Consider the following 115,343-nt stretch of genomic DNA (forward strand, 5'->3'; position numbering starts at 1 on the left):
CACCAACATCTACCGCGCCTCGATCCACGGCGACGACCCGGTGGCGTTCGGCCGCTGGGCCGCCGACCAGATCGAGCAGGAGATCCTCTTCGAGGGCCCGGAGACCGTCGCCGCGGTCTTCCTGGAGCCGGTGCAGAACGCGGGCGGCTGCTTCCCGCCGCCCCCCGGCTACTTCCAGCGCGTGCGCGAGATCTGCGACAAGTACAACGTGCTGCTCGTCTCGGACGAGGTCATCTGCGCCTTCGGCCGGCTCGGCACGATGTTCGCCTGCGACAAGTTCGACTACGTCCCGGACATCATCACCTGCGCCAAGGGCATGACCTCGGGCTACTCCCCGATCGGCGCCACCATCGTCTCGGACCGCGTCGCCGAGCCGTTCTACAAGGGTGACAACACCTTCCTGCACGGCTACACCTTCGGCGGCCACCCGGTCTCCGCGGCCGTGGCACTCGCCAACCTCGACATCTTCGAGCGCGAGAACCTCAACCAGCACGTGCTGGACAACGAGGCGAACTTCCTCCAGACCCTCCAGAAGCTGCACGACCTGCCGATCGTCGGCGACGTCCGCGGCAACGGCTTCTTCTACGGCATCGAGCTGGTGAAGGACAAGGCCACCAAGGAGACCTTCACGGACGAGGAATCGGAGCGCGTGCTCTACGGCTTCGTCTCCAAGAAGCTCTTCGAGTACGGCCTCTACTGCCGCGCCGACGACCGCGGTGACCCGGTCATCCAGCTGTCCCCGCCGCTGATCTCCGACCAGTCGACCTTCGACGAGATCGAGGGGATCGTCCGTCAGGTGCTGACGGAGGCGTGGGCGAAGCTCTGACCCCGGGCTCGGGACTCCGGGCTCGGGACTCCGGGCTCGGAACTCCGGTCGGTCGGAGCGCTCCGACCCACCGGCGCGCTCCGATGAGCTGAACCTGTGATCAACACCGGCCCCGGTGCCGCCCGTTCGAGTGAGAATGGGCCGCCCGGGGCCGCGTGCTGTCCGGCCTCCCGTCCCCGGTTCCCTAGCGTGCCCAGTGACCGATCGGCCCTGTCTTCGTTCCCCCGACCGGGGGACCAGGACTAGGCAAATCAGATCTGAACCGAGGTGTACGCGATGGTGGCCCCGCCTGACAACGACGTGCTCTGGGCACGCGCCCTGCACGTCAAGCACGACGGCTCGCCCGCGCTCAGCGGTGTCTCGCTCGGCGTCCGGGAGGGCGAGATCCTCGCCGTCGGCGGCCCGCGCGGCAGCGGCAAGACGACCCTGCTGCGGTGCCTGTCGGGCCAGCTGCCGACGGGCCAGGGCGAGGTCTGGTTCAACAGCACGCCCGTGCACACCATGGGTCAGCTCGCCCGCGAACGGCTGCGCCGCAACCATTTCGGCTGGATCGACCCGGTCCCGGTCCTCGTCCCGGAGCTGAACGCCTGGGAGAACGCCGCGCTGCCCCTGATGCTGCGCGGCTGCGGACGCCGGGCCGCCAAGACCGCTGCCCTGGAGTGGCTGGAGCGCCTCGACATCGGCGGCTGCGCCCGCAAGCGCCCGCACGCCCTTCTCCAGGCCGAGCGCCAGCGCGTCGCCGTCGCCCGCGCGCTCGTCCCCGCGCCCACCGTGCTCTTCGCCGACGAGCCGACCGCCTCGCTGCACCGTGCCGACCGCGCCCATGTGCTGCGTACGCTCACCACGGCGGCCCGTTCGCACGGCATCACCGTCATCCTCGCCACGCACGACGCGGAGACCGCGGCGCTCGCCGACCGCACGGTCTCGCTCCTGGACGGGCGGCGCGTGAACACCGTCCACCTGCCCCCGGTCACCGAGACGGAAGGCCGGCCCGCGTGCTCGCTCTCCGTCTAGCCCGCGGGGCCCACCCCCTCGTCCAGCTGCGCCGGTTCCTGGTCACCGCCGCGTCGGCGGGCACCGGCTTCCTGCTGCTGTGCACGCTGGGGTACGCGATGGCGCACCCGGACGCCTCGACGGCCTCGGTGCTCCGCCTGACCTGGTGCGTGGCTCCGCTGGCCGCCACGGTGTACTTCGCGGTCGCGGTCGCCCGCGCCGACCCGGCCACCCGCCCGCGCCCCGGCCTCTCGGCGATCGGCCTGGGCCCCGGCCGCCTGATGGCCGTCTCGGCGGTCACCACCTCCCTGTCCACCGTCCTGGGTTCGATGCTCGCCCTGCTCTTCTTCCTGCACCTGCGTGGAGACCTGACGGGCATGCCCTTCGACGGGGCGGCGGCGGAGTTCCTCGCCGCGGACCGGCCCCTCCCGCTGCCCGCCGCGCTGACCCTGCTCGCGCTGGTGCCGATCTCGGCCTCGGCGGCGAGCGCGGTGGTCCTGCGTCCGCGGACCACGTCGGTGCGCTTCGGGAGCGCTTGGCCGGCCGCGCGCGCGGCGACGACCGCGGTGAGCGTCGCTCCGGCGCGCGCCGAGGGGGACGCGCCCCGGCACACGCGGCGCGCGCACGCCGCGAAGGAGACACGGGCGTACGACCGGCCCGCCCCCGCCGGGAACGCCACCGCCTACGACCTCGCCGACCTCTCCGACCCCTCCGCGGACGACACCGCGGGATACGAACGTTCCGACGGCCACCCGGCGCCCGACGACGGCGACGGCCCCCCGGACTCGGCGCGGCTCCGCCAGCTCCCCGAGCTGCCGCCGCCCACCCAGAGCGCCCCTGGCGGCCTCCCCTGGGGCGCCGCCGTACTCGCCGCGGGCCTCGCCGTGGAGACGTACGCGAGCCGTTCGGGCTCGGCTCCCGGGCTCGCTCTGCCGGGCGGATTCGCGGGCGGTCCCGCGGGAGTGCTGATCGGCTGGGCGCTGACCGCCGTGGGCCTCGCGCTGGCCGGGCCGGCGATCACGTACGCCTGCGGGCGGCTGCTCCAGGCGGTGCGGCCGGGCGCGCTGCGACTGCTCGCCGGGCGGGTCCTCCAGGCGGAGGCCCGGCGGATCGGGCAGCCGCTCGGCGTGGTGTGCGCGGTCGCGTCGGGCGGCTACGCGGTGGCGACGCTCTACACCGGCACGCGCCCCGACTTCGGTCCGCTGACCACCCTCGGCGGCCTGGTGGTCGCGGGGTGCACCGTCCTGACCCTGGCGACGGCGGCCCTGGAGGCCAGGCAGGCGCGCGCGGACACCACCGCCGCGCTGCTGCGGCTGGGCGCGCCCGTGACGATGCTGCGGAGCGCCGCCGCCCTGCGCGTCGGCGCCCTGCTCGCGGTGTTCGGCCCGCTGACCTGGGCGGTCGCCGAACTCGCCGCGCTTCCGCTGGTCCGCTGACCGCCCGGGGGAGAAAAGTCCGCGCCGAGCGATGAGTTCCGCGCGGACCCCGGGTCTATCCCTGCGAACGGCACCACAGAGCGCCGTACCGGACCGACTGGGAGACCTGGACATGTACCAGCAGATGATCTTCGTGAACCTCGCCGTCACCGACGTCGACACCTCCAGGAAGTTCTTCACCGAACTCGGGTACACGATCAACCCGCAGTTCTCGACGGACGACTGCGCCTGCGTGGTGATCAGCGACACGATCGTCGCGATGATGCTGAGCAAGCAGCGCTACTCCGACTTCACGAAGAAGGAGATCGCGGACGCCACCAAGACCAGCGAGGTGCTGCTGTGTCTGAGCGCGGAGAGCCGCGAGAAGGTCGACGAACTCGTCGACAACGCCATCGCGGCGGGCGGTTCGGCCACCGGCGAGACCCAGGACCACGGTTTCATGTACGGCCGCGCCTTCGACGACCCGGACGGCCACACCTGGGAGATCATGTGGATGGACCCGGCGGCGGTCCAGGGCTGATCCCGCGCACCCGGCCGCCCAGGGCCGCCCCACTCGTACCAACGACGACCGCCCAGGGCCGCCGCCCAACCGTACGACGGCGGCGGCCCAGGGCAACCCGAAGTCCCCCATCGGGGGCCTCTGTTCACGGGACGCCTGCGAACCCCGCCGCCCGTGTGCCTAGCATGGCCGCGTGCAGCCGACCTCTCTCCATGCTTCCCACGACCGTGAGATCGAGTCTCTCGCCGAGTTCGACGAGATCGTCTCGACCCACGGTTCACTCGCCCGGTTCCGTGTCCAGGCCGTCGATCTGACGGGCCGTACGGCGGACCTGCTGGCCGTCGACACCACGGGCGCCGTCTTCCTCGGGTGCCCGATGGACCCCGGCGCGGCGGCGACGATACGCGGCACGGGCGCGCTGGTCTTCCCGCCCGTCCCCGGCCTGCCCTTCGACCCGTACCGCGGCCTGCTCTACTCCCCCGCCGAACTCTTCGCCGGCCTGGACGCGGGTTACGAGACGACGCCGGACGCGGGCGCCTACGCCTGGTTCCAGCGGACCAAGGCGGACGGCGACATATTCGCGTCGATGCTGCGCGCGGTCCACGACGACTCGGTCTCCGACGCGCTCGACGAACTCCTCGTCGGCGCACGGGTGGTGGGCGTGATGGGCGGCCACGCGATGGCGCGCGGCACACTCGCGTACGAGGGGGCGGCGCGCCTGGGCCGCGAGCTGGCGCGCGCCGGTCTCACGGTCGCCACCGGTGGCGGCCCCGGCGCGATGGAGGCGGCGAACCTGGGCGCCTACGCGGCCCCCTTCGACGACGGGATGCTCGCCGGGGCGCTCGAACTCCTCGCGCGGACACCGTCGTTCGTGCCCTCGGTGACCGACTGGGCGCGCGCCGCCTTCGCCGTACGCGAGCGCTGGCCGGCGGGAGGCGCCTCGGTCGGTATCCCCACCTGGTTCTACGGCCACGAGCCGCCGAACGCCTTCGCCGCGCACATCGCCAAGTACTTCGCCAACGCGACCCGCGAGGACGGCCTGCTGGCCCGCTGCAACGCTGGGGTCGTCTTCCTGCCGGGCGCCGCCGGGACCGTACAGGAGATCTTCGACAACGCGACGCCGAACTACTACGAGTCCCGTGGCGAGCCGACGCCCATGGTCCTCGTGAACGAGGCCCACTGGACCGAGAAGCACCCCACTTGGCCGCTCCTCCGGTCGCTGGCGAGGGAGCGCGCGATGGAGTCCAGAATCGCCCTCGTTGACCGTATCGAGGATGCTCCGGCGGCGCTCAAACGTCTCGGCGGTTAACGACAAGGTAAAGGCAACGCCTTGGCAGGGCATATGCATTGACAGCCCTTAGGTGGCGCTTATAAACCAGTGAGGCTACTGGGGGCGCCGTTGTGGCAGCAGAGCAGCAGAACGCCCCTATCACCCCCCGCAGTTGCGCATCCCGTGAAGGGCAATCGTGTCCATATCTCGCCGTACCGCACGTTCTGTGCGAATCCTGGGTGTTGCTTCCGCGACCGCCGCGCTCGCGCTCGGCGTCGCCGGCAACGCAATGGCCTGCAACATCCGTGACTTCGCCGCTGTCGCCGCCTGCGACGACAACGGCAAGGGCATCATCACCGTCACCGACACGGACGCCTCGGGCGTGAAGGCCACCGTCTCGGTCTACCTCGAGTCGAACGGCGCTGACGCGCGGCTCGTCGGCGAGGAGACGGTGGTCGGCACCCGCGAGGGCGCCAAGGTCACGTTCTCGGAGGCCTGGACTCCCAAGGCCGAGTACCGCATCCACATCAAGGCCGAGAACAACGCGGTCGACGAGGACATCTCCCCGAACCTGATCACGCCGGACGTGGCGTGCAAGTCCTCGGAGACCACTCCGCCCGCATCGACGCCTCCGGCTTCGGAGACGCCTTCCCCGTCCGAAACGCCTTCGGACTCGGCGACCCCGTCGCCCTCCGAGAGCACCACCGCCCCCGCGTCGACGGGCAGCAACGCCCCGTCCCCCGCGGCCGGTGAGTCCAACCTCGCCGAGACCGGCGCGAACTCGAACACTCCGATGATCGCCGGCATCGCCGGTGCGTTCGTCCTGGTCGGTGGCGGAGCGGTGTTCTTCGGTATGCGCCGCCGTGGCGCAGCGAAGGCCTGATCCTCACACCGTACGAACGTGTGGCCCGCCCCCTCACCGAGGGGGCGGGCCACACGCCTGTACGCCCCCCGCGGCCACCCGCGCCTCCTGCCCGACTCAGCCGAGGACGGTGATCTCGGCCGAGTCGAACGCGACCCCCACCCGCTCGCCGGGCTCAGGCGCCTCCCTCAGCGTGCACGCCGCTTCGAGCCGGGGCGCGTTCTCCGGTTGCAGCTGTACGGCGACGTGGGTGCCCCGGAAGGTGCGTGCGGCCACGGTGCAGCGCAGCCCCTCGGCCGCGTCCACCAGCCGTACGCCCGCGGGCCGCACGAGCAGGGTGCCCGGCCCCTGCCGGGTGTCCTCCGGCACCGGGACCTTCCCCCACGGAGTGTCCGCGGCCTCGCCGCTCACCGTCGCCTCGACCACGTTGTCGAAGCCGAGGAAGCGGGCCACGAACTCGTCAGCGGGGTGCTGCCAGACCTCAAGTGGTGTACCCGACTGGGCGATCCGTCCGTCGCGCATGACCACGACCCGGTCGGCCAGCGCGAAGGCCTCGCCCTGGTCGTGCGTGACGGCGAGCACGGTCGTGCCCAACTCGCCGAAGAGCTCACGTAGTTCCACGACAAGGCGTTCACGCAGCGAGCGGTCGAGCTGGCCGAGCGGTTCGTCGAGCATCAGCAGCCGGGGTCGCGGAGCGAGCGCGCGGGCCAGCGCGACCCGCTGCTGCTCGCCGCCCGACAGCGCGGCGACGGCCCTGCGTTCGGCGCCCGGCAACCCGACGAGCTCCAGCAACTCCCCTACTCGCCTCGCCTGTTCACCCTTGCCCGCCCCGTGCATCCGGAGCCCGAAGGCGACGTTGCCGCCCACGTCCCGCTGCGGGAAGAGCTGGTGGTCCTGGAACATCAGGCCGACGCCCCGCCGGTGCGCGGGCACGCCCGCCTGGTCACGGCCGTCGAGAAGCACCCGGCCCGCGTCGAGCGACTGGAGACCGGCCACCGCCCTCAGCAGCGTCGACTTGCCGCTGCCGCTCGGCCCCAGCACGCACACGATCTCGTGCTCGGCGACGGCGAGGCCGACCTCGTCGAGCACCGCCCGCCCGCCGAAACGCACGGTCGCGGTCTCAAGGCTCAGCAGCATCTAGAACTCCCCGGTCCTGTCGGTCCGTACCCGCTCCAACAGCAGCAGCGCCACCGCGCACACCACCATCAAGATCGTCGAAAGGGCCATCGCCTGGCCGTAGTTGAGGTCACCGGCGCGCCCGAGCAGCCGGGCCACGGCGACCGGCAGTGTCGGGTTGTCGGGCCGCGCGATGAAGACGGTCGCCCCGAACTCACCCAGCGACACCGCGAAGGCGAACCCGGCCGCGACCAGCAGAGCCCGCCGCACCATCGGCAGATCGACCTCGCGCCACACCCGCCACGGCGACGCCCCGAGCACCGCCGCCGCCTCCCGCAGCCGCCCGTCCACCGCCCGCAGCACGGGCAGCATCGTCCGTACGACGAAGGGGACACCCACGAGCGCCTGCGCGAGCGGCACCAGGACCCAGCTGCTTCTGAGGTTCAGCGGCGGCTCGTCGAGGGCGATCAGGAACCCGAACCCGACGGTCACCGCCGACACCCCGAGCGGCAGCATCAGCAGCGCGTCGAAGCCCCGTACGAGACGCCCCGCCCGCCTGGTGAGAGCGGCTGCCGCCAGACCCCCGATGAGCACGGCGATGGCGGTGGCGGCGAGCGCGTACTCCAGGGAGTTGCCGATCGCCTCGATCGGCGCGACGAGGAAGATGCCGCTGTCGTCGGAGGCCAGCGCCCGGTAGTACCCGAAGTCGGGCGCGTCCAGGGACCGTTGGACCAGCACGCCGAGCGGCAGCACCAGCAGGACCGCGATGGTCGCCAGGACCCCGGCCAGCAGCGCCCACTGCCCGGCCCCGCGCGGCCTGCGTGCGGTCGTCTCCGGGGACACCAGGCGCAGGGCGGTCTCCCGCCGCCGTACGGTCCAGGCGTGCACGGCGAGGACCGCGCCCACGGCCACGAACTGGATGATCGTCAGCACCGCGGCCGTGGAGAGGTCGAAGATCTCCGAGGTCTGCCGGTAGATCTCGACCTCCAGGGTCGAGAAGGCGGGACCGCCGAGGATCTGCACCACACCGAAGGAGGTGAAGGTGAAGAGGAAGACCATCAGCGCGGCGGCGGCCACGGCCGGGCCCAGGGCCGACAGCGTCACCTTCCGCCAGGCCGCGAACCGGGAGGCGCCGAGCATCCGGGCGGCCTCCTCCTGCCGCGGGTCGAGCTGCGACCAGAGCCCGCCCACCGTCCGGACGACGACCGCGTAGTTGAAGAAGACGTGCGCGAGCAGGATCGCCCAGACGGTGGTGTCGAGCCGTACGCCCCACAGCTCGTCCAGGAGTCCGCCCCGGCCGACCAGGGCGAGGAACGCCGTCCCGACCACGACGGTCGGCAGCACGAACGGCACGGTCACCACCGCGCGCAGGACCTGCTTGCCCCTGAAATCGAAGCGCGCGAAGACATACGCGCCGGGGAGCGCGATCAGCAGCGTGAGTGCGGTCGAGGCGAGCGCCTGCCAGGTGGTGAACCACAGCACGTGCCGGATGTCGGACTGCGCGAGCACGTCCCAGATCCGCCCGAGCCGCCAGACGCCGTCGACCTTGAGACCGCGGGCCACGATCGCCGCCACCGGGTAGGCGAAGAAGACGCCGAAGAACGCGACGGGCAGGGCCATGAGCCCGAGCCGCGCCGCGCCTCCCCGACGGGACCTCCCGCGTACCCGGGGCGTTACTTCAGTACGAGTGAGGTCCACGACTTGACCCACTGGTCACGGTTGTCGGCGATCCTGGCCGGGTCCAGGGTCTCGGGGTCCTTGGCCTGCGGACCGAACTCCGTGAACTCGGCGGGCACCGCGGCGCCCTCGACCACCGGGTACACGAACATGTTCAGCGGCATGTCCTCCTGGAACCTCTTGGTGACCAGGAAGTCGATGAACGCCCGACCGCCCTTGGTGTTCTTGGCGTTGCTCAGCAGCCCGGCGTACTCGACCTGGCGGAAGCAGGTGCCGGCCGCGACACCGGTCGGCGCGGTCGTCGGCCTGGGGTCGGCGTAGATGACCTCGGCGGGCGGCGAGGAGGCGTACGAGACGACGAGCGGCCGGTCCGCCTTGGCCTTCTTGCCTCCCGCGGACCCGGAGAACTCCTCGTTGTAGGCCTGCTCCCAGCCGTCGACGACCTTGACGCCGTTGGCCTTGAGCTTCGTCCAGTAGTCCTGCCAGCCGTCGTCGCCGTACTTCGCCGCGGTCCCGAGCAGGAAGCCGAGACCGGGCGAGGACGTCGAGGCGTTCTCAGTGACCAGCAGGTCCTTGTACGCGGGCTTGACGAGGTCGGCGAAGGAGGCCGGCGGAGCGAGCTTGTGCTCGGTGAAGTAGGCCTTGTCGTAGTTGACGCAGATGTCGCCGGAGTCGATGGGCGTGACCCGGTGCTCGTCCCCGCCGACCCGGTACTCCGGGAGGATCCGGTCCGCGCCCTTGGCCTCGTACGACTGGAAGAGCCCGTTGTCGAGCGCGCGGGACAGCAGGGTGTTGTCGACGCCGAAGAACACGTCGCCCTGCGGGTTGTCCTTGGTGAGGATCGCCTTGTTGACGGCCTGCCCGGCGTCGCCGTCCTTGAGGACCTTGACCGTGTAGCCGGACTCCTTCTCGAAGGCGCTCAGCACGTCCTTGGAGTACGTGAAGGAGTCATGGCTGACGACAGTCACGGTCTTGGAGTCACCACCACTGCCCGAACCGGAGTCGGAGGAGCCGCACGCGGAGAGCGTGACGAGCCCCAGACCGGCAAGGCCGACGGCCGTGATCGTCCTCTTCTTGCTCACTGAATTCCTCCTGGGATGACCAGGAAGAGACGCGGCCCTGCCCGGGAACCCCTGAGGGATCCCGGGCAGGGCGCAACAGCTTGAGTATTGACCGAACTTCCTACCCAGAATGACCTGGGCAAGGTTCTGAGGGTCTGCGGCCCACCGGTGACCCGGCTGCCGCACTCTCAGCGCTGTGGCGCTCCCCTGTCGGAATATGAAGATATGAGATTTGCGGATGTACGCAGCCAGGTTACCGCTCGGTGGCCGCGAGCTGACCGCACGCCCCGTCGATCTCCTGACCACGGGTGTCCCGAACGGTGACCGGAACCCCGTGGGCGGCGATCGCCTCGACGAACGCCTTCTCGTCCTCGGGCCGCGAGGCGGTCCACTTCGAACCCGGCGTGGGGTTCAGCGGGATGAGGTTGACGTGCACCGGCTTGCCCTTGAGCATCCGGCCGAGGCGGTCGCCACGCCATGCCTGGTCGTTGATGTCCCTGATCAGCGCGTACTCGATGGAGAGCCGGCGCCCCGACCTGTCCGCGTACTCCCAGCCGGCGTCCAGCACCTCCCGCACGTTCCACCGCGTGTTCACGGGTACGAGGGTGTCGCGCAGTTCGTCGTCGGGGGCGTGCAGGGAGATGGCGAGGCGGCACTTGAAGCCCTCGTCGGAGAACCGGTTGATCGCCGGGACCAGCCCGACGGTCGACACGGTGATGCCCCGCTGCGAGAGCCCGAGGCCGTCGGGCTCGGGGTCGGTCAGCGCGCGGATCGCCCCGACCACCCTCTTGTAGTTGGCGAGCGGCTCGCCCATGCCCATGAAGACGATGTTGCTGAGCCGCGCCGGACCACCCGGGATCTCGCCGTCCCTGAGCGCCCGCATCCCGTCCACGATCTGGTGGACGATCTCGCCGGTGGACAGGTTCCGGTCGAGCCCGGCCTGCCCGGTGGCGCAGAACGGGCAGTTCATCCCGCAGCCGGCCTGCGAGCTGATGCACATGGTCACCCGGTCCGGGTACCGCATCAGCACGGACTCGACGAGCGTCCCGTCGAAGAGCCGCCACAGGGTCTTGCGGGTGGTCTCCTGGTCGGTCGACAGATGCCGCACGACCGTCATCAGCTCAGGAAGCAGCGCCTCCTGGAGCTTCCCGCGCGAGGCGGCCGGGATGTCCGTCCACTGCTCGGGATCGTGCGCGAACCGCGCGAAGTAGTGCTGCGAGAGCTGCTTGGCACGAAACGGCTTCTCACCGACCGCGGCAACTGCCTCCTTACGCTCAGCAGGCGTGAGGTCGGCGAGATGCCGCGGCGGCTTCTGGGCTCCGCGCGGGGCGACGAATGTGAGTTCTCCGGGCTTAGGCATGGCCCTACAAGTGTCGCAGACATACGGACAGGGGCTCGCCGCCCTGTGGACGACGAGCCCCCGACCATCAAACCCGCAGGTCAGCCCGACCCGACGAAGAGCACCAACAGCAGCCAGACCACCGGCGCCGTGGGCAGCAGGGAGTCCAGCCGGTCCATGATCCCGCCGTGTCCCGGCAGCAGCGTGCCCATGTCCTTGATGCCGAGGTCCCGCTTGATCATGGACTCGCCGAGGTCCCCGAGCGTGGCGCTGGCCGCGACCGCGAGGCCCAGGAGCAGGCCCTGCCACCAGGTGCCGTCGTCGATCAGGAACTCCATGAGCAGCGCACCCGCCGCCATCGCGAAGGTGATCGCTCCGAACAGGCCCTCGCGGGTCTTGCCGGGGCTGATGCGCGGCGCCAGCTTGTGCTTGCCGAAGCGCCAGCCGATCGCGTACGCGCCGGTGTCGCTGACCACGGCGAGCAGCAGGAAGGTGAGCACCCGCCGCGAGCCGTCGTCGGCCGCGAGCATCAGCGCGACGAACGTGGCCAGGAAGGGGATGTAGAAGGCCGCGAACACTCCGGCCGTGACGTCCTTCAGGTAGCCCTCAGGGGGCTCCGTCATCCGCCAGACCAGGACGGCCAGCGCGGTGAGTGCCATCGCCACCCAGGCGCCCTCGGCACCCCGTACGTAACCGGAGACGACCATCGCCGCGCCGCCGATCGCCAGCGGCACGAGGGGCGCCTTGATGCCCTTGCGCTCCTCCAGCCGGGAGGTGAGCTCCCAGAGCCCCACCACCACGGCGACCGCTATCACGCCGATGAAGACGGCCTTGACGATGAGCAAGGACGCGACGATCACCACACCGAGCCCGACAGCCACCCCTATGGCCGCGCCCAGATCGCGTCCCGCAGTCTTCTTCTGCGGTGCGGGGGCGGGCTGTGGGGCGCTGGGCATGGGCTCCTGCGGCTTCTGCGACGGGCCCCCGTAGGGCGGCGCCGTCGCCGGTGAGTCGTCGCGGAACAGGGGACCACTCAGCCGAGCGGCCCCCCGGTCGTCATCCTGGTCTCCGCCATGTGCGGGTACGTCGGGCACGATGGGCATGGGGCGAGTGTGCTGCGCGTCATACGCATCGTATGCGGGACCCGCCGGGGCAGCCCCCTGGACAGGCCCCTGCTCGGGCGCCCCCCAGTACCCGGCTTGTGGCGGCGCCCCCCAGGAAGAGTCGTTCATCAGACCTCGAGCAGCTCCGCTTCCTTGTGCTTGAGGAGCTCGTCGACCTGGGCGGCGTACTTCGCCGTGGTGTCGTCGAGTTCCTTCTCCGCACGGCGGCCCTCGTCCTCGCCGACCTCGCCGTCCTTGACCAGCTTGTCGATGGTCTCCTTCGCCTTGCGGCGGACGGAGCGGATCGAGATCTTGGCGTCCTCACCCTTGGTCTTGGCGACCTTGATGAACTCCTTGCGGCGCTCCTGGGTGAGCTCCGGGAACACCACCCGGATGATGTTGCCGTCGTTGCTCGGGTTGACACCCAGGTCGGAGTCACGGATCGCCTGCTCGATGTTGCGCATCGCGCTCTTGTCGAACGGGGTCACCACCGCCATGCGCGGCTCGGGCACCGAGAAGGAGGCCAGCTGGTTGATCGGCGTCAGCGCGCCGTAGTAGTCGGCCACGATCTTGTTGAACATCGCCGGGTGCGCACGACCGGTGCGGATCGCGGCGAAGTCCTCCTTGGCGACCACGACGGCCTTCTCCATCTTCTCCTCGGCCTCGAGGAGGGTCTCTTCGATCACCACTTGCTCCTGCGTGTCTGAGTAGGCCCGGCAGCTGTTCCTCGTAGGGGCGGCAGCCGGCTGCGTCGCGTCTTGTTCCTGCACGGTTCCCGACCGGCAGGACATTGTCCATCCCCCGGTCAGGGTCCGTACCCGGTCGGGCTCGGCCCCGGTCGGGGCCGGTCCCGTCAGGCCCGGCTGCTGTGTTCACCCACAAGTGTGCCGATCTTCTCACCCTTGACGGCTCGCGCGATATTGCCCTCCGCCAGGAGCTCGAAGACCAGGATGGGCAGCTTGTTGTCCCGGCACAGCGTGATGGCGGTCATGTCGGCGACCTTGAGGTCGCGGGTGATGACCTCGCCGTAGCTGAGCGAGTCGAACTTGACGGCCTCGGGGTTGGTCTTCGGGTCGGAGTCGTACACACCGTCGACGCCGTTCTTGCCCATCAGCAGGGCCTCGGCGTCGATCTCCAGCGCGCGCTGGGCGGCGGTGGTGTCGGTGGAGAAGTACGGCATGCCCATACCGGCGCCGAAGATGACCACACGGCCCTTCTCCAGGTGCCGTACGGCACGCAGCGGGATGTACGGCTCGGCGACCTGCCCCATGGTGATGGCGGTCTGGACACGGCTGTCGATGCCTTCCTTCTCCAGGAAGTCCTGGAGGGCCAGGCAGTTCATGACCGTGCCGAGCATGCCCATGTAGTCGGAGCGTGCCCTGTCCATGCCGCGCTGCTGGAGTTCGGCGCCGCGGAAGAAGTTGCCGCCGCCGAGGACGACCGCGATCTGGGCGCCGCCGCGCACGACGGCCGCGATCTCGCGGGCGATCTTGTGCACCACGTCGGGGTCGACGCCCAGCCCGCCGCCACCGGCGAACGCCTCGCCGGAGAGCTTCAGCATGAAGCGTCCCGCGCCTTTGCCGTCTTCGGTCGTCTCGCCCTTGTCGGCCTGGGTGGTGGTCATGGGTGTCTCTCGCCTCTTTTACGTGTCACACAGACGAAGAAGGCCACTGCCGCCGGGGTGTTGTTCGCATCCCATGCTCGGCAATGGCCTCCTCGTCAGATCTGCTGTCGTCCGACACGCACGCGCACGTGCCCACGTACGCGGACGGCTGCTGTCGACCCTAGCGGGGTCGGGCGTCGATCGCGGTACGGACTCAGATGCCGACCTTGATGCGCACGAAGCGCTTCAGGGTGACACCGGCCTCGTCCAGAACCTTCTGGACGGACTTCTTGTTGTCGAGCGCGTACGGCTGACCGAGGAGCGTGGCTTCCTTGAAGAAGCCGTTGACGCGACCCTCGACGATCTTGGGGAGCGCGGCCTCCGGCTTGCCCTCGGCGCGCGTGGTCTCCTCGGCGACGCGACGCTCGGTCTCGACGACCTCGGCCGGAACGTCCTCACGGGAGAGGTACTTCGGCGCGAAGGCGGCGATGTGCTGCGCGACGCCCTTGGCGAGCTCGGCGTTCGGCTTGTCCAGCTCGACCAGGACACCGATCTGCGGGGGCAGGTCGGGCATGGTGCGGTGCATGTACGCGGCGACGTAGGCGCCGGCGAACTGGGCGAAGCGGTCCAGGACGATCTTCTCGCCCAGGTTGGCGTTGGCCTCGTCGACGAACGCCTGGACCGTCTTGCCGGCCTCGATCTCGGAGCCCAGCAGGGCGTCGAGGTCGGCCGGGGAGGTCTTGACGACGTGCTCGGCGATCTGGTTGGCGACGGCCTGGAACTTCTCGCCCTTGGCGACGAAGTCCGTCTCGCACTTCAGCTCGACCAGGACGCCGGAGGAGTTGTCGTCGGCGATGATGGAGACCACGGCGCCGTTCTCGGCGGAGCGGCCCTCGCGCTTGGCGACGCCCTTCTGACCCTTGATCCGCAGCGCCTCGACGGCCTTGTCGACGTTGCCGTCGGCCTCGTCCAGCGCCTTCTTGCAGTCCATCATGCCGGCGCCGGTGAGCTCACGGAGCTTCTTGACGTCGGCGGCGGTGTAGTTCGCCATGATTCCTGGAATCTCTCTCGAAGTCTGAAGATCTACGGGTCGAACGGCGGGGGCTTGGTGCGCCCCCGCCGTTCAGAACCCGAAGGGGTGAGGGGGTCAGGCCTTCTCGGCGTCCGCGGCGGGAGCCTCGTCGGCGACCGGGGCCTCGGCGGCGGGCGCCTCGGCGACAGGAGCGTCGGCCGGAGCCTCAGCAGCGGCCTCGGCCGGAGCCTCGGCCTCCTCGGCGTCGGCGACCTTCTCGGTCTCGGCGGAGGTCTGGACCTCAGCGGCCGGAGCCTCGGCGTCGTCGGCCTTCTTCTCGCCCTCGAGCAGGTCGCGCTCCCACGCGGCGAGCGGCTCGCCCGCGGCCTTCTCGCCCTTGTCACCGGTGTTGACGCCGGAACGGGAGATGAGGCCCTCGGCGACAGCGTCGGCGATCACGCGGGTGAGCAGGGTGACGGAGCGGATCGCGTCGTCGTTGCCCGGGATCTTGTAGTCGACCTCGTCGGGGTCGCAGTTGGTGTCGAGGATGGCGACGACCGGGATGTTCAGCTTCCGGGCCTCACCGACCGCGATGTGCTCCTTCTTGGTGTCCACGATCCAGACGGCGCTGGGCACCTTGGACATCTCGCGGATACCACCGAGGGTCTTCTCCAGCTTGGCCTTCTCGCGCGAGAGCACGAGAAGCTCCTTCTTGGTGAGACCCGACGCGGCGACGTCCTCGAAGTCGATCTGCTCAAGCTCCTTGAGGCGCTGCAGACGCTTGTAGACGGTGGAGAAGTTGGTGAGCATGCCGCCCAGCCAGCGCTGGTTGACGTAGGGCATGCCGACGCGGGTGGCCTGCTCGGCGATGGCCTCCTGCGCCTGCTTCTTCGTGCCGACGAACATGACCGTGCCGCCGTGGGCGACGGTCTCCTTGACGAACTCGTAGGCGCGGTCGATGTACGACAGCGACTGGAGCAGGTCGATGATGTAGATGCCGTTGCGCTCCGTGAAGATGAAGCGCTTCATCTTCGGGTTCCAACGACGGGTCTGGTGACCGAAGTGGACGCCGCTTTCCAGCAGCTCCCGCATCGTGACGACGGCCATGGCCGTTCTCCTTGGTGTTCTCGGTTGTACCGCGCGTGCCGGACGGCACCCGCGCCTGACGCCCGCGACGCGCCTTGCCACAAGGGACCGAGAGGCGCTGACAACGGCTTGTTCACGGCCTGCTGTCGGGGCGTGCGAAGTCGACCCGGTCGCCCGGATCGCCACCAGAAGTGTACGGGACCCGGGAGGCACCGGATGACGCCGCTGTCCACAACCGACCGGTGCTCCACAGCCCCCTGCCGCGACCGGCCCGATACGGAACGCTTCTCACATGCGAGCGAACCGATGTCCGCCTGTGTGGACGGCCCTGCTGCTGGCCCTGACGATGATCGTCCTGACCTCCCTGACCCCCTCCGCCCTGGCCCGGACGACCGGCCCCGAGCCACCGGTCCCGCCCCGGCCCGCGGACCCGCCGACGGCTGCCGATCCGACGGTCCCGCCCGTCGCCCGCACCTGGCCCGTGGGCTCACGCCCCTCGGTCCTGCGAGGCTGGGATCCCCCGGCGACGACCTACGGCCGCGGTCACCGGGGCGTCGATCTCGCGGCCGGCCCCGGCACCCCGGTCAGGGCCGTCGCACCGGGCCGGGTGTCCTTCGCCGGCCCGGTCGCGGGGCGCGGGGTGGTCTCGGTGGAACTGACGGGCACGGGTACGCCACCGCTGCGCACGACGTACGGTCCGGTGACGGCGTCGGTGAAGAAGGGCGCGGAGGTCGCGGCGGGCGAGGTACTGGGCACCGTCGAACAGGGTGCTTCCCCCTGCCCGACCTCATGTCTGCACTGGGGCCTGCTCAGAGGCAGGACCTACCTGGACCCGCTGTCCCTGCTACCGCCCTGGCTGCTGCGGAGAGGCCCGTCCCGCCTGCTGCCGGTGCCCGGGGCGCCGTCCTGACCGGCCGGGCTCCGCGCTCCCCTGCCCTCGGATCGCCGCCTGTCCTGACCAGGCGACTCCTCACCGACGAGGGCCCGAACCGCGGCCCGAAACAGGGCCTCAGCCCCGGACACCCCGAAGAGCCATGGCGACCGCGGCGTCGGTGATGGGGCTGGAGTCCTCGGCGGCCCCCAGCTCGATCCGCCGCACCGCGGCGTCCACCACACCCTGAAGAAGCATCGCCGCCAGCCGCGGCTCCGCGTGCCCCAGCTCCGCGAGCGCCTCGACGATCATCGCCACGAGACCGCCGTGAGCGGCCCGGATCTTCTCCCGGGCCCCGGCGTCTAGCTCGCTCGCCGAGATGGCCACGACGGCCCGGTGCCGCCGGTCCCCGACGAGGGCAAGCTGCTGGCGCACATACGCCTCGACCTTGGCCTCCGCCGTGTCCGACCGCTGCATCGCGTCGGACACCTCGGCCGCCCAGACCGGGAAGTCAACCTCGCACAGCTCCTCGACCACGGCCGCCCGCGACCGGAAGTACTCGTACACGGAAGACCGCGCGAGCCCCGTGCGCTCGGCGAGAGCGGGGAAGGTCAGCGCCTCCGTGCCGCCCTCGGACAGCAGGGACCGCGCCGCGTCCAGCAGGGCGGCTCGCTGCATCGACCGGTGCTCGGCCACGGAGGCCGCTCGAATCCTTGGCACGCCACCACTTTACGGACGGACCGCTCCGAACGGCACCCACTCCGATCACAGGCCGAGGTGAACCGGCGACAAACAGGGCGAAGACGGCGGCAAACCACGACCGGGCAGGAGCAGACACGGCAGAGACAGTGAAGACAGCAGACAAGGCACAGACGGCAGACGGCAGAGACGGCAGAGACGATTCAGCATCCTGCCCCCATGGGGGTCAGCGGCCGAAACTGGCCAGCTTCGCCCGCAGCTGAAGCACCGACTTCGTGTGGATCTGGCTCACCCGGCTCTCCGTCACTCCCAGCACATTGCCGATCTCGGCGAGCGTGAGCCCTTCGTAGTAGTACAGCGTCACCACGGTCTTCTCCCGGTCGGGCAGCGTGTTGATCGCCCGCGCCAGAAACCTCCGCAGCTCCCGGTCCTCCGCGACCTCCACCGGATTGTCGGCCGCGGTGTCCTCAAGGGTGTCCATCAGACTCAGCCGGTCACCGCCCTCGCCGCCGACGTGCAGCAACTCCTCCAGAGCCACCACGTTCGCCAGCGACAACTGGCTGAAGACCGCGTGGAGTTCCTCCACCCCGATCCCCATCTCGGAGGCCACCTCGCCCTCCGACGGGGTGCGCCGCAGCCTTGCCTCCAGCGTCGCGTAGGCCCGCTCCACATTGCGCGCCTTCTGTCGCACGGACCGCGGAATCCAGTCCAGCGCGCGCAGTTCGTCGATCATCGCGCCCCGGATCCGCGTGATCGCGTACGTCTCGAACTTGATCTCCCGCTCGATGTCGAACTTCTCGATCGCGTCGATCAGCCCGAACACCCCGGAGGAGACGAAGTCCGCCTGCTCGACATTGGCCGGCAGACCGACGCTGACCCGTCCGGCGACGTACTTCACCAACGGTGAGTAGTGCAGGATCAACTGCTCCCGCAGCCGCTCGTCGCCCGTCGACTTGTACGACCGCCACAGCTCGTCGAGCGTCGAGGGAGCGGGCGGGCGCACGCTGCGGCCGTCACGGGCGGCCGGGGGGACCGCCGCCCGGTCGGACCCGGAGGTGTGCTGGGGCATTCGTCGCCTTGTGCCGTTCTGCCGTGAACCGGGGATGCCTGGGTGAGCTGTCTGTCTGATGTCGAGTTCCCTGTCTGCGCCGGAAACCCCGTGAGCGTAGCGTGACTGGAGCGTCGCAGTGCGCGAAGGCCGGGGGATCACCCCTGCGCAGATACGTTCCGCTGGGTGGCCGTCGGGGTCCCGGTGATCGCCCTGTGTGACGACCGGGAGACGCCAACTGCGGGAATTGTCAAGGCTGTCGGCGTTCGCCCGGACGGCCGAACACGCTCGGTCAACACCCGCTTCGATCACCGCGGAGGGAGATCATCGCCTGGCGTGTCAACTTCCAGCCGTCGCCGTGTCGTTCGACGAAACCAAGTGCTCGGAGTTCGTACAGCCTCCCGACCGCCTCGTCAGTCGTGGTCCCCGCGCCTCGGGCGACCTCCTCGGCCGCCATCAGGCCGCGGGCCGGCAGTGCCGCCAGCACCCGCCCGGCGCCGGGATCGAGCAGGTCGCGCGGCAGCACGGGCCCTCGCCGGTCGGGAGCCAGGTCCCCTATGTCACCCACCAGCTCCGCGACTTCCGCGGCGTCGGAGACCAGGACCGCGTCCCCGCGCAACAGCTCGTGCACCCCCGCCGACAGCCCGCTGGTGACGGGCCCCGGCACCCCCATGGTGAACCTGCCGAGCCGCGCCGCCGCACGGGCCGTGACCAGCGCGCCGCTGCGATAGGCGGCCTCGACGACCACGGTTCCCCGGGTGAGTGCCGCGATGACCCTGTTCCGGAGGATGAATCTGCTCGGCGTGGGGTGGTCGCCGGGCGGCAACTCTCCGACCACCAGACCCTGTTCGGCGATTCTGCTGATCAACTCGGTGTGCCCGCGCGGATAGGGCCTGTCGACACCGCAGGCCAGCACGGCGACGGTGGCACCGCCCGCCCCGAGGGCACCCCGGTGCACGGCGCCGTCCACGCCGTAGGCGCCGCCCGACACGACCACCCACCCGCGCTCGGCGAGACCCGCGCCCAGCCTCGCCGCCATGTGCGCCCCGTACTCGGTGCAGGCCCGCGCTCCGACGACGGCGACCGAGCGAAGTGCCCATATCCGCAGGCTGGGCCGCCCCCGTACCCAGAGTCCGGTCGGCCGGGCGTCGCCCAGGTCGTCGAGCTGCGCGGGCCACTGCGGCTCACCCGGGCAGATGAACCTCGCGCCGGCGTCGCGCGCCTCCGCCAGATCCCGCTCGGGGCGCATCCGGGCGGCCCTGCCCCGCATCCCCTCCCAGCGCTGCGCGCTCGCGCCGGGCAGCGGCTCCCGTCCCTCCACCAGCCGCCGTACCACCTCCACCGCACCGAACTCCCGCAGCCATCGCCCGCCGAGTTCGTCGCCCGGTTCGAGGACCCGCGTCAGGGCGACACGGGCCAGCCGCTCGTCGTCCGTCATGACGGCGAACCGATCATCATCGGTACCCCGCGTGGGACTCCCGTGCGCAGTTGCAGGGCCAGGGCCACGTCCCCGGCGTCGGGCCGGTCGTGCCCCGAGAGGTCGGCCACGGTCCAGGCGACGCGGAGCACCCGGTCCAGGCCGCGCGCGGTCAGCACGCCTCGCTCCAGTCCGCGCTCAGCCTCGGCCATCGCGCCCGGGAGCGCCTGCCAGCGGCTGCGCAACTCGCGCCCCGGCACCTCACTGTTGGTGTGCCAGTGGGTGCCGGCCAGCCGCGCGGCGGAACGCTCGCGTGCGGCACGCACCCGGTCGGCGACCGTCCGGGTCGACTCGCCCAGGGCACCCACCGCCGTCAGCTCGGACAGGGTGACCGGCTCGACCTCGACCCGCAGGTCGATCCGGTCGATGAGCGGCCCGGACAGCCTCGCCTGATACCGGCGGACGGAGGAGGGCGGGCACTCACAGATGTCGTTCGCCACGCTGAACCGCCCGCAGGGGCAGGGGTTGGCGGCGAGGACCATCAGGAACTTCGCGGGAAACCGCACGACCCCGGCGCTGCGCGCGATCACGACATGCCCCGCCTCCAGGGGCTGCCGCAGGGCATCGAGCACAAAACCGCTGAATTCCGGTGCTTCATCCAGAAAAAGCACACCCCTGTGCGACAGGGACACCGCACCGGGCCTGGCGAGCCCCTTGCCGCCGCCGACGAGGGACTGCATCGTCGCCGAATGGTGGGGGGCGCAGTACGGCGGGATGTCCACCATGGGCTTGCCCGGCGGCAGCAGGCCGGCCACCGAGTGGATCGCGGTGACCTCCAGGGACTCCTGCCGGTTGAGGCGGGGCAGCAGCGACGGCATCCGCTCGGCGAGCATCGTCTTGCCCGCGCCGGGCGGGCCCTGGAGGAAGACGTGGTGACCACCGGCGGCCGCCACCTCCATGGCCGTGCGCGCCGACAACTGGCCGACGACGTCCGCGAGGTCGTGCCCCTGGTCGTGTTCCGGCACCGCCATGCCGCACAGGCCGGTGGCCTCTCCGGTGCCCGGCATACGCAGACCGGCCAGCAGCGGATCGGGCCGCCCCTGCTCGTCCGGATCCTCCTCGGGCACCGGCTCGTCCGTGAGGACGGCGATCAGCTGGCGCAGACTGCGGACCCCGAGCACCGATACCCCCGGCACGAGCGAGGCCTCAGCCGCGGCGCACTCGGGCACCACCACCTGCTCGTACCCGGAATTCGCCGCGGCCAGGACGGCGGGCAGGACTCCGCGCACCGGCCGGACCCGGCCGTCGAGCCCCAGCTCGCCGATCATCACGATGTCGGCGAGCACCCGCGGATCGATCCGTTCGCAGGCGCCCAGTACGGCACACGCGATCGCGAGATCGAACCCCGAACCGCTCTTGGGGACGGAGGCGGGGCTCAGCCCGACTGTCAGCTTCTTCTGCGGCCACGCGGCCCCGGAGTTCACCAGGGCCGCACGGACCCGGTCCTTGCTCTCCGTCAGACTCTTGTCCGGCAGTCCCACCAGGGTGAACGCCGCGACCCCCGGCTCCAGGTCCGCCTGGACCTCCACGACGACGCCCTCGACACCGACCAGCGCCACCGAACACGTACGGGCGAATCCCATCACGCCACCCCCCGCGCATGCTCGACCGCGGGCGCCCCGCGGTCCGGCAGGACGACGCCGACCAGGTCGATGCGGACGCCGCCCGGCGGAGCCCCGCCATGTTCCTGGAGCCAGCGTTCGGCCAGGCGGCGCAGGCGTTGCGCCTTGGCCGGCGTGACGGCCGCCATCGGGTGTTCGAAGGCTCCGTCCCTGCGGGTCTTCACCTCGCAGACGACCAGCGCGTCGCCGTCACGGGCCACGATGTCGATCTCGCCCGCCCTGCCGGAGCGCCAGTTGCGCGCCAGGACCGTCATGCCGGCCTCGGTCAGCCGCCGCGCGGCCAGATCCTCGCCGTACCTGCCCAGCGCTCCGCGCTGTGCGCTGCTTCCCGCACCTCGACGCGCGTTGCCCTTTGCGTTGCGTGTGTTCATGTCGGCACCACCTCCGGCGCCAACATTGCGGCCGTTCCGGCCCGCTGTTGGATCTTGGTGGATGACGTGCCGCCTGTGGAGAACTCCGTCCCTCACACGAGCGGGCGCCCGCTCCGTGAGCGGACGCCCGGCGAACAGCCACCCCGTGTCATCAACCGCCCGGCAGCTCCAGATCGCTCTTGTTCAGCTCCTCGATATTCACGTCCTTGAACGTGAGTACCCTTACCTGCTTCACGAAGCGAGCGGGCCTGTACATGTCCCACACCCAGGCATCCGCCATGGATACCTCGAAAAACACCTCACCCTGAACCGAGTGCACCTGCATCTCGTAGTCGTTGGTGAGGTAGAAGCGCCGTTCGGTCTCGATCACATATTTGAACAGACCGACGACATCGCGGTACTCCCGATAGAGCTTCAGCTCCATCTCGGTCTCGTACTTCTCGAGGTCCTCGGCGCTCATGGCATGTTCCCCTTCAGCCGTGCGTCCCCCCATTGTGCGCCAGCCCCGCGGGCCCCTAGACGATTTCGGTGTCGAGGACCTCGGGCGTGGCCGGGGGACCCTCGTCGAGCACCCTGCGCAGCAGCTCGGCGAGTCTGGTCGGATACACCGTCTCATGTGCCTGGTGAAGTTCCCGGCACGTCCACCAACGTGCTCCGGCGACGCTGCGCCGTTCCAGTTCCGTCAGCCCGGCGGCCACCGTCACCGTCTGGGTCGTACGGGCCAGGTAGTACCACTCGTCCTGGTCCCAGCGGCGCCCGGCGAAGGGGAAGGAGCACCTCCGCCGCCACAGCACCGGGCCCAGTTCGACCTCGGTGATGCCGGTCTCCTCCGTGAGCTCCCGCAGCGCGGCCTGCTCGCGTGTCTCGTCGCCCTCCAGGCCGCCGCCGGGCGTGAACCACCAGTCGTCCGAGGGGTCGTCCGGCTCGTGCCCGTGCAGCAGCAGGATCCGGTCATCGGGGTCGAGCAGCACCACACGGGCGACTCTGCGCAGCCCGCCCGTGTACTCGTCCGGGGCCGCGGTCCCGACGTCGTGCGCAGTCCCGTCGTGCGCAGTCGGTGACACTCCGTGGTACGCAGTCCCGTCGTACGGAGTCCCGTCCTGCGCGGTCCCGTCGTACGGCACCTCAGCGGGCACCCGCGAGCTCCGTCCGGGCCCGGCCGCGCCGGCTCGCGTGCTTGGCGACCGGACCGTACGCCGCGCCGCCGAGGACGAGCACCGCGCCGCCCACCACCGCGCCCACGATCAGGGGCAGCGGTCCCGGCTCGGAGAGGGCGCCCAGGGTCTCGAAGCCGGTCGGCCGCCCGAGCATGCCGTTCATGGGCCAGGCGACGGCGTCGACCCGGGCCCGCACGGCGGTGCGCGGCACCGTTCCGTTGGCGGCGTCCGTCAGGTGGGCCGTGGAGTCGAGGGACCCGGTGCGCTCGTCGCCGAGCAGGAAGAGGTTGCCGTCCGGAACCGTGACGGACGGGATGCCGACGAGCTCGGCCGCCGAGCCCTTGGGGAGATACGGCTCGTCGATCTGCTTGCCGTTGACGGTCAGCTTGCCGTCCGTGCAGCAGGCGACCTCGTCGCCGCCGACGGCGACCACACGCTTGACCATCGGTACGTCGCCCCAGGTGGCCTGCTTGAAGACGACGACGTCGCCCCGCCGGACCTGGTCACCGTCGACGCGCTGCGCCAGCACCCGGTCCCCGGCGTCGATCGTCGGGGTCATTGAGGTGGTGGGCACGGTGTAGGGCCGGTAGACCACCGCTCCCCAGACGAAGCCGCCGAGGAAGAGCACCAGGCCCAGGGCGACAGCGACCCCGGACAGCACCTCTCCGGTCCGGCCGCTCGCCGGGGTGTTGCGTGTGCCGCCGCGCGCGGCCGTACCTGTCGAGCTCTCGCCACCCATGGATCCGCACCCTACCCGGGGGTAGCGGCGGAGGTCAGCCCAAGATTCGGTCTGCACACACCGGCACCACCGAGTCCTCACCGCGCCGCGAGCCGCCCCGGCCCACCGGCCCCGCGCCGCTGGACGCCCCGGCCCACCGACCCGGCCCGTGGGACGCCCGGCACCACCAAGCCCGCGCCCCGCGCCGCGTTACACCCCGGCCCACCAAGCCGGCCCCGGCCCGCCCCACCCCGGCCGGATAGCGCCAGCCCGCACCGCGCCCCGAAAGCGCCGTACGACCGAAGAAGCCGGTACACACCGAAGAAGCCGGTCCGCAGCAAAGAGGCCGGTGCGCCCGGAAGAATCCGCGCGCACCGGCCCCGTGAGGACGCTTCGAGGGGTTATGGAGTTATGGAGTTAGGGGGCTACTCGGACGCCCTGCGCCGACGCCGTACCAGAACCAGCGGGACGGCTCCGACGAGTGCCACGGCACCCGGCGGGGTGACCGCGGCCACCGCCTTGTCGTCGAGGCCCGACTGGTCGAAGGTGTCCGGAACCGGGAGGGTGCCCCAGCGGTTGATGGGCCACGCCTTGACGATGGCGCGCCCGACGACCTCGTCCACCGGGACCATGCCGTGGTTCTTGTCCGTCTGGTTGTACCGCGAGTCCCGGGAGTTCTGGCGGTGGTCGCCCATCACCCAGATGTCGCCGCTGGGAACGGTGACCTTGAACTGGCCGCCCTCCTCGTCGACGCTGCACGGGGTGTTGCCGGGGTACACGTAAGGCTCGTTCAGCGCAATGCCGTTGACCTTCAGCGGTCCGGTGCCCTTGCACTCGATGGTGTCGCCGCCGACTCCGATGACCCGCTTGATGAGGTCCTTCTCCTCGGCGGACGGCATGAGGCCGATCCAACTGAGGACCGTCTGAAGGGCGTTCGGGTTGGCCGCGGGCTCGCCGGCCAGCCAGCTGTCGGGATCGTGGAAGACGACGACCTCGCCGCGCTCCGGCTCGGAACCGAACCACGGGGTCAGCTTGTCGACGAGGACACGGTCACCCTGCTGGAGGGTGTTCTGCATCGAGTCCGAGGGGATCGAGAACGCCTGCACCAGGAACGTCTTGATGAGCAGCGCGAGCACCAGGGCGATGCCGATCAGGATCGGCAGCTCCTTCCAGAAGGAGCGCTGCTTCGGCTTGCCGGGCCGGTCGTCCTGGACCGTGCTCTCCTGCTCCGCGCGGTCGTCCACGGAGCCGCTCTCGGAGTTTTCGGCGTCTACAGCTGGGGCAGCCGAGTCGTCGGGCCGCTCCGGGCGCCCTTCGGGACCTTCGTGTCCGGACCGTGCGCCGACCGCCACATCCCCCACATCCACTCCTCACTCCGTGCCGCAGCCCGCGCCGGATTCGCCGCAGGCCCACCACTCCCATAACGAGCGGGAGTTCCGCAGGGCTCGGGAGCGGGATCAATCCGTCTGGATCCGCAGGGGCCACCCTATGCGACGTGAGCAGAGCGGAGGTCGCCCCTCCAGGCGCGGCGGCCACGGAGCCGTAGGTGCCCGGCTCCTCCAGCCGCGTCCAGTGTCCGACGGGCCAGGCGATGATCATGGCCCGGCCGACGACGGAGTCCTCGGAGACGGTGCCGGCGAACTTGTCGGTGCGGTGGTAGCGGGAGTCGGCGGAGTTGGACCGGTGGTCGCCCATGACAAAGAGACGCCCCGAAGGCACCTTCACCTCGAACGCGAAGTCGGAGGGTTTGTCGCCGGACAGGATGTACGGCTCGCTCAGCGGCGTTCCGTTGACGGTCACCCGGCCCTGCGCGTCACAGCACTTGACCGTGTCCCCGCCGACGCCTACGACGCGCTTGATGAGGTCCTTCTCGTTGTCGGACGGCAGGAGGCCGATGAAGGTGAGACCTTGCTTGACCTGCTTGATCACGATGGGGTCGTCCCCCTTCTTGGTCTCCTCCGCGGTGAGCCAGCCGCCCGGGTCCTTGAACACCACGACGTCACCGCGCTGCGGCTTGGAGCCGAACCAGGGGGTGAATTTGTCGACCAGGACACGGTCACCGATCTGGATCGTGTTCTCCATGGAGCCCGAAGGGATCACGAAGGCCTGGACGAGGAAGGTCTTCAGGACCAGGGCTATCAGGACGGCGACCCCGACGAGGAGCGGTATCTCCTTGACCGACGAACGCCGCCTGCGCCGCTTGATCTTGCGGGCCAGCTTGCGCCGCTCGACGCGGCTGGGGCGGGCCGCGCCGCCGGACGCGCGCCGCGACCCGGTGGGCAGCAGGTTGTCGGCGGGATGGCTGGAAACTCCGCGCGGTCTGCCGCGGTTACCCATGGGCACCGTCCGCGGCGGGCACGCGCGCGTAGGCGGTGGGGCGCGTCAGCCGGGTCCAGTGGCCGGCGGGCCAGGCGATCCAGTCCGCTCTGCCGATCACGTCGCCGACCGGGACCATGCCGCCTCCGGGAGAGCCCAGATGGTCACGGGAATCGCTGGAGTCGCCGCGGTGGTCGCCGAGGAGGAAGAGGGTGCCGTCAGGCACGACGACGTCGAAAGCCACGTCGGACGGGCTGTCCCCCGGGTACAGAAACGTCGACTCGTCGACCGGCCGGCCGTTCACGTCGAGCCTCCCCTCCTTGTCGCAGCAGACCACGTGGTCTCCCCCCACACCGACAACGCGCTTGATGTAGTCAGCGTTTCCGAAGTACCCGGTTCCGTCGAAGACAACGACGTCACCCCGCTGCGGCTCAGCACCGAAACGGTACGCCAACTTATTTACGAGAACGCGGTCCCCGATCCTCAATCCGGGCTGCATCGAGCCGCTGGGAATCTGGAAGGGCTGCATCACGAAGGTGCTGACAAGGAGCAGAAAGACCAGGCAGACCAGCGCGGTGAGGGTGATCCGCCCGCCCGGAAGCCAGTCGGCGGCACGGGCCGCCAAAGCGAAACGCGACCGTCCCTCCCGTCCCCCTGTGTCCGAGGTCTCCTCGGACTCGGAGGGGCGGGAGGAGCGATCGCGCTCCGTGTGCTGTGCTTCGGTGTTCATCGGAGCCAGATGTTATCCGGCCCCCGCACGACACCTTCTTACCGACTTCTCACCGGCTCGTCCGTCCGCGGCGCACCGCGGTCGCGCGAGCTCAGTTGTCGCGCTTCTCCTTGATCTTCGCGGCCTTGCCGCGCAGGTCGCGCAGGTAGTAGAGCTTGGCGCGACGCACGTCACCGCGGGTGACGAGCTCGACCTTCTCGACGATCGGGGTGTGCACCGGGAACGTGCGCTCGACGCCCACGGAGAAGGAGACCTTGCGGACCGTGAAGGTCTCGCGGACACCCGAGCCCTGGCGGCGGATGACTACGCCCTTGAACTGCTGCACACGGGAGCGGTTGCCCTCGATGACGCGGACGTGGACGTTGACGGTGTCACCCGGGCGGAAGGCCGGGACGTCGCTGCGCAGCGACGCGTTGTCGACGGAGTCGAGCAGGTGGGTCATTTCGTCTGCTTTCTTCGCTGATGCCACAGGTCATCACCGGAAGTCGTTTTCCAAAGAAGGTGCTGTCCCCGTCGGGGCGGGCGTCGTGTCCCCCTGTGGCAGGGGCGCACGCCGGACGACGCACAACAGCCCCCTATTGTTCCACGGCCTCCGGCCTGCGCCAAAATCGGCCGTCGGGACCGGGCGCCCAGCCCAGGATCGAGAGCATCTCGCGGTCCTTCTTGTCGAAGGCCGAGGGGTCGCAGCGCTCGATCAGGTCGGGGCGGTTCTCCGTCGTACGCCGCAGCGCCTCGTCCCGGCGCCAGCGGGCGACCTTCCCGTGGTGACCACTGAGCAGCACGTCGGGGATCCCGCGGCCGCGCCACTCGGGGGGCTTGGTGTAGACGGGCCCCTCCAGGAGGTTGGCCATGGCCCCGGGGGCGAAGGAGTCGTCCCGGTGCGACTCGGCGTTGCCGAGGACACCCGGCAGCAGGCGCGCCACGGCCTCGGTGACGACGAGTACGGCGGCCTCGCCGCCGGCCAGTACGTAGTCCCCGATCGACACCTCGTGAACAGGCATCCGGGTCGCGTACTCGTCGATGACCCGCCGGTCGATGCCCTCGTAACGGGCGGGGGTGAAGACCAGCCAGGGGCGCTCGGAGAGCTCGACGGCGAGCTCCTGGGTGAAGGGGCGTCCGCTGGGCGTGGGTACGACGAGTACGGGTCCGTGGGAGCCGCTCTCGTAGCCGTCCGCGAGCGCGGAGTCCAGGGCGTCGCCCCACGGGTCGGTCTTCATGACCATGCCGGGGCCGCCGCCGTAGGGGGTGTCGTCGACCGTGTTGTGGCGGTCGTACGCCCACTCCCGGAGATCATGCACGTGCACGTTCAGCTGTCCACGCGCGCGTGCCTTGCCGACTAGCGAGACGTTCAGAGGTTCCAGGTACTCGGGGAAGATCGTGACGACGTCGAGCCTCATACGTCCTCGTCCTCGTCCCCATCCACGCCCTCGGCCCCATCCACGTCCCTCGACGAGGCGATCTCGGCGCGGTCGTCGATGAGCCCCGGCGGCGGATCGATGACGGCCCGCTGCTCGTCCAGGTCGATCTCAGTGACGATCTCCTCGACGAACGGGATCAGCACCTCGGTCCCGTCCGGCCGCTCGACCACGAAGAGGTCCTGGGACGGCAGGTGCGAGATCTCGGTGATCCGCCCGACCTCGGTGCCGTCGACCATGACGACGTCCAGGTCCATCAGCTGGTGGTCGTAGTACTCGTCCGGGTCCTCGGGCCTGTCGTCCGGGTCGATCTCGGCGATGAGCAGGGTGTTGCGGAGCGCCTCGGCGGCGGTCCGGTCGCGGACGCCCTCGAAGCGCAGCAGGAGACGGCCGCTGTGGACGCGGCCCGTCTCGACGGTCAGCGGCCCGGTGGTGGCCGGGTCGGTGAGCAGGACGGCGCCGGGCCCGAGCCTGAGTTCCGGCTCGTCGGTACGTACCTCCACCGTGACCTCGCCCTTGATGCCATGGGCGCGGCCGACGCGAGCGACTACCAGCTGCACTGTGCTTGATCTCCTGTCGGTACGACTACGGGCCGGGGACGGCCCAGTAGGCCCTCCCCGGCCCGAGCCGGTGCTGCTTGTACGTCAGCGGACGTGATCCACGTCGACGAGGTCGACGCGGACGCCACGGCCGCCGATGGCACCCACGACGGTACGCAGGGCACGCGCGGTGCGGCCGTTGCGGCCGATCACCTTACCGAGGTCGTCGGGGTGTACCCGGACCTCGAGAACGCGCCCACGGCGCAGGTCGCGCGAGGCGACCTGCACGTCGTCGGGGTTGTCGACGATGCCCTTCACGAGGTGCTCGAGAGCCTCCTCGAGCATGCTCAGGCCTCGGTCGACTCGGACTCGGCCGGAGCCTCGTCCTTCTTCTCAGCCTTCTTCTTCTGGGTGATGGCCTCACCCTTGCCCGTGTCCTCGCCACCGAGGGCGTCGAACAGCGGGCGCGCGGCCTTCGGCTCGGCCACGAGCAGCGGAGCCGGGGCCGGCAGGCCCTTGAACTTCTGCCAGTCGCCGGTCAGCTTGAGGATGGCGAGAACGGGCTCGGTCGGCTGTGCGCCGACACCCAGCCAGTACTGCGCACGCTCGGTGTCGACCTCGATGCGCGAGGGGTTCTGCACCGGGTGGTACAGGCCGATCTCCTCGATGGCCCGGCCGTCACGGCGGGTACGGGAGTCGGCGACGACGATGCGGTAGTGAGGCGAACGGATCTTGCCCAGACGCTTCAGCTTGATCTTGACTGCCACGGAAGTGGTGTCTCCTGGTCTTGACGTGGTTGGGCACGGCGAGATTGCCGCGTGGGGTTGCGGTACCCGAGTGCCCGATGGACGCGTCAGCCGGAGGAGAGAGGGGTCCTATGCGACTGTCGAGTACAGCCAGCCATTCTGCCACACCCTGACGTGCGGCCGGACCTCGGTGACCGGCTTACCTGGCTCGACGGCTCGCGGCGCCCGTACGAGCCGGGCCCCGACCGTGTTTTCCGGCATCCACGAGATGCCGACGCTCACCGCCGAGGCCCACTCGGGCCGACCGGGTCCCCGCGACCCGGTACCTACGAGATGCCGGTTCAGCCCGCCGCCGCGCCGACCACCTCGGGAATCCTGAACGGTTTGCCGCACCCCCCGCACACGATCGGCGCCTGGGCGAGCACCGAAGGAACGACCCGTACGTTGCGGCCGCAGTCGCACACCGCCTTCACGCGCACGCCCCCTCCGGAGGAACCGTGCCTTGCGGCCGGCCCCCGGAAACTGCGCGCGGTGTCCGCGGCGGTCGCGACGGTATGGGCCTTGAGGGAACGCTGCAACCGCTCGATGGTCGGGCGATAGCGGCGCTTCGCCTCGGGGTTGAGCGTGACCAGCGAGAAGCCGCTGCTGGGATGCGGCTCCTCGGGATGGTCCAGGCCCAACTCCTCGGCGATCGCGAGGAATCTGCGGTTGTGGTAGCGGCCGGCGCGCGAGGTGTCGCGGACTCCGCGCGCGGCTGCGATGCCATGGACTGCCTCATGAAGCAGTCGCTCGAAGGAGAGTTCGTGCCCGCAGGCGGACGACGACTCTCCGATCAGGGACTCTGGCGCGGCTAGATCTGGCAGCTCGGTGTGGTGCCGCTGAATATCGGCCCACGCCTCTGCCAGCTCTGCGGCGAGAACAGGTGGTGTCGTGCTCACGTAATGACAACGAGCCTCAGTGCCCCAGTGTTCCTATTCCGGGGCATCCCAAATAATTTGCACGTACCCGTCAGTTGCCGCTGATGCGTCCGGACGAGGGCGGGTGCGCTGATCTGCGGAGAAGCCTCACAGTTCATGCCTAGCCGGTACGTAGACACCCGTACGCCCCTGCGCGTAGACGAGATCCGCGCCTGGGGTCAGCTGTGGTCATCAGATGCGCAAGAGACGTTTCGGCCGCCCTTGGGGCGAACCTAGTACGCGCGGCCCACGACAGCGACGTTACCGGGTGAATCGTCGGAGTCGGGCACCGACCCGTCCGTGGCGATCAGACACCGTACGGTCACCGCGTGCTCGGCCAGCCTGGCCTCGCCCTCTTCGCCGAGGTCGGCCCACGGAATGCGCGCCCAGCCGCCGGCCACGGCCGCCTCCACGGCCTCCTCGACCGTCGACACGTCCGCCGTCCTGGACTCACGCCGCGCACGCGACTGCGCGAGGAGCAGCGCCTGGTCCTCCTCCAGGACGGTGGGAAGCAGGGCCGCGAGGCTGTCGATCGCGACCGGCTCCTTGCCGCCGGGGATACGACGGGCCAGCATCGCGGTGCCGTTCTCCAGGTCACGGGGGCCGACCTCGATACGGACGGGCACGCCCTTGAGTTCCCAGTCGACGGCGCGCCGCCCGAAGGGGGTGTCCGTGCGGTCGTCGACCAGCACCCGTACGCCCGCCGCCTTCAACCGGTCGCCGATCTCGCGGACCTTGGCCAGAACCGCCTCGTCGCCCTTGATCGCGAGGACGACGGCCTGTACGGAGGCCAGCCGGGGCGGCACCCGCAGTCCGTCGTCGTCGCCGTGCGACATGATCAGGCCACCGAGCATCCGGGTCGAGGACCCCCAGGAGGTCTGCCAGACGAGCTCCTGCTTCCCGTCCTTGGACAGGTACCGGGTGTGGAAGGCCTTCGCGAAGTTCTGTCCGAGTTCGTGGCTGGTGCCCATCTGCAGGGCCTTGCCGTCGCCCATCATCGCCTCGAGCGTGAGGGTGTTGACGGCGCCGGCGAACCGCTCGCTCGCCGTCTTGCGGCCGAGTACGACGTCGATCCCGAGTACCTCGACCATGAAGTCGGCGTACACCTTCTCGTGGATGTGCGCGGCGTAGTCCCTGGCGTCCTCGTACGTGGCGTGGGCGGTGTGCCCCTCCTGCCACAGGAACTCCGTCGTGCGCAGGAACACCCGCGGGCGCATCTCCCAACGGACCACGTTCGCCCACTGGTTGATCAACAGCGGCAGGTCGCGGTAGCTCTGCACCCACTTGGAGAAGTAGTCGTTGACGATCGTCTCCGAGGTGGGGCGGACGACGATCGGCTCCTCCAGCTCCTTGCCGCCGCCGTGCGTGACGACCGCGAGCTCCGGAGCGAAACCCTCGACGTGCTCGGCCTCCCTCGTCAGGTACGACTGCGGGATGAAGAGCGGGAAGTAGGCGTTCTGGGCGCCCGCTTCCTTGATCCGGGCGTCCATCTCCTGCTGCATCCGCTCCCACAGGCCGTACCCGTAGGGGCGGATGACCATGGTTCCGCGCACCGGACCGTTGTCGGCCAACTCGGCCTTGTTGATCAGATCCTGGTACCAGCGCGGGAAATCGTCCGCCCGGGGCGTGAGAACAGGTGCCTTGGCCATGGCGCGATGGTACGGGCACACGTTGCCGGGATGTGAATTCTTACCGAGCGCACACCTCGCGCACAAACCGGGCGCCGTAACCCCTGGACGACACGTCGGGCGCGGAGTTACCTGGCATACGGGGGAAGTGCGACGCACTGCTACGGCAGCCAGGGGGACGGGGACAGGGCAACTCTCGGCGGATTGGGGCGCTTTCGATGACACCTACGCTCGTGCGGCAGCACCTACCTCACGCGGGGGCCGTACCCCGGGTGGACCCGTGTGCACGCGCGCGTGACTGGTCCGAGATCCAGGAGCGGATGCTGGTCCCGCTCCACGAGGCCGTCTACGAGCGACTCGACGTGGGCGCCGGAACCCGGCTGCTGGGTCTGCGCTGCGGCTCCGGGCTCGCCCTCCTGACGGCGGCCTCCCGGGGCGCCGCGGTCACCGGGGTCGACTCCAGGTCGCCCGAACGAGTGGCCCTCGCGCGGGAGCGGTTACTGCCCAGGACGTGGGGCACGCGCGCGCGTGCCGACACCCGTCTCGTCGAGGGCACCCCCGGGGACGTGGCCGACCCGGCGGCGCCCGGGTTCAACCTCGTGACCGCGTTCGAGCCCATCGGGGGTCTGGCCGGCGACTCCGAAGGGCTCGCCGAACTCGTGGACTCCGCGGCACCGCTCGCCGAGCCGGGGACGCCCGTGGTGCTCGCCGGCTGGGGCCCGCCGGAGCGCTGCGCCACCTCGTCCGTGCTGCGGGTCGCCACCAGGCTGGCCGACCCCTTGCGCGGGGCGGGCGGTTGGCGGCCCGCCCGCCGTGACGACCTGGAGGAGGTCGCCCAGCGCGCCGGACTCAGGCCCGACGGGTCGGGCCGGGTCGCCTGCCCCTTCGGATACGCCGACGCGGACAGCGCGGTGCGGGGGCTGCTGTCGACCGGACACTTCGACGCGGCGGTCGGCGCCACGGACGCGGCCCAGGTCGACAAGGAGCTGCGGGAGGCGCTGCATCCGCATCAGCGGGCCGACGGGACGGTGTGGATGCCGAACGTCTTCCGGTACCTGATCGCCCGTACGGTCTGATGACCGGCGGCCTGAAGTCCCTCAAGCACCGGCTCTTCCTCTAGCCCTCTTTCGGCGGACGGGTGATCCCCGCGATGCGGTACGCGTCCGCCTCCTCCAGGGTCTCGTTCGCGAGCAGCGCCTCGGCGAGGGCGTCCAACTGCCCGCGGTGGTCGCGGAGCTTCTCGCAGGCCTCCTCGTAGCACCCGTCGACGATGCGCCGCATCTCGTGGTCGATCGAGTCCAGGGTGGCGGGAGCCGCGGCGAGGCCGTAGGCCTGCTGGACGTCGTTCGGGAGGGCGGAGAGGCGGCCGACGCGTTCGCTCATGCCCCAGCGGGCGACCATGCCGCGCGCGAGGCTGGTGACCTGCTCAAGGTCGTTCTCCGAACCCGTGGTGACGACCCCGTAGACGACGTGCTCGGCGGCCATGCCCCCCAGCGCGCCGATGATGCGACCGCGCAGGTACTCCTCGGTGTACGCGTAACGGTCCGCGTCCGGGGTGGACAGCGTGACACCCAGAGCACGGCCGCGCGGCACGATGGTGATCTTGCGGACCGGGTCGGACCCGGGCTGGAGCATGCCGAGCAGGGCGTGGCCGCTCTCGTGATAGGCGGTGCGGCGGCGTTCCTCGACGGGCATCACCAGGGGGCGCACGGCGCCCAGTTGGACCTTTTCGAGCGCCTCCGAGAGGTCCGACCGCGTGACCTGCTTCTGCTTGCGCTTGACGGCGAGGAGCGCGGCCTCGTTGGCGAGATTGGCCAGATCCGCACCTGTCATGCCCGGAGTCGAGCGGGCCACCTGGGTCAGATCCACGTCCGGGGCCAGCGGGATCCCGCGGGTGTGGATCTCCAGGATCGCCGCGCGGCCCTCGCGGTCGGGGGGCGAGACGTTGACGACGCGGTCGAAGCGGCCGGGCCGGGTGAGCGCCGGGTCCAGGATGTCCGCGCGGTTCGTCGCGGCGATGACGATCACGCCCTCGGCGCCGGAGAAGCCGTCCATCTCGGTGAGGATCTGGTTCAGGGTCTGCTCGCGCTCGTCGTGGCCGCCCATTCCGGAGCCGCCGGCCCGCGCCCGCCCGATGGTGTCGATCTCGTCGATGAAGATGATGGAGGGGGCCACCTTGCGGGCCTCCGCGAACAGTTCGCGGACCCGGGAGGCGCCCACACCCACGATCATCTCGATGAACTCCGAGGCGGAGGCCGAGAAGAACGGCACCCCCGCCTCCCCTGCGACCGCCCGCGCCAGCAGCGTCTTTCCGGTGCCGGGAGGACCGGCGAGGAGCACGCCACGGGGCATCTTGGCGCCCATTTTCCGGTACTCGTCGGGGTTCTTCAGGAAGTCCACGACGTCGTTGAGTTCGCCCTCGACCTCGTCGATCCCGGCCACGTCCGCGAACGTCGTGCGCTCGGCACCGGGCTGGAGCTCGACCGGTTTCGGCGGCGCCTTGCGGCCGAGCATTCCGCCCGCGCCGCCCATCCCCGAGCTCATCCGCCGGGCGATGAAGATCCACAGGACGACGAGGAGCAGCATCGGCGCGAGCGAGATCAGCAGGTTGGACAGGAAGCTGCGCTGCTGGACCACCGGCTCGGCGGTCACCGTGACGTCGTGCTTCTCCAGGTCCTCCCAGAGCTGGTCGTCCGCGAAGGACGGGCGCTGGGTCTTGAACTTGGTGTACTTCCCGTCGTCCTCCGGGTTGTCCTGGGCGTTCTTGAGCTGGCCCTGGATCGCGTCGCCCTTGGAGTAGATCTTGGTGACGTTGCCGGCGTCGACCTGCTTGCTGAACTCCGTGTACGAGATCGTCGGCTCGTCGCCCTCGTTGAAGAAGGACAGCACCAGGTTGGCGATCAGGTACACGACGAGGGCGGTGAGGATCAGCCCGCCCCAGCCACCCGGCATCTTCCGCTTGCCGGAAGCCGGTGGTGTCGGCTCCGGCGGGGTGCCTTCGGAACGCCACGGCTGGTCAGCCTTGCGCGGCGGCACGGGGTTGGTCATATCCGGACGTTACGACAGGAAAGAGACGCCAGCACCCGCAGGGAACGGCCCGGCGACGCGCCGGGGGCGCCCCCCGAAAACGAGGGGCGCCCCCGGCGTCGTACGAGATCAGAGCCCCGTACGCGAAGCACCGTACGGGAGGACGACCCGTACGCGACGAACCGTCAGCCCATGAACTTCTTGAACTCGTCCGGCAGCTCGAAGGGCTGGCCGCTCTGCTGGGGCAGGCCGGGGGCGTCGCCCGGCTGGCCGCCGGCCTCGCGGCGTGCCGCGGCCTCCGCCTCCTCCTGCTTGCGCTTCATCGGGTTGCCGGAGCGCTGCTTGCCCTTGGCCTGCTTCTGCTTCTTCTTGGCGCGGCCGGGGCCGCCGCCCATGCCCGGAATCCCGGGCATCCCCGGCATGCCGCCGCCCTGGGCCATTCGGGCCATCATCTTGCGGGCCTCGAAGAAACGCTCGACCAGGCCCTTGACCGCGCTGACGTCGACACCGGAGCCCTTGGCGACACGGGCGCGGCGCGAGCCGTTGATGATCGTCGGTTCCTGGCGCTCGGCCGGGGTCATGGACTTGATGATCGCGGCCATGCGGTCGACATCACGCTCGTCGATGTTGGCGATCTGGTCCTTGATCTGGCCCATGCCCGGGAGCATGCCGAGCAGCTTGCTGATGCTGCCCATCTTCCGGACCTGTTCCATCTGGGCCAGGAAGTCGTCGAGCGTGAAGTCCTGACCCTTCTTGGACGCCAGCTTGGAGGCCATCTGCTGGGCCTCTTCCTGGCTGAACGTCTTCTCCGCCTGCTCGATCAGGGTGAGCAGGTCACCCATGTCGAGGATGCGGGAGGCCATCCGGTCAGGGTGGAAGGCGTCGAAGTCGTCGAGCTTCTCGCCGTTCGACGCGAACATGATCGGCTTGCCGGTGACCGACGCGATGGAGAGGGCCGCGCCGCCGCGGGCGTCGCCGTCGAGCTTGGAGAGCACCACGCCGTCGAAGCCGACGCCGTCACGGAAGGACTCGGCGGTGTTGACCGCGTCCTGGCCGATCATCGCGTCGACGACGAAGAGGATCTCGTCCGGCGAGACGGCGTCGCGGATGTCCGCGGCCTGCCGCATCAGTTCCTGGTCGATGCCCAGGCGGCCGGCGGTGTCGACGACCACGATGTCGTGGACCTTCGTCTTCGCGAACTCGATGGAGTCCTTGGCGACCTTGACCGGGTCACCGACGCCGTTGCCGGGCTCGGGCGCGTAGACGGCGACGCCCGCGCGCTCGGCGACGACGCTGAGCTGGTTCACGGCGTTGGGGCGCTGGAGGTCGGCGGCGACGAGCAGCGGGGAGTGGCCCTGGTCCTTGAGCCACTTGCCGAGCTTGCCCGCGAGCGTGGTCTTACCGGCACCCTGGAGACCGGCCAGCATGATCACGGTGGGCGGGTTCTTGGCGAACCGGAGGCGGCGGGTCTCGCCGCCGAGGATCGTGACGAGTTCCTCGTTCACGATCTTCAGGACCTGCTGAGCCGGGTTCAGCGCCTTGGAGACCTCGGCACCGAGCGCGCGCTCCTTGACGTTCTTGATGAAGGTCCGCACGACCGGCAGGGCGACGTCCGCTTCGAGAAGCGCGATACGGATCTCGCGTGCGGTGGCGTCGATGTCAGCTTCGGACAGCCGGCCCTTGCCCCGCAGGTTCTTGAACGTCGCTGAGAGGCGATCGGAGAGAGTATCGAACACGGCGCTCGTCTGTCCTCAGGGGTCGGGGGCGATGGGAATCGCCCTCCAGGGTATCTGGCCGCGCGCGGAAGGGTCTCCACCGCGTTCGTACGAGCTTGGCGGCACCCTCGCACACGGGTGCGCCGTCGATCGCAGGACCGCGTCCGGAGTCACCCCCGGAGCATCTCCTCCAGCCCCCGGGCCAGCGAGGCGGCCTCCTCCCCCGGCAGCGGCGAGCCCTTCGCCCCCGTCACGTAGAAGGCGTCCACGGCGTTCGCGCCCAGCGTGGACACGTGCATGCTGCGCACCCGTACGTTCGCCTTCTCCAGCGCCCGCCCGATCCGGTGCAGCAGGCCTGGGGCGTCATGGGCGCGGACCTCGATGACGGTGGCGTGGCGGGATGCCGCCGGGGCGACCGTCACCCGGGGCGGCGGGGCGATCGTGCCGCGGCGCCTGGGATAGGCGGCGTCCCGCTCGGCCAGGCGGCCCGCGATGTCCAGGGAGCCGTCCAGGGCGCGTACCAGGTCGGCGCGCAGCCGGGCGGCCTGCGGCAGGGAGCCGTACTCGGCGGCGACCCGCCAGTCCAGCAGCAGCACCGAACCCTCCACGCCGTCGGGCAGGTCGAGGGCGCGCAGTCCGGCCGTACGGACGGTCAGCCGGTGCATGGCGAGGACGCCCGCGACGGCGGGGAGCACACCGGGCTGGTCGGGTACGGCGATGAGGAGTTCCACGCCCAGCGGTTCCGGGTCCTGCGGTACGGACGCGGGGACGGCCTCGGGGTCGACCGGTTCGGTCTGGGCACGCAGCGACAGCACGGGCCCGCCGGTCCGGAACGACTCGATCGCGAGCCGTTCCTCTTCGGCCGTCGGCGCCACGGTCTCGGGCTCCTCGGGGGCGTCCCCGGAGAACACCGCGGAGACCCGCTTGACCAGGTCGGTGACGAGGGAGCCCCGCCAGGAGGACCAGGCGGCGGGTCCGGTGGCCAGCGCGTCGGCCTCGGTGAGCGCGTGCAGCAGTTCGAGGGTGCCCTGCGAGCCGACCGCCTCGGCGACCGCGCGGACGGTGGCGGGGTCCTCCAGGTCGCGCCGGGTGGCGGTGTCGATGAGCAGCAGATGATGGCGTACGAGGGTGGCGAGCACGGCCACGTCCGCGCGGTCGAAGCCGATCCGGGCGGCCACGTCGCGCGCGATGATCTCGCCCGCCACGGAGTGGTCGCCGGGCCAGCCCTTGCCGATGTCGTGCAGCAGGGCGGCGACGAGGAGCAGGTCGGGGCGGCCCACCCGGCGGGCGAGTTCGGAGGCGCGGACGGCAGTCTCGATGAGGTGGCGGTCCACGGTCCAGATGTGGACGGCGTTGCGCTGCGGGCGGCAGCGCACGCGCTCCCAGTCGGGCAGCAGTCTGGTGATCAGGCCCTCGGCCTCCAGGGCCTCCCAGACCTCGATGGTCGGGCGGCCGGAGCCGAGGAGCGTGACGAGTTGTTCGCGTGCCTCGGCGGGCCAGGGCGTGGGCAGGGGGCGTGCGGCGGCTGCCATGCGCCGTACGGCGTGCAGGGAGAGCGGGAGGCCGGACTGCGCCGCCGCGGCCGCCGCTCGCAGCGGGAGCACGGGGTCGCGCTCGGGTCGCGCGGCGCGGGCGAGCACCACCTCGCCGTCCTGTTCGACGACACCCTCGGCGAGCGGGGAGCGCTCCGCGGCGGGCTTGGCACCGCCGCCGAGCATGGCGCGCAGACGCGGACGCACGGCGCGGGAACGCAGCACGCGTCCGACCTCGCGCCAGGTCACGTCACTCGCGTACGAGACGACGCGGGCCGCCTCGTACACCTGGCGCAGCAGGGTGTCGGCGTCCAGCAGTCCCAGTTCCGCGGCGACCTGGTCCTGCTCCTGGAGTGCGAGGCGGTCGGTGGCGCGGCCGGTGGTGAGGTGGAGCGCGTCACGGACGTCCAGCAGGCGCCTTCGGGCGTCGGTGAGGCCTTCGCGGGGCGCGTCCGCGAGCCAGGAGGCGGCCACCGCGCGCAGGGCGGTGGCGTCGCGCAGTCCGCCGCGCGCCTCCTTCAGGTCCGGTTCGAGGAGGTACTGCAACTCGCCCTGGCGTTCAGCCCGTTCGGAGCACAGCTCCTGGAGTTCGGGGAGACGTTTCGGCGCCTGGTTGCGCCAGTCGGCGAGGACGGCCGTGCGCAGTCCCGCGGTGAGGCCGAGGTCGCCGGCGATGTGCCGGGCGTCGAGGAGTCCGAGCTGGACCTTGAGGTCCTCGCCCGCCGTCTTGCGGGCCTCGGCCGGCGTGCGGACGGAGTGGTCGAGGTCGAGGCCGAGGCCGAGGTCCCAGACGGGGTACCAGATGCGGTCGGCCAGGGCCGCGACGGCGCCCGAGTCGCTGCCGTCGTGCAGGAGGAGCAGGTCGAGGTCGCTGCGCGGGGAGAGCTCGCCTCTGCCGTAGCCGCCGACGGCGACCAGGGAGACGCCGCGGGGCGCCTCGCTGCCGGCTTCGAAGAGGCCGGTGAGCCAGTCGTCCGTGAGTTCGGCGAGGGCTGCACGGCGCGGCGGCCCGGACTGCGCCTCCCCCTGGAGAAGGCGCAGCCGGGCCGCCGCATAGCCGCTGGGTCCCGAGTCCTCTGCTTCCGTACGCGTGTCCGTACTCGTCACCCAGCGACTCCTGTCTTTCTTTGTCTCCTCGGAGCCCGTCGTCTCCTCGGAGCCCGTCTCTTGCGAGCGCGCCGTCTCTCTAGAGCGCGTCCGGGCCGCGCTCGCCGGTCCTGACGCGGACGGCGGTGTCGACCGGGATCGACCACACCTTGCCGTCACCGATCTTGCCCGTACGGGCCGCCTTGACGATGACGTCGATCAGACCCTCGGCGGCGTCGTCCTCGGCCAGCACCTCGACACGGATCTTGGGAACCAGATCGACCGTGTACTCCGCACCACGGTAGACCTCGGTGTGCCCACGCTGCCGACCGTAGCCGCTGGCCTCGGTCACCGTCAGACCATGAACCCCGAAGGCCTGCAGGGCCTCCTTGATCTCGTCCAGCCGGTGAGGCTTCACAACAGCGGTGATGAGCTTCATGCGTCCACCTTCTTGGCCGTGCCCGCCGTGCCCGCCGTGGCGGTCGTCGAAGAACTGAAGCCCGAGCCACCGCCCGCGCCACTGAAGTCGTATGCGGTCTCGGCGTGCTCGGCCTGGTCGATACCCGCGACCTCCTCGTCCTCACCGACCCGCATTCCGATCGTCTTGTCGATCAGGAAGGCGAGGATCGCGGAGGCGACGAGGGAGTAGCCGAGGACGGCGAAGACACCGGCGCACTGCTTCCAGAACTGGTCCAGGCCGCCGCCGTAGAAGAGGCCCTCGACGTCGGACTGGCCCTTGCCGGAGGCGAAGAACCCGATGAGCAGGGAGCCCACGACACCGCCGACGAGGTGGACACCCACCACGTCCAGGGAGTCGTCGTAGCCGAACTTGTACTTCAGGCCGACCGCCATGGCGCACAGCACACCCGCGATGGCACCCACCGCGATCGCGCCGAGCGGGGAGACCGCACCGCCGGACGGGGTGATCGCCACCAGACCCGCGACCGCACCGGAAGCCGCGCCCAGCGTGGTGAACGCGCCGTGCCGGATCTTCTCGTAGGCCAGCCAGGCCAGCATCGCCGCCGCGGTGGCAATCTGCGTGTTGAGGAACATCAGCGCGCCGACACCGTCGTCGTTGCCCAGCCAGGAACCGGCGTTGAAGCCGAACCAGCCGAACCACAGCAGACCCGCGCCCAGCATCACCAGCGGCAGGCTGTGCGGACGCATCGGGTCCTTCTTGAAACCGACCCGCTTGCCGATCACCAGGATCACACCCAGCGCCGCCGCACCCGCGTTGATGTGGACCGCCGTACCACCCGCGAAGTCGATCACCCCGAGGTCGAAGGCCCAGCCGCCGGTGCCCCACACCCAGTGCGCGACCGGGAAGTACACGACCGTCACCCACAGCGTGACGAACAGGCACCAGGACACGAACTTCACCCGGTCCGCGAGCGCACCGCTTATCAGCGCCGGCGTGATGATCGCGAACATCAGCTGGAACACGGCGAAGACGTAGATCGGGATCGTGTACCCGTCCCAGAGGTCCGTGCTGCCGATCCCGCTGAACCCGACGTAGTCGGAGGTCCAGCCGATCAGCGAGCCCTTGTCGGTGCCGAAGGCGAGGGAGAAGCCGTACAGCACCCACAGGATGGTGACGATCCCGATGCTGATGAAACTCATCATCAGCATGTTCAAGGTGCTCTTGACGCGGACCATGCCTCCATAGAAGAAGGCCAGGCCGGGCGTCATGATCAGCACCAGGGCGGAACAGATGAGCATGAACCCTGTGTTGGCAGCAGACAGCGTGGGTGCATCTGCGGCAAGGGTGATGGCTGGTGCCATCGGCGTCTCCTCGTCGGTTGGTACGGCCCCGTGCGGGCGAAGCCTGAAGTGGGCGTGAGGGGTGGGCCGGTTATGCGCCATGACATTGGCGCAGCGCGGTTTCGGTCGGCGCCCCTCGATGTTTCACCGCAGTGACGAAGGCGCCTCGTGTGTTACGCCTCGATGAACTGCCTGAGACCGCGCGGAGCGATCGTTATCGTGGCGCAACCTTCCCCGGAACGGAGACAGGCCGGCCGCGACGGGCCGTCCGATGACCTGGCATGGGGGAGCCGAGTCGGGCAGTTCGGGACGGCCGGCCGCGGCCGGGGTACTGGGACAAGGCCGCTCGCACGGCCTCCGTCAGACCGCCTCGGCGGTCTCGGGCAGGTCGACGGCGAGCTGGGCGGTGAGGTCGACGACCTCGGCGAGGTCACCGAAGTCCCGGGCCGCGGTGTCGACGGTCTTTCGAATACGAGTGTTGACGCGCTCCGAGCGGACTTTCCTGGCGTACGCCATGGCTTCCGTGGCGCGCGCCGCGCTCTTCTCGGGCTCCCGCTGGAGGAGGTGCACGGTGGCCATGCCGATCAGGTTCAGTGCGTATGAACGCTGGTGTTCGGAGTCCTTGGCGAAGAGGTCGACGGCCTGCCGCATCAGGGGCTCGGCCATGGAGGCGTACGTGGGGCTGCGCCCGGCGACATAGGCGAGGTCGCGGTAGGAGTGGCTGTTCTCGCCGTACAGCTCGGCCTCGGAGAAGAAGCGGATCCAGTCGGGGTCCGGGTCGTCCCATTCGTGCACGTCGGCGAAGGTGTCCTCGGCCATCCGGACGGCGCGCTTGCACTTCCCGGGCTGGCCCATGTTGGCGTACGCGCGGGCCTCCATCGCATACAGCATGGACTGGGTGCGAGGGCTCGCGCAGTCGCGGCTTCCGTACTGCGCGAGGTGGATGAGTTCCAGCGCGTCGTCGGGGCGGCCCAGGTGGATCATCTGGCGGCTCATGCTGGACAGGACGTACGAGCCGAGCGGTTTGTCGCCGGCCTCCTTGGCGGCGTGCAGGGCGAGGACGAAGTACTTCTGAGCGGTGGGCTGGAGCCCCACGTCGTAGCTCATCCAGCCCGCGAGCTCGGCCAGTTCCGCCGCGACCTTGAACAGGCGCCTGTTCGTCTCGGCGGGCTGGGGCTCCTGGAGGAGGTCCGTCACCTCGTGCAACTGCCCCACGACCGCCTTGCGGCGCAGTCCGCCGCCGCACTGGGCGTCCCACTGCCGGAACATCACGGTGGTGGACTCCAGGAGGTCGAGCTCCGGCTTGGAGAGCCGGCCGCGGCGCACCGAGGTGGACTGCTCGGGCTCGGAGCGCGGCGTGGTGGGCGACGGCACCAGCCAGCGCTGCATGGGTTCGATGAGGGCGGGTCCCGCCGCGAGGGCGAGTGAGCTGCCGAGGAAGCCGCGCCGCGCCAGCATCAGGTCGCTGCGGGAGTACTCGCTGATCAGCGCCACGGTCTGCGGGCCCGTCCAGGGCAGGTCGACGCCGGACACGGACGGTGACTGGTGGGCGGCGCGCAGCCCGAGGTCCTCGACGGCGACGACACAGCCGAACCGCTCGGAGAACAGCTCGGAGAGGATCCGCGGGATGGGCTCGCGGGGATTCTCTCCGTCGAGCCAGCGCCGCACCCGCGAGGTGTCCGTGGAGATGTGGTTGGCCCCCAACTGACGGGCCCTGCGGTTCACTTGACGTGCGAGCTCGCCCTTGGACCAACCGCTGCGCACGAACCATGAGCCGAGCAGCTCATTGGGGCGCTTGTCCGTGCCGGTCGCGGTCGCCCCGCCTCCGCCGTTGCCGCCCACTGGAACGCCCCCATCCCTGAGACCACTTGTACGCTGCGTGCGCCAAGCCCTATCAGAATGCCGGTAAATACGGCTGCCCGTCCGGTAGTTCTCACCCTTCGAACGGGAAGCCGACTTGCCCTTGGCATACCCACGAGTGCACACGTCCCCAGGACTCGTGTACTCAAAGTAATCCTACGATCACCCCTCCAGCCATGGCGATCCCGGAAACGCCACCATTCGCCACCCCTTCGAATGAACTCCGCGCCGTCCACCCGCGATTCACTTGACACGACATGGCCCGGACTGGGCGGAGCGGTGTGCGCCGGGGCGCGTGACGCCGAGCACGCTACCCGGAGCACCTCTGAGCGCCGCCTGGATCGGGCGGTAATCGGGGAAGTCGGAAACACAGGGTCACGTTCCGATCGCGGCACGTAACCACCGGTAGATCGGACCCGTTGGAGGGGGCATGGGCTTCACGATCGGCAGCAGTCGGGGGACGCGAGAACTCCGGCCCGGCTCACGGCGCCGCGGCCGCTTGTCGGAGTGCACCGCCGTGGCGGAGTTCACCGGGCTGTGGGGATGGGACGTGGTCCCGGGCGCGCGGGCCGCCGCGGGTGCCTGTTCCTGCGGCAAGGCCGACTGCCGGGCACCGGGCGCGCATCCACTGGACTTCGCGCCGTCGATCCCGGCCGGCGCCACCCTCGACGAGGTGACCGAGGCCTGGGCCGGGTTCCCCGGTGCCGCCATGATGCTGCCGGTCGGCCGCGCGTTCGACGTGATCGAGGTCGCCGAGGCCGCCGGGCGCCGCGCGCTCGTCCGGCTCGAACGGATGGGGCTCCCCCTCGGACCGGTGGCGGTGACGCCGGACGGCCGCGCCCAGTTCCTCGTCGCCCCCGGCTCCGCGCCCGAACTGCCCCAGCTGCTCTACCGGATGGGCTGGGACGACGCCTTCCTCGACCTGCACGGCCTCAGCACCGGCGCGCACATCACCGCCCCGCCCTCCGACCGCGCTGGCCTCGGCCCGGTCCGCTGGCTGCGCTCCCCCGACCTGGACTCGGCGACCAAGCCGCCACAGGCGCGGCTGCTGCTCGGGACACTGGCGTACGTGGCACACCGCTCACGCGCGTAGGCACTCTCCTCGGGTTCAGCCACCCTCACCACGGGCCCGGCCGTCCTCACCCCGACCTCACATGACGAAGCGCCCGCTCCCGACTGCACCTCGGGGGCGGGCGCTTCTCGAAGCACCGGTCGGACTCGGTCCGGGAGTCAGTCTGGTCAGTCTCCGATAAGGGCATCCACGAACGCCTCCGGCTCGAACGGCGCCAGGTCGTCCGCCCCCTCGCCCAGACCCACCAGCTTGACCGGCACGCCCAGCTCGCGCTGCACCGCGATGACGATGCCGCCCTTGGCCGTGCCGTCGAGCTTGGTGAGCACGATGCCGGTGACGTCGACGACCTCGGCGAAGACACGGGCCTGGACGAGGCCGTTCTGCCCGGTGGTGGCGTCGAGGACGAGCAGGATCTCGTCCAGCGGAGCGTGCTTCTCGACCACTCGCTTGACCTTGCCGAGCTCGTCCATGAGCCCGGTCTTGGTGTGCAGCCGGCCGGCGGTGTCGATGAGGACGACGTCCGCGCCCGCCTCGATGCCCTCCTTGACCGCGTCGAACGCGATCGAGGCGGGGTCCCCGCCCTCGGGACCGCGCACGGTGCGGGCACCCACGCGGTCACCCCAGGTCTGGAGCTGGTCGGCGGCTGCGGCGCGGAAGGTGTCGGCGGCACCCAGGACGACGTTCTTGCCGTCGGCGACCAGCACCCGGGCGAGCTTGCCGGTCGTGGTGGTCTTGCCGGTGCCGTTGACCCCGACGACCATCACGATGCCGGGGGTGTCGAGGTTCGAGTCGGTCTTGACCTCGCGGTCGAACTCGGGGACGAGCAGCGTGAGCAGTTCCTCGCGCAGCAGCGCCCGCAGCTCCTCCGGCGTACGGGTGCCGAGCACCCTCACCCGCTCACGCAGCCGGTCGACCAGCTCCTGGGTGGGCTGCACGCCGACGTCGGCGGTGAGCAGCGTGTCCTCGATCTCCTCCCAGGTGTCCTCGTCGAGGTGCTCGCGCGAGAGCAGCGTGAGCAGCCCCTTGCCGAGCGCGTTCTGCGAGCGGGACAGCCGGGTGCGCAGCCGCACCAGCCGGCCCGCGGTCGGTTCCGGGACCTCGATCCCGGGGGCCGCGGGGGGTTCCTCGACGGCGACGGGTGCCGACGCCGCCGCGTCGGAGCCCGGAAGATCCACCTCCTCGATCGTGCGGCGCGGTTCGTCGCGCGGCGTCTCGGCCTCGTCGCCGACGTGCGGCTCGGCCGGGGGGGCGGTGATGTCGGGGGCGGCGGGGGGCGGCGGGGGCAGTTTTCGCTTGCGACTGCCGACGACGAGCCCACCGAGCGCGCCGATCACGACCACGGCGATGACTACAGCAAGGATGACGATTTCCATAACGTCACCCAGTATCAGCCATCCCCCGCCGCGGAGGGAGAGCCGCTCCACGGCGAGCGATTCGTATCTTCCTCCAAAGAACACGACCACCGGAGCGAGCCCGCGCGCCCCTCCACCACTCCCGTCGCGCCCCCGACCGCGCCGTACCCGGTACGCACCCCCGACCGCACCGCGCCCGGCGTGCGCCGCCGGCCCGCTCCAGACCGACCTCAGGTCGGCCTCAGGTCGGCCTCAGGTCGACCTCAGGTCGACCTCAGGTCGAGCCCAGCCTGCTCACACCCCAAGAAGCCCTCCCCGCACCCACCGAGGAGCCCACCTCTATAGCAGTCTGACGCACCGTCAGCTACCGTCCCCCACCACACCCGAAGGGGGGCTCCCATGCCCGTAACCGTCGTGCGCTTCAACCTCGTTGACCCCGACGCCACCCCCGCGTCACTGAGCGCCCGCTACCAGGCTGCGGTCGAGATGGCCGCGTACGCCGACGACCGCGGCATCACCACCGTGCAGACCGAGGAACACCACGGCGTCCCCAACAACTGGCTGCCGTCACCGTTCGCCTTCGCGGGCGCTGTGTTCGGCGCGACCCGGCACATCGCGGTCACCGTGTCGGCGGTCATCGGCCCACTGCACAACCCCCTGCGGCTGGCAGAGGACGTCGCCGTGCTCGACCTGCTCAGCGGCGGACGCCTGGTCACGGTCGCGGGCATCGGCTACCGGCCCGAGGAGTACGCCCTCTTCGACGTCGACTGGAAGCGGCGCGGCAGGCTCCAGGACGAACTGCTGGAAACGGTGCTGAAGGCGTGGACCGGCGAGGAGTTCGAGTACCGGGGCAGGACCGTACGGGTGACTCCGCGGCCCTTCTCCGACCCGCACCCCCTGCTGCTGGTCGGCGGCTCCTCCAAGGCGGCGGCACGGCGAGCGGCCCGCCTGGGCCTGCCCTTCTTCCCCAGCGCCCACCTTCCCGGCCTTGAGGCGTACTACAAGGAGCGGCTCATCGAGTACGGCACCGAGGGCTGGACCATGATGCCGTCGGCCGAGACCCCGCTCCTGCACATCGCCGAGGACCCGGACCGGGCCTGGGCCGAGTACGGCAAACACTTCCTGCACGAGGCGGCGACGTACGCCTCCTGGCAGTCCGGCGACATCCGCTCGGCGGTGAGGTCGGCGGCGACGACGGTGGACGAGCTGCGCGCCGAGGGCGTCTACCGGATCCTCACGCCGGACGAGTGCGTCGCCCACCACCTCGACAACTACGTCCTGCACCCGCTGTCCGGCGGCATGCCGGTCGACGAGGGCTGGCGCAGCCTGCACCTGTTCTGCGAGAGCGTCCTGCCCCGCCTCAAGGACTGAACTCAAGGACAGAACTCAGGGATGGAACTCAGGGATGGAACTGAAGGACCGAGGAGGCGGCCCGAGGGTCGGAAAACGCGCCGCCCCGGCTCGGGGCCTCGAAGGCCGAGCCGGGGCGGTGCGTCTCTTACGAGTACGGGGAGAGGGGCAGCGGGGGGTTGGCCCTTCTCCCCGAGTTTCGGGCGGGCCGGCCGGTGAGGCCTAGCCCATCTCTTCCAGTGTCTTGCCCTTGGTCTCCTTGACGTACTTGAGGACGAAGGGGATGGAGAGTGCGGCGAAGACCGTGTAGATGACGTAGGTCGCGGAGAGGTTCCAGTCGGCCAGGGACGGGAAGCTCGCCGTGATGGCCCAGTTGGCGATCCACTGCGCGGAGGCGGCGACGCCCAGGGCGGCGGCGCGGATCCGGTTGGGGAACATCTCGCCGAGGAAGACCCACACCACGACACCCCAGGACAGGGCGAAGAAGAGGACGAAGACGTGGGCGGCGATCAGGGCGATCCAGCCCTGGGTGGCCGGCAGCTTGCCGTCGACGAGGTCGAAGGAGAACGCCCACGCCTCGAAACCGAGACCGATGACCATACCCACGGAACCGATCAGGGCCAGCGGACGGCGCCCGATACGGTCGACGAAGATCATCGCGATCACGGTGCCGATGATGTTGATGATCGACGTGGTGAACGAGTAGAAGAACGACTCCGTCGGGTCCACACCCACCGACTGCCACAGCGTCGAGGAGTAGTAGAACGCGACGTTGATACCGACGAACTGCTGGAACACCGACAGACCGATACCGATCCACACGATCGGCTTGAAGAAGAAGCTGCCGCCGAGCAGGTCCTTGAAGGTCGACTTGTGCTCGCTCTTCATCGCGTGCTCGATCTCGGCGACCCGGGCGTCCAGGTCGATCCTGTCGCCCTCGACCTCCTTGAGCACCTCACGGGCGCGCTTGTCACGGCCCGCGGAGATCAGGAAGCGGGGGGACTCGGGGATCGCGAAGGAGAGCAGGCCGTACAGAACGGCCGGGATGACCATCACGCCGAGCATGACCTGCCAGGCCTCAAGACCCATCAGCTGCCCGCGCTGGTCACCGTCCGCGGCGTTCAGGATGCCCCAGTTGACCAGCTGCGAGACCGCGATACCGACCACGATCGCCGCCTGCTGGAAGGACCCCAGACGCCCGCGGTAGGCGGGCGGCGCGACCTCGGCGATGTAGGCGGGGCCGATGACGGAGGCCATACCGATCGCGAAACCGCCGATGACCCGCCAGAACGCCAGGTCATACAGGGCGAAGGGCAGCGAGGACCCCACGGCGCTGATGGTGAACAGGACCGCCGAGATCTGCATGCAGCGGATACGGCCGATACGGTCAGCGATCCGCCCCGCGGTCGCCGCACCGATCGCGCAGCCGATCAACGCGATGGCGATGACCTGGGCCAGCGCCGCCGAACCGATGTCGTACCGGCTCCGGATCGCTTCGACGGTCCCGTTGATCACGGCACTGTCGTAGCCGAAGAGGAACCCGCCCATCGCGGCCGCCGCCGCGATGAAGATGACATGCCCGAGATGCTCGGGATGAGCCGCTCCGGCTCCTGACTTGTCGGGCGCTGTGCTGGTCACGTGAAACTCCTCGGGCCACCGGCCTCACTGCCGGGGGTGGGGGCGAGCCCTTCAAATGGTCATATAAGTGGCGCACAACATGACGCCGCCCACCACCTGAAGGTAAAAGCAACGTTGCAGAGACTATGCCTTCAACTTTCGAAGTCAACAGCCGCCCTGCTGTGAGCTTTCTCCGCAGTAATCACAGAGGTGCGTTCAACACTTGAACCCGAAGAGGAACCCAGAAAGAAGTCCAGGTCACGACACATGTGGACTACACGTATCTACCGGAGCCGCTGGCTGATGACCTTCGACACACCGTCACCCTGCATGGAGACGCCGTACAGCGCGTCGGCGACCTCCATCGTGCGCTTCTGGTGCGTGATCACGATCAGCTGCGAGGCCTCCTGGAGCTCCTGCATGATCCGGATCAGCCGCTGGAGGTTGGTGTCGTCGAGCGCCGCCTCGACCTCGTCCATCACGTAGAACGGACTGGGCCGCGCCTTGAAGATCGACACCAGCAGGGCCACGGCGGTCAGGGACCGCTCCCCACCGGAGAGCAGACTCAGCCGCTTGACCTTCTTGCCCGGAGGGCGCGCTTCCACGTCGACACCCGTGGTGAGCATGTTGTCGGGATCGGTCAGGATCAACCGCCCCTCGCCTCCCGGGAACAACCGGCTGAAAACACCCTCGAACTGCAGGGCCGTGTCCCGGTACGCCTCGGTGAAGACCTGTTCGACACGCTCGTCGACCTCCTTCACGACTTGAAGCAGGTCGGTCCGCGTCTTCTTGAGGTCCTCCAACTGCTCGCTGAGGAACTTGTGACGCTCCTCCAGCGCGGCGAACTCCTCAAGGGCGAGCGGATTGACCTTCCCGAGCTGCTGGTACGCCCGTTCGGCTGACTTGAGCCGCCGCTCCTGTTCGGATCGGTGGAACGGGCGTGGCTGGTTGCGCGGGTGCTCCGGGTCCTCGGGCAGTTCCTCGCCCTCGGCGGGGAGCGAGGGCGGCACGAGCTGCTGCGGGCCGTAGTCGGCCACCAGCCCTGCCGGTTCGACACCGAGTTCCTCCAGCGCCTTCGACTCCAGCTGCTCTATCCGCAGCCGCTTCTCGGCGCCGAGTACCTCGCCCCGGTGAACTGAATCCGTGAGTTTGTCGAGTTCCGCCTTGAGGTCGCGTCCTTCGCCGCGCGCCGCACCGAGAGCCCGCTCCCGGTGGGCCTTGGCGTTCTCGGCGGCGGCCCGCTCCTCCTCGGCCCTGGTCAGCGAGACCTCGACGTGCGTGAGCAGCTGCCGCGCCCCGGAGGCCACGGCCTCGGCGACCTCGGCCTCGTACCGCAGCCGCGCCCTGCGCTGCTCGGCACGCGCGCGTGCCTCGCGTTCGGCGCGCGCGGCCCGGTCGAGTCCGTCGGCCCGTCCGGCGAGCCCCTTCACCCGCTCCTCGTGCGTCCGCACCTGGAGCCGGGCCTCCATCTCGGTCTGCCGCGCGTTGGCGCCGTCGGCGGCCAGCCGGTCCCGTACGCCGGTGTCGGGCTCCTCCTCCACCGGCATCTCCTCGGCGACGGCGAGCCGCTCGGCCAGCTCCTCCGCCTCCTCCATGGCGCGGTCGAGCGCGTCCTGCGCCCGCGCGGCGGCGGCCGTACTGCGCTCGGCCTCCCCCGCCGCGCCACGCGCCTGCCCGGCGAGCCGCCCCAACTGCTGTGCCACGGCCGACTTCTCGCGCTCGGCGGTCCGCCGCCGCTCCCCCAGCTCCTCGACGAGCGCGGCGCACTCCTTGCGGCGCCCGGTGGCCTCGTGCTGCGCCTCGCCGAGTTCCGCACACCGCACGGCCAGCTCTTCGAGCTCGGCCGCCGCCTCGTCGACGGACGCCTGCACCTCCAGCAGACTCGGCGCCCCGGCCGACCCACCCTGCGCGAAGTGAGCCCCCAGCAGGTCCCCTTCGGCGGTGACGGCGGTCAGCTCCGGCCGCGAGTAGACCAGCTCCTCGGCGTCCTCCAGGGTGCTGACCACGACGATCCCGCGCAGCAGCCGTCGTACGGCGGGCATCAGATCGCCCGGCCCCCGGACGAGATCGGCGGCGTACGGCGGTCCTTCGCCCCGGTCCTCACGGCGTACGTCGTCCTCCGGCGCCCCCGCCAGCAGCAGCGCCGCCCGTCCCCCGTCCTGCTTGCGGAGCAGCCGGATGGCGTCCGCGGCGGAGGCGGGGGTGGTGACGGCGATGGCGTCCGCCGCGGCGCCGAAGGCGGCGGCCAGCGCGACCTCGAAACCCTGGGTGACCGAGAGGAGTTCGGCCGCGGGCCCGAGGAGACCCGTCAGTCGCTCCTTGGCACCGAGAAGCGTCCCCGTACCGTCCTTGCGGCGCAGTCCGAGCGCGAGGGCCTCGCGGCGGGCCTGGGTCGCGGCGCGCCTGCGCTCCGCCGTCGTGGCTGCTTCGCGGGCCGCTGTCTGCGCGGCCTCCGCCTCGGCGAGCGCCCGCTTGGCCGCCTCGTGCTGCTCCGCCAGCGTGGCGTCACCCGCGTCGAGGCCGTCGACCTCCGCCTTCAGCTGCTCGTACTCCTCCTGGGCCGCGACCGCGCGCTCCTGGGCCTCGTCGCGGGAGGAGGCGAGCCGGTCGATCTCGGCCTGGGCGGAGGCGGCCCGTGAACGGGCGGCGTTGACCTGGCCGTTGAGGCGGGCCAGGCCCTCGCGGCGGTCGGCGATGGCGCGGGCGACGTCCTTGAGCCGGCGTTCCTCGACGGTGAGCTCACGCTCCAGCTCGGCCCGGTGCTCGACGGTGCCCTCAAGGGCGTGCTCGGCCGCCTCCAGGGCCGCTTCGAGCTCGGCCTCCTGCTCGCGGATCCGCGCGGCCTCGCGTTCCATGTCCTCGGGGTCGCGCCCGCGCCGCTCCTCGGGAGCCGTCGAGGTCGCGCTCTTCACGCGCGCGTCGGCCAGCGAGATCGTGCCGCGCACCCGCTCGGCGAGCTGCGACAGCTCGTACCAGGTCTGCTGGGCACGCTGGAGGCGCGGGGCGAGCCGGCGGACCTCGTCCTCCAGGAGCGCTTCGCGCTGCTGCGCCTTCTTCAGCTCGGACTCGGTGGCTTCCTTGCGTTCCTTCAGCGCGGCCTCGTCGGCGATCTCGCCCTGGAGCGCCTGCCGCAGGCGTACCAGGTCGTCGGCGAGGAGCCGGAGCCGGGCGTCGCGCAGGTCGGCCTGGATGACGGCGGCACGGCGGGCGACCGCGGCCTGCCGGCCCAGCGGCTTCAGCTGCCGCCGCAGCTCGTCCGTCAGGTCCTGCACGCGCGCCAGGTTCGCCTGCATCGCGTCCAGCTTCCGCAGCGCCTTCTCCTTGCGCTTGCGGTGCTTGAGGACGCCCGCGGCCTCCTCGATGAAGGCGCGGCGGCCCATCGGATCGGCGTGCAGTACGGAGTCGAGCTGGCCCTGGCCGACGATGACGTGCATCTCGCGGCCGATGCCGGAGTCGCTCAGCAGTTCCTGGATGTCCAGCAGGCGACACGTGTCGCCATTGAGCTGGTACTCGCTGCCGCCGTTGCGGAACATGATCCGGGTGATGGTGACTTCGGCGTACTCGATGGGCAGCGCGCCGTCGGAGTTGTCGATGGTGAGGGACACCTCGGCCCGGCCCAGCGGTGGCCGCCCGGTGGTGCCGGCGAAGATGACGTCCTCCATCTTGCCGCCGCGCAGCGACTTGGCGCCCTGCTCGCCCATCACCCAGCTGAGCGCGTCCACGACATTGGACTTGCCCGAGCCGTTGGGGCCCACGACGCAGGTGATGCCCGGTTCGAACCGCAGCGTGGTCGCCGAGGCGAACGATTTGAACCCGCGCAGGGTGAGGGCCTTGAGGTGCACGCCGCGGAACTCTACCTTTTGGGGCGGTCTCACTCCATGAACGCGCGGTTTCACCCATGAACGTGCAGGGCACACCAGACGTACGGACAGAGGAACAGTGCGCGAAGGCAGTGGACGAGTTCGCGGGGGAAAGAAGAAGGGACGCCGAAGAGGCGTCCCTTGCAATTCTGACAACTTAGCGGTTGATGTGAGCTTCCCGACCACCGCTGTCGTGGTGCGATGCGGTGATCAGGTGAGCGCAGGCTCCGCCTGGGGTACGTCGAGATCGAGAAGCGAGTCGTGAGAAGCGGCAGCCGCGAGCGCGTCGTTCTCGGCCTGGATCCGTCCGAGCTCGGATTCGAGGTCCTGTACGCGCTGCTGGAGCCGTCGCATCTCGGCAATGAGTCGCGGGTCGGAACCGCCGACGTAACCGAGAAGCGCCTTTGCCATGATGGATGGTCCTCCACACTGAGTGACCGACCGAAACGGTGTGGGTCGATGGGTCGTGAGGGAATCGCACCCGCGATGCTTGACACTTTTAAGTTCTTGCTGCTGTTCCACATGCCAAACAGCTAAGGTGCGCGGGGCTTTCAGCGTCTCACCAAAAAGTTTGACGGTCAACACGATCACGCCCCGCAATGGCGGGCAAGGCTGGGGCGCGCGGCCCCTTGCGGGCGGCGCTGCGACTCCTGCGGGGCCCTGGGGGCGGGGAGATCATCCGTAACCGCGGAGCCTGCCACGACCTGTCATTCTTGGCAACCACCTGGGCCTTTCTGCTTCCGGCAGGTGCCCGTGGCATGTCCCGGCGCTCCGGACCGGCCGGTCTCGGCGTCTCCGTCAGCGGATGGCGAAGCCGTCGTAGATCCCGCGGGGCGTGTCCCAGATCTCAGTGACTCCGTCCACACGCCCGGGTGTGTCGTCGCCCTGGAGCCAGTCGAGCAGGCTCTGGCAGCCGGCGCGGGGGCCTTCGGCGACCACTTGGACGCGTCCGTCCTCGAGATTGAGAGCAAAACCACTCAGCTCCCCGATCTCCAGCGCTCTGGCCCGGGTGAACCAGCGGAAACCCACCCCTTGCACCCTTCCGCGCACCCAGATGACCACCCGTGCAACCTCGTTCATAGGTGCACGCTAACCGGACAATGTCTCTCGCGGCACTTCCCTCCCTTGCGCCATGCGGTACCGTCCCGACCCAATGAGTCTCATATGAAACTCACTCTTTAGGGTGAGGTTCGCTGACCGCAAGATCAGGAAGGCCAGGAGATGGGACGCCACCGACGCTCAGCCGCCGGCCGCGCCGCCACAGGTCGCGCCACCGGGGGCACTGACACCCGCACGAACCGCACGGTCACCACCGGCCCCTACGGCCCGGAGAACCTGTACGGCTACGCGGCCGTCGCCGACCTCCCGGACGACGCCCGCGCCCGCTCGCACCGCAAGCGGAAGGGCGCGCCGGTACGCACGGGGCTGCTCGGCGTCTCCGCCGCCGTGGCCCTCGGCACCGTCGCCGTCGCCACCGGAGTGCTGCCGGGCAGCGAGAACTACTCGATCGGCGGTGGCGGCGGCAACGCCGACAACGTGCAGGCCGCCGGCTCCCCGTCCAGCTTGGAGACCGAGCAGGGCGGAACCTCCGGAAGCGCGGAGAGCGAGCGCGACGACACGGGGACGAGCCGTGACGCCGACCGCGCCGCCTCGCCCTCCGCCGCCCCCTCCACGCCGTCCACGGCTCCTTCCGCCTCGGCACCGGCGAAGAAGAAGCCCACGGCGGAGCCCAGCAAGACGAAGACGCCTTCGAAGCCCGCCGAGAAGAAGCCCACCGAGGCTCCTGAGACCTCCGCGCCCGTGGCGGTGCCGGCCGAGACCGCCGCCGAGACCGCGGTGCTCGCGCTGGTCAACACGGAGCGCGCCAAGGCCGGCTGCAGCCCGGTGGCCGCGAACAGCGCCCTGACCGAGCTGGCGTCCGTCTTCAGCGAGGACATGGCCGCGCGTGGCTTCTTCGACCACACCGACCCCGACGGCGCCACTCCCTGGGACCGTGCCGCCACCGTCGGGATCAGCAACCTGGGCGGCGAGAACATAGCCCGCGGGCAGTCCACCGCCGAGGCCGTGATGGACGCCTGGATGAACAGCCCCGGCCACCGCGCCAACATCCTGAACTGCGACTTCAAGACCCTCGGCGTCGGCGTGCACCTCGGCACGGGCGGCCCCTGGTGGACGCAGGACTTCGGGTACTGACCGGTTCGCGGTACGGCTGCCACCAAGCACGCTGTCGATTAGTTAGCGCACCCCCGCAGTTGGCGCTGTCAGAGTACGCTTCGACCATGGAGCCAGCTGTGGGGACCGCCGTGAGCGGCGGGCGTCAGGACTTCGCGTACGACGTGTTCGCCCGGAACTGCCCGTCCCGGGGCACGCTGGAGCACGTGACGGGCCGCTGGGGCGCGCTCACCCTGGGAGCGCTGCACGCCGGCACCTTCCGCTTCAACGAGCTGCGCCGCCGTGTCGACGGCGTCAGCGAGAAGATGCTCTCCCAGACCCTCCAGGCGCTGGAGCGCGACGGCCTGGTCCATCGCGACGCACGCCCGACCAACCCGCCACGCGTCGACTACACGCTGACTCCCCTCGGCCGCGAGGTCGCCGAGCGCCTCCTGACCCTCATCCGCTTCATGGAGGGCCGCATGGACGACGTACTGGAATCCCGCGAACGCTACGACGAGGCACGCGCCGCAGCTCAGTGACCCGAGCCGGACACGCGGGTCCTGGGCGGACACGCGGGTCCTGGACGGACGCGCGGGGGCTCAGGCGGTCGCGCGCGGCGCCCGCTGGCAGCGCGGGCAGAAGTAGCTGGACCGGTTCATCCAGGCGCGCCGCATCATCGGCGTACCGCACCGCCCGCAGGGCTCGCCCTCGCGGCCGTACGCGTCGAGCGAGCGGTCGAAGTAGCCCGACTCCCCGTTCACGTTGACGTACAGGCTGTCGAAGCTGGTGCCGCCGGCGGCGAGGGCGTCGTTCATGACATCGCGGATGTGGCCGAGCAGCTCCGCGGTGTGCGGCTTGGTGAAGGTACCCGTGGGCCGTTCGTAGTGCAGCCTGGAGCGCCAGAGCGCCTCGTCCGCGTAGATGTTGCCGACCCCGCTGATCAGCGACTGGTCGAGCAGCGCGCGCTTGATGGTCGTACGGCGGCCGCGCAGCGCGGTGTGGAACGCGGCGTCGTCGAAGAGCGGGTCGAGCGGGTCGCGGGCGATGTGCGCGATGACGTCCGGGAGTCCGTCCGCGGTGTTCTCGTGCAGGGAGAGACCGCCGAAGGTGCGCTGGTCCACGAAGCGCAGTTCGGTGCCGAGAGCGTCCTCGAAGCGGACGCGGACCCGCAGGTGCTTCTCGTCCGCGGCCTTCTCGGGCTGCACCAGGAGCTGTCCGCTCATGCCGAGGTGCGCGAGCACGGAGTACGCGGAGTCGGCGAGGGGCAGCCACAGGTACTTGCCGCGGCGCCTGGCCTCGCCGACTCTCTGGCCGACGAGCGCCTTGGCGAAGCCCTCGGGCCCGGCGAGATGCCGCCGGACGGCCCGCGGATGCCGCACCTCCACCGCCTTGACCGCCCGCCCGCTGACCCAGCGCTCCAGACCGCGCCGTACGACTTCGACCTCGGGCAACTCGGGCACGGTGTTCCTCCGGAGAACGCGATGCGAACCCCGCCGCTGCGCGAGCGCTGCGACGGGGTTCGGATACTGCGGGTGTCACGGGTGCCGCGGCGGGTCGGTCACCGCGGTGGTGAAGGAATCAGGCCGTGGCCGGATCGCTCGTCGGAACCGAGGGGGTGTCGGCGTTCTCCTCGGTGACCTGGGCTGCCGCCTGTTCCGCGGCGGCCCTGGCCGACTTGACGCGTTCGTCCGCGGCGGCACGGATCGCAAGCCACGCGGATTCCGCGGCCTGCTGTTCCGCCTCCTTCTTGCTGCGGCCGGTGCCGGTGCCGTACGAGACGCCTCCGACGCGGGCGGCAGCAGTAAAGGTCTTCTCGTGATCCGGGCCCGTCTCCGAGACCAGGTACTCGGGAACGCCGAGCCCCTCGGTCGCGGTGAGTTCCTGGAGACTGGTCTTCCAGTCCAGGCCCGCGCCCAGATTCGAGGACTTCTCGATGAGCGGGTCGAAGAGCCGGTGGACGAGTTCGCCCGCCGAGTCCAGACCCTGGTCGAGATAGACCGCGCCGATCACCGCTTCAAGGGTGTCGGCAAGGATGGACGCCTTGTCCCGGCCTCCCGTGCCTTCCTCGCCCCGGCCGAGCCGGATGAAGGAGCCGAGTTCGAGGCCGCGACCCACTTCCGCAAGCGCACGCGAGTTGACCACCGCGGCCCGCAGCTTGGCCAGTTGGCCTTCTGGGAGGTCGGGGTGAGTGCGGTACAGCGTGTCCGTGACCACGAGGCCGAGCACGGAGTCCCCGAGGAACTCCAGGCGTTCGTTGGTCGGCAGACCGCCGTTCTCGTACGCGTACGAACGGTGGGTCAGCGCACGCACCAGAAGGGCGGACTCGAGCTTGTAGCCGAGCCGCCCTTCCAGAAGCGTGTGGGACGAGGCTGTGTTGTCCGCCTTTTTCTTGGCGGTTGAGTCCGCCTTGGCGTCAGACATCAGACCTCTCACCAGCCGCTCAGACCTCGAGGACCTGGCGCTTGTTATAGGTGCCGCAAGCGGGGCACGCGATGTGCTGCAGCTTGGGCTCGTGGCAGCGCTCGCACGCGACCAGGTTGGGGACCGCAGCCTTCCACTGCGACCGGCGGTGGCGCGTGTTGCTGCGCGACATCTTCCGCTTCGGAACAGCCACGGCTACTTCTCCTGCTTCTCGTCGGCGGGCGCCGATGAAAGCGCGCCGCCGTCCAACTCGTCCTTCTCGCCATCTTCGAGTGAACCGGCGAGTCCCTGCAGTGCCGCCCAACGGATGTCGACGGCGTCGTGACGGTGGTCCGGGTCGTCCGCGAGCCGGGCTCCGCATTCGGAGCACAGGCCGGGGCAGTCGTCCTGGCACACCGGCTGCATCGGCAGTGCGAGCACCACCGCATCACGCAGCACGACTTCGAGGTCGAACAGGCCGTCCTCGAGAAAGAGCGTGTCCTCGTCGTCCTCGGCGTCGTCGGCCGGTTCCGCTTTGGGGCGGCCCCGGTCGTCGGCGTCAGGGTACGAGAACATCTCCTGGAATTCCGCTTCGAGCTCCAGCTCAAGCGGCTCCAGACACCTTACGCACTCCCCCTTGGCCAGTGCACGGGCGGTGCCTGTGACAAGCACCCCTTCCATGACCGACTCAAGCCGGAGGTCGAGCTCCACCGGTGCGCCTTCCGGCACTCCGATGACTCCCTGGATCCCGAGATCCTTGGGGGCGTCGATCGTGCGGGACAGGCGCTGGAGCGCGCCAGGACGCCGCCCCAGCTCGTGTGTGTCGAACACGAGCGGGTTGCGGTGGTCGAGGCGGGCGTTCAGAGCCATTCCTGCTTTCGATCTTCGAAGCTCAAGGGGGGTCGCCGCCCGTGATGATCCGGGCAGCTGTGATCGCGGACGTACAAGCGACCGAAGAGCCAGGATACTGGACCTTTCGCTCTCGGCCCAATCCGGTGTCAGCGCCCCTGTTCGTACGCCCGCAGCTGCTCCGCGCTGATCATGCTGGTGTCGAAGAGGCTGGTCTCGTCGAGGGCCTGCGACTGCGCGTCGTCAGTGTGCGCCTGCGGCTGGACATAGCCCTGCTGCCCGCTCTGGTCGTAGCCCGCCTGCTGGTCGTAGCCCTGCTGCGGCGGGTAGGCGGCGTACGGATCGGCGGTCTGCTGCTGGTACCCGTACGGGTCCTGCTGGGCGTACTGCTGCTGGTAGCCGTAGGGATCGGCGGGCTGCTGCTGGTAGCCGTACGTGTCCTGCTGCGCGTAGGCCGGCTGCTGGGCCGGGATCTCCGGAGCCTGGGGCGCCGCCGCGGGCTGCTCGGCGCCGTCCGTGCCCGCGAGACCCGCCAGGTAGTCGGAGTCGTTCGTGTGGTGCACGGGTGTCCCGTCCTCCGTGAGGAGGCCGAGGTCGTCGCTGGCGATACGGCCGTGCAGCTTCTGCCGGCCGCGGCCGACGGCGTCCAGGGTCTTGGCGAGGACGGCCTCGAAGGCGCCGAGCTTGACGTCGACGTACTCGTCGGCGCTGCGGCGCAGGGTCTCCGGGTCGTGGCTGCGCTCGGGGGCGTCCTCGTCCTCGTAACCCTGCTCGTCGGTGCCGGGGCCGGTGCCGAGGAGCTTCTCGCGGCCGCGGCCCACGGAGCCGAGGGTCTTGGTGAGGACGACCTCGAAGTTGGCGAGCTTGGAGTCGACGTAGTCGTCGGCCTCGGCGCGGACCTCCTCGGCCTCCCTGCGGGCCTCGCTGAGGATGCGCTCGCCCTCGGCCTGTGAGCGCCGGGCGACCTCGGTGTCGGAGATCAGCGAGCCGCGCTCGGCGTGCGCGGTCTCGATGATCCGCTCGGCCTCCTGACGGGCGTGCTCGACCATCTGCTCACGGCCGCCGATCAGCTCCTCGGCCTGGGCCAGGGAGCCGGGCAGCGCCTGCCGCACCTCTTCGAGCATGGCGAGCAGCTCGGCGCGGTTGACCACGCACGAGGCCGACATGGGCATGGAACGGGCGCTGCCGACCGACGCGACGATCTCATCGAGCTTCTTCTGCACGTCCACTCTGTGCTCGCCACTCTCTACGACTGTGATGGAGACGGACGGGTCGACTGTACGACCACTCCCGCCCCGCCCGACACCGGGTGACGGACTGTCAGTTCTCCCGGAGGGGCTCAGTCCTTGGCGAGACGCCCCTTGAGCGCCTCCAGGACCACGGGAGGCACCAGGTGGGAGACGTCGCCGCCCCAGGTCGCGACCTCCTTGACGAGCGAGGAGGACAGGAAGCTGTACGTGGGGTTGGTGGGGACGAAGAGGGTCTCCACTCCCGACAGGCCGATGTTCATCTGGGCCATCTGCAACTCGTAGTCGAAGTCGCTGACGGCGCGCAGGCCCTTGACGATCGCGGGGATGTCGCGCTGCTTGCAGAAGTCGACGAGGAGGCCGTGGAACGCCTCGACCTCGACGTTGCCGAATTCGGCGGTGACCTCGCGGATCAGGTCGATCCGCTCGTCGATCTCGAAGAGACCCTTCTTGGACTGGTTGATCATCACAGCCACGTGCACGACGTCGTACAGCTTCGAGGCTCTGGCGATGATGTCGAGATGTCCGTTGGTGATCGGGTCGAACGACCCGGGACAGACGGCGCGGCGCAACTGAGGTCCCTCGCTCTCCAGTCCGGTCATCGTGCGTCTTCGCACGTAGCGGCGGCGCGACCGTACCAAAACGTCCCCTCGCCGTAACGACGGGCCCTGATCGCCTCGAAACCGATCGGCCACCCGAAATCGCCGCCTCTGGTGCTGCGCTCCACGGTGACGAGGGCTTCGGCCGCGAGCCAGCCCCCCGTCCGGAGTGTGAGCAGGATCTCGCGAAGATCCTCGTCCGAGACGGCGTACGGGGGGTCGAGGAAGACGAGGTCGTACGGGTCCGAGGGCGCCGGACTCCGGACGATCTGTTCGGCTTTGCCCGTCCTGACCTCGGCGCCGGGCAGGCCCAGTGTCTTCACGTTCTCGCGGATGACGCGGGCCGCGCGGGCGTCGGCCTCGACGAGCAGGGTGTGTCCGGCGCCGCGGCTCAGCGCCTCCAGGCCGATGGCGCCCGACCCGGCGTACAGGTCGAGGACGCGCTCGCCCTCCAGGGGGCCGCCGAGCAGCGACCGCCAGGTCGAGAAGAGTCCCTCGCGCGCCCGGTCGGAGGTGGGCCGGGTGCCCGTGCCCGGCGGAACGGCCAGTCGGCGTCCACCGGCCAGGCCGGCGATCACGCGAGTCATGAGGGTCCTCTGCACTGGTGGGAAGGGCGACGGGATGCCGGCCCCAGTCTCTCAGCCGCCGGGCGGGAACCGCCTGTCAGGTGCCGCCACTCATCCCTTGTCGTCCCTTGTCATCCCTTGTCGAGATACTGCTCCCTCTCCTCGTCCAGGAGCGCCTGGAGGGCCGTACGCAGGCCGGGGACGCCGGTGAGGTCGGGGTCGGCCGCGACGACCGCGGTGGCCTCCTCGCGGGCCTCGGCGATGATCTCCTCGTCCTCGATGACGGCCAGCATCCGCAGTGAGGAGCGGACGCCGGACTGGGCCTGGCCGAGGACGTCGCCCTCGCGGCGCTGTTCGAGGTCGATGCGGGAGAGCTCGAAGCCGTCGAGCGTGGACGCCACCGCGTTCAGCCGCTGGCGTGCCGGGCTCGCCTCCGGCATCTCGGTGACCAGCAGGCACAGTCCGGGGGCGGAGCCTCGGCCGACCCGGCCGCGCAGCTGATGGAGCTGGGACACACCGAACCGGTCGGCGTCCATGATCACCATCGCCGTCGCGTTCGGCACGTTCACCCCGACCTCGATCACGGTCGTCGCGACCAGGACGTCGGTCTCGCCCGCGGCGAAGCGGCGCATGACGGCGTCCTTGTCGTCGGGCTGCATCCTGCCGTGCAGGACCTCCACCCTGAGGCCCTGGAGGGAGCCGTTGGCGAGCTGGTCGGCGATGTCCAGGACGGCGAGCGGCGGGCGCTTCTCGGCCTCGTCCTCGGGGGCCTTCTTCTTGCCCTTGGCCTTGCCGGAGCCGTCCTCCTCGTCGCCGATGCGGGGGCAGACGACGTACCCCTGATGGCCGTTCTCCACTTCCTCGCGCACGCGCTCCCACGCGCGCGACAGGAAGTGGGGCTTGTCGGCGGCGGGGACGACATGGCTGGCGATCGGCGAGCGGCCGGCGGGGAGCTGGTCCAGGACCGAGGTCTCCAGGTCCCCGAAGACGGTCATCGCCACGGTGCGCGGAATGGGCGTGGCCGTCATGACCAGCAGATGCGGGGGCTGCTTGCCCTTGCCGCGCAGGGCGTCACGCTGCTCGACACCGAACCGGTGCTGCTCGTCGACCACGACCAGTCCCAGATCGTGGAACTGCACCTTGTCCTCGATCAGCGCGTGCGTGCCGATGACGATCCCGGCCTCACCGGTGACGAGATCCAGCAGCGCCCGGCGCCGGGCCGCGGCGCCCATGGAACCGGTGAGCAGCACGATCTTCGTGGAGTGCTCGACCGCCGAGAGGGTCCCGCCCTCGGCCAGTTCGCCCATCATCTCGGTGATCGACCGGTGGTGCTGCTGGGCGAGGACCTCGGTGGGCGCGAGCATCGCGGCCTGTCCGCCCGCGTCGACGACGGCGAGCATGGCTCGCAGGGCCACCATCGTCTTCCCGGATCCGACCTCGCCCTGGAGCAGCCGGTGCATCGGGTGTTCGGTCGCGAGGTCGCCGAAGATCTCCTTGGAGACCTTCCGCTGGCCCTCGGTGAGGGTGAAGGGAAGCTTGGCATCGAAGGCGGTGAGGAGGCCTGCGGGCTTGGGTTCCCTTGCCACGGCGGGGAGTTGGGCGTCGGCGTATCGACGGCGGGCCAGCGCGACCTGGAGGACGAAGGCCTCGTCCCATTTGAGGCGGGCGCGGGCGTCGTGGACGTCCGCCGTGGTCTGCGGGCGGTGGATCTTCAGGAGCGCCTCGGGGAGGGTGACGAGCCCCCGGCCGTCGCGCAGCGGGTCGGGGAGCGGGTCGACGGCCTCCTGTGCGTTCGGCAGCACCGTCTGCACCGACTTGGCGATCTTCCAGGACTCCAGCTTGGCGGTGGCCGGGTAGAGCGGGATCAGGGCCCCCGCCCAGGAGCCGACGGACTCGCTCGCCTCGTCGTCGTCGCCGCGCAGCAGCTCGTACGCGGGGTGGGCGAGCTGGAGGCGGTGGTTGAAGACGGAGACCTTGCCGGAGAACATCGCGCGCGTGCCGGGCAGCAGATCCTTGTGGGGCTTGTGCACGCCGTGGCCGAAGAAGACCAGCTGGAGTCGGCCGCTGCCGTCCGTGATGGTCACTTCGAGGCGCTGGCCCTTGCCGCGCGGGGCCTTCGACGAGGCGAAGGTGTGCAGCCGGGCGTCGGCGACCTGGGCGACCACCGTCACGTGCTCGTCCATGGGCAGGTCGGCGAGGTGGGTGAGCTGTCCGCGCTCCTCGTATCTACGGGGATAGTGGTGCAGCAGATCGCCCACGGTGTGCAGGCCGAGGTGCTCGGCCATCACCTTCGCGGTGGCGGAGCCGAGCGCATTCTTCAGTGGTTCTTCGAGCACGGACACGAGATCCATTGCACACCACCGCACTGACAATGCCGTATACGTCCTGGAAATCCGCTGGTCAGGCGGGTCGTTCGGGGCCTAGGATGACCGACTCCGGACCTCTTCGCGGTCACCGTCCACCGGGACCGCCCGACCCCGCGCCGTCGCCAGTCCCCCCACCGGCGCTGCGACGATGGACTCCCAGACCTCACAGTCATCCCAGGCATCCCAGTCACCTCATACGTTCCAGGTCGACCTGCGCGGTTTGGTGGACCTGCTCTCCCATCACCTCTACTCCAGTCCCAAGGTCTATCTGCGCGAGCTGCTTCAGAACGCCGTGGACGCGATCACCGCACGGCGCGCGGAACAGCCGGACGCGCCTGCCACGGTGCGCCTGTACGCCGAGGACGGCGCCCTGCGCGTGGAGGACTCCGGGATCGGGCTGACCGAGTCCGACGTGCACAGCCTCCTCGCGACCATCGGCCGCAGCTCCAAGCGCAACGACGGTCTGGAGTCGGCGCGTTCCGACTTCCTGGGCCAGTTCGGCATCGGCCTGCTGGCGTGTTTCGTGGTCGCCGAGCGCATCCGGGTCGTCAGCCGCAGCGCCCGCACGCCCGACGCGGCACCCGTGGAGTGGACGGCGGCCGACGACGGCTCCTACACCGTGCGCACCCTGCCGCTCGAGGCCCGCACCGAACCGGGCACCACCGTGCACCTGGTGGCGCGGGCCGGCGCCGGCGAGTGGCTCACGGAGGACAAGGTCCGGTCGCTGGCACGGGACTTCGGCGCGCTGCTGCCGTACGACGTACGGGTCGGCGACGAGGCGATCACGGACCTTCCGGCGCCCTGGGACCGCGCGTACCCGAGCCCCGCCAACCGGCGGGTGGCCCTCGCGCGGCACTGCCACGACCTGTTCGGGTTCACGCCGCTGGACTCGATCGACCTGGACGTGCCGCTCGCCGGGATCCGGGGCGTCGCGTACGTCCTGCCGTCCTCGGTCAGCCCCGCCCAGCGCGCGAGCCACCGCGTGCACCTGAAGGGCATGCTGCTCACCGAGCGGGCCGAACAGCTGCTGCCCGACTGGGCGTTCTTCGTCCGCTGCGTCCTGGACACGGACAGCCTGCGGCCCACCGCGTCGCGCGAGTCGCTGTACGAGGACGAGACGCTCGCCGCCGTACGGGAGGCACTGGGCGAGCGGATCCGGTCCTGGCTGACCGGTCTCGCGGCCGGTGACCCGGAGCGGCTCGCGGCCTTCCTGTCGGTCCACCACCTGGGCGTGAAGTCGCTGGCCAGGCACGACCCCGAGATGCTGCGCACGATGCTGCCGTGGCTGCCCTTCGAGACGACCGACGGACGGCTCTCCCTGGAGGAGTTCGCGCAGCGGCACCCGGTGGTGCACTTCACGCGGACCGTGGAGGAGTACCGCCAGGTCGCGCCGATCGCCTCCGCGCAGGGCGTCGGGGTCGTCAACGGCGGCTACACGTACGACAGCGAGCTGGTCGAGGCCCTGCCGTCGGTGCGTCCCGGGACGGTCGTCTCGGAGCTGGACGCCGATACCGTCACGGCGCACCTGGACTCGGTCGACCCGGCCGAGGAACTGGCGCTGGCGGCCTTCCTGGGAGCGGCGCGCGCGAAACTCGACCCCCTGGGCTGCGACGTGGTCCTGCGCGCCTTCCATCCGCTCTCGGTCCCGGCGCTGCACCTGGACGACCGGGCGGCCCGGCACGAGCAGGCCCGCGCGGAGGCCGAGGACCAGGCCGACGACCTGTGGGCGGGCATCCTCGGCTCGCTGCGCGGCAGCACTCCACGCGCGCGTCTGGTGCTCAACCATCTCAACCCGCTGATCCGGCGCATCAGTTCGCTCAAGGACCCCGAACTGATCGGCACCGCCACGGAGTCCCTCTACGGACAGGCCCTGCTGATGGCCCAGCGCCCGCTGCGGCCGGCGGACTCCGCGCTCCTGAACCGCGCGTTCATCGGCCTCCTCGAATGGGCCACCCACACCGACTCCGGGGAGGACGGCCACCGATGAGCGAGTTCGACGCGGTCACCGACTTCGACACCCTGCGCCAGGCGATGGCGGACAACTTCGACCGGCCCGAGGGACCCGCCCGCAACGCGCGCGCGGAGCAGCTGTTGCTCTCGGCGGAGAAACTCGGCATCCCTCTCGCGGTCATCGAGGCGCTCGGACACCAGCTGAAGGTCTACAACTACAGCTCCGAGAAGGACAAGATGTTCGTCCCCTTCGCGCGCCTGCTGCGCATGTGGGACGAACGCCCCGAGGACTTCGACCAGTACGAGATCCACTCGCTGCACTGGGTCTTCAAGTGGATGTCGGCCGGGATGCTGGACCAGCCGCACGTTCCGCTCGCCTCCATAGAGAAGTGGCTCGGCGAGATGGAGCACCGCTACCGGCTGGCCGGGCACTCCGAACGGGCCGTGCGCAGCGCCGAGTTCAGCGTGGCCGCGCACCTGGGGGACCTGGACCGCGCCGAGCGGGCGTACGCCGCCTGGCTGGCCGCCGACCGGGACAGCATGGCCGACTGCCACGCGTGCGAGCTGCACGGGCAGGGGTGGTGGCGGGCCCAGCGCGGCTCCGACGCCCAGGCGCTGGAGCTTTGGGGACCGGTCCTGGAGGGCGAGTACTCCTGCGCCCACGAGCCGCACACCGTCCTCGCGTCCTCCCTGGTGCCCCTGCTGCGCCTCGGGCGCGTGGACGAGGCACGCGCCAACCATCTGCGCGGGTTCCGGCTGGTCCGCGCCATGGAGAGCATGCGCGGCGCCTACGCGGACCACGTGGAGTTCTGCGCCCTCTCCGGCAACGAAGCTCGGGCACTCGAACTGCTCGCCGAGCGCCCCGCGTACTTCACCGACTCCGGGGATCCGCGCAGCAAGCTGGACTTCATGGCGGTGGTGACCCTCCTGATGGACCGGCTGTCCTCGCTCGGGCTCGGGGATGAGACGGTTCCCGGTCCGGCCGGCCGCGCCTGGACCGCCCGCGACCTCGCCGCCCACGCGCGCGGGGAGGTGCTTTCGCTGGCGGCGCGGTTCGACGCGCGCAACGGCACGTCGTACGTCAGCGCCCGTGCGCGGACGCGGATGGACCGGTCGCCGCTCGTCGGCCGCCTGCCGCTGGGCGTGCGTTCCGCGCGCTCCGTGGCCACGGCGCACGCGTCCCGTCCCTCCGCCGTCGCGGAACCGGCCGCCGAGGCCGCGCAGGCCGCCGAGCCCGACCTGTCCGCGCTGCTCGCCGAGGCCCGGCGTCTGTCGGAGTCCCGGAGCCCGGACGCCGTCGACGCCTGGGCGGCGGTCTCGCGTGCCGCCGAGGGCCACGAGCTGGACGTCCGCGACCGCGCGGAGGTCGCCGACCACGCGGCGATGGAGCGCGGCCCGGAGGGCATCGACCTCTTCCACCGCGCCGCCGAGCTCTACGCCGAGGCGGGCGACCCCGGCGAGGCCCTCGCGGCCCGTACCCGCGCCGCGTACGTCCTCGCCCTCACCGGCGGCACGGACGAGGCCCTCACCACCGCCTCGGAGCTGTACGAACAGGCACTCGCGCTCCACGCGGCGGGCGGGACTGGGGTGTCCCAGACGGCGTCCGTGCTGGTGGGGCGGGCGCGGATCCTGATGCATCGGCTGGAAGCCGAGGAAGCGGATGCCGGAAGCACGGGTACGGGTACCGGTGCGGGCGAGGAGACCGGTACGGCCGGAGATACGGGCTCGCGTGAAGGCGACCGTGCCACGCCGGTCGCGGGGTCACCCGAGCACGCGGCCGCGCACGTGTCCGCGAGCACGCCCCGCCTCACCCCCGTGCCCGCCGCCGAGGCCGCCGCACGTGAGCTGCTGGCTCTCACCGGGCCGTATGCCGAGGACGACGCGCGGCTGGCATCGCGGGCCGCGGAGGCGCAGGCGATGCTCGGAGAGCTCGCCGCGCGTGCCGGGGACGTCGAGGAGGCCGCGGAGTTGCTCGGCCGTGCCGTCGGGACGTACGTGTCGGCCGGACTGCCGTGGTTCGCGGTGGAGCACGAGGCACGGCTCGCCGGAATCGCGCTGCACCTGGGCGACTTCGAAGCGGCGGAACGGGCGGCACGCGGGGCACTGGAGCACGGCGGGACTTACCTGGAGGCCCCGGGCCAAGCGCAGTTGCACCTCCAGCTCGCCGAGATCCTCGGCGGCACCGGGCAGTTCGGGCCCGCGGCCGATCACGCCCTGGAGGCCGCGCACTGGGCCGACGAAGCGGGCCAGAGCGCCACGTTCGGCGCCTGGGCGCGGCATCAGCTCGGCGGTTTCCTGGTCCGTCAGGGGCGTTGGGCCGAGGCGGCCGAGATCCTGGAGTCGGCGCTGCCCGACCTGACGACCGACATGCACGGCGACGGCGCCATCGTGCAGACCCAGTGGTGGCTCGGCGACTGCCTCACCGAACTCGGCGATCACCGCGAGGCGGCCGATCGCTGGCTGCGGGCCGCCGACATCGCCCGCCACTGGCCCGAACAGCGCGACCACGCGATGCTCGCCCATCTCGCCGCCGAGGCCCTCGGGCACGCCGGGCTGCCGGCCCAGGCGGACCAGGCGTACGAGCGCGCCGGCGATCTCTGGCGCGAGCTGGGGAACGTCCACGGGCTGGTCCGTTCGCTACGGGCCCGCGCGTGGTCGGCCGCACGAGGGGAAGCCGGGCTCGACGGGGCACGCGAGTTGATGGCGGCGGCGGTGCGGGAGTGCGAGATCGCGATCCGGGCCGCGCAGGTCGCCTCCGAGTCGGCCGAGACGTCAGCCACGGCCGCAACCGCAACCGAGTTCGGCGGCAGGGCCGGTATCGAGGCCGACGCCGGGAACCCGCACCCGGCCGACGACAGCGGCACCGCCGACGACACGGACACCGACGCCGCTCTCCGTCTCGTCGCCGAACTCGGCCACACCCACCGTCAGTTCGGCGACCTGGTGGCACGTTCCGTGCCGGAGGACGCCGCGGAGGCATCGGCAGGCGCCGCCTACGAGGAGGCCCTGACCCACGTCACCGAGGCGATCTCCGTGTTCGCGTCCCTGGGCGACGAGGTCGTCGACGTGCGCACCGGCGCCGAACTCGCCGCCGGCTGGCTGGAGGCGGACCTTCACCGGCCCGCCGCGGCCGCGGCACGCGCGCGTGGAGTGCTTTCCGCCTACACGGGGCTGGAGGGCGAGACCGCGGACGCCCGACGCTCGGAGGCGGAGAGCATCCTCAAGGCGACGGCACCGGCGACGCCGGCAGCGACGCGTCCGGAGAGCTGACCGGAGCCGTGGGCGGAGGCACCCGACGGGTCCTGAGACCCGGCGACGCCTCCGCCCCCGTACCGGCTACTCCACCCCGATCAGCAGCAACGCCCCCTGCCGCCCACCCCGGTACACCACCGTGTCCACCGCGAGATACGACTCACGGACGCGGGACTCCAGGTGGGCGGCGATGGCCTCGGGTGCCTCGTCGCCCAGGACGAGGGTGACCATCTCGCCGCCGGCGGCGAGCATCCGGTCGAGGACGGCTTCGGCCGTGACGGTGAGGTCGGAGCCGATGACGGCGACGTCGCCGTCGATGAGGCCGAGGACGTCACCGGCCTGGCAGATGCCCGCCATGGTCCAGGACTGGCGCTCCGCGACGGCGACCTCGGCGTAGCGGGTGGCGCCCGCCGCGGAGGTCATGGCGACGACGTCCTCGTCGAAGCGGCGTTCCGGCTCGTGGACGGCGAGCGCGGCGATCCCCTGGACCGCTGAGCGGGTGGGGATCAGCGCGACCCTGACGCCGTCCGCGCGCGCCTGCTCGGCGGCGGCGGCCGCGGTGTGGCGCAGGTCGGCGTCGTTGGGCAGCAGGACCACCTCGCGCGCGTGGGCACGCCGTACGGCCTCGACGAGCTCGCCGCTCGCGGGTGGCTCCCCCGGCCGCGCGAGCACGGTGGTGGCCCCTGCCTCCGCGTACAGCCCGGCCAGGCCCTCACCGGGCACGACCGCCACGACGGCGCGCTGGGCAGGCTCCCGGGGCGGCCTCCCCGGGCCGCCGGTGTGGACGTCCCCGAGTCCGAAGTGCGTGATCCGGATGCGGTAGGGCCGTCCGGCCTCGACGCCCGCCTCCACGGCGGCGCCCGCGTCGTCCACGTGCACATGGACGTTCCACAGCCCGTCCCCGCCGACCACGACGAGCGAGTCGCCCAGCCGGTCGAGCCGGCCCCGCAGCCGGGCCACGGACTCGTCCTCCGCCTCCAGGAGGTAGATCACCTCGAAGGCGGGCCCGCCCTCCTCCGGCACCGGGTCCGCGCACACGTCGGCGTGCACCCCTCCGATGCCGACACCGACGATGTCGACGGCGGCGCGGGCCATCACCACGCGCGCGTGCACCTCGGCGGGTCCGGCGGGAGCCTTCGGGGCCTCCCCCGTGAGCGTCTCCACGAGAGCCCCCAGCACTGCCACCAGCCCTCGCCCGCCCGCGTCCACGACCCCGGCGCGCTCCAGGACGGCCAGTTGTCCGGGAGTCGCCGCGAGGGCCGCCCGCGCCCCCTCGTACGCCGCCCGCGCCACCGTGCCGCAGTCCCCCTCCGTGCCGGTGGCGGCGTCGGCGGCGGCTGAGGCGACGGTGAGGACGGTGCCCTCGACGGGGTGGGCGACGGCCTGGCGGGCGGAGTCGGCGGCCTTCCGGAGGGCGATCCGCAGGCCCGGCCCGTCGATGTGAGCGGTCTCACCGCCGACGGCGAGCACCTGCGCCATACCGCGCAACAGCTGCGCCAGGATGGTCCCCGAATTGCCCCGGGCCCCGATCAGTGCCCCGTGCGCCATCGCCCCGGCCGCGTCGGCGAGCGTCGGCTCGCTCACGCCGGGTTCGCGGCCCGCGCCGGCGTCATGGGCGGCGCCGAGCTCGTGCCCCGCGAAGACGGCCTCGACCGCGGCGTTCGCCGACTCCAGCGTCAGATACAGGTTGGTGCCGGTGTCCCCGTCGGCCACCGGGTAGACGTTGATCGCGTCGATCTCCTCGCGCGCCCGTCCCAGCGCCTCCAGCGCGAGGCCGCACCAGGTGCGCACCGCGAGAGCATCGAACGTCTGCGGCACCTTGGGCACCTGCGCCTCCTTGAGCTGCTGGACGTGGACGCAGCGTAGACCCAGAAGGGGTTACTGTCGGTAGGTGGCCCTGTTGAGGGGCTCTGAGGGCCGGGGCGGAGCCCTGAGCAGCCATGGTAGTTTCGTTCTCTGGACGCAGTCGTTGTATGCTGCTCCGGTTGCCCGATCCGATCGGGTTTTCCTCCTGGCACCGCCACTCAGATCCTAGATCTTGATCCCGGCATGCCGGGATCCACCGTAAGAGCATCTGAAGTCTTTGGAGTGACCCGTGGCTGCCAACTGCGACGTCTGCGGCAAGGGGCCGAGCTTCGGCAACAACATCTCGCACTCGCACCGCCGTACCCCGCGCCGCTGGAACCCCAACATCCAGCGCGTACGTACCGTGGTGGGCGGGACGCCGAAGCGCGTGAACGCTTGCACCTCGTGCATCAAGGCCGGCAAGGTCACGCGCTGACAACCGCCAGCGCGCGGCCACTGCTGGTTCGCTTGCACTGAACCGGTCCACCTCACGGTGGGCCGGTTTTTTGCTGCCCCCTGCCGGCGACCGGCCTTCAACCACCGGCCTTCAACCGTCGTCCCTGAACCGCCAGCCGTGATCCACCGGCCCGATGCCGCCGCCCAGCGCGAACCCGGCCGCGATCGCCCCGGTGACGTACTCCTTGGCCGCCGCGACGGCCTCCGGCACCGTCTCCCCCTTCGCCAGTCCGCAGGCGATGGCCGAGGCGAGGGTGCAGCCCGTGCCGTGCGTGTGCCGGTTGTCGTGGCGGGGCGCGCGCAGCCAGTGTTCCTCGGACCCGTCCGTCAGCAGATCGACGGCGTCCCCGGGCAGATGACCGCCCTTGATCAGCACCCACTTCGGGCCGTACGCCAGCACGGCCGCCGCGGCCTCCCGCAACTGTTCCTCCGACTCGACCCGCACACCCGTCAGCTGGGCCACCTCGTCGAGGTTCGGCGTCGCCACCGTCGCGACCGGCAACAGCCTCGTCCGTACGGAATCCAGCGCGGAGGCGGCGAGCAGCGAGTCGCCGTGCTTGGAGACGCCGACCGGGTCGACGACGGTCGGCGCGTCCGTGTCGGCGATCAACTCGGCGACGGCGCACACGAGTTCGGCGGAGGCGAGCATGCCGGTCTTCACCGCCCGGACACCGATGTCGTCGACGACGCTGCGGTACTGGGCGCGCACCGCCTCCACCGGCAGCTCCCAAGCGCCTTGCACGCCGAGGGAGTTCTGCGCGGTGACGGCCGTGATCACGCTCATGCCGTGCACCCCGAGCGCGAGCATCGTCTTCAGGTCGGCCTGGATCCCGGCCCCGCCACCGGAGTCGGAGCCCGCGACCGTCAGCACCCGCGGCGGAGCGCTCACGACTCGATGTCCCCGAAGTGGTCCCAGCCGCCCTTGTTCGTCCACGGCGCCCCGTCCACCGTGACGTGCGGCAGGGCCGACGGGTTGAGCACCTCGCCGATGACCTTCCAGCGGGCGGGCAGCTTCACGTCCGGCGGGAAGGTCGCGACGATCGCGTGGTCCTCGCCGCCGGTGAGCACCCACTGGATGGGGTCGACGCCGACGGCCTGCCCGATGTCGTTCATCTGCGTCGGAATGTCGATGTCCCCGGAACGCACGTCGATGCGCACCTTGCTCGCCTCGGCGATGTGCCCGAGGTCCGCGATCAGCCCGTCGCTGACGTCCGTCATCGAGGTCGCGCCGAGTCCGGCCGCCGCGGGACCGGCGTGGTAGGGCGGCTCCGGACGCCGGTGCGCCTCGACGAAGGCGCGCGGCGAACGGAAGCCGCGGGAGAGCACCGCGAACCCGGCCGCGGACCAGCCGAGCCAGCCCGTCACGGCGACGATGTCACCGGGCTGCGCACCGCCCCGGGTCACCGGCTCGTGGTTGCGGAGATCGCCGAGCGCGGTGATCGAGACCATGATGGTGTCGCCGCGTACGACATCGCCGCCGACCACGGAGGCGCCCGCGACCTGGCACTCGTCGCGCAGCCCGTCCATCATCTCCGACGGCCAGGTGGCCGGGAGTTCGGCCGGGACGACCAGGCCGAGCAGCAGCGCGGTCGGTACGGCGCCCATCGCGGCGATGTCCGCGAGGTTCTGCGCGGCGGCCTTGCGCCCGACGTCGTACGCCGTCGACCAGTCGCGGCGGAAGTGCCGCCCCTCCAGGAGGATGTCGGTGCTCGCCACGACCCTGCGGTCGGGCGCGGCCACCACCGCGGCGTCGTCGCCGGGGCCGACCCGGACCGCCGGGGTGGTGGTGAGACGCGAGGTGAGCTCCTTGATGAGCCCGAACTCCCCCAACTCGCCCACGGTGCCCTTCATAGTCGTACTGCCCCTTCTCTTCCTGTCCGCGCCACGGTACGTCCCGTCCCCGGCACGTCACGTACCGCCCGCTCCGCTCCGCGCGATCCGTCCCGCGCCGCGGCCGACGAACCGTCCTCGGTGCGGTCGCGTGCCGTCCTGGTACTCGGTACGGTCGAAATGACCGTCAACTCGTGCAGTCTGTGCACCCCGGCGCGCAAGCCCCTGCCACCGGGGGTCTCCCCGCGGCGAGCGGCGACGCGATACCGTGGCGTTCCTTTTCCCCACATGATCCTCGTGGCCGCCCTGGAGGTTCCGTGGTACAGGCGTACATCCTGATCCAGACGGAGGTCGGCAAGTCGTCGACCGTCGCCGAGACGATCAGCAAGATCCCGGGGGTGATCCAGGCCGAGGACGTGACGGGACCGTACGACGTGATCGTGCGTGCGCAGGCCGACACCGTCGACGACCTCGGTCGCATGGTGGTCGCCAAAGTCCAGCAAGTGGACGGCATCACCCGCACCCTGACCTGCCCGGTCGTGCACCTGTAGCCCCCGTCTACCCTTGGCCGGTGACCTTCTCCCACCACCGGCGGACCGCTGCTCTCGGGCTGCCCGTTCTCGCTCTGCTGTTCGCCGTCACGGGCTGTTCCTCGGCAGACGACGAACCCTCGGCCGCGGTTCCCAGCCCGGACGCGAAGGTCACGGGGCTGTGCCAGAACCTGGACAAGGAGCTGCCGGAGAAAGTCAACGGCCTCGACCGGAACGATCCCGAGCCCCGGTCCGCGCTGACCGCGGGCTGGGGAGGCCCGGCGATCATACTGCGCTGCGGTGTGGAACGGCCCGCCGAGATGGACGACGCGAACGCCGACGGCGCCGAGGTGAACGGCGTCGGCTGGCTGGTCGAGAAGCGGGACGACGGGTCGTACGTCTTCACGACGACCCTGCGCACGGCATACGTCGAGGTGACGCTGCCCGCGGAGCGGGCCGACGAGGGCGCGGGACCGCTCACGGACTTCGCCGCGCCCATCAAGAAGGCGATCCCCGAAGGGATCGCCGACTGACATGAGGGATTGGCGGGGACTTCGCTAGCGGAGTCCTGTCGGGCGGTTCAGCGCCGCCTGCACCAGGCGGTCGACCAGCTCCGGGTAGGCCACCCCGCTCGCCTCCCACATCTTCGGGTACATCGAGATGGGCGTGAACCCGGGCATGGTGTTGATCTCGTTGATCACGAACTCCCCTTCCTCGGTGAGGAAGAAGTCCGCGCGCACCAGGCCCTCGCAGGAGGCCGCCTCGAACGCCTCGACCGCCAGCCGCTGAACCTCCGCGGTCTGCTCGGGCGTCAGCGGGGCCGGTACGAGTCCGGGCGTCGAGTCGATGTACTTCGCCTCGAAGTCGTAGTAGGCGTGCGACTGCACCGGCGGGATCTCGGCGGGCACGCTGGCGCGCGGTCCGTCCTCGAACTCCAGGACGCCGCACTCGATCTCGCGGCCGCGCAGCAGCGCCTCCACGATGATCTTCGGGTCGTGCCGCTGGGCCTCCGCGATCGCCTCGTCGAGGCCCTCGAAGGAGTCGACCTTGGTGATGCCGATCGAGGACCCCGCGCGCGCGGGCTTGATGAACAGCGGCCAGCCGTGCTCACCGGCGAAGCCGGCGATCCGCTCACGGGCCCCCTGCTCGTCGCCGGTCCACTCACGCGGCCTGATCACCAGATACGGGCCCACGGGCAGCCCGAAGGAGGTGAACACCCGCTTCATGTACTCCTTGTCCTGGCCCACAGCCGAGGCGAGCACACCGGCACCGACATAGGGGACCCCGGAGAGTTCGAGCAGGCCCTGAAGGGTGCCGTCCTCGCCGTAGGGGCCGTGCAGCACGGGGAAGACGACGTCCACTTCGCCGAGGGCCTTGGGGACGGAACCCGGTTCGCTGTAGACGACTTCGCGGTTGGCGGGGTCGACGGAGAGGATCACGCCGCCCTCGGTCGACTCGGCGAGCAGGTCCACGCTCGGCTGCCGCCGGTCCACGATCGCCATGCGCTCCGGCTCGTCGGCGGTGAGCGCCCAACGGCCGTCCTGGGTGATGCCGATCGGCAGGACGTCGTACTTCGTCCGGTCGATGGCGCGCAGCACCGCGCCGGCCGTGACCACGGAGATCCCGTGTTCGGAGCTGCGTCCGCCGAAGACGACGGCCACGCGCGGCTTGCGATGCGGCTGCTCAGGGGTCTGGGGGAGGTTCTCGGTGCTCATATCGCGTTGAGCGTACCCGCTGGTACCCCCCTCAGTCAGCGCCTGTTGACGCCTGTCGCTCAGCGTCGCTCCGGCTTGGCGCTGCGCGACAGGATCTCCTTGAGGGCGACCACGGGCGGCTTGCCCTCGTGGACGATGCCGACGACCGTTTCCGTGATCGGCATGTCGACGCCGTACCCCCGCGCCAGACCCAGCACGGACTCGCAGGACTTGACGCCCTCCGCGGTCTGCTTGGTGATCGCGATGGTCTCCTGGAGGGTCATGCCCTTGCCGAGGTTGATGCCGAAGGTGTGGTTGCGGGACAGCGGTGAGGAGCAGGTGGCCACCAGGTCGCCCAGGCCCGCGAGTCCGGCGAACGTCATCGGGTCGGCGCCCATGGCGAGCCCGAGGCGCGAGGTCTCCGCGAGGCCGCGCGTGATGAGCGAGCCCTTGGCGTTGTCGCCCAGTCCCATGCCGTCCGCGATGCCGACGGCGAGACCGATCACGTTCTTGACGGCGCCGCCGAGTTCGCAGCCCACCACGTCCGTGTTGGTGTACGGGCGGAAGTACGGCGTGTGGCACGCGGACTGGAGCCGCGTCGCGACCTCTTCGGAGCGGCAGGCGACCACGGCGGCGGCCGGCATGCGCGCGGCGATCTCCCGCGCGAGGTTGGGTCCGGTGACGACGGCGACGCGGTCGGCGCCGACCTTGGCGACGTCCTCGATCACCTCGCTCATCCGCATGGTGGAGCCGAGTTCGACGCCCTTCATGAGGGAGACGAGGACGGTGTCGGGCGCGAGCAGCGGCGCCCACTGCGCGAGGTTCTGGCGCAGGGTCTGCGAGGGAATGGCGAGCACCGTGAAGTCGGCGTCGTGCGCGGCCTCGGCGGCGTCCGCGGTGGCCCGCAGGTTCAGGGGGAGTTCGACGCCCGGGAGGTAGTCCGGGTTCGTACGCGTGGAGTTGACCGCCTCCGCGAGGCCGGCACGGCGTGCCCACAGGGTGACGTCGCATCCCGCGTCGGCGAGCACCATGCCGAAGGCCGTGCCCCACGATCCGGTCCCGAAGACAGCCGCCTTGACCGGCTTGCTCACGTGCCCTGCCCCTCTTCCTGCTGTGCCTTGTGCTGCGCCTGCGCGTTGTCGTGGGCGTCCTGCTCCTGCGCGGCGGACTCCCGGGCGACCCGCTCCACGGTGGCGGTCCGCCTGCGCTGCTCGATCCGCTCCCGGCGCGGGTCGTAGGGCGCGTGGGGCGACTTCTCCCCGCGGATCGTCTCCAGCTGCGCGGTGATGGCCGCCATGATGGTCTCGGTCGCCTCCTTGAGGACGTCCGGGGACATCTCCTTGTCGTAGAAGCGCGAGAGGTCGACCGGGGGTCCCGCGAGGACGCGGTGGGTCTTGCGCGGCAGGACGTGGAGCTTCTTGGCGTACGGCGGCAGGAGTTCGTTGGCGCCCCACTGGGCGACGGGAATCACCGGGCACCTGGTCTGCAGGGCGACGCGGGCGGCGCCCGTCTTGCCCGTCATCGGCCACTGGCCGGGATCACGGGTGATGGTGCCCTCGGGATAGAACGCGACGCACTCGCCACGCTCCACGGCGTCGATCGCGGCCCGGAATGCGCTCAGCGCGTCCGTCGTCTCGCGGTACACCGGGATCTGGCCCGTGCCGCGCATCGCGGCGCCCACGAAACCCTTCCCGAAAAGGCTGCTCTTCGCCAGGAATCGTGGAACCCGCCCGGTGTTGTACTGGTAGTGCCCATACATGAACGGGTCCACATGCGAATTGTGGTTCACCGCGGTGATAAATCCACCGTCGGCCGGAATGTTCTCGATCCCGCGCCAGTCCCGCTTGATCAGAACCACCAGCGGCGGTTTGCAGAGGACCGCTGCAAAGCGGTACCAGAAGCCGATTCTGCGGCGGGGCACGCGAACACCTTCCTCCAGGGCCCGGGGGGCCGCACAAGTGTCGCCCCAGGCCGACTGTCTGTCGAGAACACCGTACGCCCCGGAGTGCGGACCGCCAGGGCGGCCGGGTCACAATAAGTGCGACATCGGAGAGGCGGGGCGCTCGTGCAGTGGATCTTGGTGATACCGCTCAAACCCCTGGCGCGCGCCAAGAGCAGGCTTGCGGACACCGCCGACGACGGACTGCGCCCGGGGCTCGCGCTCGCCTTCGCGCAGGACACCGTGGCCGCCGCGCTGGCCTGCGCCACGGTCGGTGATGTGGCGGTAGTCACGGACGACGCCGTCGCCGGGCGGGAACTGGCCGCGCTGGGCGCCCGGATCATCACGGGCGAGCCGGCGGGCGGCCTGAACGTCGCACTGGCGTACGGCGGCTCCGCCGTACGCTCCCGAACTCCCGAAAGCGCCGTCGCCGCCCTGAACGCCGATCTGCCCGCGTTGCGCCCGCCGGAATTGGCCCGGGTACTCGAAGCCGCCGCGGAATTCCCGCGCGCTTTTCTCCCCGATGCGGCAGCAATCGGCACCACGCTGCTGACCGCGGCCCCGGGCCGGGAATTGCTCCCGGCTTTCGGCCCCGATTCCCGCGTGCGCCACCGGGCCTCGGGCGCTGCGGAACTCCGTCTCCACGGCGTGGATTCCGTACGTCAGGACGTGGACACCGGCGAGGACCTGCGAGCCGCGCTGGCACTGGGCGTGGGCCCCCGCACCGCCGCCCTCGCCGCGCGGCTGCTCATCCCCGGCCAGCCAGGCGGCTGAGGGCGGCCCGGCGGCTGAAGGGGGTCCGGCGGCCGAGGGGCAAGGCCCGCTCCTGGATAGGCTTCCGCCATGCAGGCGACCGCGTACACGTACGACCCCGAGACCCGCAGCGGCCAGGTGCTGCTCGACGACGGCACCCCGGTGCCCTTCGACGGCCCGGCGTTCGACGCCGGCGGACTGCGACTGCTGCGCCCCGGCCAGCGGGTGCGCGTGGAGACCGAGGGGGACGGCGAGGCGCGCCGGATCACGCTGATCACCCTGCAGACGTTCTAGGCGCCGCGGACAGAACGCGGACAGAACGCAGAACGACCGACCGCCTGCGGGCCCCGGACACGCCGCGGGCCGGGCTCCCGGTGGGAGCCCGGCCCGGCGCGTTAGTTGCCTCTGCGCCCTTGCTACGAGCGGGCGGTGGCCTTCTTGGCGGTGGTCTTGCGAGCCGTCGACTTCTTGGCGGGGGCCTTCTTGGCGGTCGCCTTCTTCGCCGGGGCCTTCTTGGCGGTGGCCTTCTTGGCCGTGGTCTTCTTCGCCGCGACCTTCTTGGCGGTCGCCGTGGTCTTCTTGGCGGTCGCCTTCTTGGCCGTGGTCTTCTTGGCCGTGGCGGTCGTCTGCTTGGCGACCGTCTTCCGCGCGGGGGCGGTGGTCTTCTTGACCGTCGCCCGCTTGGCGGTGGTGGCCTTCTTGGCCGCGGCCTTCTTCACCGTGGCCGAAGCGCCGCCGGAGAGGCTGCCCTTCGGGGCCTTCTTGACCGCGACGTCGTTCTTCGGGAGCTTCTTCGAGCCGCTCACCAGGTCCTTGAAGCCCTGGCCCGCGCGGAAGCGCGGCACGGAGGTCTTCTTGACCCGGACGCGCTCACCCGTCTGCGGGTTGCGGGCGTAACGAGCCGGACGGTCGACCTTCTCGAAGGAACCGAAGCCGGTGACCGAGACCCGGTCACCGCCGACAACCGCGCGGACGACGGCGTCCAGTACGGCGTCGACCGCGTCGGCGGCCTGCTGACGCCCGCCGACCTTGTCGGCAATCGCTTCTACGAGCTGCGCCTTGTTCACGTCTTCCCCTTCGGAGACATTGCCCGAACGAATGCGTTCAAGCTTTTTCGCACGTTAGGCAGATATATACCGCAAATCAAACACGAAACGGGCGAATCACCCTTGTGCCGCAACGAACTCGGACTGTCGTGGAGTAACTCAGCGTTCCTCTTCGAGGAATCGACCCCCGTCGAGGTCGTCGGTGAACCGCTCCAGACGCCTTGTCGCATCGGCGAGATCGTGCTTGGCCACGGCCGTAATGACCAGCAGCTTCCGGGTCAGCGCCATCCGTACGCCCTCCGGGACTTGCAGTGCGCGCACTCTTGTGTGCGCTTCCTTGAGTTGGGCCGCGACTGCCACATAGAGCTCGAGTTGGCCGTCGTGTTCCATGCACAGATTGTGCCATCTGGGGCGAGTTGTCGCCTGCGCAGGGGGCAACTGCCGCCCCCACAGGGGTTCCCGGACCCCTCGGCGGCACCCCGCACCATAGGTCGGCTACCCCCTCAACGACCTTTGTAACTACGGGAGTTGGGGGTTCTTTCCAACGCATCCGAAGGCTGTTCGAAGGTGGACACAGCTGTACCCCCAACCGTCCACGATTGGGGGTACAGAGGGGTGTTGCGGTGGCTGAAATCAGACCTGGAGCGTCTTCGGCTTGTGCGAGGGCCGCTTGGCCTCGTACGCCGAGATGTCGCCCTCGTTCTGCAGGGTGATGGAGATGTCGTCCAGGCCGTTCAGCAGCCGCCAGCGGGCGTTCTCGTCCAGCTCGAAGGAGGCGGTGATGCCTTCGGCGCGCACCTCGCGGGCCTCCAGGTCGACCGTCACCTCGGCCTGCGGGTCGTTCTCCGTGAGCTCCTGGAGCGCGTTCACGATCTTCTGCTCCAGAACCACTGTGAGCAGGCCGTTCTTGAGCGAGTTACCGCGGAAGATGTCGGCGAAACGCGAGGAGATGACGGCCTTGAAGCCGTAGTTCTGGAGCGCCCAGACCGCGTGCTCGCGCGAGGAACCGGTGCCGAAGTCGGGACCGGCGACCAGGACCGTGGCCCCTGCCCGCTCGGGCTGGTTGAGGACGAAGGACGAGTCCTTGCGCCAGGCCTCGAAGAGCCCGTCCTCAAATCCGTCCCTGGTCACCTTCTTGAGCCAGTGAGCAGGGATGATCTGGTCGGTGTCGACGTTGCTGCGGCGCAGCGGGACGGCCCGGCCGGTGTGTGTGGTGAATGCTTCCATGGCTTATCGGACTCCAGCGGGCGTACGGGCGTCGGACAGGTCGGCCGGGGAGGCCAGGTGGCCCAGCACGGCGGTGGCGGCGGCGACCTGCGGCGAGACCAGGTGCGTACGGCCGCCCTTGCCCTGCCTGCCCTCGAAGTTGCGGTTGGAGGTGGACGCGGAGCGCTCGCCGGGGGCCAGCTGGTCCGGGTTCATGCCCAGACACATCGAGCAGCCCGCGTGCCGCCATTCGGCGCCGGCCTCCTTGAAGACGACGTCCAGGCCCTCGGAAACGGCCTGGAGACCGACCCGGGCGGAGCCGGGGACCACCAGCATCCTTACGCCGTCGGCGACTTTGCGGCCCTCGACGATCGAGGCGGCCGCACGCAGGTCCTCGATACGGCCGTTGGTGCAGGAACCTACGAAGACGGTGTCGACCTTGATGTCACGCAGCGGCTCTCCGGCGGTCAACCCCATGTATTCCAGGGCCTTTTCGGCGGCCAGGCGCTCCGAAGCGTCTTCGTACGAAGCGGGATCGGGGACGTCCGCCGAAAGCGGCGCGCCCTGGCCGGGGTTGGTTCCCCAGGTGACGAACGGCGCGAGGGAGGCGGCGTCGATGACGACCTCCTCGTCGAATTCGGCGTCCTCGTCCGACTTCAGGGTCTTCCAGTACGCGACGGCGGCGTCCCACTCCTCGCCCTCGGGCGCGTGGGCGCGGCCCTTGAGATAGGCGAAGGTGGTCTCGTCGGGGGCGATCATGCCCGCGCGGGCGCCGGCCTCGATCGACATGTTGCAGATGGTCATGCGGGCTTCCATCGAGAGCTTCTCGATGGCGGAGCCGCGGTATTCCAGGATGTAGCCCTGGCCGCCACCCGTGCCGATCTTCGTGATGATCGCCAGGATCAGGTCCTTGGCCGTGACGTCGGCGGGCAGTTCGCCGTCGATGGTGATGGCCATGGTCTTGGGCCGGGCCAGCGGCAGCGTCTGGGTGGCCAGCACGTGCTCGACCTGCGAGGTGCCGATGCCGAAGGCCAGCGCGCCGAAGGCGCCGTGCGTGGAGGTGTGCGAGTCGCCGCAGACCACGGTGGTGCCCGGCTGGGTCAGGCCCAGCTGCGGTCCCACGACGTGGACGACGCCCTGCTCGACGTCACCGAGCGAGTGCAGGCGTACGCCGAACTCGGCGGCGTTCTTCCGCAGCGTCTCCAGCTGGACCCGGGAGACCGGGTCGGCGATGGGCTTGTCGATGTCGAGGGTCGGGGTGTTGTGATCCTCGGTGGCGATGGTGAGGTCGAGGCGGCGCACCGGGCGGCCGGCCTGACGGAGGCCGTCGAAGGCCTGCGGGCTGGTCACCTCGTGCAGCAGGTGCAGATCGATGAAGAGGAGGTCGGGCTCGCCCTCGGCGCGCCGGACGACATGGTCGTCCCAGACCTTCTCCGCGAGTGTCCTACCCATCGCTTTCCCTCCGGCCGGCCTGTGTGGCGCCGGCCCAACTAGAGATTTCCGGGGCGGCGACGTTCGTACCCCTCGTACCGGACGTCTGCCGCCGGGCCCGTTGGTCCGCGGGCCGCATGCCTACAAGGGTGGCGCGTTCCACGGGAAATTGAACTTGCGTTTCACAGAGTGAGACGCGAGTATCGTTTCATGGACAACAGTAGCGGCGTCGGCGTTCTGGACAAGGCAGCCCTTGTCCTGAGCGCTCTGGAGTCCGGTCCGGCCACCCTCGCGGGACTGGTCGCGGCGACCGGACTGGCTCGACCCACGGCACATCGCCTCGCCGTGGCACTTGAACACCACCGCATGGTGGCGCGTGACATGCAGGGCCGCTTCATTCTCGGCCCCCGCCTCGCCGAGCTGGCCGCGGCCGCCGGCGAGGACCGTCTCCTCGCGACGGCGGGCCCGGTGCTCACGCACCTGCGGGACCTCACCGGGGAGAGCGCGCAGCTCTACCGCCGCCAGGGCGACATGCGCATCTGCGTGGCCGCGGCCGAGCGCCTGTCGGGCCTCAGGGACACCGTCCCGGTCGGCTCCACCCTCACCATGAAGGCGGGTTCCTCGGCTCAGATCCTGATGGCCTGGGAGGAGCCGGAGCGCCTGCACCGGGGCCTTCAGGGCGCCCGCTTCACCGCCACGGCGCTGTCGGGAGTACGACGCCGGGGCTGGGCCCAGTCGATCGGTGAGCGCGAGCCGGGCGTCGCGTCCGTCTCCGCGCCGGTGCGCGGCCCCTCGAACCGCGTGGTCGCCGCCGTCTCCGTCTCCGGGCCGATCGAGCGTCTGACGCGGCACCCCGGCCGGATGCACGCCCAGGCGGTCATCGACGCCGCCGGCCGCCTCTCCGAAGCCCTGCGCCGCACCGGCTGACCATCATCCCGGGAGGGGGCCGGCCTCAACGCCGCGGCAGGCCCTCCCCACCCGACGGCTGCCGAACTCTCCGCCGCGTGGGCGGAGTTGACCCCGAGAACGCCGACGGCCCCCCACCGAAGTGGGGGGCCGTCGAATTGTGTACCCCCGACCGGATTCGAACCGGCGCTACTGCCGTGAGAGGGCAGCGTGCTAGGCCGCTACACAACGGGGGCGAGGACCACGAGTGATCCAGCTGGGCTACCAGGACTCGAACCTAGAACAACGGAACCAGAAACCGTCGTGTTGCCAATTACACCATAGCCCAATGGGGGTCCAGTCCAGACCGTCCACGTACCCCCGACCGGATTCGAACCGGCGCTACTGCCGTGAGAGGGCAGCGTGCTAGGCCGCTACACAACGGGGGCCCTAGCGATCCTGCATGAGAGGCAGCGGGTGCGACCCGGACTGCCTTCCTGAGAAGGATCTGTACCCCCGACCGGATTCGAACCGGCGCTACTGCCGTGAGAGGGCAGCGTGCTAGGCCGCTACACAACGGGGGCCTTGCAGAGTTGGTCTCTGCGGTTGCAGATAAGCTCTGCGAGCTGGCCTACCAGGACTCGAACCTAGACTAACGGAACCAGAAACCGTCGTGCTGCCAATTACACCATAGGCCACTGAAACACAACCCCCTGCGGGGTTCCGTTTTAGCTAGCGCCTCGGGTTTTCTGACCTTTCGGCCCGTTCTCCGGCGGCGCAGGAAGAACATTACCTGAAGGTGGACGGCGCTCCAAAACGGGTATCAGCGCCGAGGATCACGGGGAGTTCGGCCAGCGAGGCGATCCGGTGCGGGCCCCTGGGACCGCTCTCGGGCGCGGGGTGAGCGCCGGTACGGTCGATCCAGATGGAGAACATCCCCGCCTCGGCGGCGCCGCGCCCGTCGATCTCCGGGTGGTCGCCGACGTAGGCGACCTGGTGCGGAGGCAGGCCGAGGGCGTCGCAGGCCGCGTGGAAGGCCGCCACCGCGGGCTTGGAGACCCCCAGTTCGGCCGCGCACAGGACGGCCTCGAAGCGGTCGCGCAGCCCCAGGACGCGGAGCTTGCGGTCCTGGTTGGGGAGGCTGGAGTTGGAGAGGACCGCGTGCCGATGACTGGCGGCGAGCGCGTCCAGGGCCGGCACGGTGTCCGGGAAGAGAGCCCAGGCGGCCTCGAAGTGCCCGGCGTAGCGCTCGAACCAGCCCTCGGCCTCGGTATCGCTCAGCGGCCGGTCCAGGAACGCCCGGACCCGGTCCCGCCGCTGGCCCTGCCAGTCCGACTCCCCCGCCGCGAACCTCGCCCAGTGCACGTCGGTGATCTCCCGCCAGCGCACGAGTGCCTGGTCGAGGGAACCGTACGCGTCGAGCAGTCCCTCGGCCGCCAGGTGCCCGCGCATCCCGGCCCGGTCGGCGCCCGTGTAGTCGAAGAGGGTGTCGTCGATGTCCCAGACCAGGGCCCTGATGCTCATGGTCCGACGGTATCCGCGGGTGCGGCGCGTGTCCGCCGCTCACCGTACGAAGGGGGCGACGCCCGGGGATATCGGGCGCCGCCCCCTTCGTAGGAGCGCGTGTGACGGTGGTTACAGCTTCGCCAGTGCCGCGTCGACGCGGGCCAGCGTCCGCTCCTTGCCCAGGATCTCCAGGGACTCGAAGAGCGGCAGGCCGACGGTGCGGCCGGTGACGGCGACGCGGACAGGGGCCTGGGCCTTGCCGAGCTTGAGGCCGTGCTCCTCGCCGGCGGCCAGGACGGCTTCCTTGAGGGACTCCGCCGAGGACCAGTCGGCCGCGTCCAGCTTCTCGCGGGCCGTGCGGAGCAGCGCGTCGCTGCCCTCCTTCATGACCTTCGTCCAGGACGCCTCGTCGAAGACCGGCTCCGCGAGGAAGAGGAAGTCGACGTTGTCCGTGATCTCGGAGAGGACCTTGAGGCGGGTCTGCGCGTGCGGCGCGATCGCCTGCCACTTCGCCTCGTCGAAGTCCTCCGGCGCCCAGGGGGCGAAGGGGGCCTTCAGCCAGGGGGCGCAGCGCTCGGTGAACTCCTTCACGTCGAGCAGACGGATGTGGTCGGCGTTGATCGCCTCGGCCTTCTTGAGGTCGAAGCGGGCCGGGTTGGGGTTGACGTCCGTGACGTCGAAGGCGGCGACCATCTCCTCGACGGAGAAGATGTCGCGGTCCGCCGACAGCGACCAGCCAAGGAGGGAAAGGTAGTTGAGCAGTCCCTCGGGGAGGAAGCCGCGCTCCCGGTAAAGGTTGAGGGAGGACTCCGGGTCACGCTTGGAGAGCTTCTTGTTGCCCTCGCCCATGACGTACGGGAGGTGGCCGAAGGCCGGGGTCTCCTTGGCGATGCCCAGCTCGGTCAGCGCCTTGTAGAGGGCGATCTGGCGTGGGGTGGAGGAGAGCAGGTCCTCGCCGCGCAGGATGTGGGTGATCTCCATCAGCGCGTCGTCGACCGGGTTGACGAGCGTGTAGAGGGGCGCGCCGTTGGCTCGTACGATCCCGTAGTCGGGGACGTTCTCCGCGAGGTAGGTGATCTCGCCGCGGACCAGGTCCGTGAAAGTGATCGTCTCGTCGGGCATGCGGAAGCGGACGATGGGCTTGCGGCCCTCCGCCTCGTAGGCCGCGGCCTGCTCGGCGGTGAGGTCGCGGCAGTGGCCGTCGTAGCCGGACGGCTTGCCGGCGGCGCGGGCGGCGTCGCGGCGGGCGTCCAGCTCCTCCGTCGAGCAGTAGCAGTGGTACGCGCGGCCCGCGTCCAGGAGCTTCTGGGCGACGTCCTGGTAGATGTCCATCCGCTGCGACTGGCGGTAGGGCGCGTGCGGGCCGCCGATCTCGGGGCCCTCGTCCCAGTCGAAGCCCAGCCAGCGCATCGAGTCGAGCAGCTGGTCGTACGACTCCTCGGAGTCGCGGGCCGCGTCGGTGTCCTCGATGCGGAAGACCAGGGTGCCTTCGTTGTGCCGGGCGAACGCCCAGTTGAAGAGGGCGGTGCGGACCAGGCCCACGTGGGGGTTGCCGGTCGGGGAGGGACAGAAACGTACGCGGACGTTCGCGTTAGCCACGCTTGATCACCCTGTTGGTGAGAGTGCCGATGCCTTCGATGGTGACGGCGACCTCGTCGCCGACGTTCAGGGGGCCGACTCCGGCCGGGGTGCCCGTGAGGATCACGTCCCCAGGGAGCAGTGTCATGGCCTCGGTGATGTTGACGATCAGATCCTCGACGGAGTGGATCATCTCGCTGGTGCGGCCTAGCTGACGCTGCTGTCCGTTGACCGTGCACTGGATGGTGATGCCCTCGGCGATGGCCGCGGGGTCGATGTCCGTCTCCACCCAGGGCCCGAGCGGGCAGGCACCGTCGAAGCCCTTGGCGCGGGCCCACTGCTTCTCACGCTTCTGGACGTCGCGCGCGGTGATGTCGTTGGCGCAGGTGTAACCGAGGATGACGTCCTTGACGCGCTCGCGCGGGACCTCGCGGCACATGCGGCCGATGACCACGGCCAGCTCGGCCTCGTGGTGCACCTCGTTCGAGAAGGTGGGGTACTGGATGTCGTCGCCGGGGCCGATCACGGAGGTCGACGGCTTGAAGAAGGCGAAGGGGGCGTCGGGCACCTCGTTGCCGAGTTCCCGCGCGTGCTCGGCGTAGTTGCGGCCGAAGGCCACGACCTTGTTGGGGAGCACCGGGGGCAGCAGCCGCACCTTGTTCAGCGGGACCTTCGTGCCGGAGAGCTCGAAGTCCGTGAACGGGATGCCCTTGATGATGTCGAGGACGAGTTCGTCCGGCTTGTCGCCCTCGACCGCGCCGAAAGCGACGTTGCCGTCGATGGAGAACCTGGCGATGCGCACGGGATCGTTGCGCCCCTCACTGAGCTGGCTGGAGTCTGACGCTCCAGGCTAACGCGGGAAGGGGCGGGCACCTCGCGTATTCCGGCGGGGGCGCTACTCCGCCACAGCGGCGGCGGCCGGCGCTTCCATGAGGATGGTGCGGCGGGGGTTGGCCGTCTGGGCCGGGAGGTCGAGCGAGTGCTCCGGCTGCTCCGGGGCGCGCAGCTCGTCGGCGTCCTCCAGGTGGGCCAGCGTGGTGCGTCGCGGGTTGGCAATGTTGCGGAACATCATCGTGGTCTTCACTGTTGTACTCGACCTTGTCGTCATGGGCGCCGGTGGGCTCAAAGGCCCCCGCACAGGCGCGGCTTGTCGGATTTGCCATCCCTGTAAAGCGTCAGGCTAAACATGCAATTCCCGGGGGAAGCCGTGAAGACGCCATGATCGTGGTGTGAGTTTCCTCACTTACTAGTAGGCAAACCGGTCAATTCAGGCCGACGGCCTGACGCGACGAAACCGACATTGCTCCACTGAAGCCGACATTCCGCTCCTGATCATGGCGACTGGGACACCCCCAGCACCCCAACACCTCGTAGGCATACGCCCGTTATGTACGAGATCACTTTCTACGTCTCGTGACGCAGCCCTCACAAGCTGTCACGGAGGTCACAGCCTGGTACTCGGCCCTTGTTGGAGATCCGGCACTGTGCTGGAATTCCACGAACCGCCGCGGGATCCGACCGGCGCGCTGGGGGCGCTACGAAGCGCCGAGTGGCGGCGGGGCAGGGGGACCCAGCGCCGGATACTCAAGACCACCAGGGGGCGCGTCTGCGCCCCTGAACGACGCCGACACCGTCCCGCCGTTTGCGCGGAGGGGCGCCTGGTCCAGAGGTTGCGACGCTAGTGCAGGGACGTTTCAAGAGGGATGGCAGCGCTCCGGCGGAGCCGGAGCCGCATGGCGGGACTGGCCCCACCAAAGGCAGCTCCTCGCCCCAGCACGCCCAGAACCCGGGACCGGCACAGGTCGGCGGCAGCGGTGAAGGTTCCGCGCGCCCCGGTGTGACGGCTCCCCCGAAACCGGCGGCCAAGAAGCCGAAGGGCCCTGCCGGCCCCGGCTCACGAATAGCCTTGCGCAACTGGCGCATCTCCACGCGTCTGGTGTCGCTGCTCGCACTCCCCGTGGTCGCCGCGACCTCGCTCGGTGCGCTGCGCATCAACCAGTCGATGGACGACATCCAGCAGCTCGACAACATGAAGCTGCTGACCGACATCACCAAGCAGGCGACCGAGCTCGCGGCCGCGCTCCAGAAGGAGCGCGACACGACGGCCGGTCCCCTCGTGCACGGCGCCACCGCCACCTCCCCCGCCATCAAGTCGGTCCGGGACGCGACGGACATCTCGAAGAAGAACTTCCTCGAGGGCGTCCAGGAGATCGACGACTCCAGCACGGACGGCCAGCTCACCGGCGTCCGCGACAGCCTCGTCGGCCTCACCCGCGAGCTGCAGAAGCTCAACAGCATCCGCGGCGACGCCTACGACGAGCCCAACAACTCCACGCAGACGGTCGAGGCCTACCACCGGGTCATCACCCAGCTCCTGGGTCTCTCGCAGGACATGGCCGAGGCGACCAGCGCCCCGGAGATGATCCAGCGGACCCGTGCGCTGGCGGCCTTCTCCTCCGCGAAGGAGTACGCCTCCGTCCAGCGAGCGGTCATCGCCGCCGCGCTGCCCGAGAGCAACACGACCTTCGGCTCGCTGTCCGAGAACGACCGGCAGTACGCGCTCTCGGCGCAGCAGAGCCAGGAGTCCGACCTCAGCAGCTTCGAGAGCATCTACGGCGAGGGCTCCGCGGAGCTCCTCAAGCCCATCGAGAGCGGCAACCCGACCATCGAGGCGGCCGACGACTACGCCAAGCGCGTGCTCGCCAGCCGTGGTGGTCTCGCCCAGCGTGACAAGCGCTCGTATCTGGACTGGGTCGACGACGACTCCACCAAGATCGGGCAGATGACGAACATCGAGACCACGCTGCTCGGCGAGATGGAGCAGAAGGCCCGTGAGCTGCGCAACGAGGCCGAGAGCGAAGCGATCATCTCGGGTGCGCTGATCCTGCTCGTCCTCGGTGTCTCGCTCGTCGGCGCCTTCGTGGTGGCCCGCTCCATGATCCGCTCGCTGCGCCGGCTCCAGGACACCGCGACCAAGGTCGCCCAGGAACGCCTGCCCGAGCTGGTCAAGCAGCTCTCGGAGTCCGACCCGCAGGACGTCGACACCTCCGTCGAGTCGGTCGGTGTGCACTCCCGGGACGAGATCGGCCAGGTCGCCGCGGCATTCGACGACGTGCACCGCGAGGCCGTACGACTCGCCGCCGAGCAGGCCCTCCTGCGAGGCAACGTCAACGCGATGTTCACCAACCTCTCGCGCCGCTCCCAGGGCCTCATCCAGCGTCAGCTCTCGCTCATCTCCGAACTGGAGTCCCGCGAGGCCGACCCGGACCAGCTCTCCTCGCTCTTCAAGCTCGACCACCTCGCGACCCGCATGCGCCGTAACGGTGAGAACCTCCTCGTTCTCGCCGGTGAGGAGCCCGGCCGACGCTGGACCCGCCCGGTCCCGCTGGTCGACGTGCTCCGCGCCGCCGCCTCCGAGGTGGAGCAGTACGAGCGCATCGAGCTGGCCTCCGTGCCGACCACCGAAGTGGCCGGCCGCGTGGTCAACGACCTCGTGCACCTGCTCGCCGAGCTGCTGGAGAACGCCACGTCGTTCTCCTCCCCGCAGACCAAGGTCAAGGTCACCGGTCACGCGCTGCCCGACGGCCGCGTGCTGATCGAGATCCACGACACCGGTATCGGCCTCTCCCCCGAGGACCTCGCGGCGATCAACGAGCGGCTCGCCTCGCCGCCCACCGTGGACGTCTCGGTGTCGCGCCGAATGGGTCTGTTCGTGGTCGGCCGGCTGTCCCAGCGTCACGGCATCCGCATCCAGCTCCGCCCGTCCGACTCCGGTGGCACGACGGCCCTCGTCATGCTCCCCGTCGATGTCGCCCAGGGTGGCAAGAAGGTTCCGAACAAGCCTGGTCAGGGCGCCGGTCCCGCGGCCTCGCAGGCCTCCGCCGGTGTCGCCGCGGCCCGCCGCGGCAACGGCCAGCCGGGCGGTCCCGCCCTCGGTGGCGGGGGCAACCCCGGCCGGGTCGGTGCTCCGCCGCAGCGCGGGCAGGTCGGCGCGGGCCAGGGTCCGCGTGCCGCACTGCCGGGCAGCCAGGGCGGTTTCCCCGGTGCGCCGGGCGGCTCGCGTGGACCCCAGGGTCCGGGCAACCCGCCGCAGAACAGGCCGGCTCCGGCCGGTGCCGGTGCCTTCGGGCAGGGCTCGCCGAGTGCCACGCAGGGCCTCCAGACCACGGGAACCGGCGCGCAGGGCTTCGGCGACGCGTCCGGCAACCGGCAGAGCGGTTTCGGCGACGGACCCGGGACGCGGCAGAACGCCCCCGCGGCCACTCCCCCGCAGCCGCCCACCGGCAAGGGCAGCCGTCGCAGGCCGCAGCTTCCGGGCCGGGGCGGCGCTCGCGCCGAACTCCCCGGCGGCAACGGGCAGTCGAGGCCGAGCTGGAGCGACGACAACGCCCAGCCGCCGGTGCCGCGCGCCTCCCTCGACACCCCCCGGGGTCACGAGGAGACCGACTCCACCTCGCGCATGCCGCGGATCGACGACCGGCAGGGCCCGGCCGCCACCTCGGAGTTCCCGCGGATCGACGACCGTCAGGACGCCGCCGCCACCTCCGAGTTCGCCCGCCCCGACTACGACGCCCCGAACCCCGGTGCGGTCCCGTCGCAGTACTCGGGCCAGGGCAACGGGCAGTACCCGGGCCACAACCCCGGTCAGAACACCGGTCAGTTCGTCCGCCCGGATGTCTTCGGCACCTCGGGCGCGGCCCCCAACGGCCAGAACCCGTCCACCACGGGCCAGTTCGCCAACCCGGGTTACGGCGCCTCGCAGGACCCCTCGTCCACCGGCCAGTTCGCGACGCCCGGGTACGGCAACGGCCAGAACCCGTCGTCCACCGGCCAGTTCGAGCGGCCGCAGACACCGCAGCGGCCGCCGGCTCCTCCGCAGCGGCCCGCGCACGCCCCGGAGCCCGAGGCCCTGCCGCCGGCGGGACCCGGTGACGGACGTACGCCGCTGTACGACACGCTGGAGACCAACTGGTTCCACGGTCAGCAGGCGGCAGCGGCAGCGGCGGCAGCCGCCGCGCAGAACCAGAGCAACGGCTCGCAGGGTTCCCCCCAGACCCCGCAGCCGCAGGCGGCGCCCGCGGTTCCGCCGCGGCCCGCCGCCGCGCCGGCCGCCCAGGCGTCCTGGCGCACCTCGCCGAACGACGACCTCGTCCGGCAGGCAGAACGCGTCCGTCAGCCATCGGCGGGCGGGGTCACCACCTCAGGCCTGCCGCGCCGCGTACCGCGAGCCAACCTCGTCGCGGGTACGGCGCAGCAGCAGACGCACCAAACCGGTCCGCAGGTCTCCCGTGCGCCTGATGACGTACGCGGCCGGCTGACCAATCTCCGTCGGGGCATTCAGCAGGGTCGCCAGGCCGGTACAGGCCAGACCGGCAGCTTCCCCAGCCCCACTCACCAGCAGGAGCACTAGTTGAGTCAGATGAGCCAGGCCGCACAGAACCTGAACTGGTTGATCACCAACTTCGTGGACAACACCCCGGGGGTGTCCCACACCGTCGTCGTGTCCGCCGACGGTCTCCTTCTGGCGATGTCCGAAGGCTTCCCGCGCGACCGCGCCGACCAGCTCGCGGCGGTCGCGTCCGGGCTCACCTCGCTGACAGCCGGGGCCTCCCGGATCTTCGAGGGCGGCACGGTGGCTCAGACAGTCGTGGAGATGGAGCGCGGGTTCCTTTTCCTGATGTCCGTTTCGGACGGATCGTCTCTGGCGGTCCTCTCCCACCCGGAGTGCGACATCGGCCTTGTCGGCTACGAGATGGCGCTGCTCGTCGACCGCGCGGGCGCAGTGCTCACGCCGGACCTGCGCGCCGAACTACAGGGAAGTCTGCTCCACTGACGCCCTGGGTTCTACCCACAGCACGAAATCACCGTCCGGCCGACACAATCCCCCCACCGGCCCCAACAGACGGCACGACTGACCCACTTGCTGTCCCCGCCCGGAGGATTCATGACCCCGCCCAACGCCTCTCATGATCCGTACTCACATACGTACGAGGAAGAGGGCGACCAGCCGCTGGTACGTCCGTACGCGATGACCGGCGGCCGGACCCGGCCGCGCTACCAGCTCGCCATCGAGGCACTGATCAGCACCACGGCCGACCCGGCGCAGCTGATGGGGCTGCTCCCCGAGCACCAGCGGATCTGCCACCTTTGCCGTGAGGTGAAGTCCGTAGCCGAGGTATCGGCACTTCTTTCCATGCCACTGGGTGTGGCACGGATCCTTGTCGCGGACCTCGCCGAGGCCGGACTCGTCGCCATCCATCAGCCGGGCGGCGACGAGAGCAACGGCGGAGCGCCGGACGTGACTTTGCTCGAAAGGGTGCTCAGTGGACTTCGCAAGCTCTGACGGAGGCCGGGCGACCACCTCCGCGAAGATCGTGGTGGCGGGTGGCTTCGGTGTCGGCAAGACCACGTTCGTGGGTGCCGTCTCGGAGATCAACCCGCTGCGCACGGAGGCCGTCATGACGTCCGCTTCCGCGGGCATCGACGACCTCACCCACACCGGGGACAAGACCACCACCACGGTGGCCATGGACTTCGGACGAATCACCCTGGACCAGGACCTGATCCTGTACCTGTTCGGTACACCGGGTCAGGACCGTTTCTGGTTCATGTGGGACGACCTGGTCCGCGGCGCCATCGGCGCTGTGGTCCTGGTGGACACCCGGCGTCTCGCCGACTGCTTCCCCGCGGTCGACTACTTCGAGAACTCGGGTCTCCCGTTCGTCATCGCCCTCAACGGCTTCGACGGACACCAGCCTTACAACCCCGAAGAGGTCCGCGAGGCCCTCCAGATCGGTCCGGACGCGCCTATCATCACGACGGACGCCCGGCACCGCGCGGACGCGAAGAGCGCGTTGATCACGCTCGTCGAACACGCACTCATGGCTCGTCTGCGTTAGCGCGGGTCCGGGGCGGCGGAAGACGCGCTCGCCCCGGTCCACAAGTCGACAGTTCCATAAGGCAGTTGTCGTAGACGCTCTGGAGCCGGCTGTGTCGTTTGACACGGTCGGCCACAGTGTTCATAACGTTTCGACAGAGAATTGCAGGGGCACCAACACGCATCGCGTTCAACCGGTACCACTGCGCTCACAAAGGCCCCGTCTTTTGACGGGGCTCGTTCTTTATGACCGTTTTATCTGAGGCTTGCCTCACCCGGAATCATGGGTTCCGAGTGTTTGGAAGGGCGCCGCCTGACGTGCTGGAATGCGCTGACCTGCCCAGTAGTCAAGGGCGCCGGAGACACCGCGGCACAACGTAGGTGCCGACGCCGAGAGGTTTTGGTCGAGTGAGGCGAAGCAAGAACGGTCCCGAGCCGTCGGCACGGGGCAACTTCACCCCGCCGCCGCGCGTCGCGGGGCCCGCACAGATGCCCGGCTCCCCGGAGCCCATGCAGGCGCCGGCACCGAGCGGCAGTCGTTTCTCCCCGCGCAACTGGCGCGTGCCGACCAGGCTGAACGCGATCCTGCTCATCCCCGTGGTGGTCGGCCTGGTCATGGGCGGCTTCCAGGTGCGGAACTCGATAGACACCTGGCAGGAGGCCCAGGACGCCGAGGCGACGGCCCGCCTGGTGCAGGCCGCGCTGACCTACGGCGACAAGCTGTACGTCGAGCGCGACGTCACCGCCGAGCCGCTGCTGACCGGCGCGGGCGAGGACGACTCGACCGTCGTCAAGGCCCGCGCCGACACGGACAAGGCCGCGGACGCCTTCGACCAGGTCGCCCAGAACATGCCTCAGACGGCCGGTCTCCAGCGCCGTCTGCAGATCTTCCGCAAGGTCGAGCCGGGTCTCGCCACGCTGCGCAAGGCCGCGTACACCTCGCAGCTCACCGGCGTGCAGACCGAAGAGGGCTACACGCAGATCCAGCACCCGCTGATGGAGTTCTCCAACGAGCTCGGCCTGGGCACCGGCAACATCACCAGCTACGGCCGTACCGTCTACGCGCTCTCGCTCTCCAAGGCCGCCGCGTCGCTGCAGCGGTCCATCGGCATGCACCTGCTGCTGAAGCCGGGCCCCTCGGCCCAGGACCTCGCCAAGCAACGCGTCGCCCTCTCCTCGTACGCCTACCTGGAGGGCATCGCCGTCGAGGAGTACATCGGCGGTGGCACCGAGGCCGACGCGGCCAAGCTCACGGCGGCGCAGAAGAAGCTCAAGTCCGACGGCAAGGCCCAGGCCCAGGCCGCCGCCGAGGCCGCCGCGGCCCAGGGGCAGACCTATGTGCCCCCGCCGTCCGGGGACACCGCGATGGTCTCGGCCCTCTCCACTCTCTCCACCACCGACCAGAGCGCCCGTGACGGACTCGCCTCGCAGGGCGTCACCGCGGCCAACTGGTGGGCGGTCAACACCGGCAAGGTCGACGCCTACCGCGCCCTGGAGTCGGATCTGACGGACAAGGCGGTGGCCGAGGCCTCCGACATCTCCGACAGCGCCAAGCAGGACGCCATCGTCACCGGCGCCGCCGTCGTGATCGCCCTGCTCGCCGCGTTCATCCTGGCCGGCATGGTCGCCCGCCAGATGAGCCGCTCGATGCGCCAGCTGCGCAACGCGGCCTTCAACGTGGCCGAGCAGCGCCTGCCGATGCTGGTCGACCAGCTCTCCCGTACGGACCCGGGCCGCGTCGACACCCGTGTCACGCCGATCCCCATCACCACCACGGACGAGATCGGCGAGGTCGCCCGCGCCTTCGACCAGGTGCACCGCGAGGCCGTACGGCTCGCCGCCGAGCAGGCCCTCCTGCGAGGCAACATCAACGCGATCTTCACCAACCTGTCGCGCCGCAACCAGTCCCTGATCGAGGGCCAGCTGACCCTGATCACCGACCTGGAGAACAACGAGGCCGACCCGGACCAGCTGGAGAACCTCTTCCGCCTGGACCACCTCGCGACCCGTATGCGCCGCAACGGCGAGAACCTCCTGGTCCTCGCGGGCGAGGAGCCGGGCCGCCGCTGGGACCAGCCGGTCCCGCTGGTCGACGTGCTGCGCGCCGCCTCCTCCGAGGTGGAGCAGTACGAGCGCATCGAGCTCTCCGGGGTCCCGGAGGCCGAGATCCACGGCCGCGCCGTGACCGACCTCGTGCACCTGCTCGCCGAGCTCCTGGAGAACGCCACCACGTTCTCCTCCCCGCAGACCAAGGTCCGTGTCACCGCGACCCGTCTGCCGGACGGCCGCGTCATGGTCGAGATCCACGACAAGGGCATCGGCCTCACCGCCGAGGACTTCGCGGACATCAACCACAAGCTGGCCAACCCGCCGACGGTGGACGCCGCGATCTCCCAGCGCATGGGCCTGTTCGTGGTCGGCCGGCTGTCCGACCGGCACGGCATCCGCGTCCAGCTCCGCCCCTCGGGCGAGCAGGCCGGTACGACCTCCCTCGTCATGCTCCCCGACGCGATCACCCACGGTGGCGGTGGCGGCGAGCAGCTCCAGCGCGACGAGTTCACCGTCTCGCAGATCATGCCCGAGCAGCCGCAGGCCTTCCAGGGCGAGCCGTTCCAGGCCCAGCAGCAGCCGCTGCGCACGGCCGCCGAACTCGGCTTCGACGACAGCCGCTACGAGGTGCCCGACGACATCCGCGAGCTGGACCCCGTCGGCCGCTCGCTGATGCGCGAGGAGCGCCGGGCGGCCCTGGAGGCCCAGACGGGCCAGCCGGAGTCCCTGGAGGCTCCCGGTCACCAGGAGGGCTTCGACGCCCAGCAGCCCGCGTACGAGAACGGGCAGCAGGCCTACGCCAATCCTCCGTCGTACGACAACACGCAGGCACCCTTCGAGGCGCAGGCTCCCTACGCCAACGGGCAGGCGCCGTACGAGGAGCAGCAGGCCACGTACGACCAGCAGACGGCGTACGAGGAGCCGCGGCAGGGGTCCTACGACGAGACGTACTTCCCGCCGGGCGGCGGCTACCCGGAACCCACGTATCCGGAGCCGGTCCAGGGGGACGCCTCGGGTAACCGGAGCGCCGCCTCCGAGACCTTCTCGGCCTTCGCGCAGCCCTCCCACCAGGACGACTGGCCGCAGCAGGACGCGCAGCAGAACGCGTATCGGTCCGAGTACGCTCCGGAAGCGGAATCGGCGAAGACCGCTGACGCCGGTGAACAGGACGGCGTAGGCTTCAGCCGTCCGGGACCGGCCCCCTCCGCCCCGCACGCGCTGACCGACGCGGGGCTCCCCCGTCGCGGCGCCACCGGGGCGGGCAGCGGGCAGCGGTCCGTGGAGCAGCGGGACCAGACGCCGCCGGCGACCACGGAGGGCCCCGACGACTGGCGGTCGTCCAACGACGACCGCTGGCAGCGTGCCGAGCAGCTCAAGAAGCCCAAGGCGGGCGGGGTCACCCCGTCCGGTCTGCCGCGGCGGGTGCCCAAGGCCAACCTGGTCGAGGGAACCGCAGAGTCGACTCCGCAGGGCGGCCCCCAGGTCTCCCGCGCCCCTGAGGACATCCGGGGCAGACTGAGCAACCTGCGGCGCGGTGTTCAGCAGGGACGCAATGCAGGTAGTGACACGAACGGCCAGGGCCTCGGCCCTGACAGCACCTACAACCAGGAGCGTTAGTGTGAGCCCGATGAGCCAGGCGGCGCAGAACCTGAACTGGTTGATCACCAACTTCGTGGACAACACCCCCGGGGTGTCCCACACGGTGGTGGTCTCCGCCGACGGACTCCTTCTGGCGATGTCCGAAGGCTTTCCCCGTGACCGCGCCGACCAGTTGGCGGCCGTGGCGTCCGGCCTGACCTCGTTGACCGCGGGAGCCTCCCGCATCTTCGAGGGCGGCCACGTGAACCAGACGGTTGTGGAGATGGAGAGGGGATTCCTCTTCATCATGTCCGTCTCCGATGGTTCCTCCCTCGCCGTACTCGCACACCCGGAGGCGGACATTGGCCTCGTTGGGTACGAGATGGCGCTTCTGGTGGACCGTGCGGGTACGGTCCTGACCCCGGACCTTCGAGCAGAGCTCCAGGGGAGCCTTCTCAACTAACAGACAGACGGTGCGTTTTGGTGTCCCGAGGCCATAAGGTTTCGGGACGCGGTCCCATGGTGATGGGTACCCGGCACAGTCGGAGGAGGAGAAAAGTGGCAACACCCCCAGGCGGTTCGTCTTCGGGCAACTGGTCGTACGGCCCCGGTCAGGGGCAAGGCGGCCAGGGCGACGGTTCTCAGAACCCGAACCGGTACAACTTCCCCTCCGCGCCCACTCCTCGGCGTCAGCAGCCGTACGCACCTCAGGGTCCGGGGCCCTCGCCCTACGACCAGCCGTCGGCTCCGCGCATCCAGCCGGTACAGCCGCAGCGCCGTAACCCCGAGCCCTCACCGGCCGGAACCACGCACAATCCCCTGGTCCGTCCCTACGCCATGACGGGTGGCCGAACCAGGCCCCGCTACCAGCTCGCCATCGAGGCGCTGGTGCACACCACCGCACAACCGCACCAGATGCAGGGCCAGTTGCCCGAGCATCAGCGGATCTGCAACCTCTGCCGGGAGATCAAGTCGGTGGCCGAGATCTCGGCCCTGCTGACCATCCCTCTCGGTGTGGCCAGGATTCTCGTCGCCGACTTGGCGGAGGCGGGCCTGGTCGCCATCCATCAGCCCGGCGGTGACGAGAACGCCGGCGGTCAGCCAGACGTGACTTTGCTCGAAAGGGTGCTCAGTGGACTTCGCAAGCTCTAGCGGAGGGCCTTCCCGCTCCACCACGTCCGCGAAGATCGTGGTGGCGGGCGGCTTCGGCGTGGGCAAGACCACGTTCGTCGGGGCCGTCTCGGAGATCAACCCGCTGCGTACCGAGGCCGTCATGACGTCCGCGTCCGCGGGCATCGACGACCTCACGCACACCGGAGACAAGACGACGACGACCGTCGCCATGGACTTCGGACGTATCACCCTGGACCAGGACCTGATCCTGTACCTGTTCGGTACCCCCGGCCAGGACCGTTTCTGGTTCATGTGGGACGACCTGGTCCGCGGCGCCATCGGCGCGATCGTCCTGGTGGACACCCGCCGTCTCGCCGACTGCTTCCCCGCGGTCGACTACTTCGAGAACTCGGGTCTCCCGTTCGTCATCGCCCTCAACGGCTTCGACGGCAACCAGCCCTACAACCCGGACGAGGTCCGGGAGGCACTTCAGATCGGCCCGGACGCCCCGATCATCACGACGGACGCCCGCCACCGCGCGGACGCGAAGTCGGCACTGATCACGCTCGTGGAGCACGCCCTCATGGCGCGGCTGCGCTAGCGGTCCCCCTCCCGCGGGACTCACTCTTCGCCCGACGGCCCCCGGTTCTCCCCGCGGAGAACCGGGGGCCGTCGTCGTGCGCTCTCCCGCGCCGCCGGGCCCGGACAGGACGACGGCCCCGCTCTCCGGTGGGAGAGCGGGGCCGTGTGCGCGCTGAGGGGCTCAGTGCCAGCTGTGCGGGGCCCGGAAGCCGGGCTCGCGCTCCAGGCGGCGCCAGCCGGCCTTGGGGCGGGCGGCGGCGTGGGAGGCGGCGGACACGGGTGCGGCGGCCGCGCGAGCCACCAGGAGAGCCGTGATGGCGGCGACCTCCTCGGGCTCGGCGTGGCCCTTCTCGACGCGGATGTCAGGGTTGTTCATAGGTGTCAGTCTCCGTGAGAGAGGTTTCCGCGGCGCTGCCGCGGAGGATCCGCGGGGTTACTGCGGGGGGTTGCCGTGCTTACGCGAGGGCAGGTCCGCGTGCTTGGTGTGCAGCATCGCCAGCGACCTGACGAGCACCTCGCGGGTCTCCGCGGGGTCGATGACGTCGTCGACAAGGCCCCGCTCGGCCGCGTAGTAGGGGTGCATCAGCTCGGCCTTGTACTCCTTGACCATGCGGACGCGCATGGCCTCGGGGTCCTCCGCCTCCGCGATCTGGCGGCGGAAGATGACGTTGGCCGCGCCCTCGGCGCCCATCACGGCGATCTCGTTCGTCGGCCAGGCGAACGTGAGGTCCGCGCCGATGGACTGGCTGTCCATGACGATGTACGCACCTCCGTACGCCTTGCGCAGGATCAGCGAGATCCTCGGCACCGTCGCGTTGCAGTAGGCGTAGAGCAGCTTCGCTCCGTGCCGGATGATGCCGCCGTGCTCCTGGTCGACACCCGGGAGGAACCCGGGGACGTCCAGGAGAGTGACGATCGGGATGTTGAAAGCGTCACACATCTGGACGAAGCGCGCAGCTTTTTCGGAGGCCTCGATGTCCAGCACGCCCGCGAGGGACTGCGGCTGGTTGGCCACGATCCCGACGACCTGGCCGTCGAGACGGGCCAGCGCGCAGATGATGTTGCGGGCCCAACGCTCGTGCACCTCAAGGTAGTCGCCGTCGTCGACGAGCTCCTCGATGACCTTCGTCATGTCGTACGGACGGTTGCCGTCCGCCGGGACCAGGTCGAGCAGGATCTCCGAGCGGCGGTCGGCCGGGTCCTCGGAGGCGACGCGCGGCGGGTTCTCGCGGTTGTTCTGCGGCAGCATCGACAGGAGGTAGCGCACCTCGGCGATGCAGGTCTCCTCGTCGTCGTACGCGAAGTGGCAGACACCGGAGGTCTCGGCGTGCACGTCGGCGCCGCCGAGGCCGTTCTGGGTGATCTCCTCGCCGGTGACCGCCTTGACGACGTCCGGTCCGGTGATGAACATCTGCGAGGTCTCGCGGACCATGAAGACGAAGTCGGTGAGGGCGGGGCTGTAGGCCGCACCGCCCGCGCAGGGGCCGAGCATCACGCTGATCTGCGGGATGACGCCGGACGCCTTGGTGTTGCGCTGGAAGATGCCGCCGTAACCGGCGAGCGCGGAGACGCCCTCCTGGATACGGGCCCCGGCGCCGTCGTTGAGGGAGACCAGCGGCGCGCCGGCCGCGATGGCCATGTCCATGATCTTGTGGATCTTCGTGGCGTGGGCCTCGCCCAGCGCGCCGCCGAAGATGCGGAAGTCATGGGCGTAGACGAAGACCGTGCGGCCCTCGACCGTGCCCCAGCCGGTGATGACACCGTCGGTGTACGGCTTCTTGGCCTCCAGGCCGAACCCGGTCGCCCGGTGCCGGCGCAGCTGCTCGACCTCCTGGAAGGAACCGGCGTCCACCAGCAGCTCGATGCGCTCGCGCGCGGTCAGCTTGCCCTTGGCGTGCTGGGCGGCGGTCGCCTTCTCGCTGGGGCCTCGCAGCGCCTCCGCACGGATCGCGTGCAGCTCGGCCACGCGTCCGCGGGCGTCCGTGGGCTCGCCTGAGGATCCTGCGGACTCGGCCTCATCCAAAACGGTCATGTAGCGACCTTACGAAGTCCCCCGGCGAAAAGGGGCCGTCGACTCCGTACAGTCTCCGGGCCGTTTTCCTGGCACCCCCCAACAGAAGCACCGCGCCCAGGCAAGCCATCTGACTGCTCCAGGGGCATGGGGCTTGTAGAGGTCACACAAACTCGTCAGCTGAGAGCCACCTCACATTCATGAGGAGCACATGCCATCCCTGGAGTGAACGGCCACTCCCCCGGCCGCTCTCAGGAGGTATCCGCCGGGGAGCGGATCGACGGTACGGAACGTAACGTCTCCAACACACGTCGGATGATGTTGAAACTTGAATGGAATAGGTCTACCTTCCCTCTTGTTGGCGTCGTTGAAAGTTAAACAGCCTCACTGAACGCCTCACTGAACAGCCTCACGCCGCGACTTCGGACGAAGCCGCGACCCGTCCCCCAAGGAGCAGATCATGGGCATCTTCGGCCGCAAGACAGACACCGACACCGACGCCACCACGACCCCCGCCGGGGTGAACCCCGCCCTGGCCGCGCTGACCGGCGACTACACGATCGACCCGGCGCACTCGACGATCGGCTTCGTCGCCCGCCACGCGATGGTGACGAACGTCAAGGGCAGTTTCAAGGACTTCGAGGGCGCGCTGCACCTGGACGGCTCGGACCCGTCCAAGTCGACGGCCACGCTCGACGTCAAGATGGAGAGCGTCGAGACCGGTTCCGCGGACCGTGACGGCCACCTGAAGAGCGCCGACTTCTTCAAGACGGACGAGTTCCCGACGATGACCTTCCGCTCCACCAAGGCGGAGGCCCTGGGCGGCGACGAATACCGGATCACCGGCGACCTGTCGATCCTCGGCACCACCAAGCCGATCACCATCGACCTGGAGTTCAACGGCTCCGCGACGGACCCGTTCGGCAACCAGCGCGTCGGCTTCGAGGGCAAGGCCCAGATCATCCGCTCCGAGTGGGGCCTGTCCTGGAACGCGGCCCTGGAGACCGGTGGCGTCCTCGTCTCCGACAAGATCAAGCTCGTCTTCGACATCTCGGCGATCAAGAACGTCGCCGCCTGAGCCGACGACAGCCACCGCCGGGGCCCCGGCCCCGCGGCGGCCTGGAAGCGCCCGTCCACTGACTCCCGACAGTCAGCGGACGGGCGCTTTTCCATGTGCGAATGCCTTCCCGGACGCCCGGTCTGCGTCGAGAAGGGCTCCAACCTGTGAGTTCGCAGTGAGAACTTGGGTGTTAACGATGAATGCAACAAAATTGTTGACAATCGAGAACGCACCCATTTACGTTCGCAAGCAGAAGATCGGGTGGGACCACACACGTGGGCGACGCCGCCCACCGCGGCCTACGGGCCGCCACATGTGCGTCCCGCGCGACGGAGTCGACTCGACGGCAGCACCGCGTCTGCCGCGCATGGGAGAGACCTCAGTGAAGCACAGGGCAGTGAAGCGCAGGACCGTCGTCATGGGCATGGGAGCGACCGCCGGGATCGCCGCGGCCGGCGGCTTCGCGTTGAGTGCGAACGCGTCGGGCACCTCGAAGTCCTCGGCCGCCTCGGGTGCGCTCGCCTTCGACAAGGACGCCTACACCGAGCTGACCACGACCATCACCGACGCGGACGGCAAGGACAAGGAGGTCGTCTACCACTTCTGGAAGGCGATCACCTATGTCACCAACCCGGTGGACGAGAAGTACCAGTGCCTGAACGTCAGCGTTCCGGTCAAGATCGACGGCAAGGCGGTGGACGCCACCCGCTCCCCCATCCTCTTCCCCAACACCGTCGGCGGTTACATGCCTTCCTCGGTGGCGGACGCCACGGGGGTGGGCGGCGCCGAGATGACGGGCACACCCCCCGGGGGCGGTGCGGCGCCCAGCGCGTCTGCTTCCTCCTCGGCCTCCTCTTCGGCCTCCTCTTCGGCCTCCTCTTCGGCTTCGGCATCGGCCGGCTCCGGTGAGGTCGCGTCCGGCGGCAACGCGATGACCGACGCCCAGGGCGGCATGGTCAACCTCGGCAAGCTGGGGCTGGCCGCGGGTTACGTCGTGGTGGAGCCCGGCGCTCGCGGGCGGACCCTCAAGGACTCGGACGGCACCTACTACGGCACCGCGCCCGCCGCCATCGTCGACCTCAAGGCCGCCGTCCGGTACGTGCGCGCCAACAAGGGAGTCATCCCGGGCGACACCGACCGGATCGTCTCCACCGGCACCAGCGCGGGCGGCGCCCTGTCCGCCCTGCTCGGCGCCTCCGGTGACAGTCCGATCTACGCCGAGTACCTGAAGGAGCTCGGCGCCGCCGACGCCTCGGACGCCATCTTCGCCACCGGCACCTGGTGCCCGATCACCGACCTGGAGCACGCGGATGGCGCATACGAGTTCAACTGGGGCACCAACGCCCTGAGCACCGGCAAGCAGGTCGACCAGACCGTCTCCAAGGCGCTCCAGTCCCAGTTCGCCGAGTACCAGGCGTCCCTCAAGCTGCGGGGCCTGAACCGCTTCGGCTCCCTCACGGCCCGCAACTACGACGACTACATGGTGGAGACCTACCTCCAGCCGTCGGCCACCAGGTACCTGACGGATCTGTCGGACTCCGCCCGTGCGACCTACCTGGCCGCGAACACGTTCATCACCTGGTCCGGCGGCAAGGCCACCTTCACCTGGGCCGACTTCCTGACGCACGTGGGTGCCCGCAAGAAGGGCACGCCGGCCTTCGACGCCTTCGACCTGTCGGCCGGCGAGAACAACGAGTTCGGCAAGGACACCACCGAGGCACGCCACTTCACGGCGTACAGCCTCAAGAACGACACCACCGGGGTCACCGGCAAGCGTCTCGACAGCGACATCCCCGAGAAGCTCGACCTGATGAACCCGATGTACCACTTCGCCGAGAAGAACCCGGGCCGCTCGAAGCACTGGTGGATCCGGCTCGGCACGAAGGACTCCGACACCTCGCTGACGGTCTCCGCCAACCTCGCGGCCGCCGCCGACAACCTCGGCGACGACGTCAACCACCTCTACTACTGGGACGAGGGGCACGGTTCGAACATCGACCCCGGCGACTTCCTCGCCTGGGTCGCCAAGGTGACGGGCGGCGGCTCGAAGCGCGCCTCCGGTAAGTAGAACTCGCGGCCGAGGGGCCCGGGGCCGGGGAGATCCCGGTCCCGGGCCCGTTCGATATTCCGGTGCGGGTACGGCGGGTGGCGGTTAGCCTCCGGGCATGACCTGGTTGCCCGTTGGCTTCGTACATCCCGTTCGTGTCGAGTTGCCGGGCGGGTATCACCTGCGCCCGATCAGCGGGACGGACGCGGATCTCGACTACCCGACCGTGATGGGGTCGCGCGAGCGGCTGTGGTCCATCTTCGGCGAGGCGTGGGGATGGCCCGCCGAGACCATGTCGTACGAGGCCAACAAGAAGGACCTGGAACGGCACGCGGACGAGATCGCCGCGCATGAGTCCTTCAACTACGTGCTGCTCGACGAGGCGTGCACCGCGGAGTTCGGGTGCGTCTACATCGACCCGCCGGAGAAGGCGGGTGCCGACGCGGAGATCTCCTGGTGGGTGGTGGACGAGCGCGTGGGCACCGAACTGGAACGTGACCTGGACGCGCTGGTCCCCCGGTGGATCGGCGAGGACTGGCCCTTCGAACGGCCGCGGTTCATCGGCCGGGACCTGTCGTGGCAGGACTGGCTGCGCCTGCCGGACGCCGACTGACCTTCTTCTCCGCCTTCTGCGTCTTCTCCGCGGCATAGGCGTCGCGCTGTCCGACCCCGCGTCGGCTCCGGGGCCGGCGTCAGAACCCGCCCCCGAAGTCCCCTCCCCCGCCACCCCCGCCGAAGTCGCCACCCCCGCCGAAGTCGCCGCCTCCGCCGAAACCGCCGCTGAAGTCGCCGGAGTCGAAGTCGGCGCCGGAGACGTCGCCGCCGGTGTAGCCGCCGGCGCCGAAGTCGCCGTATCCGGAGCCGTAGTCGGCGGCGTACGAGGGGCTGGCCATGATGCTGCCGAGCATGGTGCCGACGAGGAGGCCGGGCAGCAGGCCGCCGCCGAAGTAGCCGCCCGCGTAGGGGCCGTAGGCCGGGCCCGCGTCCCAGTAGGGGCGGCGGCCGTACGCGGTGTCCACCTCGCGGATCGCCGGGTCGGCGCCGTCGGCCAGGCGGGTACGGTCCGCGGCGCAGACCGGGACCTCGCGGGTCGCGCCGCCGGCCGGTGTCCAGGTCGCGTCGGCGACCGAGGGGCCGTGGCGCGGGTCGAAGAAGCAGGGGGACCGGCGTTCCGGGACGGGGCGGCCCTCGCGGCGCGCGGCGAGTTCGGCGAGGGAGAAGCGGCCGTCCTCCAGTGCCTGGGTCACGGCGCGTACGTCCTCGGGGCGCTGGGCCGCGGCCATGGACGACTTCGCCTGCTCGTAGGCGTCGAGCGCGCGCTCGTAGTCCGCGCGCATCGCGTCGTCCGCGCCCGCTTCGGCGGGGTGGAAGTCGAGCCGGTCCAGTTCCTCGCCGAAGGCCGTGATGTCCTCGTCGACCACCACGCGGAGCTTGTCGAGAGCCTCGCGCTGCTCCTCCGCCTTACGGCGTCTGGTCCGCCGTACGAACGTGTACGCGCCCGCGGTGCCGACCAGGACCACCCCGCCGAAGGTGATCAACGCGGCGGTGGAGACTCCGCCGTCGCCGCCGCCGGAGTCCCAGCTCGCGGGGGCCACGCCGCCGACGTTGGCCAGCGCGCGGTCCGTGAAGTCGTCGAGCTGGGTGACGGTGTCCTCGTCCTGGACGCTGGAGACCAGGTTCCGCACGGCGGCGGTGGACATCACCGAGGAGTCGGCGCGTGCGTCGAAGCGGTCGCCGAGCCTGATCGCGTAGAGGCCGGTGACGCCGGTGGCGGTGCGCAGGTTCTGGAAGAGGTTCTGGGTGGGGAAGTCCGCGGGGAGTACGGCGACGAAGACGGGCTTGTCCGCGGTCTCGATCTTCTTGGCGAGGGCGTCGGCGTCCTCGTCGGAGAGCTGGGCGGAGGCTGCGGGGTCGACGTACACCGGGGAATCGCGGAGGGCCGCGGCGACCGTGCCGATGTCGGTGGCCGCGTGGGCCGGGGGTGCCTGGGCGGTGAGGAGTGCCAGGGCTGCCAGGGTCAGTGCGCTGAGCAGACCGGGGAGCCCTCTGGTGAGTGCGGCCCTCATGTCTTCGACGGTACCTGACGGTGGGCGGAAGTGGAGGGGTGGGCGGGGAGGCGGATTTCGCCCCCTCCGCCCCTTCCCGTCCCGTATCCGGGGGCTGCGCCCCCGGACCCCCCTTTTTCGCGCTTCGCGCTCGTCCTCAAGCGCCGGACGGGCTGAAAGGACCAGCCCCGCCCGTCACGCGGCCCGGTACGCCTCCCTCAGTTTCGCCACCGCGTCCGCGTACCTGCCGGTCAGGAGCAGGTGGTCGGCGTCGGCGAAGGGTTTGGCGACCGCCTGAGTGATGGCGGTGCCGATCTTCTGCTGGACCAGGAGGCGGGCCTTGGTCACGGCGGTGCGGCCCGCCTTGTCGGAGCCCGTGCGGTCGGCGATCCTGGCGGCCAGGGCGAGGGCGTTCAGGGTCGCCGTGCCGCCCTCCGGTGTCCTGGTGAGCGTGGTGAGGCCCCAGCCGTAGGGGAACTGCGGATCGTACGAGGCGTCGCCGACGTTGATCGGCAGCTGGGCCTCGGACTTCGGCCAGGTGACGGGCAGTTGGCCGGTGAAGGCGCGCCTGCCGTAGAGGACGTCGGCGACGCCGGAGCCCTCGGTGCCCGGCAGCCAGGAGGCGACCAGGGCGTCGATGCCGGCCAGTCGGTCGCCGATCAGCTGCGGGCGTCCCGAGACGGTCAGGACCACGCACTTGAGGGCGCCGCAGACCTTGTCCACGGCGGCCTTGTCCGCGGCGGTCAGTTCCAGGTCGTTGCCGTTGCCGACATCTCCGACGCCCTCGGCGTACGGGGTCTCGCCGACGACGACCACACCCACGTCGTAGCCGGAGGTCGACGCGGAGGCGTCCTTGGAGTAGGTGACGTTCCCGCCGGCCTTCTTCATCCCCTCCAGGATCGTGGTGCCCTCGGTGATGGCGCCGGACGAGCCCTGCCAGGTGATGGTCCAGCCGCCGGTCTGGTTGCCGATGTCATCGGCGTTGGACCCGGCGACGTAGACCTTCTGGGACTTCCTGAGGGGCAGTACGCCGCCCGCGTTCTTCAGCAGGACCTGCGACTCGGCCGCCGCCTCGCGGGCCACGGCCCGGTGCTCGGGCGAGCCGATGTCGGAGGCGCCGCTCGTGTCGGCGTAGGGCTCCTCGAAGAGGCCGAGCCTGAACTTCTGCGTGAGGATGCGCGACACGGCGTCGTCCACGCGCCGCTCGCTGATCCGGCCCGCGTTCACCTCGGCGACGAGCGCGGTGAGGAAGTCCTTGTAGGCGTACGGGACCATGATCATGTCGAGGCCCGCGTTGATGGACGTACGGACGTCGGAGGCGTAGTCGCCGGGGATCTGGTCGATGCCCGCCCAGTCGCTGATGACGAAGCCGTCGAAGTCCATGCGGTCCTTCAACACCCCGTTGATCATCGCGGCGTTGGCGTGCATCTTCACCGGGCCGACGTCGTCGCCGAGGATGTCGAGCGAGGAGTACGAGGGCATGACCGAGCCGACACCGCGGTCGATGGCGTCCTGGTACGGCGCGAGGTGCACCGCTTCAAGCTCCTGTTTCGTGACCTTGGTGATGCCCTGGTCGATGGTGTAGGTGCCCGAGGTGGACGAGCCGTACTCGGTGCCGCCGTCGCCGACGAAGTGCTTGGCGGTGGCGAGGATCCTGTCGCTGTCGCTCAGGTCCTTGCCGTTCGCACGGCCTTGGAGACCCTGGATGATCGTCTCCATGGACTCGACGAGGGCTGGGTCCTCGCCGAAGGACTCGTAACCGCGGCCCCAGCGTTCGTCGCGCGTCACGCACAGGCAGGGCGAGAAGTCCCACGGGATGCCGGTGGCGCGGACCTCGGCCGCGGTCACCTCGCCTGTCTCCTCGGCGAGTCGGGGATCACGGGTGGCGCCGATGCCGATGTTGTGCGGCATGACGGTCGCGCCGACGAGGTTGTTGTGACCGTGCACCGCGTCCACGCCGTAGATCAGCGGGATCTGGAACCGGGTGGCCTGCGACCGGAGTTGGAAGGAGTCGATCATCTTCGCCCAGGCCGCGGGGGTGTTGGGCGTGGGGGTCGAGCCGCCGCCGGACAGGAGCGAGCCGAGGCCGTAGGCCGCGATGTCGCCCGGCGTGGTCATCGCGCCGCGCTCGGCCTGGGTCATCTGACCGGCCTTCTCCGCCAGGGAGAGCCGGGAGACGAGGTCAGCGACGCGCTTCTTCACCGACAACTTCTTGTCCAGGTACGGGAGTCCGTGGGCGTCGATGACGACCTGCGGGGTGTCGGCCGGGGCCTTGGCTCCGGTGACCGTCAGCTTCAGCGGGACCGTCTCGGCGGATTCCCCGGACCTGTCCTTGAGGGTGGCCACGGACAGGGTGCGCGAGGCGCCCGAGGCCGTGCCCGCCGGGAAGGTAATCGTGCCCTTGAGGGGCGCGTAGTCCTTGCCGGAGGTCGCGGTGCCGCCTGTCGTCTCGTACGCGACGGTCACCGGCTCGTCGAGCGGGACGGTGCCGGTGGTCGCGACGGAGACCTTGACCCTGGCCTTGCCGCCCTCACCGACCGGGTAGACCGCGGCGTCGGTGACGACGCTCGCGCGCAGCGACTGGTCGGCGGTGCCGTACAACTCCACGTCGTCGATGGCGAACTGGCTCTTGATGCCGACCGGGAGCGTGATGGAGTAGCCCCACATCGCGGTGAGGCCGAGGATCTGGTCGATACCGCCGACGGGCTGGTAGTCCGTGCGATAGGTGAAGTCGGTGAAGGGGATCTCGATCTGTTTCCAGCCGGTGAAGTCGTCCGTGAAGGACGTCGTCCACAGCTCGGAGGCCCCGCCGTTGGCGCCGCCGTCCTTGATCTCGAAGGGGATCGCCTTGCCGTTGTTCTGGCCGTCCCACCAGAAACGGATGCCCTTGTGGGCCGACCAGTCGTGGGCCGGCGAGCCGGAGGCGAAGTCGTGGCTGTAGCCGCCGTAGCCGCTGATCTCGTAGGCGCCGGTGAGGACCTTGGCACCCTCGGGGGCGTCCGCGCGTGCGGTCAGGGCCAGTTGGGGCGGATCGTCGGTGTCGCCACCCCAGGTGAAGATGCCCTCGGCGGGCGGATTCGCGAACGGAACCTCACCCTCGAAGGCGTCGACGGGGACAGGAGGCGGGTCGGCGGCTCCGGCTGCGGCCGACGCGGAGGCCAGGGGCAGCAGCCCGGTGAGCAGGGCGGCGGAAACGAGCAGGGCGGTTCTTCGCATGGACCTTCCCTCGACTCTCGTTGATCCTCTTGGTTCCTGGTGTTCGGTCCTCTTCGGTGCTCTTGAGTACTCAGGAGTGCCCCTCAGTACTCTTACGACTTAGATCACGCCGTGAGTTAACTGGCGTCCCGGCAAGCCGTCAAGACTTCACGTCAGAACCGGTACACGGGCAATTGACGGCTGGATCAGGAGAGTTGTTCCTTCAGCCTCTGAACGCGCGACCCCTTGACGCGCGCCCGGCGCCGTCATTTACTCACGCCTCGCACGCCCCTGTCCCCCACCACCAGAAGGGCTGCGCCCCATGAGCACCACGAGCACAGCGAGATCCCCGAGGAGAGGCGGGCGGGCCGCCCGGCTGCTCGTCGCCGCGCTGCTGACGACGGCCGGCCTCGGCGCCGCCGGTACCGCTCCCGCGCACGCCGCGGGTGAGCAGGTCACCGCGTACCTGACCACGACCGACGACGCCGGCGGCCGCCACGTCACCCGAGGTTTGCAACAGCAAGCACCTTTCGCCTTCCAGGCAGGCAGTGGCGGAACCGGTGACAACATCACCGTGGACGAGAACACCCGGTATCAGACCTTCACGGGCGGCGGCGCCTCCTTCACCGACACCGCCGCCTGGCTGATGGACGGCAGCGGGGCGCTGACTCCCGCCGCCCGCGACGCCGCGATGACGAAACTGTTCTCGCCGACGGACGGGATCGGGCTGTCGTTCGTACGCAATCCGATGGGCGCCTCGGACCTCGCGCGGTTCGGGTACACCTACGACGACGTGCCGGCCGGGCAGACGGACCCCTCGCTCGCCCAGTTCTCCATCGCACACGACCTGGCGGACGTCGTGCCGCTGACCCAGCAGGCGCGCCGGCTGAACCCCGCGCTCACCGTGATGGCCTCGCCGTGGACGGCACCGGCCTGGATGAAGGACAGCGGGTCGCTCAACGGCGGCTGGCTGAAGGCGGAGAACTACGGCGCCTACGCCTCGTACTTCGTGAAGTACCTCCAGGCCTACCAGGCCCAGGGCGTGCCCGTCTCGTACGTCTCCGTGCAGAACGAGCCCACCTGCTGCGCCGGGTACCCCTCGATGAGCTGGAACGCCTCGGGGCTCGCCTACTTCACGAAGAGCGAGCTGCTGCCGAAGCTCCAGGCGGCGGGGCTGTCGACGAAGGTCCTCGCGCACGACTGGAACTGGGACGTGTACGACTCCTACGCCGCCTCGACGGTCGACGACGCGGCGGTCCGCACGCACCCGAACTTCGGCGGAATCGCGTGGCACGGCTACGGCGGCGACGTCAACAAGCAGACCACCGTGCACAACCAGTACCCCACGCTGGACGCCTTCGGCACCGAGCACTCCGGTGGCACCTGGATCGCCAACCAGCAGCGCGAGGACATGCTCAACATCGTCGACTACACCCGGAACTGGGCGAAGTCGGTGACCAAGTGGTCGCTGGCCGTGGACCAGAACATGGGGCCGCACAACGGCGGTTGCGGCACCTGCACCGGGCTCGTCACCGTCCACAACGGCGACGCGCGCAGCGGTCAGGTCGACTACACCGTCGAGTACTACACGATGGGCCACCTCACGAAGTTCGTGAAGCCCGGCGCCCAGCGGATCGCCTCGACCGCGAGCGCGTCCGTACCGAACGTCGCCTGGCGCAACCCTGACGGGTCCAAGGCGCTGATCGCCTACAACGACGCGTCCGCCGCGAAGACCGTGACGATCAACTGGGGTGCCCAGCACGCGACCTACTCGCTGCCCGGCAAGACCTCGGCGACCTTCACCTGGGCCGGTACGCAGGCCGGTGGCGGGGACCGGGCCGGGGCCTTCGTGGGGCTGGCGGGCAAGTGCCTCGACGTGGCCGGGGGTTCGTCGGCCAACGGGGCCGCCGTGCAGCTCTACGACTGCAACGGGTCTGCGGCGCAGGCCTGGACGGTGCGGGCGGACGGGGCCGTTCTGGCGCTGGGCAAGTGCCTTGACGTCACCGGCGCCTCCACCTCTGACGGGGCGCAGCTTCAGCTCTACGAGTGCAACGGGTCGGGGGCGCAGCGGTGGTCGTACAACTCCACCACCGGTGATGTCGTCAACTCCGCTGCCGACAAGTGCCTCGATGTGACCGGGAATTCCTCGGCCAACGGGGCTCGGGCGCAGATCTGGAGCTGCACCGGGGCCGCCAACCAGAAGTGGCAACTCCGGTAGGCGAACGCCGGGTTCTTCGCCCCCTCCGCCCCTTCCCGTCCCGTTCCTGGGGGCTGCCGCCCCCAGACCCCCGCATCGCGCTGACGCGCTCGTCCTCAAACGCCGGACGGGCTGAAAAATTTCAGCCCTCCGGCGATTGAGGAGCGGGGGTTCGGGGGCGGAGCCCCCGAGGGTCGGGAATGGGCAGGGGCGGAGGGGGCGAAACAAGGCCCCGGCGGTTACTCCGCCGGTTCGACCCCCGCCCTCAGCAGGCCGTAGGTGTACGCGTCCTCCAGCGCCTGCCAAGACGCGGCGATCACGTTCTCGGCGACGCCGACCGTCGACCATTCACCCGCGCCGTCGGAGGTGGAGATGAGGACGCGGGTGGTGGACTGGGTGCCGTGCTTGCCTTCGAGGATGCGGACCTTGTAGTCGACGAGTTCCAGCTTCGCGAGCTGGGGATAGAGCGTTTCGAGGGCCACACGCAGGGCGCGGTCGAGGGCGTTGACCGGCCCGTTGCCCTCGGCGGTGGCGACGATGCGCTCACCCTTGGCGAAGAGCTTGACGGTGGCCTCGTTGGCGTGGCTGCCGTCGGGCCGGTCCTCGACGATGGCGCGCCAGGACTCGACCCGGAAGTACTTGCGGGCGCGGCCCTCGGCCTCTTCGCGGAGCAACAGCTCGAAGGAGGCGTCGGCGGCCTCGTACGTGTAGCCCTGGAGCTCGCGCTCCTTGACGCGGGCGACGACCCTGCCGACCAGCTCGCGGTCGCCGCTGATGTCGACCCCGAGCTCCTTGCCCTTGAGCTCGATGGAGGCGCGGCCCGCCATGTCGGAGACCAGCATCCGCATGGTGTTGCCGACCAGCTCGGGGTCGATGTGCTGGTACAGGTCCGGGTCGACCTTGATCGCGGAGGCGTGCAGGCCCGCCTTGTGGGCGAAGGCGGAGACACCGACGTAGGGCTGGTGCGTGGAGGGGGTCAGGTTGACGACCTCGGCGATCGCGTGCGAGATCCTCGTCATCTCGCGCAGGGCGCCGTCGGGGAGCACCTTCTTGCCGTACTTGAGCTCAAGGGCCGCCACGACGGGGAAGAGGTTGGAGTTGCCGACCCGCTCGCCGTAGCCGTTCGCGGTGCACTGGACGTGGGTGGCGCCCGCGTCGACGGCGGCGAGCGTGTTGGCGACCGCGCAGCCGGTGTCGTCCTGGGCGTGCATGCCGAGCCGGGCGCCGGTGTCGGCGAGGACGGTGGCGACGACGGCCTGGACCTGGGCGGGAAGCATGCCGCCGTTGGTGTCGCAGAGGATCACCACGTCGGCGCCCGCCTCCGAGGCGGCGCGGACGACGGCCTTGGCGTACTCGGGGTTCGCGCGGTAGCCGTCGAAGAAGTGCTCGCAGTCGACGAAGACCCGGCGGCCCTGGGAGCGCAGGTGGGCGACCGTGTCGCGGACCATCTCCAGGTTCTCGTCGAGGGTGGTGCGCAGCGCGAGCTCGACGTGCCGGTCGTGGGACTTGGCGACCAGCGTGATCACCTGGGCGCCGGAGTCGAGCAGGGCCTTGACCTGCGGGTCCTCGGAGGCCTTGGCGTTGGCGCGGCGGGTCGCGCCGAAGGCGACCAGCTGGGCGTGCTTGAAGTCGATCTCCTGCTGGGCGCGGGCGAAGAACTCGGTGTCACGCGGGTTGGCGCCGGGCCAGCCGCCCTCGATGAAGCCCACCCCGAAGTCGTCCAGGTGCCGTGCGATGGCCAGCTTGTCCGCCACGGTGAGGTTGATGCCCTCGCGCTGTGCGCCGTCGCGCAGCGTCGTGTCGAAGACGTGGAAGGAATCGTCGAGTTCGCTGGTGTCCGTCATGGTCTCTGGCTCCTGAGGTTTGGATCTCGGTCTGTACCGGAATGACCGGCTCCACCGTCCTCCAATGATCCCTCGCGCTCCTTTCCCGGCTTGAGGTGGGCCAGGAAAACGAAAAACCCCTCGCGGGTGCGAGAGGTCTGCGCGCGGGTCGAAGACGACGGTGCCCGCCCGTACGTGGTGGTACGTGGCGGTCACTGCGGACCGGCGCGCCTGCTGCCAATAATCGTGGCGAACGAGAGCACGAGGGCAGCTTCGCACAGTTCATCCCCGTGCTCACCGTCCGTCTCAGGATGCGAACACGCCGTTGATCACCGGCCCGTGATCACGACTCCGTCCGGACCGGACCGGACCGGATCCGGACCGCCGATCAGGCGTCCGGGAGGAGACCCTCGTCCAGGAACTCCCGCACGTGACGGAGGATCTGTCCCCGGTCCGTGCCGCGCAGCCCGATCGCCACGTGGATGGAGAACCCGTCGAGGAGCGCCCGCAGCCGGGCGGCGAAGCGGTCCGGGTCGACGGAGCGGAACTCGCCGTGCGAGACGCCCTCGGCGAGCAGTGCCACCAGGTCGCGGTGCCAGGCGCCCTCGATGGCGGCCTGCCGTTCGCGGGCGTTCTCGTCGGCGTTCTGCGAGTGGTTCCAGACCTCCAGCCAGAGGGTCCAGTGCGGGTCGCGGTGGCCGTCGGGGACGTACAGGTCGACGTAGGCGTCGACGCGCTCGCGGACCGTCGCGGGGCGGGTCAGCAGCCGGCCGCGTTCGACGCCAAGCCTGCCCTCGCTCCACTCCAGGGTCCGCAGCAGCAGTTCGTCCTTGGAGCCGAAGTAGTAGAGGAGATGGCCGCTGCTCATGCCGACCTCGCGGCCGAGCGCCGCCATGGTGAGCTTCTCCAGGCCGCGTTCGGCGATCATGCCCATGGCGGTGGCGAGGACCTCCTCACGCGGTGGCGCGTTCCTCCGCGCACCGGTCATCCTCGCCTCCTCCGGTTCTGGGTCTTCGGCCGGTTTCAGATCTTCAGGCGGTTCTGGATCTTCGGCTGCTGCTGCGTGATGCAGTGGATGCCTCCGCCGCCCGCGAAGATCGTACGTGCGTCCACCAGCGTGACGGTCCGCTCGGGGAACAGCCTGCGGAAGATCCCGGCCGCGATCTCGTCACGCGGGTCGTCGAAGCCGCACAGGACCACGCCATCGTTGCAGAGGTAGTGGTTGATGTAGGAGTAGTCGGCCCAGTGTCCGTCGGCCTCCAGGACGGTCGGGGCGGGCACCTCGACGACCTCGAGCCGTCGGCCCCGGGCGTCGGTCGCGGCCCTGAGCAGGCCGATGATCTCCTCGCTGACGGCGTGGTCGGGGTGCGCCGGGTCCGGCTGGGAGTGCGCGACGACGACTCCGGGGCGCGCGAACGCGGCGACGATGTCGACGTGGCCGAGCGTGCCGAAACCGTACGGGGGATAGTCGCCGGTCAGCCCGCGCGGCAGCCAGATCGCCCGGCGGGTGCCGAGGTGGGCGTGGATCTCCGCCTCGACCTGCTCGCGTGTCCGGTCCGGGTTGCGTTCGGGGCCGAGCTGCACGGTCTCGGTGAGCAGGACGGTGCCCTCGCCGTCGACATGGATCGCGCCGCCCTCGTTGACGAGCTTCGAGGCGTACGTCCGTGCCCCCGCGAGGTCCGCGACCTGGCCGGCGATCTTCGCGTCGTGCTCCCAGCGGGCCCAGGACTGGGCGCCCCAGCCGTTGAACGTCCAGTCCACGGCGGCGAGTTCACCCTTGCCACTGGTGAGGAAGGTGGGGCCGATGTCCCGCATCCAGGCGTCGTCGAGTTCGCGTTCGACGGTGTCGACGTCCTGGCCGAGGAGCTCCCGGGCCGCCGCCGACTGCCCCGGGCCGCACACCACGGTCACCGGTTCGAAGCGGCGGACCGCGCGGGCCACCGCAGCCCACGCCGCCCGGGACGCGGCGAGGTCGTCCGGGTCGTCGAAGGTCGGGTTGGGGCCCGGCCACGCCATCCAGGTGCGCTCGTGCGGGGTCCACTCGGCGGGCATCCGGAAGCCGTCGGCGGCAGGGGTGTTCATGGCGGGCCTCACAGGAAGTACAGACGGTTGAGGGAGACCGAGTCGGCGGGCTCGGAGCGGATCGGCTCGCCGTCGAGGGTGACGAGTCCGGTGCGCTGGTCGACGTCGACCGCGCCGGTACGGGAGTTGAGGCGCAGGTCGGCCGGGCCGATACCGCGCGTGCCGCGGACGGCGACCCGTCGGCGCCGGGTGGGCATCAGGTCGTTGCCCTGGTCGAGGGCCGCCTGCGCGACGAAGGCCACCGAGATGTCGGCGGGCGTCGATCCGTGCGCCCCGAACTGCGGTCCCAGGACGAGGGGTTCGCAGGTGTCGGTCGCCGCGTTCGGGTCGCCGACGACGCCGTAGGCCGGGAAGCCGGACTTCAGGACCAGCTGCGGTTTGGCGCCGAAGTACTCGGGCCGCCACAGCACGATGTCGGCGAGTTTGCCGGCCTCGATGGAGCCGACCTCGTGCGAGAGTCCGTGGGCGATGGCGGGGTTGATGGTCAGCTTGGCGATGTAGCGCAGCACGCGTTCGTTGTCGTGGTCCGCCTCCGGTGAACCGTCGAGCGCGCCGAACTCGGCCTTCATCTTCCCGGCCATCGCGAACGTCCGGCGTACCGTCTCGCCCGCCCGGCCCATGCCCTGCGCGTCCGAGGAGGTGATGCCGATGGCGCCGAGGTCGTGCAGCACGTCCTCCGCGCCCATCGTGCCCGCGCGGATCCGGTCGCGGGCCATGGCGGCGTCGCCGGGCAGGTCGGTCTTGAGGTCGTGGACGGAGACGATCATCCCGTAGTGCTCGGCGACCGCGTCCCTGCCGAAGGGCAGGGTGGGGTTGGTGGAGGAGCCGATGACGTTCGGCACTCCGGCCATCTTCAGCACGTTCGGCACGTGCCCGCCGCCGCACCCCTCGATGTGGAAAGCGTGGATGGTGCGCCCTTCGAGCACCCGCAGGGTGTCCTCGACCGACAGGCATTCGTTCAACCCGTCGCTGTGCAGCGCGACTTGGACGTCGTGCTCCTCGGCGACACGCAGTGCGGTGTCCAGCGCGCGGGTGTGGGCGCCCATGTCCTCGTGGACCTTGAAGCCGCTCGCGCCGCCCTCCGCGAGCGCCTCGACCAGGGGGGCGTCGGACGAGGACGAACCCCGGCCCAGGAAGCCGATGTTGACCGGCCAGGCGTCGAAGGCGTTGAACGCGTGGCGCAGCGCCCAGGGCGAGTTGACGCCGACGCCCCACACCGGGCCGAACTCCTGGCCGATGACGGTCGTCACCCCGGAGGCGAGCGAGGCCTCCATGATGCGCGGCGACAGCAGGTGGACGTGGGTGTCGACGGCGCCCGCGGTGGCGATGAGTCCCTCGCCGGAGACGATCGAGGTGCCGGTGCCGACCACGACGTCGACGCCGTCGAGGGTGTCGGGGTTCCCGGCCCGTCCGACGGAGTGGATCCGTCCCTCGCGGATGCCGATGGAGACCTTCCGGATCCCCAGGGCCGCGTCGATCACCACGACGTTGCTGATCACGACGTCGCAGGTCTCGCGGACGGCGGCGGCCTTGAGGTGCAGTCCGTCGCGGGCGGTCTTGCCGAAGCCGGCGAGGAACTCGTCGCCGTACCTCTGGGAGTCGGACTCGACGCGGATCGTGAGTCCCGAGTCACCGAGGTGGATCCGGTCGCCCGCGCGCGGGCCGTGGGTGGCGGCGTACTCGTACGGATTCATCGGGTCGCTCCCTCGGACGCGCCACCCGGAGCCGTGGCTCCCAGGTATCCGCAGGCGGCGGCCCTGCGCAGGGCCTCTTCCTTCGCTCCCGGCGCGTCCAGCGGGCCGTCGACCAGACCGGCGAAACCGATCGCGATCCGCTCGCCGCCGATGGGCAGCAGCCCGACCTCGGCGCTGTCGCCGGGCCCGAAGCGCACCGAGGAACCCGCGGGCACGGCGAGCCGCATCCCGTAGGCGTCCGCGCGCGGGAAGTCGAGCCGGGGGTTGGCCTCGAAGAAGTGGAAGTGCGAGGTGACGGAGACGGGCACGGTCGCGGTGTTCGTGACGAACAGCCGCACCGCGGCGGCCGGTTCGGCGTGCGAGGGGCCCGGCAGCAGCGCGCCCGGCGCCCGGTCCCCGAGGCCGCCGCCGATGGGGTCACTGACGACGGCGAGCCGCGAACCGTCCTCGAAGACCGCCTCGACATGCACCTCGGTGACGATGTCGGCGACGCCCGGCAG

The 115,343-nt window shown here is 70.3% G+C and carries 100 protein-coding genes, 5 tRNA genes, 1 pseudogene and 1 riboswitch (2 of these 107 running past the window's edge); of the genes and pseudogenes, 32 read left to right on the forward strand and 74 right to left on the reverse strand.

The genetic code is table 11. The features are described 5' to 3' along the window. The 6 genes from ACIP79_RS25115 to ACIP79_RS25140 form a co-directional block, all read left to right on the forward strand. Window positions 1-826: the 3' portion of an aspartate aminotransferase family protein gene (locus ACIP79_RS25115; RefSeq protein ID WP_383681711.1), read on the forward strand. Its footprint begins 557 nt before the window's first position; 826 of the gene's 1,383 nt are visible here — the last part of the coding sequence; the start codon falls outside the window, past its left edge; its stop codon occupies window positions 824-826. 276 nt (window positions 827-1,102) lie between these two features. Next, the gene (locus ACIP79_RS25120; RefSeq protein WP_401226825.1) at window positions 1,103-1,840 is read left to right on the forward strand and encodes an ABC transporter ATP-binding protein; all 738 of its coding nucleotides are present in this window, start codon (window positions 1,103-1,105) and stop codon (window positions 1,838-1,840) included. Further along, the gene (locus ACIP79_RS25125) at window positions 1,822-3,255 is read left to right on the forward strand and encodes a hypothetical protein (protein ID WP_401226827.1); all 1,434 of its coding nucleotides are present in this window, start codon (window positions 1,822-1,824) and stop codon (window positions 3,253-3,255) included. Before ACIP79_RS25120 ends, ACIP79_RS25125 begins: the two co-directional genes overlap by 19 nt. 112 nt (window positions 3,256-3,367) lie before the next feature. Further along, entirely contained in the window at window positions 3,368-3,775 is a 408-nt protein-coding gene (locus tag ACIP79_RS25130) for a VOC family protein (protein WP_401226828.1), read from the forward strand. Window positions 3,776-3,947: 172 nt separating this feature from the next. Further along, window positions 3,948-5,063 carry an LOG family protein gene (locus ACIP79_RS25135; protein ID WP_401226830.1) on the forward strand — a complete coding sequence of 372 codons (1,116 nt, stop codon included), beginning with the start codon at window positions 3,948-3,950 and terminating at the stop codon, window positions 5,061-5,063. Between the two features lie 187 nt (window positions 5,064-5,250). Beyond that, on the forward strand, window positions 5,251-5,907 hold the full coding sequence (locus ACIP79_RS25140; RefSeq protein ID WP_401226832.1) for an LAETG motif-containing sortase-dependent surface protein: 657 nt from the start codon (window positions 5,251-5,253) through the stop codon (window positions 5,905-5,907). 96 nt (window positions 5,908-6,003) lie between these two features. On the opposite strand, the gene ACIP79_RS25145 is transcribed toward ACIP79_RS25140, so the two are convergent. The 9 genes from ACIP79_RS25145 to rpsB form a co-directional block, all read right to left on the reverse strand. Next, window positions 6,004-7,023, reverse strand: coding sequence for an ABC transporter ATP-binding protein (locus tag ACIP79_RS25145; RefSeq protein WP_401226833.1), 1,020 nt, complete (start codon window positions 7,021-7,023; stop codon window positions 6,004-6,006). Further along, a complete protein-coding gene (locus ACIP79_RS25150) occupies window positions 7,024-8,700 on the reverse strand; it encodes an ABC transporter permease (protein ID WP_401226834.1) in 1,677 nt (558 codons plus the stop codon). After that, on the reverse strand, window positions 8,676-9,761 hold the full coding sequence (locus ACIP79_RS25155) for a thiamine ABC transporter substrate binding subunit (protein WP_401226835.1): 1,086 nt from the start codon (window positions 9,759-9,761) through the stop codon (window positions 8,676-8,678). The genes ACIP79_RS25150 and ACIP79_RS25155 overlap by 25 nt, the downstream gene beginning before the upstream one ends. Window positions 9,762-9,840: 79 nt before the next feature. After that, a riboswitch (TPP riboswitch) is annotated at window positions 9,841-9,959 on the reverse strand. Between the two features lie 34 nt (window positions 9,960-9,993). Beyond that, the gene (gene rlmN / locus ACIP79_RS25160; protein WP_383681698.1) at window positions 9,994-11,100 is read right to left on the reverse strand and encodes a 23S rRNA (adenine(2503)-C(2))-methyltransferase RlmN; all 1,107 of its coding nucleotides are present in this window, start codon (window positions 11,098-11,100) and stop codon (window positions 9,994-9,996) included. An 80-nt stretch (window positions 11,101-11,180) separates the two neighbouring features. Then, window positions 11,181-12,311, reverse strand: a complete 1,131-nt coding sequence (locus ACIP79_RS25165; protein WP_401226838.1) for a phosphatidate cytidylyltransferase — start codon at window positions 12,309-12,311, stop codon at window positions 11,181-11,183. Continuing rightward, window positions 12,311-12,868, reverse strand: coding sequence for a ribosome recycling factor (frr, locus tag ACIP79_RS25170; RefSeq protein ID WP_389624763.1), 558 nt, complete (start codon window positions 12,866-12,868; stop codon window positions 12,311-12,313). Before frr ends, ACIP79_RS25165 begins: the two co-directional genes overlap by 1 nt. 167 nt (window positions 12,869-13,035) lie before the next feature. Beyond that, the gene (gene pyrH / locus ACIP79_RS25175) at window positions 13,036-13,806 is read right to left on the reverse strand and encodes a UMP kinase (protein ID WP_399212390.1); all 771 of its coding nucleotides are present in this window, start codon (window positions 13,804-13,806) and stop codon (window positions 13,036-13,038) included. 193 nt (window positions 13,807-13,999) lie between these two features. Continuing rightward, window positions 14,000-14,836: a translation elongation factor Ts gene (gene tsf, locus ACIP79_RS25180; protein WP_383681690.1), complete on the reverse strand. Its 837-nt coding sequence runs from the start codon at window positions 14,834-14,836 to the stop codon at window positions 14,000-14,002. 96 nt (window positions 14,837-14,932) lie between these two features. After that, window positions 14,933-15,904 carry a 30S ribosomal protein S2 gene (gene rpsB / locus ACIP79_RS25185; RefSeq protein WP_383681688.1) on the reverse strand — a complete coding sequence of 324 codons (972 nt, stop codon included), beginning with the start codon at window positions 15,902-15,904 and terminating at the stop codon, window positions 14,933-14,935. Window positions 15,905-16,175: 271 nt separating this feature from the next. On the opposite strand from rpsB, the gene ACIP79_RS25190 reads away from it, so the two are divergent. Continuing rightward, a complete protein-coding gene (locus tag ACIP79_RS25190) occupies window positions 16,176-16,793 on the forward strand; it encodes a murein hydrolase activator EnvC family protein (protein ID WP_401226840.1) in 618 nt (205 codons plus the stop codon). A gap of 99 nt (window positions 16,794-16,892) precedes the next feature. On the opposite strand, the gene ACIP79_RS25195 is transcribed toward ACIP79_RS25190, so the two are convergent. The 18 genes and pseudogenes from ACIP79_RS25195 to proS all read right to left on the reverse strand — a co-directional run bounded on the left by ACIP79_RS25195 (window position 16,893) and on the right by proS (window position 32,197). After that, window positions 16,893-17,450, reverse strand: coding sequence for a TetR/AcrR family transcriptional regulator (locus tag ACIP79_RS25195; RefSeq protein WP_401227031.1), 558 nt, complete (start codon window positions 17,448-17,450; stop codon window positions 16,893-16,895). Between the two features lie 229 nt (window positions 17,451-17,679). Further along, a complete protein-coding gene (whiG, locus tag ACIP79_RS25200) occupies window positions 17,680-18,522 on the reverse strand; it encodes an RNA polymerase sigma factor WhiG (RefSeq protein ID WP_401226841.1) in 843 nt (280 codons plus the stop codon). Window positions 18,523-18,793: 271 nt separating this feature from the next. Further along, window positions 18,794-19,939 (reverse strand): DNA-processing protein DprA, encoded by a 1,146-nt coding sequence (gene dprA, locus ACIP79_RS25205; protein WP_401226842.1) that lies wholly within the window; start codon window positions 19,937-19,939, stop codon window positions 18,794-18,796. After that, entirely contained in the window at window positions 19,936-21,561 is a 1,626-nt protein-coding gene (locus ACIP79_RS25210; RefSeq protein WP_401226843.1) for a YifB family Mg chelatase-like AAA ATPase, read from the reverse strand. Before ACIP79_RS25210 ends, dprA begins: the two co-directional genes overlap by 4 nt. Then, the gene (locus tag ACIP79_RS25215) at window positions 21,561-21,971 is read right to left on the reverse strand and encodes a YraN family protein (RefSeq protein WP_401226844.1); all 411 of its coding nucleotides are present in this window, start codon (window positions 21,969-21,971) and stop codon (window positions 21,561-21,563) included. The genes ACIP79_RS25210 and ACIP79_RS25215 overlap by 1 nt, the downstream gene beginning before the upstream one ends. Window positions 21,972-22,122: 151 nt before the next feature. Beyond that, window positions 22,123-22,431: a DUF2469 domain-containing protein gene (locus ACIP79_RS25220; RefSeq protein WP_003965949.1), complete on the reverse strand. Its 309-nt coding sequence runs from the start codon at window positions 22,429-22,431 to the stop codon at window positions 22,123-22,125. A gap of 55 nt (window positions 22,432-22,486) precedes the next feature. Then, on the reverse strand, window positions 22,487-22,963 hold the full coding sequence (locus ACIP79_RS25225) for an NUDIX hydrolase (protein WP_383681724.1): 477 nt from the start codon (window positions 22,961-22,963) through the stop codon (window positions 22,487-22,489). A 133-nt stretch (window positions 22,964-23,096) separates the two neighbouring features. Next, entirely contained in the window at window positions 23,097-23,867 is a 771-nt protein-coding gene (gene lepB, locus ACIP79_RS25230; RefSeq protein ID WP_401226845.1) for a signal peptidase I, read from the reverse strand. Between the two features lie 404 nt (window positions 23,868-24,271). Then, window positions 24,272-25,207 (reverse strand): signal peptidase I, encoded by a 936-nt coding sequence (gene lepB, locus ACIP79_RS25235; protein WP_401226847.1) that lies wholly within the window; start codon window positions 25,205-25,207, stop codon window positions 24,272-24,274. After that, window positions 25,098-26,183: pseudogene (gene lepB / locus ACIP79_RS25240) on the reverse strand (signal peptidase I); the annotation flags it as partial. The gene lepB (ACIP79_RS25235) and the pseudogene lepB (ACIP79_RS25240), both read right to left, overlap by 110 nt. Next, entirely contained in the window at window positions 26,176-26,892 is a 717-nt protein-coding gene (lepB, locus tag ACIP79_RS25245) for a signal peptidase I (RefSeq protein ID WP_401226848.1), read from the reverse strand. The pseudogene lepB (ACIP79_RS25240) and the gene lepB (ACIP79_RS25245), both read right to left, overlap by 8 nt. Before the next feature lie 91 nt (window positions 26,893-26,983). Further along, window positions 26,984-27,334 (reverse strand): 50S ribosomal protein L19, encoded by a 351-nt coding sequence (gene rplS / locus ACIP79_RS25250; RefSeq protein WP_401226849.1) that lies wholly within the window; start codon window positions 27,332-27,334, stop codon window positions 26,984-26,986. A gap of 133 nt (window positions 27,335-27,467) precedes the next feature. Beyond that, window positions 27,468-28,289 (reverse strand): tRNA (guanosine(37)-N1)-methyltransferase TrmD, encoded by an 822-nt coding sequence (trmD, locus tag ACIP79_RS25255; RefSeq protein WP_383681672.1) that lies wholly within the window; start codon window positions 28,287-28,289, stop codon window positions 27,468-27,470. Continuing rightward, the gene (gene rimM, locus ACIP79_RS25260) at window positions 28,286-28,867 is read right to left on the reverse strand and encodes a ribosome maturation factor RimM (protein WP_401226851.1); all 582 of its coding nucleotides are present in this window, start codon (window positions 28,865-28,867) and stop codon (window positions 28,286-28,288) included. Before rimM ends, trmD begins: the two co-directional genes overlap by 4 nt. 84 nt (window positions 28,868-28,951) lie before the next feature. Then, window positions 28,952-29,191 (reverse strand): RNA-binding protein, encoded by a 240-nt coding sequence (locus ACIP79_RS25265; protein ID WP_005479813.1) that lies wholly within the window; start codon window positions 29,189-29,191, stop codon window positions 28,952-28,954. A gap of 2 nt (window positions 29,192-29,193) precedes the next feature. Next, window positions 29,194-29,613 (reverse strand): 30S ribosomal protein S16, encoded by a 420-nt coding sequence (rpsP, locus tag ACIP79_RS25270; protein WP_383681669.1) that lies wholly within the window; start codon window positions 29,611-29,613, stop codon window positions 29,194-29,196. 320 nt (window positions 29,614-29,933) lie between these two features. Then, window positions 29,934-30,530, reverse strand: a complete 597-nt coding sequence (locus tag ACIP79_RS25275) for a hypothetical protein (protein ID WP_383681667.1) — start codon at window positions 30,528-30,530, stop codon at window positions 29,934-29,936. A 251-nt stretch (window positions 30,531-30,781) separates the two neighbouring features. Beyond that, window positions 30,782-32,197, reverse strand: a complete 1,416-nt coding sequence (gene proS, locus ACIP79_RS25280; RefSeq protein ID WP_401226853.1) for a proline--tRNA ligase — start codon at window positions 32,195-32,197, stop codon at window positions 30,782-30,784. 197 nt (window positions 32,198-32,394) lie between these two features. Here proS and ACIP79_RS25285 point away from each other — a divergent pair, with 197 nt between their 5' ends. Beyond that, entirely contained in the window at window positions 32,395-33,252 is an 858-nt protein-coding gene (locus ACIP79_RS25285; RefSeq protein WP_401226854.1) for an SAM-dependent methyltransferase, read from the forward strand. 40 nt (window positions 33,253-33,292) lie between these two features. Here ACIP79_RS25285 and ftsH read toward each other — a convergent pair whose 3' ends face one another. From ftsH to ACIP79_RS25315, 6 genes are all read right to left on the reverse strand, one after another. Continuing rightward, window positions 33,293-35,224, reverse strand: a complete 1,932-nt coding sequence (gene ftsH, locus ACIP79_RS25290) for an ATP-dependent zinc metalloprotease FtsH (RefSeq protein ID WP_401226856.1) — start codon at window positions 35,222-35,224, stop codon at window positions 33,293-33,295. Between the two features lie 164 nt (window positions 35,225-35,388). Beyond that, entirely contained in the window at window positions 35,389-36,939 is a 1,551-nt protein-coding gene (ffh, locus tag ACIP79_RS25295) for a signal recognition particle protein (RefSeq protein ID WP_401226857.1), read from the reverse strand. A 149-nt stretch (window positions 36,940-37,088) separates the two neighbouring features. Then, the gene (locus ACIP79_RS25300; protein WP_401226858.1) at window positions 37,089-39,557 is read right to left on the reverse strand and encodes a [protein-PII] uridylyltransferase; all 2,469 of its coding nucleotides are present in this window, start codon (window positions 39,555-39,557) and stop codon (window positions 37,089-37,091) included. Window positions 39,558-39,636: 79 nt separating this feature from the next. Beyond that, window positions 39,637-39,975 carry a P-II family nitrogen regulator gene (locus ACIP79_RS25305; protein ID WP_383681657.1) on the reverse strand — a complete coding sequence of 113 codons (339 nt, stop codon included), beginning with the start codon at window positions 39,973-39,975 and terminating at the stop codon, window positions 39,637-39,639. Further along, window positions 39,972-41,318 carry an ammonium transporter gene (locus tag ACIP79_RS25310; protein ID WP_383681656.1) on the reverse strand — a complete coding sequence of 449 codons (1,347 nt, stop codon included), beginning with the start codon at window positions 41,316-41,318 and terminating at the stop codon, window positions 39,972-39,974. Before ACIP79_RS25310 ends, ACIP79_RS25305 begins: the two co-directional genes overlap by 4 nt. Before the next feature lie 339 nt (window positions 41,319-41,657). Beyond that, complete coding sequence (locus tag ACIP79_RS25315; protein WP_401226860.1) at window positions 41,658-43,139, reverse strand: hypothetical protein; 1,482 nt, start codon at window positions 43,137-43,139, stop codon at window positions 41,658-41,660. 448 nt (window positions 43,140-43,587) lie between these two features. Here ACIP79_RS25315 and ACIP79_RS25320 point away from each other — a divergent pair, with 448 nt between their 5' ends. Beyond that, complete coding sequence (locus ACIP79_RS25320; protein WP_401226861.1) at window positions 43,588-44,250, forward strand: bifunctional DNA primase/polymerase; 663 nt, start codon at window positions 43,588-43,590, stop codon at window positions 44,248-44,250. Between the two features lie 146 nt (window positions 44,251-44,396). Here the strand turns inward: ACIP79_RS25320 and ftsY are convergent, their stop codons facing one another. Further along, entirely contained in the window at window positions 44,397-45,602 is a 1,206-nt protein-coding gene (ftsY, locus tag ACIP79_RS25325; protein ID WP_383686118.1) for a signal recognition particle-docking protein FtsY, read from the reverse strand. Between the two features lie 378 nt (window positions 45,603-45,980). Here ftsY and ACIP79_RS25330 point away from each other — a divergent pair, with 378 nt between their 5' ends. Continuing rightward, on the forward strand, window positions 45,981-46,952 hold the full coding sequence (locus tag ACIP79_RS25330) for an LLM class flavin-dependent oxidoreductase (RefSeq protein ID WP_401226863.1): 972 nt from the start codon (window positions 45,981-45,983) through the stop codon (window positions 46,950-46,952). A 201-nt stretch (window positions 46,953-47,153) separates the two neighbouring features. Here ACIP79_RS25330 and ACIP79_RS25335 read toward each other — a convergent pair whose 3' ends face one another. The 4 genes from ACIP79_RS25335 to ACIP79_RS25350 form a co-directional block, all read right to left on the reverse strand. Next, window positions 47,154-48,569 (reverse strand): sugar porter family MFS transporter, encoded by a 1,416-nt coding sequence (locus tag ACIP79_RS25335; protein WP_401226865.1) that lies wholly within the window; start codon window positions 48,567-48,569, stop codon window positions 47,154-47,156. Window positions 48,570-48,832: 263 nt separating this feature from the next. Next, entirely contained in the window at window positions 48,833-52,390 is a 3,558-nt protein-coding gene (gene smc, locus ACIP79_RS25340; RefSeq protein WP_401226867.1) for a chromosome segregation protein SMC, read from the reverse strand. 228 nt (window positions 52,391-52,618) lie between these two features. After that, window positions 52,619-52,819 (reverse strand): hypothetical protein, encoded by a 201-nt coding sequence (locus tag ACIP79_RS25345; protein ID WP_365428924.1) that lies wholly within the window; start codon window positions 52,817-52,819, stop codon window positions 52,619-52,621. A gap of 387 nt (window positions 52,820-53,206) precedes the next feature. Next, window positions 53,207-53,488, reverse strand: a complete 282-nt coding sequence (locus tag ACIP79_RS25350; RefSeq protein WP_383686129.1) for an acylphosphatase — start codon at window positions 53,486-53,488, stop codon at window positions 53,207-53,209. A gap of 141 nt (window positions 53,489-53,629) precedes the next feature. On the opposite strand from ACIP79_RS25350, the gene ACIP79_RS25355 reads away from it, so the two are divergent. Both ACIP79_RS25355 and ACIP79_RS25360 read left to right on the forward strand, forming a co-directional pair. Continuing rightward, window positions 53,630-54,601 (forward strand): CAP domain-containing protein, encoded by a 972-nt coding sequence (locus ACIP79_RS25355; protein WP_401226869.1) that lies wholly within the window; start codon window positions 53,630-53,632, stop codon window positions 54,599-54,601. Between the two features lie 86 nt (window positions 54,602-54,687). After that, a complete protein-coding gene (locus ACIP79_RS25360; RefSeq protein ID WP_401226871.1) occupies window positions 54,688-55,101 on the forward strand; it encodes a winged helix-turn-helix transcriptional regulator in 414 nt (137 codons plus the stop codon). A gap of 60 nt (window positions 55,102-55,161) precedes the next feature. Here ACIP79_RS25360 and mutM read toward each other — a convergent pair whose 3' ends face one another. The 8 genes from mutM to recG all read right to left on the reverse strand — a co-directional run bounded on the left by mutM (window position 55,162) and on the right by recG (window position 62,574). Further along, window positions 55,162-56,022, reverse strand: a complete 861-nt coding sequence (gene mutM, locus ACIP79_RS25365) for a bifunctional DNA-formamidopyrimidine glycosylase/DNA-(apurinic or apyrimidinic site) lyase (RefSeq protein WP_401226872.1) — start codon at window positions 56,020-56,022, stop codon at window positions 55,162-55,164. A 118-nt stretch (window positions 56,023-56,140) separates the two neighbouring features. Then, on the reverse strand, window positions 56,141-56,983 hold the full coding sequence (rnc, locus tag ACIP79_RS25370; protein WP_401226873.1) for a ribonuclease III: 843 nt from the start codon (window positions 56,981-56,983) through the stop codon (window positions 56,141-56,143). 19 nt (window positions 56,984-57,002) lie between these two features. Continuing rightward, window positions 57,003-57,176: a 50S ribosomal protein L32 gene (gene rpmF / locus ACIP79_RS25375; RefSeq protein ID WP_033321093.1), complete on the reverse strand. Its 174-nt coding sequence runs from the start codon at window positions 57,174-57,176 to the stop codon at window positions 57,003-57,005. Between the two features lie 2 nt (window positions 57,177-57,178). Then, window positions 57,179-57,832: a YceD family protein gene (locus ACIP79_RS25380; protein WP_401226874.1), complete on the reverse strand. Its 654-nt coding sequence runs from the start codon at window positions 57,830-57,832 to the stop codon at window positions 57,179-57,181. A gap of 128 nt (window positions 57,833-57,960) precedes the next feature. Beyond that, window positions 57,961-59,040 (reverse strand): ATP synthase F0 subunit B, encoded by a 1,080-nt coding sequence (locus tag ACIP79_RS25385; RefSeq protein ID WP_401226876.1) that lies wholly within the window; start codon window positions 59,038-59,040, stop codon window positions 57,961-57,963. A gap of 110 nt (window positions 59,041-59,150) precedes the next feature. Further along, on the reverse strand, window positions 59,151-59,630 hold the full coding sequence (coaD, locus tag ACIP79_RS25390; RefSeq protein ID WP_383684248.1) for a pantetheine-phosphate adenylyltransferase: 480 nt from the start codon (window positions 59,628-59,630) through the stop codon (window positions 59,151-59,153). Between the two features lie 26 nt (window positions 59,631-59,656). Continuing rightward, window positions 59,657-60,244 (reverse strand): 16S rRNA (guanine(966)-N(2))-methyltransferase RsmD, encoded by a 588-nt coding sequence (gene rsmD / locus ACIP79_RS25395; protein ID WP_401226878.1) that lies wholly within the window; start codon window positions 60,242-60,244, stop codon window positions 59,657-59,659. A gap of 110 nt (window positions 60,245-60,354) precedes the next feature. After that, entirely contained in the window at window positions 60,355-62,574 is a 2,220-nt protein-coding gene (recG, locus tag ACIP79_RS25400) for an ATP-dependent DNA helicase RecG (protein ID WP_401226880.1), read from the reverse strand. 163 nt (window positions 62,575-62,737) lie between these two features. Between recG and ACIP79_RS25405 the strand changes: the two genes are divergently transcribed. After that, window positions 62,738-64,576 carry an HSP90 family protein gene (locus ACIP79_RS25405; protein ID WP_401226882.1) on the forward strand — a complete coding sequence of 613 codons (1,839 nt, stop codon included), beginning with the start codon at window positions 62,738-62,740 and terminating at the stop codon, window positions 64,574-64,576. After that, window positions 64,573-67,809 (forward strand): tetratricopeptide repeat protein, encoded by a 3,237-nt coding sequence (locus tag ACIP79_RS25410; protein ID WP_401226884.1) that lies wholly within the window; start codon window positions 64,573-64,575, stop codon window positions 67,807-67,809. The genes ACIP79_RS25405 and ACIP79_RS25410 overlap by 4 nt, the downstream gene beginning before the upstream one ends. 66 nt (window positions 67,810-67,875) lie before the next feature. Here ACIP79_RS25410 and ACIP79_RS25415 read toward each other — a convergent pair whose 3' ends face one another. Continuing rightward, the gene (locus tag ACIP79_RS25415; RefSeq protein ID WP_401226886.1) at window positions 67,876-69,618 is read right to left on the reverse strand and encodes a DAK2 domain-containing protein; all 1,743 of its coding nucleotides are present in this window, start codon (window positions 69,616-69,618) and stop codon (window positions 67,876-67,878) included. Between the two features lie 268 nt (window positions 69,619-69,886). On the opposite strand from ACIP79_RS25415, the gene rpmB reads away from it, so the two are divergent. After that, the gene (gene rpmB, locus ACIP79_RS25420; RefSeq protein ID WP_389508854.1) at window positions 69,887-70,072 is read left to right on the forward strand and encodes a 50S ribosomal protein L28; all 186 of its coding nucleotides are present in this window, start codon (window positions 69,887-69,889) and stop codon (window positions 70,070-70,072) included. 111 nt (window positions 70,073-70,183) lie between these two features. On the opposite strand, the gene thiD is transcribed toward rpmB, so the two are convergent. Both thiD and ACIP79_RS25430 read right to left on the reverse strand, forming a co-directional pair. Then, window positions 70,184-70,981, reverse strand: coding sequence for a bifunctional hydroxymethylpyrimidine kinase/phosphomethylpyrimidine kinase (gene thiD, locus ACIP79_RS25425; RefSeq protein WP_401226888.1), 798 nt, complete (start codon window positions 70,979-70,981; stop codon window positions 70,184-70,186). After that, window positions 70,978-71,943, reverse strand: a complete 966-nt coding sequence (locus ACIP79_RS25430; RefSeq protein ID WP_401226890.1) for a thiamine-phosphate kinase — start codon at window positions 71,941-71,943, stop codon at window positions 70,978-70,980. Before ACIP79_RS25430 ends, thiD begins: the two co-directional genes overlap by 4 nt. Window positions 71,944-72,239: 296 nt before the next feature. On the opposite strand from ACIP79_RS25430, the gene ACIP79_RS25435 reads away from it, so the two are divergent. Continuing rightward, window positions 72,240-72,473, forward strand: coding sequence for an Lrp/AsnC family transcriptional regulator (locus ACIP79_RS25435; RefSeq protein WP_383684229.1), 234 nt, complete (start codon window positions 72,240-72,242; stop codon window positions 72,471-72,473). Between the two features lie 20 nt (window positions 72,474-72,493). Continuing rightward, window positions 72,494-72,985, forward strand: coding sequence for a DUF3515 domain-containing protein (locus tag ACIP79_RS25440; RefSeq protein WP_401226892.1), 492 nt, complete (start codon window positions 72,494-72,496; stop codon window positions 72,983-72,985). A 24-nt stretch (window positions 72,986-73,009) separates the two neighbouring features. On the opposite strand, the gene ACIP79_RS25445 is transcribed toward ACIP79_RS25440, so the two are convergent. From ACIP79_RS25445 to ACIP79_RS25455, 3 genes are read right to left on the reverse strand one after another with little or no spacing between them, the layout of a single operon-like run. Further along, a complete protein-coding gene (locus ACIP79_RS25445) occupies window positions 73,010-74,167 on the reverse strand; it encodes a D-alanine--D-alanine ligase family protein (protein ID WP_401226894.1) in 1,158 nt (385 codons plus the stop codon). A 59-nt stretch (window positions 74,168-74,226) separates the two neighbouring features. After that, entirely contained in the window at window positions 74,227-75,237 is a 1,011-nt protein-coding gene (locus tag ACIP79_RS25450) for an NAD(P)H-dependent glycerol-3-phosphate dehydrogenase (RefSeq protein ID WP_401226896.1), read from the reverse strand. Next, window positions 75,234-76,067, reverse strand: coding sequence for a lysophospholipid acyltransferase family protein (locus tag ACIP79_RS25455; RefSeq protein ID WP_401226898.1), 834 nt, complete (start codon window positions 76,065-76,067; stop codon window positions 75,234-75,236). Before ACIP79_RS25455 ends, ACIP79_RS25450 begins: the two co-directional genes overlap by 4 nt. A 144-nt stretch (window positions 76,068-76,211) precedes the next feature. Between ACIP79_RS25455 and cofC the strand changes: the two genes are divergently transcribed. Continuing rightward, entirely contained in the window at window positions 76,212-76,859 is a 648-nt protein-coding gene (gene cofC, locus ACIP79_RS25460; protein WP_401226900.1) for a 2-phospho-L-lactate guanylyltransferase, read from the forward strand. A gap of 69 nt (window positions 76,860-76,928) precedes the next feature. Next, window positions 76,929-77,132 (forward strand): hypothetical protein, encoded by a 204-nt coding sequence (locus ACIP79_RS25465; protein ID WP_383684240.1) that lies wholly within the window; start codon window positions 76,929-76,931, stop codon window positions 77,130-77,132. A 122-nt stretch (window positions 77,133-77,254) separates the two neighbouring features. Here the strand turns inward: ACIP79_RS25465 and ACIP79_RS25470 are convergent, their stop codons facing one another. The 4 genes from ACIP79_RS25470 to leuC form a co-directional block, all read right to left on the reverse strand. Further along, a complete protein-coding gene (locus ACIP79_RS25470; protein ID WP_401226902.1) occupies window positions 77,255-77,905 on the reverse strand; it encodes an HU family DNA-binding protein in 651 nt (216 codons plus the stop codon). Window positions 77,906-78,043: 138 nt separating this feature from the next. After that, window positions 78,044-78,274, reverse strand: a complete 231-nt coding sequence (locus ACIP79_RS25475; RefSeq protein WP_383684243.1) for a hypothetical protein — start codon at window positions 78,272-78,274, stop codon at window positions 78,044-78,046. Between the two features lie 243 nt (window positions 78,275-78,517). Then, window positions 78,518-79,111, reverse strand: a complete 594-nt coding sequence (gene leuD / locus ACIP79_RS25480; protein ID WP_401226904.1) for a 3-isopropylmalate dehydratase small subunit — start codon at window positions 79,109-79,111, stop codon at window positions 78,518-78,520. Window positions 79,112-79,114: 3 nt separating this feature from the next. Further along, entirely contained in the window at window positions 79,115-80,542 is a 1,428-nt protein-coding gene (gene leuC / locus ACIP79_RS25485) for a 3-isopropylmalate dehydratase large subunit (RefSeq protein ID WP_383684247.1), read from the reverse strand. Between the two features lie 189 nt (window positions 80,543-80,731). Between leuC and ndgR the strand changes: the two genes are divergently transcribed. Further along, window positions 80,732-81,448: an IclR family transcriptional regulator NdgR gene (gene ndgR, locus ACIP79_RS25490; protein ID WP_006383662.1), complete on the forward strand. Its 717-nt coding sequence runs from the start codon at window positions 80,732-80,734 to the stop codon at window positions 81,446-81,448. Window positions 81,449-81,590: 142 nt separating this feature from the next. On the opposite strand, the gene ACIP79_RS25495 is transcribed toward ndgR, so the two are convergent. From ACIP79_RS25495 to ACIP79_RS25535, 9 genes are all read right to left on the reverse strand, one after another. Then, window positions 81,591-81,663, reverse strand: a tRNA-Glu gene (locus tag ACIP79_RS25495). A gap of 20 nt (window positions 81,664-81,683) precedes the next feature. Beyond that, window positions 81,684-81,755: transfer RNA gene (locus tag ACIP79_RS25500), tRNA-Gln, on the reverse strand. Between the two features lie 27 nt (window positions 81,756-81,782). Next, window positions 81,783-81,855, reverse strand: a tRNA-Glu gene (locus ACIP79_RS25505). A 62-nt stretch (window positions 81,856-81,917) separates the two neighbouring features. After that, window positions 81,918-81,990: transfer RNA gene (locus ACIP79_RS25510), tRNA-Glu, on the reverse strand. 42 nt (window positions 81,991-82,032) lie between these two features. Further along, a tRNA-Gln gene (locus ACIP79_RS25515) sits at window positions 82,033-82,104 on the reverse strand. Window positions 82,105-82,195: 91 nt separating this feature from the next. Beyond that, complete coding sequence (locus ACIP79_RS25520; protein WP_401226906.1) at window positions 82,196-82,930, reverse strand: HAD family hydrolase; 735 nt, start codon at window positions 82,928-82,930, stop codon at window positions 82,196-82,198. A 111-nt stretch (window positions 82,931-83,041) separates the two neighbouring features. Then, complete coding sequence (gltX, locus tag ACIP79_RS25525; RefSeq protein ID WP_401226907.1) at window positions 83,042-84,511, reverse strand: glutamate--tRNA ligase; 1,470 nt, start codon at window positions 84,509-84,511, stop codon at window positions 83,042-83,044. Next, on the reverse strand, window positions 84,504-85,292 hold the full coding sequence (locus tag ACIP79_RS25530; RefSeq protein WP_401226908.1) for a fumarylacetoacetate hydrolase family protein: 789 nt from the start codon (window positions 85,290-85,292) through the stop codon (window positions 84,504-84,506). The genes gltX and ACIP79_RS25530 overlap by 8 nt, the downstream gene beginning before the upstream one ends. 93 nt (window positions 85,293-85,385) lie before the next feature. Further along, a complete protein-coding gene (locus ACIP79_RS25535; protein ID WP_401226909.1) occupies window positions 85,386-85,574 on the reverse strand; it encodes a hypothetical protein in 189 nt (62 codons plus the stop codon). A gap of 597 nt (window positions 85,575-86,171) precedes the next feature. Between ACIP79_RS25535 and ACIP79_RS25540 the strand changes: the two genes are divergently transcribed. The 8 genes from ACIP79_RS25540 to ACIP79_RS25575 all read left to right on the forward strand — a co-directional run bounded on the left by ACIP79_RS25540 (window position 86,172) and on the right by ACIP79_RS25575 (window position 96,708). Next, entirely contained in the window at window positions 86,172-89,900 is a 3,729-nt protein-coding gene (locus tag ACIP79_RS25540; RefSeq protein ID WP_401226910.1) for a nitrate- and nitrite sensing domain-containing protein, read from the forward strand. A 9-nt stretch (window positions 89,901-89,909) separates the two neighbouring features. Then, window positions 89,910-90,323 (forward strand): roadblock/LC7 domain-containing protein, encoded by a 414-nt coding sequence (locus ACIP79_RS25545; protein ID WP_010984127.1) that lies wholly within the window; start codon window positions 89,910-89,912, stop codon window positions 90,321-90,323. Window positions 90,324-90,434: 111 nt separating this feature from the next. After that, window positions 90,435-90,833 carry a DUF742 domain-containing protein gene (locus ACIP79_RS25550; protein ID WP_383685865.1) on the forward strand — a complete coding sequence of 133 codons (399 nt, stop codon included), beginning with the start codon at window positions 90,435-90,437 and terminating at the stop codon, window positions 90,831-90,833. Then, on the forward strand, window positions 90,814-91,389 hold the full coding sequence (locus tag ACIP79_RS25555) for an ATP/GTP-binding protein (RefSeq protein WP_028802395.1): 576 nt from the start codon (window positions 90,814-90,816) through the stop codon (window positions 91,387-91,389). Before ACIP79_RS25550 ends, ACIP79_RS25555 begins: the two co-directional genes overlap by 20 nt. Window positions 91,390-91,775: 386 nt before the next feature. Then, on the forward strand, window positions 91,776-95,033 hold the full coding sequence (locus tag ACIP79_RS25560) for a nitrate- and nitrite sensing domain-containing protein (protein WP_401226912.1): 3,258 nt from the start codon (window positions 91,776-91,778) through the stop codon (window positions 95,031-95,033). Window positions 95,034-95,043: 10 nt separating this feature from the next. Then, the gene (locus ACIP79_RS25565; protein ID WP_266836330.1) at window positions 95,044-95,457 is read left to right on the forward strand and encodes a roadblock/LC7 domain-containing protein; all 414 of its coding nucleotides are present in this window, start codon (window positions 95,044-95,046) and stop codon (window positions 95,455-95,457) included. Between the two features lie 95 nt (window positions 95,458-95,552). After that, the gene (locus ACIP79_RS25570; protein ID WP_401226913.1) at window positions 95,553-96,146 is read left to right on the forward strand and encodes a DUF742 domain-containing protein; all 594 of its coding nucleotides are present in this window, start codon (window positions 95,553-95,555) and stop codon (window positions 96,144-96,146) included. Continuing rightward, the gene (locus ACIP79_RS25575) at window positions 96,127-96,708 is read left to right on the forward strand and encodes an ATP/GTP-binding protein (protein ID WP_030793786.1); all 582 of its coding nucleotides are present in this window, start codon (window positions 96,127-96,129) and stop codon (window positions 96,706-96,708) included. The genes ACIP79_RS25570 and ACIP79_RS25575 overlap by 20 nt, the downstream gene beginning before the upstream one ends. Window positions 96,709-96,870: 162 nt before the next feature. Here ACIP79_RS25575 and ACIP79_RS25580 read toward each other — a convergent pair whose 3' ends face one another. Together ACIP79_RS25580 and ACIP79_RS25585 are read right to left on the reverse strand one after the other, a co-directional pair. Continuing rightward, window positions 96,871-97,065, reverse strand: a complete 195-nt coding sequence (locus ACIP79_RS25580) for an acyl-CoA carboxylase subunit epsilon (RefSeq protein ID WP_383688085.1) — start codon at window positions 97,063-97,065, stop codon at window positions 96,871-96,873. Between the two features lie 57 nt (window positions 97,066-97,122). Next, window positions 97,123-98,721, reverse strand: a complete 1,599-nt coding sequence (locus ACIP79_RS25585; protein ID WP_383688084.1) for an acyl-CoA carboxylase subunit beta — start codon at window positions 98,719-98,721, stop codon at window positions 97,123-97,125. 439 nt (window positions 98,722-99,160) lie between these two features. Between ACIP79_RS25585 and ACIP79_RS25590 the strand changes: the two genes are divergently transcribed. The 3 genes from ACIP79_RS25590 (at window position 99,161) to ACIP79_RS25600 (ending at window position 102,420) form a co-directional block, all read left to right on the forward strand. Next, complete coding sequence (locus ACIP79_RS25590; RefSeq protein WP_401226916.1) at window positions 99,161-99,778, forward strand: YceI family protein; 618 nt, start codon at window positions 99,161-99,163, stop codon at window positions 99,776-99,778. 400 nt (window positions 99,779-100,178) lie between these two features. After that, window positions 100,179-101,828, forward strand: coding sequence for a subtype B tannase (locus ACIP79_RS25595; protein ID WP_401227032.1), 1,650 nt, complete (start codon window positions 100,179-100,181; stop codon window positions 101,826-101,828). Between the two features lie 97 nt (window positions 101,829-101,925). After that, on the forward strand, window positions 101,926-102,420 hold the full coding sequence (locus ACIP79_RS25600) for an N-acetyltransferase (RefSeq protein ID WP_401226917.1): 495 nt from the start codon (window positions 101,926-101,928) through the stop codon (window positions 102,418-102,420). 79 nt (window positions 102,421-102,499) lie between these two features. On the opposite strand, the gene ACIP79_RS25605 is transcribed toward ACIP79_RS25600, so the two are convergent. Continuing rightward, window positions 102,500-103,873 (reverse strand): hypothetical protein, encoded by a 1,374-nt coding sequence (locus tag ACIP79_RS25605; RefSeq protein WP_401226918.1) that lies wholly within the window; start codon window positions 103,871-103,873, stop codon window positions 102,500-102,502. A 174-nt stretch (window positions 103,874-104,047) separates the two neighbouring features. Next, entirely contained in the window at window positions 104,048-107,068 is a 3,021-nt protein-coding gene (locus ACIP79_RS25610) for a glycoside hydrolase family 3 protein (RefSeq protein ID WP_401226919.1), read from the reverse strand. A 301-nt stretch (window positions 107,069-107,369) separates the two neighbouring features. Here ACIP79_RS25610 and ACIP79_RS25615 point away from each other — a divergent pair, with 301 nt between their 5' ends. Further along, window positions 107,370-109,265, forward strand: coding sequence for a ricin-type beta-trefoil lectin domain protein (locus tag ACIP79_RS25615; protein WP_401226920.1), 1,896 nt, complete (start codon window positions 107,370-107,372; stop codon window positions 109,263-109,265). Window positions 109,266-109,483: 218 nt separating this feature from the next. Here the strand turns inward: ACIP79_RS25615 and cimA are convergent, their stop codons facing one another. From cimA to ureA, 5 genes are all read right to left on the reverse strand, one after another. Beyond that, window positions 109,484-111,088, reverse strand: a complete 1,605-nt coding sequence (gene cimA / locus ACIP79_RS25620; RefSeq protein ID WP_401226921.1) for a citramalate synthase — start codon at window positions 111,086-111,088, stop codon at window positions 109,484-109,486. Between the two features lie 367 nt (window positions 111,089-111,455). After that, window positions 111,456-112,055, reverse strand: coding sequence for a TetR/AcrR family transcriptional regulator (locus ACIP79_RS25625; RefSeq protein ID WP_401226923.1), 600 nt, complete (start codon window positions 112,053-112,055; stop codon window positions 111,456-111,458). A 35-nt stretch (window positions 112,056-112,090) separates the two neighbouring features. Then, complete coding sequence (locus tag ACIP79_RS25630) at window positions 112,091-113,149, reverse strand: agmatine/peptidylarginine deiminase (protein ID WP_401226924.1); 1,059 nt, start codon at window positions 113,147-113,149, stop codon at window positions 112,091-112,093. A gap of 8 nt (window positions 113,150-113,157) precedes the next feature. Then, window positions 113,158-114,843, reverse strand: a complete 1,686-nt coding sequence (locus tag ACIP79_RS25635) for an urease subunit alpha (RefSeq protein WP_401226926.1) — start codon at window positions 114,841-114,843, stop codon at window positions 113,158-113,160. After that, window positions 114,840-115,343: the 3' portion of an urease subunit gamma gene (gene ureA, locus ACIP79_RS25640; protein WP_401226928.1), read on the reverse strand. It continues 207 nt past the right edge of the window; only the last 504 of its 711 coding nucleotides appear in the window; the start codon falls outside the window, past its right edge — the gene reads right to left on this strand; the stop codon is at window positions 114,840-114,842. The genes ACIP79_RS25635 and ureA overlap by 4 nt, the downstream gene beginning before the upstream one ends.

This window comes from Streptomyces sp. NPDC088747 (genome assembly GCF_044751025.1).
GTDB lineage: Bacteria > Actinomycetota > Actinomycetes > Streptomycetales > Streptomycetaceae > Streptomyces.

Bases quoted from the DNA above. Each gene is read 5' to 3' on its own strand.
- leuD (WP_401226904.1), bottom strand. From the start codon at position 79,111: ATGGAAGCATTCACCACACACACCGGCCGGGCCGTCCCGCTGCGCCGC.
- proS (WP_401226853.1), bottom strand. From the start codon at position 32,197: ATGGCCAAGGCACCTGTTCTCACGCCCCGGGCGGACGATTTCCCGCGC.
- rplS (WP_401226849.1), bottom strand. From the start codon at position 27,334: ATGACCCACCTGCTCGACTCCGTCGACAACGCGTCGCTGCGCAGCGAC.
- ACIP79_RS25310 (WP_383681656.1), bottom strand. From the start codon at position 41,318: ATGGCACCAGCCATCACCCTTGCCGCAGATGCACCCACGCTGTCTGCT.
- ACIP79_RS25635 (WP_401226926.1), bottom strand. From the start codon at position 114,843: ATGAATCCGTACGAGTACGCCGCCACCCACGGCCCGCGCGCGGGCGAC.
- ACIP79_RS25285 (WP_401226854.1), top strand. From the start codon at position 32,395: ATGACACCTACGCTCGTGCGGCAGCACCTACCTCACGCGGGGGCCGTA.
- cimA (WP_401226921.1), bottom strand. From the start codon at position 111,088: ATGACGGACACCAGCGAACTCGACGATTCCTTCCACGTCTTCGACACG.
- ACIP79_RS25475 (WP_383684243.1), bottom strand. From the start codon at position 78,274: ATGGAACACGACGGCCAACTCGAGCTCTATGTGGCAGTCGCGGCCCAA.
- ACIP79_RS25630 (WP_401226924.1), bottom strand. From the start codon at position 113,149: ATGAACACCCCTGCCGCCGACGGCTTCCGGATGCCCGCCGAGTGGACC.
- ACIP79_RS25405 (WP_401226882.1), top strand. From the start codon at position 62,738: ATGGACTCCCAGACCTCACAGTCATCCCAGGCATCCCAGTCACCTCAT.
- ACIP79_RS25545 (WP_010984127.1), top strand. From the start codon at position 89,910: ATGAGCCAGGCCGCACAGAACCTGAACTGGTTGATCACCAACTTCGTG.
- ACIP79_RS25380 (WP_401226874.1), bottom strand. From the start codon at position 57,832: ATGGCTCTGAACGCCCGCCTCGACCACCGCAACCCGCTCGTGTTCGAC.
- pyrH (WP_399212390.1), bottom strand. From the start codon at position 13,806: ATGACCACCACCCAGGCCGACAAGGGCGAGACGACCGAAGACGGCAAA.
- ACIP79_RS25130 (WP_401226828.1), top strand. From the start codon at position 3,368: ATGTACCAGCAGATGATCTTCGTGAACCTCGCCGTCACCGACGTCGAC.
- rlmN (WP_383681698.1), bottom strand. From the start codon at position 11,100: ATGCCTAAGCCCGGAGAACTCACATTCGTCGCCCCGCGCGGAGCCCAG.
- ACIP79_RS25305 (WP_383681657.1), bottom strand. From the start codon at position 39,975: ATGAAGCTCATCACCGCTGTTGTGAAGCCTCACCGGCTGGACGAGATC.
- ACIP79_RS25615 (WP_401226920.1), top strand. From the start codon at position 107,370: ATGAGCACCACGAGCACAGCGAGATCCCCGAGGAGAGGCGGGCGGGCC.
- trmD (WP_383681672.1), bottom strand. From the start codon at position 28,289: ATGAGGCTCGACGTCGTCACGATCTTCCCCGAGTACCTGGAACCTCTG.
- ACIP79_RS25580 (WP_383688085.1), bottom strand. From the start codon at position 97,065: ATGAACAACCCTGACATCCGCGTCGAGAAGGGCCACGCCGAGCCCGAG.
- ftsH (WP_401226856.1), bottom strand. From the start codon at position 35,224: ATGACCAACCCCGTGCCGCCGCGCAAGGCTGACCAGCCGTGGCGTTCC.
- ACIP79_RS25585 (WP_383688084.1), bottom strand. From the start codon at position 98,721: ATGACCGTTTTGGATGAGGCCGAGTCCGCAGGATCCTCAGGCGAGCCC.
- ACIP79_RS25605 (WP_401226918.1), bottom strand. From the start codon at position 103,873: ATGAGGGCCGCACTCACCAGAGGGCTCCCCGGTCTGCTCAGCGCACTG.
- ACIP79_RS25190 (WP_401226840.1), top strand. From the start codon at position 16,176: ATGCGAGCGAACCGATGTCCGCCTGTGTGGACGGCCCTGCTGCTGGCC.
- ACIP79_RS25445 (WP_401226894.1), bottom strand. From the start codon at position 74,167: ATGAGCACCGAGAACCTCCCCCAGACCCCTGAGCAGCCGCATCGCAAG.
- ACIP79_RS25350 (WP_383686129.1), bottom strand. From the start codon at position 53,488: ATGAACGAGGTTGCACGGGTGGTCATCTGGGTGCGCGGAAGGGTGCAA.
- ACIP79_RS25355 (WP_401226869.1), top strand. From the start codon at position 53,630: ATGGGACGCCACCGACGCTCAGCCGCCGGCCGCGCCGCCACAGGTCGC.
- tsf (WP_383681690.1), bottom strand. From the start codon at position 14,836: ATGGCGAACTACACCGCCGCCGACGTCAAGAAGCTCCGTGAGCTCACC.
- lepB (WP_401226845.1), bottom strand. From the start codon at position 23,867: ATGGGTGGCGAGAGCTCGACAGGTACGGCCGCGCGCGGCGGCACACGC.
- ACIP79_RS25610 (WP_401226919.1), bottom strand. From the start codon at position 107,068: ATGCGAAGAACCGCCCTGCTCGTTTCCGCCGCCCTGCTCACCGGGCTG.
- dprA (WP_401226842.1), bottom strand. From the start codon at position 19,939: ATGACGGACGACGAGCGGCTGGCCCGTGTCGCCCTGACGCGGGTCCTC.
- rsmD (WP_401226878.1), bottom strand. From the start codon at position 60,244: ATGACTCGCGTGATCGCCGGCCTGGCCGGTGGACGCCGACTGGCCGTT.
- ACIP79_RS25590 (WP_401226916.1), top strand. From the start codon at position 99,161: ATGGGCATCTTCGGCCGCAAGACAGACACCGACACCGACGCCACCACG.
- ACIP79_RS25215 (WP_401226844.1), bottom strand. From the start codon at position 21,971: ATGAACACACGCAACGCAAAGGGCAACGCGCGTCGAGGTGCGGGAAGC.
- ACIP79_RS25360 (WP_401226871.1), top strand. From the start codon at position 54,688: ATGGAGCCAGCTGTGGGGACCGCCGTGAGCGGCGGGCGTCAGGACTTC.
- recG (WP_401226880.1), bottom strand. From the start codon at position 62,574: ATGGATCTCGTGTCCGTGCTCGAAGAACCACTGAAGAATGCGCTCGGC.
- ACIP79_RS25210 (WP_401226843.1), bottom strand. From the start codon at position 21,561: ATGGGATTCGCCCGTACGTGTTCGGTGGCGCTGGTCGGTGTCGAGGGC.
- ACIP79_RS25625 (WP_401226923.1), bottom strand. From the start codon at position 112,055: ATGACCGGTGCGCGGAGGAACGCGCCACCGCGTGAGGAGGTCCTCGCC.
- ACIP79_RS25320 (WP_401226861.1), top strand. From the start codon at position 43,588: ATGGGCTTCACGATCGGCAGCAGTCGGGGGACGCGAGAACTCCGGCCC.
- ACIP79_RS25600 (WP_401226917.1), top strand. From the start codon at position 101,926: ATGACCTGGTTGCCCGTTGGCTTCGTACATCCCGTTCGTGTCGAGTTG.
- ACIP79_RS25265 (WP_005479813.1), bottom strand. From the start codon at position 29,191: ATGCTCGAGGAGGCTCTCGAGCACCTCGTGAAGGGCATCGTCGACAAC.
- rnc (WP_401226873.1), bottom strand. From the start codon at position 56,983: ATGTCTGACGCCAAGGCGGACTCAACCGCCAAGAAAAAGGCGGACAAC.
- ftsY (WP_383686118.1), bottom strand. From the start codon at position 45,602: ATGGAAATCGTCATCCTTGCTGTAGTCATCGCCGTGGTCGTGATCGGC.
- ACIP79_RS25220 (WP_003965949.1), bottom strand. From the start codon at position 22,431: ATGAGCGCCGAGGACCTCGAGAAGTACGAGACCGAGATGGAGCTGAAG.
- leuC (WP_383684247.1), bottom strand. From the start codon at position 80,542: ATGGGTAGGACACTCGCGGAGAAGGTCTGGGACGACCATGTCGTCCGG.
- ACIP79_RS25595 (WP_401227032.1), top strand. From the start codon at position 100,179: ATGGGCATGGGAGCGACCGCCGGGATCGCCGCGGCCGGCGGCTTCGCG.
- ACIP79_RS25430 (WP_401226890.1), bottom strand. From the start codon at position 71,943: ATGAAGGGCACCGTGGGCGAGTTGGGGGAGTTCGGGCTCATCAAGGAG.
- ACIP79_RS25465 (WP_383684240.1), top strand. From the start codon at position 76,929: ATGCAGGCGACCGCGTACACGTACGACCCCGAGACCCGCAGCGGCCAG.
- ACIP79_RS25565 (WP_266836330.1), top strand. From the start codon at position 95,044: ATGAGCCAGGCGGCGCAGAACCTGAACTGGTTGATCACCAACTTCGTG.
- ACIP79_RS25145 (WP_401226833.1), bottom strand. From the start codon at position 7,023: ATGCTGCTGAGCCTTGAGACCGCGACCGTGCGTTTCGGCGGGCGGGCG.
- whiG (WP_401226841.1), bottom strand. From the start codon at position 18,522: ATGCCCCAGCACACCTCCGGGTCCGACCGGGCGGCGGTCCCCCCGGCC.
- ACIP79_RS25520 (WP_401226906.1), bottom strand. From the start codon at position 82,930: ATGAGCATCAGGGCCCTGGTCTGGGACATCGACGACACCCTCTTCGAC.
- ACIP79_RS25120 (WP_401226825.1), top strand. From the start codon at position 1,103: ATGGTGGCCCCGCCTGACAACGACGTGCTCTGGGCACGCGCCCTGCAC.
- rpsB (WP_383681688.1), bottom strand. From the start codon at position 15,904: ATGGCCGTCGTCACGATGCGGGAGCTGCTGGAAAGCGGCGTCCACTTC.
- ACIP79_RS25410 (WP_401226884.1), top strand. From the start codon at position 64,573: ATGAGCGAGTTCGACGCGGTCACCGACTTCGACACCCTGCGCCAGGCG.
- lepB (WP_401226848.1), bottom strand. From the start codon at position 26,892: ATGAACACCGAAGCACAGCACACGGAGCGCGATCGCTCCTCCCGCCCC.
- ACIP79_RS25345 (WP_365428924.1), bottom strand. From the start codon at position 52,819: ATGGCAAAGGCGCTTCTCGGTTACGTCGGCGGTTCCGACCCGCGACTC.
- ndgR (WP_006383662.1), top strand. From the start codon at position 80,732: ATGGACAACAGTAGCGGCGTCGGCGTTCTGGACAAGGCAGCCCTTGTC.
- ACIP79_RS25330 (WP_401226863.1), top strand. From the start codon at position 45,981: ATGCCCGTAACCGTCGTGCGCTTCAACCTCGTTGACCCCGACGCCACC.
- ACIP79_RS25550 (WP_383685865.1), top strand. From the start codon at position 90,435: ATGACCCCGCCCAACGCCTCTCATGATCCGTACTCACATACGTACGAG.
- ACIP79_RS25165 (WP_401226838.1), bottom strand. From the start codon at position 12,311: ATGAACGACTCTTCCTGGGGGGCGCCGCCACAAGCCGGGTACTGGGGG.